Annotated in this window: 74 protein-coding genes, 1 tRNA gene and 1 pseudogene; 45 read left to right on the top strand and 31 right to left on the bottom strand. The window is 49.9% G+C overall.

The features are described from left to right. From B5F83_RS07905 to B5F83_RS07915, 3 genes and pseudogenes are all read right to left on the bottom strand, one after another. A pseudogene (locus B5F83_RS07905) lies at positions 1 to 295 on the bottom strand (DDE transposase); the annotation flags it as partial. Positions 296 to 603: 308 nt separating this feature from the next. Continuing rightward, positions 604 to 2067, bottom strand: a complete 1464-nt coding sequence (locus B5F83_RS07910; RefSeq protein WP_087279520.1) for a DUF4062 domain-containing protein — start codon at positions 2065 to 2067, stop codon at positions 604 to 606. Positions 2068 to 2525: 458 nt separating this feature from the next. Then, positions 2526 to 4061, bottom strand: coding sequence for a YifB family Mg chelatase-like AAA ATPase (locus B5F83_RS07915; RefSeq protein ID WP_158094189.1), 1536 nt, complete (start codon positions 4059 to 4061; stop codon positions 2526 to 2528). Between the two features lie 175 nt (positions 4062 to 4236). Between B5F83_RS07915 and B5F83_RS07920 the strand changes: the two genes are divergently transcribed. Then, complete coding sequence (locus tag B5F83_RS07920) at positions 4237 to 4980, top strand: ABC transporter permease (protein WP_087279532.1); 744 nt, start codon at positions 4237 to 4239, stop codon at positions 4978 to 4980. Positions 4981 to 4982: 2 nt separating this feature from the next. Continuing rightward, positions 4983 to 5729, top strand: coding sequence for an ATP-binding cassette domain-containing protein (locus tag B5F83_RS07925; protein ID WP_087279514.1), 747 nt, complete (start codon positions 4983 to 4985; stop codon positions 5727 to 5729). Here the strand turns inward: B5F83_RS07925 and B5F83_RS07930 are convergent. Then, positions 5726 to 7006 (bottom strand): outer membrane beta-barrel protein, encoded by a 1281-nt coding sequence (locus tag B5F83_RS07930; protein WP_087279510.1) that lies wholly within the window; start codon positions 7004 to 7006, stop codon positions 5726 to 5728. The genes B5F83_RS07925 and B5F83_RS07930 overlap by 4 nt on opposite strands. After that, positions 6984 to 7553, bottom strand: coding sequence for an RNA polymerase sigma factor (locus tag B5F83_RS07935; protein WP_087279508.1), 570 nt, complete (start codon positions 7551 to 7553; stop codon positions 6984 to 6986). Before B5F83_RS07935 ends, B5F83_RS07930 begins: the two co-directional genes overlap by 23 nt. Before the next feature lie 152 nt (positions 7554 to 7705). Here B5F83_RS07935 and B5F83_RS07940 point away from each other — a divergent pair, with 152 nt between their 5' ends. Both B5F83_RS07940 and B5F83_RS07945 read left to right on the top strand, forming a co-directional pair. Beyond that, entirely contained in the window at positions 7706 to 9442 is a 1737-nt protein-coding gene (locus B5F83_RS07940) for a tetratricopeptide repeat protein (protein ID WP_158094190.1), read from the top strand. A gap of 20 nt (positions 9443 to 9462) precedes the next feature. Then, the gene (locus B5F83_RS07945) at positions 9463 to 10659 is read left to right on the top strand and encodes a peptidoglycan DD-metalloendopeptidase family protein (protein WP_087279502.1); all 1197 of its coding nucleotides are present in this window, start codon (positions 9463 to 9465) and stop codon (positions 10657 to 10659) included. A 4-nt stretch (positions 10660 to 10663) separates the two neighbouring features. Here the strand turns inward: B5F83_RS07945 and B5F83_RS07950 are convergent, their stop codons facing one another. Genes B5F83_RS07950 through B5F83_RS10645 form a run of 3 tightly spaced genes read right to left on the bottom strand, consistent with a single transcriptional unit; the run spans position 10664 to position 15771 of the window. Next, entirely contained in the window at positions 10664 to 12358 is a 1695-nt protein-coding gene (locus tag B5F83_RS07950; protein WP_087279499.1) for a nucleoside kinase, read from the bottom strand. A 4-nt stretch (positions 12359 to 12362) separates the two neighbouring features. Beyond that, a complete protein-coding gene (gene uvrA, locus B5F83_RS07955; protein WP_087279497.1) occupies positions 12363 to 15113 on the bottom strand; it encodes an excinuclease ABC subunit UvrA in 2751 nt (916 codons plus the stop codon). 13 nt (positions 15114 to 15126) lie between these two features. Beyond that, the gene (locus B5F83_RS10645; protein ID WP_158094191.1) at positions 15127 to 15771 is read right to left on the bottom strand and encodes an MBL fold metallo-hydrolase; all 645 of its coding nucleotides are present in this window, start codon (positions 15769 to 15771) and stop codon (positions 15127 to 15129) included. Positions 15772 to 16847: 1076 nt separating this feature from the next. Between B5F83_RS10645 and B5F83_RS07965 the strand changes: the two genes are divergently transcribed. Continuing rightward, positions 16848 to 17462, top strand: a complete 615-nt coding sequence (locus B5F83_RS07965) for a deoxynucleoside kinase (protein ID WP_087279490.1) — start codon at positions 16848 to 16850, stop codon at positions 17460 to 17462. On the opposite strand, the gene B5F83_RS07970 is transcribed toward B5F83_RS07965, so the two are convergent. Continuing rightward, positions 17422 to 18429 carry a lysylphosphatidylglycerol synthase transmembrane domain-containing protein gene (locus tag B5F83_RS07970; protein WP_087279487.1) on the bottom strand — a complete coding sequence of 336 codons (1008 nt, stop codon included), beginning with the start codon at positions 18427 to 18429 and terminating at the stop codon, positions 17422 to 17424. The genes B5F83_RS07965 and B5F83_RS07970 overlap by 41 nt on opposite strands. A 129-nt stretch (positions 18430 to 18558) precedes the next feature. Between B5F83_RS07970 and B5F83_RS07975 the strand changes: the two genes are divergently transcribed. Next, a complete protein-coding gene (locus tag B5F83_RS07975) occupies positions 18559 to 19554 on the top strand; it encodes an adenosine kinase (RefSeq protein WP_087279485.1) in 996 nt (331 codons plus the stop codon). On the opposite strand, the gene B5F83_RS07980 is transcribed toward B5F83_RS07975, so the two are convergent. The 15 genes from B5F83_RS07980 to B5F83_RS08050 all read right to left on the bottom strand — a co-directional run bounded on the left by B5F83_RS07980 (position 19542) and on the right by B5F83_RS08050 (position 36087). Next, positions 19542 to 19844: a nucleotidyltransferase domain-containing protein gene (locus B5F83_RS07980; protein WP_087279482.1), complete on the bottom strand. Its 303-nt coding sequence runs from the start codon at positions 19842 to 19844 to the stop codon at positions 19542 to 19544. The genes B5F83_RS07975 and B5F83_RS07980 overlap by 13 nt on opposite strands. A gap of 49 nt (positions 19845 to 19893) precedes the next feature. Continuing rightward, positions 19894 to 20337, bottom strand: coding sequence for a nucleotidyltransferase substrate binding protein (locus B5F83_RS07985; protein ID WP_087279480.1), 444 nt, complete (start codon positions 20335 to 20337; stop codon positions 19894 to 19896). 27 nt (positions 20338 to 20364) lie between these two features. After that, positions 20365 to 20715 carry a hypothetical protein gene (locus B5F83_RS07990; RefSeq protein WP_087279478.1) on the bottom strand — a complete coding sequence of 117 codons (351 nt, stop codon included), beginning with the start codon at positions 20713 to 20715 and terminating at the stop codon, positions 20365 to 20367. Then, a complete protein-coding gene (locus B5F83_RS07995; RefSeq protein ID WP_158094192.1) occupies positions 20712 to 21257 on the bottom strand; it encodes a C10 family peptidase in 546 nt (181 codons plus the stop codon). Before B5F83_RS07995 ends, B5F83_RS07990 begins: the two co-directional genes overlap by 4 nt. A 37-nt stretch (positions 21258 to 21294) precedes the next feature. After that, entirely contained in the window at positions 21295 to 21822 is a 528-nt protein-coding gene (locus tag B5F83_RS08000; RefSeq protein WP_087279472.1) for a response regulator, read from the bottom strand. Between the two features lie 114 nt (positions 21823 to 21936). Beyond that, entirely contained in the window at positions 21937 to 23286 is a 1350-nt protein-coding gene (locus B5F83_RS08005; RefSeq protein WP_087279469.1) for an Omp28-related outer membrane protein, read from the bottom strand. A gap of 24 nt (positions 23287 to 23310) precedes the next feature. Then, positions 23311 to 24918 carry a DUF6029 family protein gene (locus tag B5F83_RS08010; RefSeq protein ID WP_087325302.1) on the bottom strand — a complete coding sequence of 536 codons (1608 nt, stop codon included), beginning with the start codon at positions 24916 to 24918 and terminating at the stop codon, positions 23311 to 23313. Next, on the bottom strand, positions 24918 to 25397 hold the full coding sequence (locus tag B5F83_RS08015; protein ID WP_087279463.1) for a TlpA disulfide reductase family protein: 480 nt from the start codon (positions 25395 to 25397) through the stop codon (positions 24918 to 24920). Before B5F83_RS08015 ends, B5F83_RS08010 begins: the two co-directional genes overlap by 1 nt. Positions 25398 to 25430: 33 nt before the next feature. Then, complete coding sequence (locus B5F83_RS08020; protein ID WP_087279460.1) at positions 25431 to 27449, bottom strand: cytochrome c biogenesis protein CcdA; 2019 nt, start codon at positions 27447 to 27449, stop codon at positions 25431 to 25433. 35 nt (positions 27450 to 27484) lie between these two features. Continuing rightward, positions 27485 to 30373 carry an aminomethyl-transferring glycine dehydrogenase gene (gcvP, locus tag B5F83_RS08025; protein ID WP_087279456.1) on the bottom strand — a complete coding sequence of 963 codons (2889 nt, stop codon included), beginning with the start codon at positions 30371 to 30373 and terminating at the stop codon, positions 27485 to 27487. A gap of 96 nt (positions 30374 to 30469) precedes the next feature. Next, on the bottom strand, positions 30470 to 31897 hold the full coding sequence (rodA, locus tag B5F83_RS08030) for a rod shape-determining protein RodA (RefSeq protein WP_087279454.1): 1428 nt from the start codon (positions 31895 to 31897) through the stop codon (positions 30470 to 30472). 7 nt (positions 31898 to 31904) lie between these two features. Beyond that, on the bottom strand, positions 31905 to 33740 hold the full coding sequence (mrdA, locus tag B5F83_RS08035; RefSeq protein ID WP_158094193.1) for a penicillin-binding protein 2: 1836 nt from the start codon (positions 33738 to 33740) through the stop codon (positions 31905 to 31907). Continuing rightward, positions 33737 to 34255, bottom strand: coding sequence for a hypothetical protein (locus tag B5F83_RS10650; RefSeq protein WP_158094194.1), 519 nt, complete (start codon positions 34253 to 34255; stop codon positions 33737 to 33739). The genes mrdA and B5F83_RS10650 overlap by 4 nt, the downstream gene beginning before the upstream one ends. After that, positions 34252 to 35061: a rod shape-determining protein MreC gene (gene mreC / locus B5F83_RS08045; protein ID WP_087279447.1), complete on the bottom strand. Its 810-nt coding sequence runs from the start codon at positions 35059 to 35061 to the stop codon at positions 34252 to 34254. Before mreC ends, B5F83_RS10650 begins: the two co-directional genes overlap by 4 nt. 6 nt (positions 35062 to 35067) lie before the next feature. Then, positions 35068 to 36087 carry a rod shape-determining protein gene (locus B5F83_RS08050; protein WP_087279444.1) on the bottom strand — a complete coding sequence of 340 codons (1020 nt, stop codon included), beginning with the start codon at positions 36085 to 36087 and terminating at the stop codon, positions 35068 to 35070. A gap of 112 nt (positions 36088 to 36199) precedes the next feature. Between B5F83_RS08050 and B5F83_RS08055 the strand changes: the two genes are divergently transcribed. Continuing rightward, complete coding sequence (locus B5F83_RS08055; protein ID WP_158094195.1) at positions 36200 to 36901, top strand: 2-C-methyl-D-erythritol 4-phosphate cytidylyltransferase; 702 nt, start codon at positions 36200 to 36202, stop codon at positions 36899 to 36901. A gap of 21 nt (positions 36902 to 36922) precedes the next feature. Here B5F83_RS08055 and B5F83_RS08060 read toward each other — a convergent pair whose 3' ends face one another. After that, a complete protein-coding gene (locus B5F83_RS08060; RefSeq protein WP_087279439.1) occupies positions 36923 to 37429 on the bottom strand; it encodes an Lrp/AsnC ligand binding domain-containing protein in 507 nt (168 codons plus the stop codon). 12 nt (positions 37430 to 37441) lie between these two features. After that, positions 37442 to 39730, bottom strand: coding sequence for a type I DNA topoisomerase (topA, locus tag B5F83_RS08065; protein ID WP_087279434.1), 2289 nt, complete (start codon positions 39728 to 39730; stop codon positions 37442 to 37444). A gap of 94 nt (positions 39731 to 39824) precedes the next feature. On the opposite strand from topA, the gene B5F83_RS08070 reads away from it, so the two are divergent. From B5F83_RS08070 to radA, 6 genes are all read left to right on the top strand, one after another. Then, complete coding sequence (locus tag B5F83_RS08070; protein ID WP_087279431.1) at positions 39825 to 42176, top strand: transglycosylase domain-containing protein; 2352 nt, start codon at positions 39825 to 39827, stop codon at positions 42174 to 42176. Further along, positions 42151 to 43188 carry a D-alanine--D-alanine ligase family protein gene (locus B5F83_RS08075; RefSeq protein WP_158094196.1) on the top strand — a complete coding sequence of 346 codons (1038 nt, stop codon included), beginning with the start codon at positions 42151 to 42153 and terminating at the stop codon, positions 43186 to 43188. The genes B5F83_RS08070 and B5F83_RS08075 overlap by 26 nt, the downstream gene beginning before the upstream one ends. Next, the gene (gene prmC / locus B5F83_RS08080) at positions 43188 to 44075 is read left to right on the top strand and encodes a peptide chain release factor N(5)-glutamine methyltransferase (RefSeq protein ID WP_087279425.1); all 888 of its coding nucleotides are present in this window, start codon (positions 43188 to 43190) and stop codon (positions 44073 to 44075) included. Before B5F83_RS08075 ends, prmC begins: the two co-directional genes overlap by 1 nt. Before the next feature lie 154 nt (positions 44076 to 44229). After that, complete coding sequence (locus tag B5F83_RS08090; RefSeq protein WP_087279422.1) at positions 44230 to 45486, top strand: hypothetical protein; 1257 nt, start codon at positions 44230 to 44232, stop codon at positions 45484 to 45486. Between the two features lie 8 nt (positions 45487 to 45494). Beyond that, positions 45495 to 45719 (top strand): helix-turn-helix transcriptional regulator, encoded by a 225-nt coding sequence (locus B5F83_RS08095; protein WP_087279419.1) that lies wholly within the window; start codon positions 45495 to 45497, stop codon positions 45717 to 45719. A 124-nt stretch (positions 45720 to 45843) separates the two neighbouring features. Then, positions 45844 to 47208: a DNA repair protein RadA gene (gene radA / locus B5F83_RS08100; protein WP_087279417.1), complete on the top strand. Its 1365-nt coding sequence runs from the start codon at positions 45844 to 45846 to the stop codon at positions 47206 to 47208. 21 nt (positions 47209 to 47229) lie between these two features. Here the strand turns inward: radA and dacB are convergent, their stop codons facing one another. Continuing rightward, the gene (gene dacB, locus B5F83_RS08105; protein WP_087279414.1) at positions 47230 to 48729 is read right to left on the bottom strand and encodes a D-alanyl-D-alanine carboxypeptidase/D-alanyl-D-alanine-endopeptidase; all 1500 of its coding nucleotides are present in this window, start codon (positions 48727 to 48729) and stop codon (positions 47230 to 47232) included. A gap of 110 nt (positions 48730 to 48839) precedes the next feature. On the opposite strand from dacB, the gene galE reads away from it, so the two are divergent. Both galE and B5F83_RS08115 read left to right on the top strand, forming a co-directional pair. Next, positions 48840 to 49871, top strand: a complete 1032-nt coding sequence (galE, locus tag B5F83_RS08110; protein WP_087279411.1) for a UDP-glucose 4-epimerase GalE — start codon at positions 48840 to 48842, stop codon at positions 49869 to 49871. Positions 49872 to 49916: 45 nt separating this feature from the next. Then, positions 49917 to 50429, top strand: coding sequence for a DUF1566 domain-containing protein (locus tag B5F83_RS08115; protein ID WP_087279407.1), 513 nt, complete (start codon positions 49917 to 49919; stop codon positions 50427 to 50429). Positions 50430 to 50718: 289 nt separating this feature from the next. Here B5F83_RS08115 and fabG read toward each other — a convergent pair whose 3' ends face one another. Continuing rightward, entirely contained in the window at positions 50719 to 51465 is a 747-nt protein-coding gene (gene fabG, locus B5F83_RS08120) for a 3-oxoacyl-[acyl-carrier-protein] reductase (protein WP_087279529.1), read from the bottom strand. Positions 51466 to 51562: 97 nt separating this feature from the next. On the opposite strand from fabG, the gene B5F83_RS08125 reads away from it, so the two are divergent. From B5F83_RS08125 to B5F83_RS08160, 8 genes are all read left to right on the top strand, one after another. After that, positions 51563 to 52675: an endonuclease/exonuclease/phosphatase family protein gene (locus B5F83_RS08125; protein ID WP_087279404.1), complete on the top strand. Its 1113-nt coding sequence runs from the start codon at positions 51563 to 51565 to the stop codon at positions 52673 to 52675. Between the two features lie 1078 nt (positions 52676 to 53753). After that, complete coding sequence (locus B5F83_RS08130; protein WP_087279401.1) at positions 53754 to 55010, top strand: adenosylhomocysteinase; 1257 nt, start codon at positions 53754 to 53756, stop codon at positions 55008 to 55010. A gap of 131 nt (positions 55011 to 55141) precedes the next feature. After that, the gene (locus B5F83_RS08135) at positions 55142 to 56749 is read left to right on the top strand and encodes an indolepyruvate ferredoxin oxidoreductase subunit alpha (protein ID WP_087279397.1); all 1608 of its coding nucleotides are present in this window, start codon (positions 55142 to 55144) and stop codon (positions 56747 to 56749) included. 46 nt (positions 56750 to 56795) lie between these two features. Continuing rightward, on the top strand, positions 56796 to 57374 hold the full coding sequence (locus B5F83_RS08140; RefSeq protein WP_087279394.1) for an indolepyruvate oxidoreductase subunit beta: 579 nt from the start codon (positions 56796 to 56798) through the stop codon (positions 57372 to 57374). A gap of 61 nt (positions 57375 to 57435) precedes the next feature. Next, on the top strand, positions 57436 to 59079 hold the full coding sequence (locus B5F83_RS08145; RefSeq protein ID WP_087279391.1) for a hypothetical protein: 1644 nt from the start codon (positions 57436 to 57438) through the stop codon (positions 59077 to 59079). 216 nt (positions 59080 to 59295) lie between these two features. Beyond that, on the top strand, positions 59296 to 60825 hold the full coding sequence (locus tag B5F83_RS08150) for an FISUMP domain-containing protein (protein ID WP_087279388.1): 1530 nt from the start codon (positions 59296 to 59298) through the stop codon (positions 60823 to 60825). A gap of 48 nt (positions 60826 to 60873) precedes the next feature. Next, positions 60874 to 61749, top strand: coding sequence for a fimbrillin family protein (locus tag B5F83_RS08155; protein WP_158094197.1), 876 nt, complete (start codon positions 60874 to 60876; stop codon positions 61747 to 61749). A gap of 171 nt (positions 61750 to 61920) precedes the next feature. Beyond that, positions 61921 to 64467: a DUF5689 domain-containing protein gene (locus tag B5F83_RS08160; RefSeq protein WP_158094198.1), complete on the top strand. Its 2547-nt coding sequence runs from the start codon at positions 61921 to 61923 to the stop codon at positions 64465 to 64467. Between the two features lie 606 nt (positions 64468 to 65073). Here B5F83_RS08160 and B5F83_RS08170 read toward each other — a convergent pair. Continuing rightward, a complete protein-coding gene (locus B5F83_RS08170) occupies positions 65074 to 66537 on the bottom strand; it encodes a monomeric [FeFe] hydrogenase (protein WP_087279377.1) in 1464 nt (487 codons plus the stop codon). Positions 66538 to 66637: 100 nt separating this feature from the next. Between B5F83_RS08170 and hydE the strand changes: the two genes are divergently transcribed. The 9 genes from hydE to B5F83_RS08220 all read left to right on the top strand — a co-directional run bounded on the left by hydE (position 66638) and on the right by B5F83_RS08220 (position 78903). Continuing rightward, positions 66638 to 67753: a [FeFe] hydrogenase H-cluster radical SAM maturase HydE gene (gene hydE / locus B5F83_RS08175; RefSeq protein ID WP_158094199.1), complete on the top strand. Its 1116-nt coding sequence runs from the start codon at positions 66638 to 66640 to the stop codon at positions 67751 to 67753. Next, entirely contained in the window at positions 67746 to 69197 is a 1452-nt protein-coding gene (gene hydG / locus B5F83_RS08180) for a [FeFe] hydrogenase H-cluster radical SAM maturase HydG (protein WP_087279372.1), read from the top strand. The genes hydE and hydG overlap by 8 nt, the downstream gene beginning before the upstream one ends. Further along, entirely contained in the window at positions 69157 to 70431 is a 1275-nt protein-coding gene (locus B5F83_RS08185) for a GTPase (RefSeq protein WP_239383846.1), read from the top strand. The genes hydG and B5F83_RS08185 overlap by 41 nt, the downstream gene beginning before the upstream one ends. Before the next feature lie 111 nt (positions 70432 to 70542). Beyond that, entirely contained in the window at positions 70543 to 71523 is a 981-nt protein-coding gene (locus B5F83_RS08190) for a BACON domain-containing protein (RefSeq protein WP_087279366.1), read from the top strand. Between the two features lie 41 nt (positions 71524 to 71564). Further along, complete coding sequence (locus B5F83_RS10710; protein WP_204207364.1) at positions 71565 to 72794, top strand: DNA/RNA non-specific endonuclease; 1230 nt, start codon at positions 71565 to 71567, stop codon at positions 72792 to 72794. Positions 72795 to 72819: 25 nt separating this feature from the next. After that, positions 72820 to 73860 carry an endonuclease/exonuclease/phosphatase family protein gene (locus B5F83_RS08205; RefSeq protein ID WP_087279359.1) on the top strand — a complete coding sequence of 347 codons (1041 nt, stop codon included), beginning with the start codon at positions 72820 to 72822 and terminating at the stop codon, positions 73858 to 73860. A 29-nt stretch (positions 73861 to 73889) separates the two neighbouring features. Next, entirely contained in the window at positions 73890 to 76757 is a 2868-nt protein-coding gene (locus B5F83_RS08210; RefSeq protein WP_087279356.1) for a TonB-dependent receptor, read from the top strand. A gap of 17 nt (positions 76758 to 76774) precedes the next feature. Beyond that, entirely contained in the window at positions 76775 to 77758 is a 984-nt protein-coding gene (locus tag B5F83_RS08215) for a DUF5689 domain-containing protein (RefSeq protein ID WP_087279353.1), read from the top strand. Positions 77759 to 77763: 5 nt separating this feature from the next. After that, entirely contained in the window at positions 77764 to 78903 is a 1140-nt protein-coding gene (locus B5F83_RS08220; protein ID WP_087279350.1) for a metallophosphoesterase, read from the top strand. Positions 78904 to 78918: 15 nt separating this feature from the next. Here B5F83_RS08220 and B5F83_RS08225 read toward each other — a convergent pair whose 3' ends face one another. Beyond that, a complete protein-coding gene (locus B5F83_RS08225; protein ID WP_087325312.1) occupies positions 78919 to 79371 on the bottom strand; it encodes a hypothetical protein in 453 nt (150 codons plus the stop codon). 72 nt (positions 79372 to 79443) lie between these two features. Between B5F83_RS08225 and B5F83_RS08230 the strand changes: the two genes are divergently transcribed. From B5F83_RS08230 to B5F83_RS08245, 4 genes are read left to right on the top strand one after another with little or no spacing between them, the layout of a single operon-like run. Continuing rightward, on the top strand, positions 79444 to 81207 hold the full coding sequence (locus tag B5F83_RS08230) for a C69 family dipeptidase (RefSeq protein ID WP_087279345.1): 1764 nt from the start codon (positions 79444 to 79446) through the stop codon (positions 81205 to 81207). After that, complete coding sequence (locus tag B5F83_RS08235; protein ID WP_158094200.1) at positions 81204 to 83411, top strand: S46 family peptidase; 2208 nt, start codon at positions 81204 to 81206, stop codon at positions 83409 to 83411. Before B5F83_RS08230 ends, B5F83_RS08235 begins: the two co-directional genes overlap by 4 nt. A gap of 3 nt (positions 83412 to 83414) precedes the next feature. Further along, entirely contained in the window at positions 83415 to 84872 is a 1458-nt protein-coding gene (locus B5F83_RS08240; protein ID WP_087279339.1) for an NAD-dependent epimerase/dehydratase family protein, read from the top strand. A 23-nt stretch (positions 84873 to 84895) separates the two neighbouring features. After that, complete coding sequence (locus B5F83_RS08245; RefSeq protein ID WP_143822567.1) at positions 84896 to 85588, top strand: ComF family protein; 693 nt, start codon at positions 84896 to 84898, stop codon at positions 85586 to 85588. 31 nt (positions 85589 to 85619) lie between these two features. On the opposite strand, the gene cdaA is transcribed toward B5F83_RS08245, so the two are convergent. Continuing rightward, positions 85620 to 86414, bottom strand: a complete 795-nt coding sequence (gene cdaA, locus B5F83_RS08250; protein ID WP_087279333.1) for a diadenylate cyclase CdaA — start codon at positions 86412 to 86414, stop codon at positions 85620 to 85622. A gap of 196 nt (positions 86415 to 86610) precedes the next feature. On the opposite strand from cdaA, the gene B5F83_RS08255 reads away from it, so the two are divergent. The 9 genes from B5F83_RS08255 (at position 86611) to B5F83_RS08295 (ending at position 95452) form a co-directional block, all read left to right on the top strand. After that, the gene (locus tag B5F83_RS08255; RefSeq protein ID WP_087279330.1) at positions 86611 to 87414 is read left to right on the top strand and encodes a type IV toxin-antitoxin system AbiEi family antitoxin; all 804 of its coding nucleotides are present in this window, start codon (positions 86611 to 86613) and stop codon (positions 87412 to 87414) included. Next, positions 87411 to 88199, top strand: coding sequence for a nucleotidyl transferase AbiEii/AbiGii toxin family protein (locus B5F83_RS08260; protein ID WP_087279328.1), 789 nt, complete (start codon positions 87411 to 87413; stop codon positions 88197 to 88199). The genes B5F83_RS08255 and B5F83_RS08260 overlap by 4 nt, the downstream gene beginning before the upstream one ends. Before the next feature lie 106 nt (positions 88200 to 88305). Continuing rightward, complete coding sequence (locus B5F83_RS08265; protein ID WP_087279526.1) at positions 88306 to 90831, top strand: Smr/MutS family protein; 2526 nt, start codon at positions 88306 to 88308, stop codon at positions 90829 to 90831. Positions 90832 to 90833: 2 nt separating this feature from the next. Next, on the top strand, positions 90834 to 91238 hold the full coding sequence (locus B5F83_RS08270; protein WP_087279324.1) for a nuclear transport factor 2 family protein: 405 nt from the start codon (positions 90834 to 90836) through the stop codon (positions 91236 to 91238). Beyond that, complete coding sequence (locus B5F83_RS08275; protein WP_087279321.1) at positions 91214 to 91579, top strand: YraN family protein; 366 nt, start codon at positions 91214 to 91216, stop codon at positions 91577 to 91579. Before B5F83_RS08270 ends, B5F83_RS08275 begins: the two co-directional genes overlap by 25 nt. Positions 91580 to 91636: 57 nt before the next feature. Then, a complete protein-coding gene (locus tag B5F83_RS08280; protein WP_087279318.1) occupies positions 91637 to 92728 on the top strand; it encodes a mannose-1-phosphate guanylyltransferase in 1092 nt (363 codons plus the stop codon). Between the two features lie 17 nt (positions 92729 to 92745). Continuing rightward, positions 92746 to 94023, top strand: coding sequence for an arginine deiminase family protein (locus B5F83_RS08285; protein ID WP_087279315.1), 1278 nt, complete (start codon positions 92746 to 92748; stop codon positions 94021 to 94023). A gap of 159 nt (positions 94024 to 94182) precedes the next feature. Further along, positions 94183 to 95205, top strand: a complete 1023-nt coding sequence (pheS, locus tag B5F83_RS08290; protein ID WP_087279312.1) for a phenylalanine--tRNA ligase subunit alpha — start codon at positions 94183 to 94185, stop codon at positions 95203 to 95205. Between the two features lie 174 nt (positions 95206 to 95379). Continuing rightward, positions 95380 to 95452, top strand: a tRNA-Gly gene (locus tag B5F83_RS08295). Positions 95453 to 95726 lie beyond the last annotated feature (274 nt).

The raw sequence follows: 95726 nt of genomic DNA on the forward strand, positions 1-95726 counted from the left end.
AGTGGACGTTGCCGTTAAGATGCTCCATCAACTTCGGGCTGCTCAGACCTGTGTACATCTTCAGGAACATCAGCGCAACCTTGCCCTCCGGGGTGAAGTATGTTTTTCGTCCTTTCTTCGCTCTCATGCTCTTGCTTATCAGTCCAAAGTTCTCTGCCATCTCACCAAGCGGCAGCCTCTTCCTGATTTTTCCCAGCTCGCTAGTCGCGAATGTCCGCCTATACAATTCATAAAAATCGAACTCCGTGAAAGGGAGATCGGGTGATATTCCAGAGAAATTTTGTACCTTAGCCATGCAGATTAATTTTTTGCGATACCTCCAAATTTGGCTTTTCTAGGGCAATTGGAGGTATTCTTTTTATCTTTAGCTAAGATATAAATTTTATATTACATTGGCAATCAATTCGTTATAAAGTTTTTATTCTTTTTACGACAGTCCCTATTCTATCCTTCCCCATTTTTCAAACAAGAGAAAAATATAGCGTAACGAAATCTTTTTCAGTCTGTTCGCTACGCTTTACATTTTTATGCTACTTCGTTACGTGTTTATTTTAGATTTTCAACGTTTCGCTATGTTCGACTGTCAAATAACCCAACCTTATCTTATTTATCAATTATTATCCATTTTCCTGTTTTACCTCCTTTTCTGGTTAGTCTTTCATCTGCTCGTAACTGATCCATCATCTTACGCACTTGTCGTTCACTCAAAGCAAGTTGTCTTGCAAGTTCCGCTCTTGATATCGAAGGATTATTTTTTATCAATCTTATAAGGTCTTCTACTTCTTTTGGATCGCTTTGGATCGCCTTTGGATCATCTTTGGATCGCTTTGGATCGCTTTGCTCTTCTTCTGCTGCTCTCCAGATGACTACTCTGAAATCTTCCTCTTGATAAAACTCCGGAGTCTTCAATCCATAATCACGACATTTCTCAATAATATCCTCCGTACCGGTACCAACCTTCTCGATATACCCCTTCCAATACATCGGATCAGCTATCAGAGGATTAGTCGGCAACGACTTATGAGGGCCTTGAAGTTTCTGTACCGTAAGTCCATACGGCAATTGTCCCGGATTCCATATCTCCAGCCTATTTCGGAACAGCATCACCTGAACACTTGCATTGCTTGTGTAATCTCTATGGCAAACGGCATTGACAATCGCCTCTTTAACTGCATCAATAGGCAATTCCGGACGCGTTGGAACAGATGCTGTTTCTCCTTCGTCACGAGTTCCTACCCAATTATCCACACGACTCATCACAAAACTTGTTGCCTGATCCACCAATTCAAACACATCACCGCGATATATTTGATATGCAGGCATCGGTTTTCTCACGACATTACCATAGAACTGTACACACTTCACTTCCGAAGTGATAAAATATTTCTGAGGTTTCTTTCCGAAAAGCAGAATTGCAGCATTGGCAATCCTATCATTCTCATCGATTAAATCTAAATGAGTAAGCAACTCTTTAATTGGCGTATCCACTGAAAGTGGAAAATTTCGTTTTGAACGGGCAACCTGAATGAAACTGCGAATCTTATCTTCATCCAAATCATCTATCGTCGCCCCATTGTCGTAAGAGGCATCGAATGGCCTCCACCTGATATACTCCTTTTCTTCCAAATAACGAATCAAGGAGGCATACACAGAAGTCCGCAATCCATCCATATCTACAAAGGTCTTACGGACTATATCTCGCTCAACCTTTCTTATGAAAGCTGTCTCTTTCGGATGCCTGTTACTCTCATTAATGCTCTTGATATAAATCAAACGGCTCTTATGTAATTCAGCAGCTAAATCATACTCCCGTTCTGTAGGTGAAATGCCCTCCGCATCTTCATATCCGTACAAATTACCATACAATCCCAAATATATATCGCACAGTTCCACCTCCTTTAAATACACATGGCTTGTAGGATACTCATTTGCCGGAACTTCTTCAAATATAAATGGCTCAAAGAACTTTCCCAATAGCGCATCTGTTCGGATATAATGGCAAAGCATAGCCCGCTCTTCCGCAAACTCACTCTGCACACTGCTTATGAATATTTTGATTCGTTTCATTGTTACAATATATCATAAAAATTAAAAAACATATAAAAATCAATAATTTACAATATCAATAGCCCTCCAATATGGGTCTGTAGACACCTGCGGAGCAGCTAAAACAAAAGGCTGAAAAAAGTGTTAAAAAAGTGTGGAAACTCCGGAAATTTGCAGGCAAGGTTGACCTGTCAATGTCGCCAGGGCTTATGCACGAAAAGAAGGGTACTGTCTTTCCGTCGGCGCAACTAAAACCCTATTGCACAATGCTGCGATGCTGAATAGATTTAATTCCATGTCCGCAAAACATGCGGACAGACGATTAAATAACACTGATTTCAAAGAACTTCTATTCTATGGCGTTAGAAACGCTGGATGATTTTTATAAAATTAACGAACTATTGACTCTTGAGGTTTAAATAATTATTGAGCATATTTTTCACAAATTTAATTACATTTTCCGACTTCTTCATATATCATCAGATATCAAGCGGTCCGGCTTTCCGGTACGAAACGGCTTCGGCTATGTGTTCCCGGGATACTTTTTCCTCCCCCGCAAGGTCGGCTATCGTGCGTGCCGTGCGCATTATGCGTACATATCCACGGGCGGAAAGGCCGAAACTCTCGACAATCCTTTTGCAGAAGGCCTCTTCCCCTGGCCCGGCGATGCAATATTTCCGTATTTCTTCCATGCCCATCATGCTGTTCAGGGCGATGCCCTGTCCCGAGAAACGTTTTTTCTGGATTTCGCGGGCCTTCAGTACCCTTTGCGCCACTTTCACGGTGCAGTCGTCCTTGCTTCCGCCGACAAGGACGTCGGCATCTACGGGCGGCATGTATATGCGCAGGTCTATCCTGTCCAGCAATGTGCCAGATATCTTTCCCAGATGCCTCTCTATGGAGGTCTGGCTGCATTTGCACCGTCCTTTCTCTCCGTAATATCCGCAGGGACATGGATTTGCGGCAAGAATCAGCAGGAACGAGGCCGGGTAACGGATTCTGTGGTAAAGCCGCGAGATGATTATCTCCCTGTTTTCCATAGGCTCTTTCAGTGAGTCGAGAATTCCTCCGCGTATTTCTGTCGCCTCATCTATGAACAGCACGCCGTTGTGTGCCAGGGAAATTTCCCCCGGAAGCGCATTCCTGCCTCCGCCTATCAGCGATGCTACGGTAATGTTCCTGTTCGGGGAACGGAACGGCCTTTCCCTGCCGGGCGGCATCGGGATTCCCGAAATGGAATAAATCTTGCCGGTTTCTATGGCCTCGTCCTTCTCTAATGGCGGCATAATGCCTCTGACAGCCCTTGCCAATGTGCTTTTCCCGCTGCCCGGAGTCCCTATCATCAGTATATTGTGTCCCCCTGAAACCGCTATCTCCACAGCTCTTTTCGCCGCATGCTGTCCTATGATTTCTGCCATGTCCGGAATGTCCTGCCTTGTACCATTGCCTTCTCCGTCCTGCGGCCTGTCAGGCAGTATGCCGTGGGCGTCATGCAGGACTCTCAGACCGCTTTCCGAAACAATATGCAGTATGTCGGAGAGCCTTTCCGCGTATAATATCTCGATGTTCTCTATCGCCGTGGCCTCTATGGCGGAATCCTTTGGAAGTATGACCCCTTTAAGCCCCGAGGTCGCTGCCAGTTGCGCTACGGGCAATCCTCCCGGCACGCTTCTCAGACTTCCATCGAGGCCGAGCTCTCCCATTACGATATATTCGGATATCTTCCCCGTGGGCGCCTGCTCCGATGAGAAAATCATTCCCAGGGCGATGGCCGCATCATAGCCGGTACCGCTTTTCCGCATGTCTCCCGGGGCCAGATTTATCACTATCCTGTGCCCGGGTATCCTGAACCCTTCCGCCCTCATGGCCGTCGTTATCCTCATTACGCTTTCCTTTATGGCGGTATCCGGCAGGCCGGTAAGGTGTATCCCGATACCGGGCGATATGTCCACTTCGACCGTTACCGGTACGGCTTCAGTGCCGATGCATTTTGCACAATTGATTTTCGTAAGCATGGAAAATTCCTTTTTTTTGTTCAGGCCGTTTTTTCGGCTCTTCCCGCGAAAATAGACCGCCGTTCCGTGAAAAATTCCCAAAAATCGAAAAATGTGGCAGCCGTGGCGGAAAATTATCTTTTTTTGACAGTTACGGGGCGAATTTTCTAAACAGTTTCTTAACTTTGAATCCGAAATGAGAAAATATTTTGAGATCATAGGAAAATACTGTCTTTTTCTGAAACGGGTTTTTGCCCGTCCGGAAAAATGGCGTTTGTTTTTCAGGCAATTTTTAATCGAGTCCGACAAGCTGGTGGTTTCTTCCGTCCTTTTAGTCGCGTTCATATCCGTCTTCATCGGCGGGGTTATCGTGATTCAGACGGCTGCCAATCTCGAAAATCCTTTCGTGGCCAAGCTTTATGTGGGTTATATGACACGTGAAAGCCTCATACTGGAGTTCTGTTCCACGATGATAGCATTGGTGCTGGCCGGGAAAATAGGCTCGAATGTCTCTTCCGAGTTAGGCAGCATGCGGATTACCGAGCAGATAGATGCCATGGAAATGATGGGGGTGAATTCGGCGAATTATCTTGTGCTTCCGAAAATCGCTTCGGCGACCCTCCTCAGTCCTCTGCTTACGCTGATAAGCTTCATAGTCGGTCTGGCGGGAGGGGCATTGGTCGCCTATACGTCCGACATGGTGACGATTACCGATTATATGGAAGGCATAACGTTCAGCTTCAACGGCTCATACGTAGTATACAGCTGTGTCAAGACCGCTGTATTTTCATTCCTGATTACCTCCATATCGGCCTTTAACGGCTATTATGCTTCGGGTGGCTCGCTCGGGGTGGGCCGGTCGAGTACCAAGGCGATCGTATATTCGAGCATGCTGATACTCGTTTTTGATTTGTTGTTGACACAAACCATGTTGTACTGATTATGATTGAAGTTAAAAATCTTACCAAGAGTTTCGGGGACAATAAGGTTCTTGACGATATTTCGATGTCTTTCGAAGCCGGAAAATGCAATATGGTAATAGGTGCCAGCGGTTCCGGCAAGACCGTGCTGCTCAAGAATATCATGGGGCTCCTGACCCCCGATAGCGGAGAGATACTGTATTCCGGAAAGGATTTGGCCAAGATGCCGCCGAAGGAGAGAAAACTGCTTTATCGCGAAATGGGTGTCCTTTTTCAAAGCAATGCTTTGTTCGATTTCGCTACGGTAGAGGAAAATATCGGCTTTCCGATGGAGTTTTTCACCAGGCTCTCGAAGGCAGAAAAAAAGGAGAAGACGGACATGCTTCTTGAAAGGGTGGGGCTGCCGGGTGTAAACGGAAAATATCCTTCCGAGCTGAGCGGCGGGATGCAGAAACGTGTGGGCATAGCCAGGGCCCTTGCGCTCAATCCAAAGTACCTTTTCTGCGACGAGCCCAATTCCGGCCTCGACCCCATGACTTCCGTGAGGATAGACGAACTGATTGCCGGAATCACCGAAGAATACGGCACGACTACTATCATCAACACGCACGACATGAACTCGATTATGGGAATCGGCGACAGGATATCATTTATCTATGAAGGAAAACTGAAATGGAAGGGGGACAGGGACTCTTTCCTGCGCCCCGATTGCAGTGAACTTGAGGCTTTCGTGCATTCCAACGCACTTGCAAGCAAGCTGATAGGTTAGAATCTGAATCGTACGCCAATTTCGAAACCGGTCTGCAAAGGCTGGTCGGTGCGGATGCTCTTGGCCTGGTAGTTATCGAAATAATATCTTATCGTAGGGTCGAAGTACACTCCCGCAACCGAACTGAACCAATATTCGATGCCTATGCCGGCGGAAACGGAAAACTGCACTCCCTTGACCGGTTCATGATGCGTAATTACGCTGTTGTCTGCCCCGGTCATCCTGTAAAGGTCGGAAATTCCACGCTCAACGGCCCCTCCGGCCTGAATGTACAATGATATCTTGTCGTTTCCTATGATATTGTAATACAGGTTCACCGGGATGCCGATATATTGCTGTATGTTCCGTATTTCGCTATAGTATTCCCCGTTGAATTCCCCTGCGAGTTTTCTCGACATTATTGTATAATTGAGCCCGATGCCGAGGTCGAATCTTTTGGACAGTCTGATTTTCGCACCGATGCCGACGGATACTGGAATGGAATATGAGCCGGAGTTCCTTTCGATGACCGTGTCTTTCTTGTTGAGGCCGGGGTCGACCTTGTAGGCGTTCATTTTACGAATATGCCGGATTTCGGCCGGCGACACTATCCCGTTTGCAAAAGTCCCGGCTTCGGCCGTCGTGCTCAGGTCGAGGACTGCGGCAAGGTAATCCTTTTTATTTTTCCGGACTTTTCCCTCTTTCCACGTCCATGTTCCGGATTCATCGAAGTCGTCGATGCTCATCCTGTCAAGTTCTTCCTGGCTGTACCTCGTCTCAGGCTCATCGTCCGCTCCCGAAGTAGCCTTGGCCGGTGTCCCTGAGGATTGGACAGTGACATCTTCTGTAGCTTTCGTAACTTCCGTAGCATGGACGGCAGAGGTGACCGTCCCGATTGCATCAACAGCCGCTGCTCCTGTGGCTTCAACAGTCGCAGTTTCTGTGGCACCGAAGGTTTCCCGACGGTCCCCGGCAGGATTTTCAGCAAGGTCCCCGACAGGATTTCCGGCAGGATTTCCGACACCGTCCTCCGATGCTTCCGGCTCTGTGGATGCTTCCGCCAGCCGCTCCGTTCCTTCTATTACCCTGACCGCCGTTTCATGGCCCGCCTCCGGTTTCAGCAGTAGGGCGGCGATGACTATTGCGGCAGCGGCGCTTATCATTCCGGCACGTCTGAGAAGTACAAGCCTCCTCCGGCGGGCCATCCTGCGCTCGATGCCTTCCCATATACCGTCTCCCGGCGTTTCGGTAACGTCGTTCAGGGATTTGAATATGTCATCGAATTCTTTCTCGGTCATTTTCGTTTTCCTTAATCTTTTGCTGCAACCAGAACCTTGCCCTGCTAAGCTGGCTGCGTGATGTGGCTTCGCTGATTCCCAGCATGTCGCTGATTTCCTTGTGCGAATACCCCTCTATGACATAGAGGTTGAATACGACCCTGAATCCGGCAGGAAGTCCCGCTACGAGACGGAGCAGTTCCTTGTGCTCCAGCCTTTGTATTGCAGAACTTTCCATGTCGCCGAGAGTCCGCACTTCGGTTATATCGTCGCTGATTTTCAGCGGGTCCTTTTTTCTTAAATGCATCAGTGCCGTGGTAACGAAGATTCTCCTCACCCATCCTTCGAACGAACCCCGCCCTTCATATCTGTCAATCTGGTTGAAAAGAGTTATGAATCCGTCCTGCAACACATCTTCGGCATCTTCACGGTTTCTCATATATCTTATGCAGAGCGGGAGCATCTTGGGGGCAAACTCCTCAAAAAGCTCCTTGTATGCTCTCCTGTCGCGCACGAGGCATCTTTCAATAAGTTCCTGTATGTCCGGCCTCGGCACGCTCAGTTCCATAATACCGTTTTATAGATGCAAAGCATCGGTTCAATGTTGCATTGAAATTCAAATTAATTTTCAAAAATAGTAAAATAAACGACTTTCTGTCCCGGTGGAGCGATTATTGTATGATTAAATTGCTATTTTTGTATGATGATAAAAATTTTCTTATGAAAAGGAAAACCGTGTTCGTGATTATAACCGTTTGCCTTGCCTTCGGAGCGGTCTTCGGGGCCGCCGGTCAGGAAAAGGGCTATAATGACGAGTCGATGTTGGCGGAGGCTGTAAATAAATTCAACAATAAAGATTTTGCCGGGGCGCACAGGATATTGGGCCGGCTTATGGAAAAGGACCCGGAAAACGACGCTGCATTCTATTATATGGGTCTGGTGCGTTTCGCTCTCGGCAATGAAAGCGGCGCGGAGGCTGCCTTGAAAAAGGCTGTGTCAATCGACCCGGGAAATTTCTGGTACAAATACAGGCTTGCCGTCCTTTATGCCAGGACAGGGAGGCCTGAACTGACGATATCCATGTATGAGCGGCTCCTCGAAGACTTTCCGAAAAAGACGGAACTGTACTATACGCTGATAGACCTGTACATGCAGGAAAACCGTTATGACGATGCCCTTTCGACCCTTTCGCAGATTGAAACGGTATTCGGCGAGACGGACATGACCGCCTATGCCCGCTTCGATTTGCTGAGGATTACCGGTAAGACCGATGAGGGATACCGCCACCTGAAGCGCTACAATGCCTCACATGCGTCCCCGCAGATATCTTCGCTGCTGGGGGATTATTATCTGAGCCGTTACGACAAGGATTCGGCCATGATTATGTACGAAGAGGCGCTGTCGCTCGAATCGGATTATGCGCCGGCGCTGCTTAACATTGCCGGCATTTACCGCATGGACAGCAATTACGACGATTATTTCGACTGTATAGAAAGGTTCATTTCGGACCCTTATATCGATTCGCAGATGAAGGGGAGGTATCTGAACGACGCCTTTTCCCCGAAGGACCCCTATTTTCTCGAAGCCTTCAGGCCGCAGATAGATTCGTTGATGGAGACGGCCCTGGCTGTCAATGCCAATGATACGCTCATGAACATGTCCGTGGGTTACTATTATTTCTTTACCGGAAGGCCGGACAGGGCTATGGGGCTTTTCAAGGAAAACGTTTCGATGTTCCCTGACAGCAAGGGGGCGTGGGGAAATTACCTGTCGGCCCTGTATTCATTGCAGAAATGGCCCGAATACTATGCGGCTTCGGACAAGGCGGCGGAACGCTTTGCCGGGGAGCCGTATTTTGTGGAACAGCGCGGTATAGCATGTATCATGGTAAAGGATTATGACGGTGCGCTGGCCCAGTTCGACCGGCTTCTGTCGTTGGTGCCGGACGATACGTCGGCGGTTTCCGGCTGTTATGCCATAATCGGGGACATCTACCATGAGAGGGGCAACCCGAAACAGGGGAACCGTTATTATGAGAAGGTACTCAAACTGGATCCCGACAATCTGCCGGTGCTCAACAATTACGCCTATTATCTCAGCCTTCAGGGGAAGAATCTCAAACGGGCTTCCGAAATGGGGAAGAAATGCGTTGATGCCGAACCGGACAATCCTACATATCTGGATACTTACGGATGGATATTGCATCTTCTCGGCCGCTCATACGAGGCCAGGGACCTTTTCCGCCACGCCATGCTTTACGGCGGCCGTGAAAGCGCGGTAATCCTCGACCATTATGCGGAAATCCTGTATTCGCTCGGGGACAAGGATCTCGCCTTCCTGTATTGGAACCAGGCCATAGAGAAGAATGCGGCCGCGGCCCCTTCCGAGAAGATAGAAGGGCTGGAAGAAAAAGTATCGCGCTATAAATCCGGAGCTTCCCGCAAAGACTCCAAGTGAAAGCCTGTCAGACCTGCCGGATGAGAATCTTCAGAAACATAGTCCTGTCCCTTTTCCTTACCTTGTCCTGCATGGCCGGTATTTCCCATGCACAGGACATAGAGTCCCACAAGGCCGAGAAGGCAAGGCTGGAACAGGAAATAGCCATGATAAACCGCCAGCTTTCTGCCAATACCGACCGCCAGCGGGACAATACCCAGCAATTGCAGCTTATCCGCAGGAAAATCAGCAATAGGCAGTCCATTGTGAATGAAATCGAAGCCCAAATCAAGTCTTACGACAGATCGATAGCCGAGACATCCAGGAACATCCGCAAGATGGAGGACGAGATGGACACGCTTATGGTGCATTATGAGCATCTGGTACGTGTGGCTTACAGGAACAGGGACTCCCGCCTCTGGTTCGCCTACATCCTTTCGGGTGACAACATCGTCCAGACTTACAGGAGGTACATGTATTTCAAGAACCTGTCTGCAAGCCTTGATTCAAGGGCTGAGGAAATCAGGAATCTGAAAGAAGAACTGTCCGGGGAGAGGATGAATCTCCAGCGCCTGAGGAATGAATCGGTGGCGGCCAAGGACGACAGGATAAAGGAAATCAATTCATTAAAATCGGAGGAGGCCAATGCGCGGAAAGTGGAGGACCGTCTGAAAAAAGACCGGAAGTCTTTCGAAAAACAGTTGAAGCAGAAAAACAAGCAGGTGGCTGCCCTGAATGCGGAGATAAAGCGCCTGGTAGAGCAGGCCATGAGGGAAAAACAGAAGGCCCGGGATGCGGCTTCCGGTTCAGCTGAAATAGATTACGCCCTTTCGGGAGAATTTTCCAAGAACAAGGGGAAAATACCGTGGCCTACGGAGTCCCATGCGGTGATAGAGACTTTCGGGCAGCATTACCATCCTGTCTTCAAAGGTGTCAAGATGCCGTACAACTACGGCGTGAACATAGTGACCGATCCGTCCGCCACCGTGCGCTGTGTCTTCGACGGGGTGGTAAAACAGATTGTCGTGATGCCGGGTTATAACCAGTGCGTTCTCGTGCAGCACGGGGATTATTTTACATTTTACTGCAAACTGGGTTCGGTTTCCGTAAAATCCGGGCAGGCTGTAAGTGCCGGTGAAACCATCGGTACGGTAGATACCATAAACGGAGATACGGTCTTCCATTTCCAGATATGGAAAGGGCAGACCCCTCAGAATCCAGAACATTGGTTGAGATAGGAAGTTACAGGCTTCCACCTCCGATGAATTCCCTCATAATCGATGTAGGAGGTATCGCCGCCATTTCTTCAGGCGAGAGGGTCACGACATAATCCAGAAACTTCAGCAGCCTCACGGCTTCCGTATAGGCTTCCGACCGTGGTGAAATCCGTCTCAGCAGCGGTGCCACATGGAACTTCAATGCCGGAAGTTCGAATATTAGCGCCGAATTGAACATGGCATCCGCATTTTCCTGGAACGGGAAAATGTTTTTCGTTTCGCCGGAACGCACGCTCGGCCAGCGCAATATTGTGCTTTCAGGGCTCGTCCCCCTCGTCCTGTTGTCCCTTACGATTCTTCTCAGCAGGCGGTTGTCCGAGGTGGAGATATTGTTGTTTTCATCCAGCGAGAGGGAGGTGAGGGCGGAAGCATAGACTTTGAAAATCCTTTCGTTGTCTATCTCCGAGGTCATTTCGGGATTCAGCGCATGTATGCCCTCCATTATCAGGATGTCGTCTTCGGACATTTTCAGACGGTCCCCGCGATATTCGCGTTTTCCTTCCGCAAAATTGAACCTCGGCATCTCTATTTCCTTCCCGTCCAAAAGGTCGTTAAGGTTGGAATTCAGGAGTTTGAGGTCCATTGTCTTCAACGATTCGAAATCGTATTCCCCGTTTTCGTCCCTCGGGGTGAATTCCCTGTTGACGAAATAATTGTCGAGTTCGATTACTACCGGATTGAGCCCTAATACCTTGCATTGCATGGCAATCCGCTTTGACGTAGTGGTCTTTGCGCTGCTCGAAGGCCCGGCTATCGCGACTATCCGTGTCTTGTCCCTGCGGGAATAAATCATGTCCGCTATGCGGGCGTATTTTCTTTCATGAAGGGCCTCGGATATGTTTATCAGGTCTTTGGCCTTCCCTTCGATTATGCACTTGTTCAAAGTCCCGACTCCGGACACTCCCATGATATGGCACCAGTCGGAGTGCTCTTTCAGTACCGAATAGAGTTTGTCCTGCATTTTGAAAGACGTAAGCCTTTCAGGGTCGTTGATTGATGGCCATCTGATGCAGAAGCCTTCCCCGAAGCGATAGATGTCGTATGTGTCCGCGATTCCGGATGACGGGGCGAGCGGGCCGTAAAACGTGTCCTGCCATCCGTCAAAGGAATACAGGGAGGTCGTGAACCTTCCGAGGCTCTCTATGAGTTCGGCTTTCTGCGGCTGGAAATTTTTCCGGAATATTCCGGCGGCCTCTTCGGCTTCCGCCTTTTTTTTGATGAACGGGATGTCGGCCTGTATGAGTTCACTGACACGTCCGCGGATGCGCTCCATGTCTTTGTCCGTAATGTTTACGGTCACCGGTTTTTCTCCCTGGTTGCCGTTGTCAGGTTCGCGTATTTCGGCATAAAGTCCGTTGGGCAGAGAGTAATCGTAGGTGAGGCATCTGTCCGGGAAAATTTCCGAAACGGCTTTCTGGACAATGAAGCACAGGGAACGCATGTAAGTGCGCCTTCCGTCCGGGTGGGAACGGTCGATGAATCTTATTTTGCATGGGGCGTAAAGCCTTCTGCCGAGTTCTTTCAGCAGGTTGTTTTCGAGTGCGGCTATGACAGGAAAACGGCATTTGCAGCCGGATATGGCGAGAAGTTCCGAGATTTTCGTTCCTTCTTCTATGCTATAGGTTTTTCCGTCGTTTTCGCAGAAGATGTCCAGTTTCATGATATCAGATGTTTAATGCCTCCTTCAGGTAGGGTCCGGTTACGGACTCGGGATTCCCGGCTATCTCTTCCGGGGTCCCTTCGGCCACGATCCGCCCTCCCTTTTCTCCTCCTTCCGGTCCTAAGTCGAATATGTAATCCACGGACTTGAGGATGTCGAGGTTGTGTTCGATTATGATGACGGTATTGCCTTGGTCTACAAGTTTCTGCAATACGTTCAGAAGTATTTTTATATCATCGAAATGCAGGCCGGTGGTAGGTTCGTCTAAGATGTACAGAGTGTTCCCGGTCGCCTTTCGGGAAAATTCGGCCGCGAGTTTGATTCTCTGGCTTTCTCCTCCGCTGAGCGTTACGGACGACTGCCCGAGGCGTATGTAACCGAGCCCGACATCGCACAGGGCCTGCAATTTATAAGCGATTGAAGGGATGTTCCTGAAAAAGCCGTATGCTTCGCTGACAGGCATTTCAAGCACATCGCTGATGTTTTTCCCCTTGTATTTTACGGCGAGGGTGTCCGGATTGTATCTTTTCCCTCCGCATTGCGGGCATGTTACGTTCACCGACGGGAGGAAATTCATTTCGATTACCTTGATTCCCGCCCCTTTGCATTCCTCGCACCGGCCTCCGCTTACATTGAATGAAAACCGTCCGGATTTGAAGCCGCGTATCTTGGCATCCGGAGTCTCTTCGAAGAGTTTGCGTATGTCGGTGAATACGTCCGTATACGTCGCCGGGTTGCTCCGCGCGGTTTTCCCTATCGGACTTTGGTCTATCTCGACGAGTTTGTCGATGTTTTCCACTCCCGTTATTTCATCGTATGGCTGTGCTGTGAGGCTGGAGCGGTAAAATATGTTGCTGAGTACCGGCATCAGCGTTTCGGTTATGAGGGTCGATTTTCCGCTGCCGCTCACGCCGCTTATCCCGACAAAACAGCCTAAAGGTATCGATATGTCTACGTTTTTGAGGTTGTTCCCTCTTGCGCCCCTGAGGTTCAGGAAAGTACCGTTGCCTTTCCTTCTTGCCGGAGGAATGTCTATGTTTTTGAGGCCGTTGAGGTAGTCAAGGGTCGGTGTGGATATACCTTTGATTCCCGAAACGGGGCCGTTGTAAAGGACTTCCCCTCCGAGTTCTCCGGCTCCGGGGCCCATGTCGATGAGCCAGTCGGCGTTTTCCATCATTTCCCTGTCGTGCTCCACGACCATGACCGAGTTGCCCTCGTCGCGCAGTTTTTTCAGCGAATCAATCAGTTTGCGGTTGTCCCTGTAATGGAGCCCTATGCTCGGTTCGTCCAATATATACAGTACGTTCACTAATTTCGAGCCTATCTGGGTTGCGAGCCTGATTCTCTGGCTTTCACCTCCGGACAACGACGATGCCGGGCGCGAGAGTGTCAGGTATTCGAGGCCCACGTCCATGAGGAAACCTACCCTGTCGTTCAGTTCCTTCAGTATGTCACGTGCTATGGTGGACTGCCTGGCGGAGAGTTTTTCAGGGAGTGATCGGAGCCATTTCTGCAATTCGGAAATCTCCATTTGGGAGACCTCGTAGATGTTTTTCCCGTCTATCCTGAACAGCAGGCTCTCTTCATTGAGCCTCTTTCCGTGGCATACCGGGCATTCGACGGTTTCCGTAACATCGTCCATCACCCCTTTGAATGTCACCATTTCGGAATTGGCCCCGCTTCCTATCCTGAACAGTTCATCGGACCCGTATATCAGCAGCGACAGGGCATCCTGTGGTATCTCGTCAATCGGGTCGAACAGGGAAAAGCCGTATTTCTGGGCGATGGCCCGGACGACATCGAATTTTTTGTTTTCCCGGGATTTTCCGAGCGGGATTATCCCTCCGTCGGCAATTGATTTGCTTTTATCCGGAATAATGCTGTCTATCTGTATGTTCCGTATCCTTCCGAGGCCTTTGCAGTTGGGGCAGTAGCCTCTCGGGGAGTTGAATGAAAATGTGTGCGGAGCCGGTTCGGGAAGCGAAATCCCGCTGTCCGGACAAACGAGGTGTTTGGAAAAATATTGCATTTTCCCGTCCTCCGGATTCATTACGGCCAGTTCTCCCTTTCCTTGGGCAAGGGCGGTGGTGACCGACTCCCTTATGCGCTTTTCGTCTTCGTCCTTGGGCTTCAGTTTGTCTATGACGAGTTCTATGAAATGCGGTTTGTAGCGGTCCAACGGCTGGACTTCTTCCAGCAGGACTATCTCGCCGTCTATCCGGGCCTCGTTGAAGCCTTTCTTGCGAAGTGACGAGATGAGTTCACGGTAATGGCCTTTCCTTCCTTTGACCAATGGGGAGAGCAGGACACATTTCTTTCCCTTGTAGCGTTCGATTATGAGCGAGACAATCTGCGAGTCGGAATATTTCACCATCTTTTTCCCTGTCACAGGAGAATATGCTTCCGAAGCCTTTGCGTAAAGAAGCCTCAGGAAATCATAGATTTCCGTTGTAGTCCCGACGGTGGAGCGCGGGTTGTTGCCGGTCGTCTTCTGCTCGATTGCGATTATGGGGCTGAGGCCCTCGATTTCTTCCACGTCAGGTTTTTCGAGGATGCCCATGAACTGTTTGGCATAGACCGAGAGTGTGTCCATGTACCTTCTCTGGCCTTCTGCAAAAATGGTGTCGAATGCGAGGGAGGATTTTCCGCTCCCGCTGAGCCCTGTGACTACGACAAGGCGGTCCCTCGGTATTTCAAGGGAAACGTTTTTAAGGTTATGGGCCTTTGCCCCGGTTATTTTTATCGAATTGTCCAATCTCTGTTCTGTTTTAGTATGGCTGGAGGAACGGGTTCTTTAGCCTTTCTTCACCTATCGTCGTAGGATATCCGTGTCCCGGAATCACCTCTATGTCATCGCCTAAAGGGATGATTTTCGTCATGATGCTCTTCATCAGGGCGTCATAGTCTCCCGAAGGGTGGTCTGTCCGTCCGATGCTTCCTGCAAAAAGCGTGTCCCCCGAAATCAGAAAATTGTTTTCTTTGCTGAAAAAGCAAACGCCGCCGCGGGTGTGGCCCGGTGTCGCTATGACTTCAAGCTGCGAATGTCCGAATGTTATCCTGTCCCCGTCATGTATGTCGAGCGTTTTTTCCGGAAGTTCCGGTGTGGCATAGCCCATCATTTCGCAGAATCTCGGGACGTATGCCCTCTGTTCCTTGTCTTCCGGGGCCATATATGTGTCCGCTTTCCATTTGTCCGTGACGAAACCGAGTCCCAGAACATGGTCGAAGTGCATGTGTGTCAGCAGTATCTTGACCGGTTTCAACGAATTGTCCGTTATGAACTGCTCCAGCCTTTTCTTTTCCGTATCGGTATAGCATCCAGGGTCGATTATCACCGCCTCTTTCGTTTCGTCCCACAGCACCATGGTGCATTCGCGCAGGTCGTTGAAGTAAAATCTTTTTATTTCAATCATAAGTCGCCGGTAAAATTTTATTCTGCAAGTTATATAAAATTGCTTAAAAATGCGCTCCGATGCGGATATTTTTGTGATTCGGCACCGTTCCGAAAGCCGCTTGTCAGTAAAGCCGCTAGTAAAGCCACTTGTCGCGGTTTTGCCTCCACGGGCCACCGTATTTCCCACCCCATAGCCATTCCTCTTTTTCGAGGGTGTTTGATAATCAATAAGTTGCAAAAATGCAGGCTGGCTTTGGGTACTTTCCAAGGTACCCAAGCGCAGGGGCGGTTTTGGTAAAACATTGGATATCAATAAGTTGTGAAAGTAGAGGCTGGCTGTGAGGTTGAAAAATATGCCGGCAAAATATACCGGTAAAATATACCGACAAAATCCGATTCCTACCCGCCTCCTCGGTTTTTCTTCCTTCATGCTTTGTCCCGCAGTTCTTTCACCGGCGCTGATTCTTTGGCCTCCCGAAAAAGTTTGGAGCGAGTTATGTTTTGCTAAATTATTAATAATCAATGGTTTACCAAAATTCAGCTCGCTTTTGAGGGGTATACGGACATGATTAAAAGCGAGTTGTATTTTCTTAAATAATTGGCAATCAACTATTTGCAAATATTTTACTCGCTCCAGACTTTTGGAAAACTGTCATGGGACATGGCGGTGCAATTACAGTTGACGTGGCGGTGCAATTACAGTAGTTCATTTGCTATGCTCTCGGCTTCTTTTTTTTTGCTTTCGGCAATTGTGACGGATTTCAATGGACGGATTTAACTGTAGACACGATATGATTAACAGGCAATGGCATGGTCCAGCCTGATGAGGGAAAGTGAACCAAATTACCGGTCATTCGGTGCACTTTCCCCTCGAAAATATTGATTTTACCGCCATTTTCGCCGTTTTTCCCGGGAAAGTGAACCATTTTGCCGCGAATTGGTGGCACTTTCCCCTAATACGAGGCTCTCGGCTTCTGCGTATAGTTGCCGCTATCGCGCCAGAAATACTGTTGCGCCTCGGCATAGCAATTTGAATAAATTCATTTGCTCTGCTCTCTGCTTCTGCGTATATTTGCCCAATAAAAACAGTTTGTCATGCATATAGCCGTAGCAGGAAACATAGGAAGCGGGAAGACTACGCTTACCCGCATGCTTTCACAGCATTATGGTTGGAAAGCGAAGTTCGAGAGTGTCGAATACAATCCGTATCTGGCGGATTTTTATGAAGATATGGAAAGGTGGTCCTTCAACCTCCAGATATATTTTCTCAATAAGCGTTTCAAGGATGTCGTAGAGATTCTTTCGAGCAACGAATGTGTCATCCAGGACAGGACGATATACGAGGATGCGAAGATTTTCGCCCCGAATCTGCATGCGATGGGGCTGATGTCCACGAGGGATTTTGAAAATTATACCGACCTGTTCAATCTTATGATGTCTCTCGTGCGCAGGCCTGATCTTCTGATATATCTGAAATCCTCCATCCCGAATCTCGTTGCCAACATACAGAAGCGGGGAAGGGAATACGAAAACAGCATCCGTATCGATTATCTTAAAGGCTTGAACGACCGTTACGAAGAGTGGATTTCCGGTTATGACAAGGATAAACTGCTTATTGTCGATACGGACAATTTGAAGTTCGAGTCTTCGCCGAAGGATTTTGAAAATATCATCGACCGGATCGACGCGCGTTTGAACGGGCTATTCTGACAAGGGAGATTACCCCGCACAGTATCATGGTAAGTGCTTGTGCTTCATGGGAAAGAGTGGCAAAGGCGAGGCCTTCGTTGTATTCGACCCCGTAAACCATAGTCAGGGCCAGGGACACGAGTATATGGAAGGAGCCGAAGCCTCCGGGCACCGGAATCGCCCATGCTATGCTGCCTACCAGCATCAGGAACATGGCATCGGATGCATTGAGGGCATCGAGTTTCGGGAGGGAGAGCATGGTAAGGTAGCTCATGAGCCAGTAAATCACCCAGATTGCTATCGTATAAAGGAGGAAGCGCCATTTTTTCTCCATCCTGAACGCCGAAGTGAAACCTTGCAGGGCCCCTTTTACGATTGCGCTCAATTTTCCTGAGATTTTATTGGTTTTGCGTGTGCGATATATCAGCACGGCTATCGCTGCGAGCGCCACTGCTACGGCCGCCACTATCCACCAGAGGCTGAATGAAAGCGATTCGCTCAAAGGCTTCCACATCTGCTCGCTGACAAAATTCCCGAAATTCTTCCATTTTATGAGCAGGAAGGCGGCGAGGAGTACCAGGAGTGTCAGCATGTCCCAGCTTCTCTCAAGGACGACCGTCCCGAGCACGCGGTCATAGCGGAGTTTCCCGGTGGACGAGATTACCCCGCATCTTACGAATTCGCCGGCACGGGGGAATGCGAAATTGGATATGTTCCCTATGTTTATGCCGTCGAATGTCTCTCCGAAACGGATGTTCCTGTTGAGGGGTTTCATGATTTCGCGCCATCTTGCGGCACGCAGGAAGAAGGCTGAAATGCTGGCGGCCATCGAAAGGAGCACGAGCCAGAAACGGCATTCCTTAAGCCCGCCGAAAAAATCCTCCCATTTGACCGAGCGGAAAGACAGGTACAGCAGCAGGGCGGCGATGGCCAATGAAATCAGCCATTTGAGTGCTTTCGTGATTTTCTTCCTCCGCTCCGGTGTCATCGTCGTCCTTACAGATTTTTCTAATCCGATAAAATTTTTAAACGCGGCAAAGTTATGCGTAAACAATCATCCGAGCAAATTATTCGGAGCCAAATCGGAAAATTTCCCGAAAAAGACTTACTTTTGAATATGAAAAAGATTTTGGGAATGGGCAACGCCCTTACGGACATTCTGGCAGTGTTGCCTGATGATGGATTGTTGAAGAAGTTCCATTTGCCTAAGGGCAGCATGCAGCATGTGGATCAGGCTACGGGGGACAAGATATGGCAGACCCTGAGGACAATGGGGGTGCAGTATGTGGCAGGGGGCTCGGCCGCCAATACGATTACGGGTACGGCCATATTCGGCATGCCGTCCGGGTTCATAGGAAAGGTGGGGGATGACGAACTGGGGCATCTTTTCAAGTCCGATCAGGAGCAGTACGGCATTTCTTCCCGTCTTCTCATAGGAAAACATGCTTCGGGACGGGCGATGGTCTTCATCACGGCCCCGAATGCCGAGCGTACTTTTGCCGTTTATCTCGGCGCCGCCCTGGAGCTGGTTCCGGAAGAACTCAGTCCCGATATGTTCCGGGGGTACGATTATTTTCATGTCGAAGGCTATCTCGTACAGAACCAGTTCCTGATTCGCCGTGCGGTAGAACTGGCGAAAGAGGCGGGGCTTACCGTTTCGATAGACATGGCCTCCTACAACGTAGTGGAATCCAACAAGGCGTTCCTTCATGACATAGTCGACAATTATGTTGATATTATTTTTGCCAACGAGACAGAGGCCAAGGCCTTTACCGGGCTTGAACCTCGGGAAGCCCTCGATGAAATGGCCCGTTTCAGCGACATAGCCGTGGTAAAGGTCGGCAAGGACGGCTCGATGGTAAAGAGCGGCGATGAATACCATTTTATCGAAGCATGGCCGGCAAACACTATCGATGCCACCGGGGCGGGGGATACGTATGCCGCCGGTTTCCTCTATGCCCATTCTCTCGGGCTTCCGTTGAAGGCCTGCGGGGAGATAGGCTCCATCATTGCCGCAAAGGTAGTTGAGGTAGTAGGTACCAAGATAGACATACCCCGCTGGAAGGCCGCCAAGCAGGAAATCAGGGAGAAAATATCCGATTACCGGCGGTAGATTTCAATCCCCCTTCTGTCGATGTGGTCAATCAGGTCCGGGTTCTTCAGGCTGTGGTACAACGAAATGTCGAACCTGTAAGGCAACAGGAGGTCATCTATTTCCTGAAGTATGAGATGATAATCTTCGCGGGACAGTGAAGGCCCGACGAGTGTAATGTCTACGTCGGAAAACGGTTTGAAGTTCCCTTTTGCGCGCGAGCCGTAAAGAATGACTTTTTCGATGCGCCCATTCGCGGCAAAAACTTCGTTCAGCTTTTGTAATTCTATGTCTGTAAGTCCGTATGGCATTGATAATGGGAATTTAAATACATGTGTATCTTCCAAATGTCCCAGGCTATTATCTGCCTGTGCCCGAAATCTGCTGCATCTTTTTTTCGAATTCGATGAATAGCGGATGGTACACATCGACTATTGCCCAATAAATTTCCTCGGCAACGTCATCATCATAATTGTGAGAAGTCAGATTCCGGTCTTCTATCGAGTCCATCCATCTTTTATCCGAAATCAGTCCCATTTCGAAAGCTTTGCGTATGGCGTCGCGTGAGCCTCTGATATCCGTGTAGCCCTGGTATTCGGCATAGTCTTTCATTACCTTCCATGCAAGTTCATGTGTGTACTCGAAGCGTTGTATCAGGCCTTCCTTCAACAGGTCGTCCACTTCTTCCAAGTCTATGGATTCCGTATCTTTGGCAACAATTTCCACTGCCTGTGTCAGTCTTAGCAGGGCATTGCGATAATTGCTGAAGCGCTGTATCCAGCGTATGTCTTTTTCTTCCGGCATTGTAATATTGTAATGGACTATTAATCTTTACAAAGATATTGATTTTTGACTTATGGCCTCTTGTTTATTGTAAAATAATTTTAAGGAGGATTTCTCGGCCGTTATTATCAGCTGCTTGCTTCCTTCCCGGGATTTGGCTGTCAGCCATTTGTGCTGAACCGTAATCATCCCGTCGGTCTTTTCGGAAGAGTGTTCTTCCGTCCCCTCCGCGATTATGAGATAGGAAAAAGTCCGTTTTCCGGTAAAGACCTGTTCTCCTCCGTCTTTCGGGAATATGATTTTGTGCGGATATCCCATCTGGTTTTCCTCGAATTCGCAGGAAACTGCACATAGCAGTGCCAGTCCCGCAATCAGAATGTGTGTCAATGTCTTGATCATGGCCTGTTGTATGTGATTATTTTAGTAAAAGTATTATAATTCGTAGACTGTCCGGAGTCTCCGTAATAATCGTGTTCGATATTCGGGTCGTTCAGTTTGAACACTCCGGAAACATAGTATCCGTTGCATTGCCCTCCCCATCCGAAATCGCAGTGTACCATATTGCAGACTTCCTTTTTCACGGTTATCGTCTCTACGCGGTCGCCTGTGTACCGTTTGATTGTAATCGTACGCTCCTTGATTTTGTAGCCGTCGATATTCCAGCAATGGCTTTTGAAAATGTTTGCATTCGGGAGCGAATAAATGATGAGTGGACAGCCTCTGTCTATCATGCCGGTGACCCTCTCGAAACTGTATTTCTGTTTCTGTACGTTGTACAATCCCATGGCTTCCATGAACGAGATTGCGTTGCACGGGAATGTAAAAGTCCCTTCATAAAAATACAGGCTCTTGCATCCGGAGCTTATCCCTTTGAGCAGGTATGCCGCGGAACGTCTTCCGACAGGAGTGGTATATGAGTGAGTTCTGGTGCCAGCCGGCAAATTTTGCGAGAAGCGGGCTGACGATTTTCCTGACGGCTCAGATATCCATCCATTGTTTCAGGCTCGTAAGTCCTCCTTCCGAGTAAATGTAGCTGACCGTTCCGACATCTATGGCGAGATAGCCGTCTTTTTTGGACACGAGGAATCTCTGGCGGTGGCGGAGCCCGTTCTTCATGCCTGTGTTGTCGGGTTTTACGGACTCTTCCGGTTGAAGGTGCGGATTGCGGACTTTCCTTATGGCCTCGGCCAGTTCTTCCCGTATAACCGGTTTCAACAGATAGTCTATGCCGTTGTATTTGAACGCCTTTATGGCATATTCATCGTACCTGGTGGTAAAAATGACCGGACATTTCGCCGGGGAGTCATCGAGGGCCTCGAAAACAAGTCCGTCGGCGAGCCGTATGTCCGCTATGATTAAATCATAACTGTCCTTTCGGAGCAGTGTCCTGGCAGAGGCTACTGTGCTGGCCGGCCCGATGATTTCGTAATCCCCGGACAATGACTCCAAATGACCTTGCAGGAGCGCGAAGTCCTGCATCCCGTCTTCAAGTACGAGTATCTTCATCTTCCATGAACCGGACAAATCCGGGTATGAAACGTCCCATGTGCATGTATTAAAGTAAGCAAGGCGGCCAGAGGCCGCCTTGCTTTAAATCATGATAAGCAAACTGATTGTAGCTTATATTGTTTCCAATTCTGCATACTCGTATGGAGTAGAACCGTTTAACGCGCACTTGACTACGTTGTTCACGATATATCCGTCAACTCCTTCTTCTTTGGATATTACGACATATACATGGACATTTTCAAGGTCGTTGTTGATCAGATTCAAGTCTGAAGATTCAAAAGTCCAGGTGAAGGATTCTATTCCGTTTGCTCCTACGGTTACAGGATCTCCGAATACATCATTAGTATTTGCCAATGTCCTTATCACGTTCATGTGATTGTTTACATCATAGTCAGGAACCGCACTTGCATTGGCCTGATTTTGCCTGATGTTGTCTTCAAGAATGTAGCAGTTTACTTTGTAATTGCCGTCTTCAGCAATTGCTACATTTGCAGAAACATTCAGTTTACCGTTGCTTTCGCTACAGATGACACTTGCTCCGGATGTACATTCATAGGCCTCATTTGCCGTGTCCGTTTTCTGGCTAAGCTGGCTTGCAATATAAGATACGTTACTCCCCGCACCTTCCGCAACGATATCACTGAAATTCCATCCCAAATAAGGGACTCCAAAGCTTGAAGCCTGTACTACTGCCTGTCCTACCAGGTTGAAAATAAGCGCATCGTACATTGGGTCTTTGACACCATTTACTCCGGTCGTATGTAATTCCGCTGCGTATCCCTCATCCCATCCGCTTTGTTCGAGATGTTTTACTGCGGCTTTCATGTAAGCGCATGGAGGGCATCCGGTTGTGGTAATTTCAACCAAAAATGCTCTTTTCCTGAATGACCAAGATTCTGGTGCATCCCCGAATGCGTTGATTGTAACTGTGTTGGATGAAGCGCTGCCCTTAGTAGCGTAGAATTTATAGCTACCCTCTTCCGTAGTAGAGAATGTGAAGCCGTCCTGAGCTATAGGTTCACCGCCGTCCTCAGGTATCAGGTACAATGTACTTTCGGAGGTAACATCGATACCGTCCTGCATTACGGTGAATGTAACTACGTCGCTGCCGTCAGGAGTAATGGTAGTCTTGTCGGCGATAAGTTCCAGATTACCTAATGCCGTTACCGTAACTTCCACAGATGCCATATCATTGTAGATGGCGTAAAAATTATAGTTCCCTGGAATTGAAGACGAGAACTTTTTGTCTGTAAGCTCTGCATTGTCTGTTGTAAATACCTGTGCATCGGCTGTTACGTCTTCTTCACCGTATTGTACGGTAAAGCTGATAGTGTCGATACCGGCGTTGAAACTGTTGCTGCTCGGAAGCAGTGTGACGTTTTTCACGCCCGGTGCCGTTTCACATGAAGCAATCATCGTTATTGCGAGAACTGCCGTGAGAATGTAATTGAAAATTTTCATATCGTTTAATGTTTAAATAAGTTTCTAAAATGCTGATGTTAATGAAAGGTTGAAACCGGTATATGCAGGGTTGTAACGGCAGGCTCCGCCGGAACAGATATAGCCTGCGCGGTTGCGGCCGTAACTGAGCTGTACCCTTGTACGGCCTTTGGAATAACTGAAGCCGACATTATAGTAATGCGGATGTGGCATGATTTGATCTATATTGTACATGTCGCTTGCGTAAAAACTCCAGTTAGGGGCGAAGTTGTATTCGAACAGTGCTGCGACCCAATCGCCCTCGTTGTGATTCGCATTATAATATTGTTCTCCCTTTAACGGGGCATACAGATATTGGAGCTCAAATCTGAATGAATTGTATGTGTTTATCTTATATGTCATGTCATAGACGAAGATATGGGACTGTGCCGCTTTGCCGGTCGTGGCAATCATTATATCTTCGGTGTTGTCTGTCTGCCATGAATACAGGAATGAGGTTTTGAGTTTTTTGTTCCATTGTCTTTCGACATCGAAATTCAAATCCCTCCAAAGTATGTTTTTGTTCTGGCTTGTGTAATATGTTGAAAAATTAAGGTGGAATGACCATTTCTTACGCCTGTCGTTCTTGTCTCTCATGGTATAAAAGGCATCGAACTGTCCTCCGATTTCATCATCGGCATTTACCTGATATGGATGGAGGTTGGTAAGGAGGTAGGTGTATTGTCTTGTCAAAGCCGGTATGAAGTTCAACGTATTTTCCGGCTGTCCAAGGTTTCCGCCCATTCCCAAAGCGTATGTCAGAGGAGTGCTCATGTGTTTGAGTTTCCTGAATGTCGCCACGACTGCAAAACCTTTGCCTGTGTATCCTGCCTCCGCAAGGATTGCATTGCCGGGGAGGTCTGCGATGTCCTTGCTTTTATCAACATATTCTCCGGACAGATAGAACCCTGAATATTCGAAATTCAGCCTTCCGGAAACAAGGTTTGTATTCGTATTGCTGAGTGTAGGATAGTCGGCCTTGTTTTCATGCCTGTTGATATAGCTTCCTTCCAGGGACAGCACCCAGTCCCAGGTGTTGAACATGTCGTTTATGGAAACCGAAAGGTCGGCGCCCCTTACCCATGAGTCGGCGTAGTAGTCGTACAGTCTCGGACGGCCGTAGAGACCTTTGATTTGTACGTAGTTGTTGAAGTTGTATGAAGCGAATACGCCTTCAATCGAGTTGTTAATGCCGAGGGTACGGTCTTCGAAGCTTCTGAAAACGAGTCCGCTGCCGAACTGTTCATAGATGTCTCCTACATGGACCGTGAAGTTTTCGTCCTGCCATCTTACATATTTGTTGGCGAGGAAAAATTTCTTGCCTTCTCCGTAGGTACCTATGTTATATCCCAAAAGCGAAGGAAAATATCCCTCGAACTGTACGCCTATCGACAGACGGCCTCTCGTATAGTCCAGTTTCAGATAGTTGTTGGAACCGAAACGTCCGTCAGGCGACTCGGCATTCGAGGCTTTGTCCACCATATAATATATGGTATTGGTTTCGAAACTTCCCGAGAGGTTGCCCTTTGGCTTGTCCTTCTTTTCGTCGTCCTGTGCAAATGCAGGAGCCGTCGCCATGGCTGCCGCCAATACGAATAGTAAAAACCTTTTCATTATTCGTTAGCTATTTCTTTGATTTTTTCAAAAAGCTCGACTTCGCTTCCCGGCGTGTATCCGGAGTGCGAGTAAACGATATTGCCTTCCGCATCAACGATGAATGTCTGAGGGGTAAGCGATACGTTCATTGCCCTTTTCATGTCCTGGTTGACATCGTACAGGCAGGTGAATTCCCATTCGCTCGACATGGCCTTTGCCCTTGATGAGCTACGCGCATCGTCGATGGATACTGCAACTATCTCGAAGTCGGCTTCATCCAGCCAGTCGTAATACATGTCGTTCATGGCGTTGAGTTCCATGATGCATGGCTTGCAGGTTATCGCCCAGAATGAAACTATCATCGGCTTGCCGAGAAGTTCTTTCGTCATTATTTCCTTGCCGCTCCTGTCCTCCACGCTTACGTTAGGGAAATCCTGTGCGGAAGCGACTGTTATGAATGCCATTACGGCTGCGAGTGTCAATAAAATCTTTTTCATATCACAAATTGTTTTTTTTCGTTAGACAAAGTCCTATTGTTTCTCGTAAAACGCCTTTTTGCCGTTTTCGAGGAACTGTATGAATGCTTCGATATCGAGGTCATAGCTTCTGTTCGGTACGAGCTGGTTGCCCTCATGGTCTACTATCAGGTAATATGGTTGTGCGTTTATGTTGTATCTTTCATTGGCGATATGGGTATTTATCTTGCCCAGTGTCTTGAATACCCTTCCGCTTTCGGTTGTCACCCATTCGCTTTCATCGACTTCGGTCTTGTCATCCATGTACAGCGCAACCATCACGAAGTCGTTGCGGAACATGTCGAGGATGCGCGGGTCTGAAAACACCCTTTCTTCCATCTCGCGGCAGTTCACGCATGCATGTCCGGTAAAATCCACGAATACCGGTTTGTTGACCTCCCTGGCGTATGCGAGGGCTTCGTCATAGTCGAAGAACCCTTCGAGGTGATGAGGCAGGTGCAGGAAGTCTGCATATTTCCTCCCTTCTACGTTGCCCGACGTTACTGTCGTCTGGGCGACGGCTCCACCGGCGGTTACCACATAGTCCTGGGTAGCCATAGGAGGCATGTATCCGGAAAGCGCCTTGAGAGGGGCGCCCCACATTCCAGGGATCATATATACTACGAAAGTGAATACGACAATCGACAGTATGAGCCTTGTTATGCTCACGTGTTCGACCGGAGAATCGTTCTTGAAACGCAATTTCCCGAGCAGGTAGAACCCGAGGAGGGTGAATATGACAATCCACAAGGCGAGGTAAATCTCCCTGTCGAGTATCCCCCAGTGGTATGCCTGATCGGCGGTGCTGAGGAATTTAAGTCCCAATGCAAGCTCTATGAAACCGAGGACGACTTTGACGGAATTCAGCCAGCCTCCGCTCTTCGGCAGTTTCTTCAGTACGGACGGGAAGAAGGCGAAGAATGTAAATGGAAGTGCGAATGCTATCGAGAATGCCAGCATCGTGATGATAGGATCCCAGAACTTGCCGCCCTGTACGGATTCTATGAGCACGCTTCCGACAATAGGTCCGGTGCAGGAGAACGAGATGAGCACGAGGGTCAGTGCCATGAAGAATACTCCTCCGAGGCCTTTCTTGTTGGAACTCTGGTCGCTCTTGTTCACCCATTTGCTCGGCATCGTGATTTCGAAAGCTCCGAAGAACGAAGCCGCAAAAATCATGAATACCAGGAAGAAAATGATATTAGGCAGCCAGTGCGTAGCCAGCCAGTTGAAGATATCCGCCGTTACCGCATCGCCTCCGACAATCCTCGTTATAACGATTATTGCGGCGATAGGGACGGTATACAGGAGTATTATGAACAGTCCGTACATGAATGCGCGGAATCTGCCAATCCTTTTGTTTTCAGAGCCTTTGATGAAGAACGAAACCGTCATCGGCACCATCGGGAATACGCAAGGCGTGAACAGCATTACGAGTCCCCACATTATTGCGGACAGTATGTTGCTCCACAGGTTCGAAGGTGTTTCGGAAATGACGGATGCGCTGTCGGCTGCCTTTAATTCACGATGTTCTTCTGCCGAAACGGCCACCGGGACTGCCGCTGACTCCGCTCCCAGAGTGAATGTAATTGTAGTATCGGCAGGAGGCAGGCAGTTCATGTCGTTGCATGCCATATATTCAAGGAACATTTCGACGGTCGCGCCCTGAGTCGAGAGTCTCACATCCTGGGTGAATACCGCCTTGCCCTCGAAGTAGCCTATTTCCTCACCGTATATTTCATCGAACACTCTTGTAGGTTCCTGATGTTGTTTGAGTGAGCCTTCCGGCTGTGCCCCTTCACCGTAGGAAAATGTAAACGATGTCGGCATTGCCGGACATGCCGGATCAAGATCATAGATATGCCATCCCTTTTCAATGGTGGCTTCTATTTCAATCCGGTAAAGGTCTTCGCCGATATTCTTGGCATCCGCTTTCCACGAAACCACTTTGTCTTGCGCGGAAGCTGCCGAAAACATACCTGGCAGCAGCAATATTGATACTGCTATGGCTTTTATCGTTCTGAATATTTTCATTACTGTGCTTTTATATTATGATTCAAAAATATCCGTTATTTTTCACGTACCGCAACAAGGTTTCTGTCACCGTAACCGTTATCCACGCGGGCGCAGGCAGGCCAGAACTTGTTTTCCCTTATCCATTCCAGCGGATAAGCGGCCTGTTCCCTCCCGTAAGGATGGTTCCAGGTGTCGGCGCAGGTCTCTTCCGCCGTATGAGGGGCCATTTTCAGGAGGTTGTCTTCCTGGTCCGTGATGGCTTCGCATTCGGCCTTTATTGATTTCATCGCTTCGATGAACCTGTCGAGCTCGTCTTTCGATTCGCTTTCGGTCGGCTCTACCATAAGTGTCTCATGCACAGGGAATGAAAGGGTAGGGGCATGGAAACCGTAATCCATAAGCCTCTTGGCCACGTCCGTTGCATCCACTCCGTAATCGGCCTTGAAATTCTGCAAATCAATAATGCACTCGTGTGCGACCCTGCCTGTCTCTCCCGTATAGTAGGTCCTGAATTCCGGGGCGAGCCTTACTGAAACGTAGTTTGCATTGAGTATGGCTATCTCGCTTGCACGGCGCAGTCCGTCCGGGCCGAGCATCTTGATGTAGGCGTGTGTGATAGGAAGAAGCAGCGGGCTTCCGTAAGGGCTTGCGCCGACAGCCGTCTGGGAAGTGCCCCTGAGGCTTTCGGACAGGCCGCAATCCGTTCCGATTTCCTTCAAAGGATACCCCGGAAGGTAAGGAAGCAGTTTCTCCGTTACGCAGATAGGGCCTACTCCAGGGCCGCCGCCGCCGTGAGGCATGGCGAAGGTCTTGTGCAGATTGAGGTGGCAGACATCCGCTCCGATGAATCCCGGATTCGTTATGCCGACCTGGGCATTCATGTTGGCGCCGTCCATATATACGAGACCGCCGTTTTCATGGATGGTGTCCACTATTTTCCTTATATGCACCTCGAATACTCCGTGGGTGGACGGATATGTAATCATTATGCCTGCAAGGCTGTCCTTGTTCTCGCGCGCTTTTTCGCAGAGTTCTTCCACGTTGATGTTTCCGTTTTCATCGCATCCTACAAGCACTATCCTGAAACCTGCCATTGCGGCGGAAGCCGGGTTCGTGCCGTGGGCTGAAGTAGGGATAATCATTACGTCCCTGTTTTCCTGACCCGTGCCTCTCAGGTATGCCCTGATGGTGGTGAGGCCTGCATATTCGCCGCCGGCCCCCGAAGTTGCCTGGAGCGAGCATCCTGCCATTCCGGTTATGACCGAAAGGTCGTGTTCTACTTCGCGTACTATCTGCATCGACCCTTCCGTCTGCCATGCCGGTGCGAAAGGATGCACGTCGGCAAATTCGCTCCATGTCACGGCTGCCATTTCCGCTGCCGCATTGAGCTTCATCGTGCATGAGCCGAGAGGAATCATCGAATGAGTCAGCGAGATGTCCTTGCGCTCGAGTTTCTTGATGTAGCGCATCATCTCGGTCTCGGAATGGTACTTGTTGAATATTTCCTGGGTAAGGGCTTCGTTTTCCCTTGCAAGCATCCTTGTTTTGGTTTCGCAGCATTCGCCTTTGCCGTGTCCCGCATCGGTCCCGCATTCGCAGGCCGCTCCGAAGATGTCGAGTATGGCGCGTTTCTCCTTGCAGTCGGTGAGTTCGTCGAATGATATCCTGATGGTCCCTGCCGGAGTGTAGTAGAAGTTGATTTTCGCTTCTTCGGCCTTCTTGCGGATATCGGCAGTATCAAGAGCCTTGCCTTTGAAATCCATTATTTCTATGGTGTCGAAGAACTCCTCCGTTCCGCAGGCTCCGTCCACGCCCCTTACGGTGTATCCGGCCGCGCTGAGTTTTTCGGCCACCTTATGCGCCGACTTGTAGCAGCCGAATGCTATTTTCCTGATGCCGTCGGCTCCGTGGTATGCCGCATACATGCCTGACATTACCGCCATCAATGCGGTGGCCGTGCAGATGTTCGAAGTCGCCTTTTCTCTCTTTATGTGCTGCTCGCGTGTCTGGAGGGCAAGCCTGTATGCCGGTTTGCCGAGCCTGTCCACCGAGATGCCTATGATTCGTCCCGGAATGAATCTCTTGTATTCGTCCTTGGTGGCCATCCATCCGGCAACCGGGCCTCCGAAACCCATCGGAAGTCCGAAGCGCTGTGCCGAGCCTACCGCTATGTCGGCTCCCCATGCCGCCGGTTCCTTGAAGATTGCGAGTGAAAGCAGGTCGCAGATGGCGGTTACCATCGCTCCGGCTTCGTGGGCCCTGCGGGCAAAATCGCCATAGTCCCTTACGGAGCCGTCCGCTGCCGGGAACTGCACGATAGCCCCGTAGCATTTCGGATCGAATGTATAGTCCTTATATGAGCCGGTGACCACTTCTATGCCGAGGCCTTTTGCACGGGTCATTATTACGGACAGGTTCTGAGGGAAGATGTTTTCATCCACGAAAACAATGTTCCTGCCCTCTTTTACCGCCGCCCTCGGCCTGAGTTCGTACATCATCCTCATCGCTTCTGCCGCTGCCGTCGAATCGTCGAGCATGGAGCAGTTCGCAAGGTTGAAGCCGGTCAGGCTCGCTATCATTGTCTGGAAATTCAGAAGGGCTTCGAGACGTCCCTGGGAGATTTCCGCCTGATACGGAGTATATGAAGTATACCAGCTCGGGTTTTCGAGAATGTTTCTTGTAATAACCGAAGGTGTCGCGGTCCCGTAGAAACCGCAGCCTATCATCGACCTGAAAGGAATGTTCTTCCGGGCCGTGTTCTTGAGTTTTCCGAGATATTCATGCTCACTCAAAGCCTTGTCCAATGCAAGGGGCTCTTTCAACAATATGTCGGAAGGTACGGTCTGTGCGACAAGCTCGCTCAAATCTTTAAGTCCAAGAACGGCCAGCATTTCGCCGACCTGCCTTTCGTCCGGACCGTTGTGTCTGTCAACAAATCTCATTTTAAAAAGATATTAATTTTCTGAATTAATGTAAAAAATTCAAACTACAAAAGTATGAATTTTTTTGAAAAAACAAATAATTTTTCAGTTATTATGTCAGCGTTTGTATCTTGCATCAAGAGAGATGAAGACGGAAAGCATCAGCGTAAAACAGAGCAGGGAGGAGCCGCCGTAACTCAGGAACGGGAGCGGAATGCCGATAACCGGCATTATGCCTATGGTCATGCCTATGTTTATGAAAAAGTGCATGAAAAAACAGCAGGCTATGCAGTAGCCGTATATGCGCGTGAAGGAATCCGTGCTTTTTTCCGCCCGGGAAATGATTCTGCAAATCAGCAGCACGTAAAGCGCGATGACCGCGGTGCTTCCGAGGAAGCCCCATTCTTCCCCGACCGTACAGAAAATGAAGTCCGTACTCTGCTCCGGAACGAAGCCGTATGCGGTCTGCGTGCCTTTCAGGAAGCCTTTTCCGCTGAAACCGCCCGAACCTATGGCTATCATTGACTGGGTGACGTTGTATCCTATCCCGGTAGGGTCCTCTTCCATCCCGAGCAGGACTTCTATTCTTTTCCGCTGATGTTCCTGAAGTACTTCGTTGAAAATGAAATCGACTGAAAATATCAGTATCGCGCCGGCTATGAATGTTCCGGCCATTATCGCAGCCAGGTCGTCCCTTTTCCTGAAAATCCTGTATGCGGCGAGTCCGATTCCTATCGATGACAAGCCTAAAAGGATGTATTCGGGGGCCGGAAGCTGCATTTCCTGGAACATTCCGGAGCGTGTAAGGGCGGGGAGGAACGCGAGCAGTGCCGTGCAGGGCAGGACTGCCAGTGCGGTTTTCAGGGTTTTCCCGGCAAATGCCCCGTAGGCGAGGCCGATTATGCAGGCGAGGGAGAGCAGGCTCACGAAAGGGGATATCGTCAGTGTGATGATGAACAGCGTTATGAACAGCCCTGCGAGCACTATTATCCAGCCGGAGAGGCCTTCCCTGTACAGCATGAAGACGAAACCTAAGTATACTAAGGCGGAACCGGTTTCCTTTTCGGCTATTATCAGCAGCATCGGGATAAGTATTATCGCAACGGTCCTTGCCAGGTTGCGCGGAGTGTTTATCCTGAAACCGAACTGGCTCATCATCGAGGCCAGCATCATGGATGTCGTTATTTTGGACAGCTCGGCAGGCTGGAATGAAACCGGACCTATGCTCAGCCACGAGTGGGAGCCGTTGATGTCTTTTCCCAAAAATATTGTGACGAAAAGCAGCAGGGCCGTTCCGAGGTAGGCCCAGAATGCCACTACTTCATAAATCCTCGAATTGATGGCCAGAACGACGGCGCCTGCGGCGATGGACACCATTATCCACAGGAACTGTTTCCCCGCCCTGTTCCCGATGTCGAATATCGAAGCCGCCGTGTCCGCATGTATGGACGCGTAGATGTTGACCCACCCTATGATTACAAGGGCGATATAGCAGAACAGCAGCCACGGGTCGGTTTTCTTATATATGGTTTTCAAGTTGCTCATCCGTTCTTCAATAGGCTATTTCTTTTCCTGTTACCATTTTCTCGACACTTTCCCTTTCCGGGGAAATGGCCCCGTTCAGGTATTTTTCAACCACGAGCGAGGCTATCGGGGCGGCCCATGCCCCTCCCCATCCTCCGTTCTCCACGTAAACGGCAACTGCTATCTTAGGGTCGTCCTTAGGGGCGAAACAGATGAAAACCGAATGGTCTTCCCCGTGCGGGTTCTCGGCGGTTCCGGTTTTTCCGCAGATGTCGAGCCCCTTGACGGCGGCGGTCTGTGCGGTGGCTCCCTTGCCTCCGTTGACGGCCTGGTACATGCCTTCGACGACAAGAGGGAACAGGGACGTGTCTATGAGGGTATAATTCCGTTGCCTGTATTTGTCGTCGATATTATAGCCCGGGGAGTCCTTGATGAGGTGCGGGGTCAGGTAGTAGCCCCTGTTGGCTACAGTGGCGCACAGATTGGCCATGTGCAGCGGAGTAAGGCCGAGTTCCCCCTGGCCGATGGCCAGCGACAGTACGGTTGTGGCCCTCCACCTGTTTTTGCCGTAAAGCCTGTCGTAATATTGTACCGTAGGAACATTGCCGGAGGTTTCCGAAGGGATGTCGCTTCCCAGGGCGGCGCCGAGGCCGAAGCTCCTTGTGTATTTTTCCCATTGTCCGAAGGCCGCTTGTACCGACGGGTAGGACGGGTTCTCCAGTATGGCCCTGAAAACATAGCAGAAATATGAGTTGCAGGACATTTTTATGGCTTCGGTAAAATTTATGGGCGATTCATGGCTGTGGCAGCCTACAGTATTGTTCCCGAAATGGTATCCTTCGGTGCAGGGGTATTTCGTGGCAGGGGTAAAAACCCCTTCCTGCAGGCCGATGAGGCCGTTGATCAGCTTGAATATGGAGCCCGGAGGGTAAAAAGACTGGACTGCACGGTTGAACATGGGCTTGGACGGGTCGGTTATCATTTCATTGTAATGGCTTCCGATGTCCGCCAGCTGTCCTACTTTTATGCAGGGGCTCGAAACGAGGGCGAGTATCTCGCCCGAAGAAGGCTCTATGGCCACGATACTGCCCCTTTTGCCGTCCATCAGTTTTTCGCTGTATTGTTGCAGATAACCGTCGATGGTGGTTTTGATGTCGTTTCCCGGAATTGCGGGCCTGTCGTATTCCCCGTCCTTGTAGGAAGATTCGATTTTGTTGTGTGCGTTTCGCAGGTATACTTTGTATCCCTTCTGCCCCCGGAGGATGTTTTCATACCTGCCTTCTATCCCTGTCTTCCCCGCATAATCCCCCGATTTGTATTCGCCTTCATGTCTTTTTATATAGTCAGCGTCCACTTCGGAAACATAGCCGAAAAGGCTTCCCCCGGCTTCGAAAGGGTATTTCCTGATTGTGCGTGCCTGCCCGTGGAATCCCGGGAACCTGTATTCCTGTTCTGCAAACAGGGCGTATTTTTCCGGTGTCAGTTTTTTCATGAAGACAACGGAACGGAATCCTATGCTTCTGCGGTTTTCCCTGTATTCCTTCATCCTTTCCCTGATGAATCCCGGTTCCACGTCCAGGATTCCGGCCAGGGCCAGAGTGTCGAAAGCCCCGGTCTCGCTCGGCGTTACCATCAGGTCGTATGCCATGTCGTTGCTGACCAGTACTTTATCGTTGCGGTCGTAGATGAGGCCTCTCGTAGGGTAGACTACCGAATATACGAGGGCGTTGTTGTCGGCATTGATTTTATATTTGTCGTTTACTATCTGTATCCCGAAAAGTTTGCCGAGAAGTATGGCTGCGGCCACGATTACGCCTATCGTAAGCCTGGCATGGCGGCTCATGCCTGTGCGGTAGTCCTTCATTTTGTCTTTGACGGTTTTAGGACGGCCTGCCAAAGCAACATGTAGATGGCCATATTTACGGCGTACGATACGGCTGTCTTGGACAGGATGAAGACGGCGCTCCTTGTGCCCGAGCATTCTATGATTACATACAGGGCAAGGAATACGATGAGTATGACCGATATGAAAATAATCATCCTTCCGCGGCCCAGCCAATCGGACGATACGGTCCCTTCCCTTTCCCTTTGCCCTCCTGCCGTAAAAATCCGGATCATCCACTCCCTGACGAGTGCGGCAGGCAGCAGGGAGGCCATGTTCAGTCCTATTACCCCTTCGGCGAAAACATCCACGGGCAGCGAAACCAGGACGGAGATTACGAGTACCCTGGCCGTAGACCACTGCATGGGCAGCATCAGCAATATGAACGGGAGCAGGCTTATGGTGATGTACGCACCGGCGTATATGAAATTGGCTATGATTGTCTGTATGATGACAATCAGTATGATATAAATGGAGTTATGCTGTACCGTCTTCATAGTGCCAGTGAATCTATTTCCGCCTTGGACGGATTCCTTACTATGTTTACGTACCTGAGGCTGCGGAATTCCTGGAGCAGTCTGATTTTCACGTTGAGCGATACTCCGTCAACTATTTCCGTTTCCTCGGCAATCCCTATCGGGATGTCGGCAGGGTACAGGTTTGAAAACCCGCTCGTGTACACGGTGTCGCCCCTGATTATTTCAGTGTGCAGCGGTATCTGGCTCAGAAGGGCGCTTCTGGAGCCCTTCCCGTCCCAGACGAGGCTGCCGGTGATTCCGGAATGGCCCAGCCTTGCGCTGATGTTCATCTCGGGGCTCATGAAGGAAATCACGTATGAATAATGCGCCGAAACCGCGTCCACGATTCCGACTACGGCCTTGTCGGTAATCACTCCCATGTCCGTGGTTATCCCGTCGTTTTCGCCCTTGTCGAGGATAAAATAATTGTCCTGCCGGTTTACCGAGCCTTTGACGATTTTTGCCGGAATGAGTTCGAATCCCGGGAAGGCTGTGTGGCTGGTATCCGTTTCCTGTGCCGGAAGCAGGCTCATGTACTGGTAGAGCCGTTCCATAAGGGCGGCGTTGGTTTCAGCCAGCGAATCGTTGGTTTTCCTGAGCCTGAAATAATCGTTTATGCTCTCGGCGGTTCCGAATAATGCGGCCCTCGAAGCGATTATTCCGCGCATGGCCCATTGGCGGTGGATGATGTCGCTGTTTCCGACCATAAACAATGCCGCCGCTTCCAATACGATGAAAAGAAGGGCGGTCAATGCTTTTCCCCGGATATTACCATGCCTGCCCATGATGCCTTATCTCATCAGGAAGGCGAAATTGTCCGTATTCTTCAATGCTATGCACGTGCCGCGCGCCACGGCCCTGAGCGGATCCTCGGATACGTGGAAAGGTATGTTCATCTTGTCTTCGAGCCTCTTGTCGAGCCCTCTCAGCAATGCCCCTCCTCCGGTAAGGAAGACTCCGTTGTTCACTATGTCCGCATAAAGCTCTGGCGGTGTCCTTTCGAGAACCTGGAGTATGGCATGCTCGATTCTTGCAAGCTGTTTGTCGAGGCAATGGGCTATTTCCTGTGTCGTTATGGTGGCGTCCACCGGATGCCCGGTCATTATGTTAGGTCCTTTGACAGTGTACGGCTCCGGCGGATTTTCGAGGTCCTGTATGGCGGAGCCTATGTGCAGTTTTATGTCCTCGGCCGTTATTTCGCCGATTTTTATGTTGTGCTGCTGCCTCAGGTACTGCTGTATCTCGCTTGTGAAAACGTCTCCCGCCACGCGGATGGATTCCTGGGCCACGATGCCGCCGAGCGAGATTACGGCTATCTCCGTAGTGCCTCCTCCGATGTCCACTACCATGTTGCCGTGTGGGGCTTCCACATCAAGCCCGATTCCGAGGGCTGCGGCCATAGGCTCGAAAATCAGGTATACGTCCCTTCCTCCCGCATGTTCGGAAGAGTCCCTGACCGCCCTTATCTCCACTTCGGTGCTGCCCGAAGGTATGCAGACTACCATTTTCAGGTTAGGGGTGAACAGTGTCCTCCGCTTGTTTATCATCCGGATGAAGCCCCTTATCATCATTTCGGCCGCATCGAAGTCGGCAATCACTCCGTCGCGCAGCGGCCTTACGGTTTTCAGGCCCGGATGTACCCTTTCGTGCATCATCTTCGCTTTCTTGCCGTATGCAATCGGTTTGCCCGTAGTCTTGTCTATCGCCACTACGCTCGGTTCGTCCACGACGATTTCGTCATTCATGAAAATGACCGTATTGGCCGTTCCGAGGTCTATCGCCAGTTCCTGAGTCAAAAAAGAAAATGCCATATATGTGTGAAATTTACCGTTTAAAATTTTCAAAACGTAAAATTAAATCAAATCCATGAATTATTATCATAACACTTTCATAATTTTGCAGTCGCAAGTAAAAAAATTACCGATGGACAGACGGAACGTCAGATATTTGATAATAGTCGCCGGCGGCAGCGGCACAAGGATGGGCGGCCCCGTGCCGAAGCAGTTCATGGAACTCGGCGGGATTCCTGTGCTCAGGCGCGTAATAGACAGGTTCATTGCGTTTTATGCCGATTTCAGGATTATCATTGTCCTGCCCGAAGGAAAAAAAAGGATTTGGATGGATTATTGCGACAGCCATGAATACGATATAGGCCCCCATATCATAGCGGACGGGGGCTTTACCCGTTTCCATTCGGTACGTTCGGCCTTGAGATATGTGGAGCCGGGAACGGTGGCCGCCGTGCATGACGGTGTAAGGCCGTTCCCTTCCTTCAAGATGCTGGATGAGATGTTTTCCCTTTCATCGGCAGAGCCTGCCCTTTGTCCTGCAATCAGGTCGGCTGATACGCTCCGCAGGCTTTCCCTGTCCGGAGACTGCCTGTATGCGGAAGAGGATATAGACCGTTCGGGCGTATACAGAATCCAGACACCCCAGATTTTCCATTCGGAGGTTCTGATTGACGCATATTCGCAGCCTTATTCCGAGATGTTCACTGACGATGCCTCGGTCGTGGAGAGTGCAGGATACAGGGTGCGTTATGTTCCGGGGAGCCCGTACAATCTTAAACTGACGACTCCCGAAGACATGGTTCTTGCGCAGCGGCTGCTTGAAGCCGGAATATGAAACGCTACCGGAGATTTTCCCTTATTTCCTGTTGGGATTGTTGGCTGAAAAGCTCGTGCTCGGGTATTCCCTCACCCATACCTGCCTTTCAATGGCCTGATCCAGAGAAATCTGGGTCTCGGTATATTCGACGTAAGGGATTTTCTGGATTGTGTTGACGAGCACTTCCATCAGGTGGTCATGGTTCAGGCAGTACAGTTTGAGCAGCAGTGCGTGCCTCCCTGTCACGAAGTGGCATTCCACGATTTCGGAAATCTTCCTGAGGGATTCCACCACTTCGGGGTATTTGTTGGCCTGCGACAGGGATACCCCTACGAAGGCGCATACGTTGAGCCCCAAAGCCTGCGGTTTGACGAGGAGCCTCGATCCGGTGATGACTCCCATGGTTTCCATCTTCTTCACTCTCTGATGGATGGCCGCTCCCGAAATCCCGCATTCGCGCGCGATTTCAAGGAAAGGCATCCTGGCGTTTTTCACCAGGAACGACAGGATTTTCTGGTCGATTTGGTCGATGTGATAGTTTTGCATACACAAAATTTTTTATTTCTTTCTGGTCTTTTTCTTCGACGGCTGGGTGTTGTTTATGATTTCCCTGCATTTTTCTACGGTAATCGAGGATACGTCGACGTCTTTCGGGATTTTGTAGTTGCCGCCCTTGTGCCTTATGTACGGCCCGAATCTTCCTTCGATGACGGTTATGTCCTCCTCCGGAACCGAAAGTATCGGCTCAGTTGTTTTTTCGAGCTTGTTCCTGATTATTCCAACGGCCTCTTCGAGAGTCGTTGCGGACGGATCGCTGCCTTTTGGAAGCGGATAGTTTTTCCCCGCACATTTTATATAAGGTCCGTAAGGCCCTTTGTGTATGGATACCGTCCCGTATTGCGATTCTCCGAGCTCTATCGGGAAGGCGAAAAGGCGAAGCGCATCTTCGAGAGTGATGTCCTCTATGAGCATATTGCCCGGGAGGCTCGCATATTCGCTCTGTCCGTCTTTTATGCGTTCTGCGTATGCCCCGTATTTTCCGAATTTTGCATAGATTTCCGCTCCTGTCGACGGATCTTCCCCGAGTTTTTTCGATACCGGATCCGGCATCGGGGAATTTTCGACACTTTTGTGGAAGGAGCCGTAGAAATCCGCAATCAGCGAATTCCATATCATTTTGCCTTCGGCGATTTTGTCGAAATATTTTTCCACATCGGCGGTAAAACCGTAGTCCATGATTCTTTCGAATCCCTTTACCAGATAGTCGCATACCACCATGCCGACATTGTGCGGGATGAGCTTGTTCTTTTCCGCTCCGACGAGGATTGTCCCTGTCTTGCGGGTCGTCCTGCCTTTCTCCCAGATGATGTCCGTGGTTTCTTCCTTCCTGCCTTCGATGTTACCTATATATATATAACCTCTTTCCGTGGTAAGGGTGGATATGGTAGGCGAATAGGTGGACGGCCTTCCGATGCCGAGTTCTTCCAGCCTCTTTACAAGGGTGCCTTCCGAGTAACGCGGAGGTGCCTGTGTGAACTTGTTTTCCGCATGGAGGCGGTCCAGTTCCATAGGCTGGCCCTTGTGTACCTTTGGCAGGACAGGCATGGTATCGTCTTCCGTCCTGTTTTCATCGGGACTTTCGGTGTAAAGTTTCATGAAACCGTCGAAGATTATCCTGACGGCCTGGAGCCCGAATGTCTCTTCCATGCTGCCCGAGCCTATGGTGACATCCGTCTTTTCCACGGATGCGTCCGACATCTGCGAGGCCAGTGTCCTTTCGCGTATGAGCTTGTAGAGCTTCTTCTCCTGTGCGGTCCCTTCTATGTCCTCCCTGTCTATGTAGGTAGGGCGGATGGCTTCATGCGCTTCCTGTGCTCCCTTGCTTTTGGTCTTGTACTGGCGCGGATGCGAATATTCGGGGCCGAAGTTGCGGGTGATGTATTCTTTCGCCGTATTGATTGCAAGGGAAGAAAGGTTCGTAGAGTCGGTCCTCATGTATGTGATAAGACCTTCCTCGTAAAGTTTCTGGGCTATCCCCATGGTCTGCCTTACCGGGAAACGGAGTTTTTTTGCCGCTTCCTGTTGCAGGGTGGATGTGGTGAAAGGTGCTCCAGGGCTTCTCGTCCCGGCCTTTGTCTCTATTCCTGTCACTTCCCACCTTGACACGGCCGCCTTTTCCACAAATGAGGAAGCCTCGTCGATGTCATTGAATCTTTTATTCAGGATGCCTTTCACCTGTATCCCTTCCGGGGTATGGAAAAATCCTTCCGTCTTGTAGTAGGGCGCCCGTTTGAAGCCGATGATTTCACGCTCCCTGTCCACAACCAGTCTGAGTGCGACGGACTGTACCCTTCCGGCTGAAAGTTTCGGCTGTATCCTTTTCCAGAGTATCGGCGACAGTTCGAAGCCGACGAGCCTGTCCAGCACGCGCCTTGCTTGCTGTGCGTTGACGAGATTCATGTCTACGTCCCTCGGCGAGTCGATGGCTGCAAGTATCGCCTTCTGGGTTATTTCATGGAAAGCTATGCGTTTCGTCTTCGAGTCATCGAGCCCGAGTGTCTCTTTCAGATGCCATGCAATCGCCTCTCCTTCACGGTCTTCATCGGATGCGAGCCATACCGTTTCGGACGATTTTGCCGCATTTGTCAGTTCGGCTACTACCTTCTTCTTGTCTTCAGGAATCACATATTCCGGCTTGAATCCGTGCTCTACGTCCACGCTCAGCGTATTCGTTTGCAGGTCCCTGATGTGGCCGAAACTCGATTTTACCGAAAAATCCTTTCCTAAAAACTTCTGAATGGTCTTGGCTTTTGCCGGAGACTCGACTATGACTAAATTTTTTCCCATTGGCTTTTTACAAATCAAACTGCAAAGTAAGGAATAAAGACTGTAAAAATCCAAATTTTATATCTATTTTTGTGACTCGTGAAAAAAGGATGATATGAAAGAAAAAACGAGAAAGAGGATAATAAAGTGGTGGTGGATAGTGGTTTGTTCCTGCATTGCGGCAGTGCTGCTCCTTGTGGTCGGAACGGGGCTGTTTGCGGAAATCCCGTCCTTCGAGGAACTGGAAAACCCTGAAAGCAAGGAGGCGACCCTTCTGTTGGCCGACGGCGGGGAGGTGCTGAGCACATATCATATAGAAAACAGGTCATACGTGGATTACGACGAGCTTTCCCCGTATCTTGTCGAAGCGGCCGTCGCCACCGAGGATGTGCGTTTCTACAAGCATAGCGGAATAGATTTCAGAAGCCTTGCGAGGGTGGGCGTAAAGACATTGCTTCTCGGCCAGAGCAGCCAGGGAGGCGGAAGTACCATTACCCAGCAGCTTGCCAAGACACTGTATCCGAGGGAGGAACTCGGAAGGCGCATCCCTGTCGTATGGCAGGTGAAGATGGTCATTACCAAGATGAAGGAGTGGATAACCGCCGTAAAACTGGAGCGGAATTATACGAAGGAAGAAATCATGGACATGTACATGAATGCCGTTTTCTTCGGGAGCAATGCATACGGTATAAAATCGGCTTCGCAGACGTTTTTCGGCAAGGAGCCTTCGGAGCTTACGGTGGAAGAGGCTGCCACGCTTGTGGGAATGGTGAACAAGCCGACAAGGTACAATCCCGCCCTCAATCCGGAGTCTTCCCTGAAAAGGCGCAATTTCGTCCTTTCACAGATGGAAAAGGCAGGTTATCTGACTGCTGCCGAGAGGGATTCGATATCCCTGATTCCTATCGAGCTGTCATATCAAGTGCTTGACCACAATTCTGGAATCGCTCCATATTTCAGGGATATGCTGAGGAGGGTGATGAATGCCAAGGAGCCGAAAAGGAGTTCCTACTCCACATACGAGGATTATGTCGCGGATTCCTTGCTTTGGGCGGATGACGGCCTTTACGGGTGGCTGAACAAAAACTTCAAGCCGGACGGTTCCAGGTACGATCTGGACAGGGACGGGCTGAGGATTCATACCACTATCAATTACAAGATGCAGCAATATGCCGAGGAGGCCGTGGCCGAACATCTCGGCCTCGATTTGCAGAAAGCATTTTTCCGCGACCTCTCAAAAAAACGCAATGCCCCGTTTTCCAATGACATAGATGCGAAGACACGGGACAGGGTGATGAAACAGGCGAGGCGTTGGAGCGACAGGTACCGTAACATGAAGGCCTCCGGCGCTTCCGAGCAGGAGATTCTGAAGAGTTTCGGCGAGCCTGTGAAAATGAGGGTGTTCTCATGGAACGCCAAGGGACATATAGACACGGTAATGACCCCTGACGATTCCATCAGATATTATAAGTCCATATTGCGTGCGGCCTTCATCGCAATGGAACCGAATACCGGTGAGATAAAGGCCTATGTAGGCGGACCGAACTACCGTTATTTCAAGTATGACAATGCCCGTCAGGGAAAGAGGCAGGTCGGCTCTACAATAAAGCCGTTCCTGTATACGCTTGCCATGCAGGAAGGCATGTCTCCGTGCGACAAGGTCGTGAACGTGCCTCAGACTTTCATCATAGGCGATACTACCTGGACTCCGAAGAGTACCGACAGGGACGAATGGATAGGCCGTACCGTTACGCTGAAGTGGGGCCTTACCAAGAGCAGCAACAATATATCGGCGTATCTGATGAAGCGTTTCGGGCCTGAAGCCATAGTCGAGATGTGCCATAAGATGGGTGTCCAGAGTTTTCTGGACCCTGTGCCTTCGCTTTGCGCCGGTCCGGCGGATTTGAGCCTGTATGAAATGGTGGGTGCCTACAATACTTATCCGAGCAGGGGCGTGCATGTGGATCCGATTTTCGTGACACGTATAGAAGATAATATGGGGAATGTCCTCAGTGAGTTCAATGCGAGGAAAAGGGAGGCTATAAGCGAGCAGACGGCATATCTGATGGTCAATCTGATGCAGGGTGTCGTCAATGACGGTACGGCGATGAGGCTGAGATGGAAATACGGGATAAAGGGAGAGCTTGCCGGCAAGACAGGTACCACCAATGACCAGGCCGACGGCTGGTTCATAGGCTATACCCCGAAACTGACTGGCGGAGTGTGGGTCGGTGCCGAAGACAGGCAGGTGCATTTCGAATCCCTGGCCTTGGGAGGAGGTTCCAACATGGCCCTCCCCGTATGGGGCATTTTCATGAATAAGGTATTGAAGGACGGGACTCTCGGCATTTCCGAGCAGGACAAGTTCATTGCTCCCGTGGGAATGACCCTGAATCTTGATTGCGACGGGAGCGATGCGGATGCGGAAACCTCGTCGGGCTATGATGAAGAATCTTTTTTCGATTGATATGAGACCGGTCATTGCTGTGATTTACGGAGGCAATTCCTCCGAATATGAAATATCCGTGCAGAGCGGCAGGTTTGTGGCCGCCAATATAGACACTTCCCGTTATGAAGTCCTGGAAATGGATTTCAAGGGCCTTTCATGGCGGATAGTCAGTGTCGACGGCGAAGTTTTGCCGTCAGGCGGAGTCGAAGTGGACAAGAATGACTTCTCGGTAGTTCTCAACGGCAGGAAAGTGCTGATAGACTATGCGTTCATTATGATTCACGGAACTCCCGGGGAAAACGGGCTTTTGCAGGCCTACCTTGAAATGCTCGGAATCCCTTCGAGCGGCTGTTCGTCTTTCGTATCCGCTGTCACCTTCGATAAATTTTCGGCCAAAAGTTATCTAAGGGATACCGGAATCTGTCATCTGGCGGATGATATTCTGTTGCACCCGGGAGATTCGTGCAGTCCTCAGGAGGCCGTTTCGAAACTCGGTCTTCCCATGTTCGTAAAGCCTACGGACAGCGGCAGCAGCTTCGGGGTGACGAAGGTGAAATCCCCTGAAGAATTCCTTCCCGCCGTGGATTATGCTTTCGCGGAAGGTAAAACCGTTATTGCGGAAAAATTCATTTCCGGGAGGGAGATCGACGATGCCGTCTATTTTGACGGGAAACAGGTGATAGCCCTGCCTCCGGTGCAGATTGTGCCGCAAAAGGAGTATTTCGATTTCGAAGCGAAATATGAAGGCTGGAGTAAGGAAATCTGTCCTGCTCCCATCACGGAGGCGGAAGACCGGATGATACGCGAATGTTCCGTCCGGATATATGAGCGTTTCGGCTGCCGCGGTTTTGTGAGGGTGGATTATTTCCTTACCGATTCGGGAGAACTCTTCTTTTTGGAAATGAATACCGTTCCGGGTATGACGGCCGAGAGTCTCGTGCCGAAGGAAATAAGGGCTGCCGGAATGGACGTCCGTGATTTTCTTTCCGTTATAATCGAAACCACTTTCGATGGAGGACGCAGACACTGATGCCTTTGACCCTTTCCCGTTTTGTCCGCGATGCCGTTTCGCGCCTGGAAAAATGTTATTCCGGCGATGAAGCGCGTTCCATCGTGCTCGGACTGTGCGGGGATTTTCTCGGGACGGAGCGTTTCGAGCATGTGATAAACCCGGATTATCCCATATCTGTGGAGAATGAGGCCCGTCTGGAGGAGGCCATGCGGCGTTTGGAAAATATGGAACCGCTCCAGTATGTTACGGGCAAGGCTTATTTTTACGGAATGGAACTGTATGTGGACAAGGCGGTACTTATTCCAAGGCAGGAAACGGAGGAGCTGTGCCGGCTTGCGCTGGATTCATTCCGGACTTCCGGAAACCGTTCCCATGGGGCGGGGAATCTGCCGGGAAGCGGCCTGCGGATTCTGGATGTCTGTACCGGTTCCGGATGCATCGCCTGGGCCATGTCCGCCAATCTTCCCGGGGCTGCCGTTTTCGGATGCGACATATCGTATCCCGCCCTTGAGATTGCCTCTTCCCAGAAAACCGGTGCCCGTTGTCCTGTGTTTTTCCAAAACGATATCCTTTCCGGCGATTTTCCCGTAACCGATGATTTCGATGCGATATTGTCCAATCCGCCCTATGTGACATCTTCGGAAAAACGGCTGATGTCCCGGAACGTCCTCGATTATGAGCCTCATTCGGCCTTGTTCGTCACAGACGAGGACCCGTTGGTGTTTTACCGTGCCTTGGCCGGCCTGGCCTCTGCGCATTTGAAACCGGAAGGGTTCGGTATCGTTGAAATCAACGAAGCCTTCGGTGACGGCTGTCGCGGACTCTTTATGGACTACGGATTTTCAAATAGTGTCATAATCAAGGATTTGAACGGGAAAGACCGGTTCTGCCGCTTTTCAAGATGAGAGGCGTAACCGCATATTGATTTCCAAGATTATATAATTTCTTTCACCCCAGGTTTCTTTTTCTTTTTTTGAGTTTTTTTCTCTCCCCGTTGTGATAATTTTGTCCGCAGAAGCCTGAATTTTTGGAAAATTTTTAAACAGCTTCTTAATATTTATGGACAAATTTAGAGTGGAGGGTGTTATGAAGAAGAGAAGAATTTTTGTCTTGCCGGCCTTGCTTTTGTCAGCCGCGGCTGTTGCCAATGTTTCGTGCGAGAAGTCGCCGGATGGTCCGTCGGACAACCGTTATGAGGATATCCAGTACAGTGCCGAAGCCGAAAGGCTGGAGCGGATTGCGGCGTTCCTGTCCGATGCAGTTTCGGATCCGGCAGTGCTCGATGAAGTCCATTCGGCCGTTGGCGAGTCCTATGACGACGGTTACGATGAGGAGTATCTTTTTACCAATGTGGTGGCAAATCCCGGGAAAGGTACCGGAAGCAGGGTTGTCAAATCGTCGGAATACGGGCAGGGAGCTTTGTTCAGGCAGATGGTGGCCACTGTGAGCGGCGATACCGGCTTCCCGGGGATTTCCGTCAAGTCCGACGGATATGCTTCCGCTTTCATGGATTCTCTGGCGGCTTCGGATATCCAGATTTACTGGCCTTATTATGATAGGTGGGACGGAAAGTCGGAGCCGGTAGTCACTTTCGACCATGGCCGGGACGATGAATGGAATTACGGTTTCATATTGCGCAAGGACGCTTCCGGAAAGAAGGTTGTGTCGCGGGTGCTCGTCGACGAGGCATACGCAAAAGAGCATCCGGTATGGGTCGTAAACCTTAACAGGGACAGAAACTATGTGCCGTTGAAAGCTGCGGAAGGTCCTTCGGATTGGGAAAATGGCATTCAGGGCATTCCGACCAAGACGGGTGAAACCATATATTCCCTGATGCTGAGGAGTTTCACTGCATTGAAGAACTATGACTGCTGGCTTGCGGGCGCATCTGAATATTTTATAAAGGCCGGGGCGATAGAGAGTTTTACGGCGGCGACCGAGGCGGAGATGGAACTGTTTTCCCCTACGATTACGGATTTTTATCTTGTAGTAAGGAGGAGCGAGGTAGGTGTTCCCAAGGAGGTAAATACCATAATGGTTTCAGACTGGACCTTGCAAATGAGCAGTATCGCCCTTATGATAGTGGAGGACGACGGGGGGAAGAAAACGAGCTGGGATACCGAGCTTATGGTAAAGATAAATTCGAAAAGCTACGGGATTACGGTATCCATTCCTCTCAATTCCCGTGATGACATCGTGTGGAGGGGCTCGTTAAGCAGCCGGTACCTGTTTGCCACGGATGCTTCCCATACCAAGTTCAACGATGTCCTGCTGGATATAGAGATAGTGGAAACATACAATAATTCCGATTGGTAATATTTATTATGGAAATTTACAAAGAAGTGGCATTGAGGATTCAATGGATTTTGCGCTCGAAAGGTATGACACAGAGCGACCTTGCCCGCATGCTCGGGAAAAACGATTCGGAAATATCCGTCTGGCTCGGAGGGAACCACAATTTTACCATTTCGACATTGAGGAAGGTGGAAATGGCTCTGGGGAAAAACATAATAAGGGTGGTCGGCTCCCGGAATGAGGATGGCAATTGACGGGCATCGGAAAGCATTGACAGGTATAGGAAGGCATCGTTGGTTTGTCGGAACTGCTTGCTGGATTTGCAGTGCCGTTTTCAAAACTGTTTGTTAATTTTGCAGTCGTTAAGAGTTTTGTGCCATGGCGAAAAATAAAACTGTATGGTACTGCAAATCCTGCGGTGCCGAAAGTCTCAAATGGATGGGAATGTGCCCGGTTTGCGGGGAATGGAATACGATGGTGGAGGCGCCGGCGCCGTCCAGGAAGCATGATTCCAACAGGGAACTTCCCGGAAGCGGAATGCCCCCGAAACTGATTTCGGAAGTGGATTTGTCGTCCGAGCAGAGGTTTTCGCTCGATTCTCCCGAATTCGACAGATTGTTGGGCGGAGGCATGGTAAAGGGCTCTCTGATTCTTCTTGGCGGGGAACCGGGAATAGGCAAGTCCACGCTTTCTTTGCAGATACCACTGCATTGCCCTTCCCTGAAGACCCTGTATGTTTCCGGGGAGGAGAGCGTAAATCAGGTCAGGATGCGGGCGCAACGGCTCGGAGGCAGTGGGGAGTCCTGTTATGTCTACAGTGAAACCCTTGTCGAGAACATTCTTTCGGAAGTCCGTAAGATTGAGCCAGATTTGCTGATTGTGGATTCGATTCAGACTGTTTATTCGGAAAATGTGGAGTCTTCGCCGGGTACGGTGGGCCAGGTGCGCGAGTGTGCGGCGAAATTCCTGAGGTATGCCAAGGAAAGCGGTGTCCCTGTGATATTGATAGGCCATATAACGAAGGACGGGATGATAGCAGGGCCTAAGATATTGGAGCATATTGTGGATGTGGTCCTTCAATTCGAGGGTGACAACAGCGGGGCCTACCGTCTGTTGCGGAGCATCAAGAACCGTTTCGGCTCGACTTCCGAGATTGCCGTATATGAAATGACGTCCAGTGGTTTGCAGGAGGTGGCGAATCCTTCGGACATGCTTATCCCGATGCACGGGGAGCCCTTGAGCGGCATAGCCGTTTCGGCCATGATGGACGGGACGAGGCCTTTCCTCATAGAGACACAGGCCCTGGTGAGCAGTGCCGCATACGGTACTCCGCAGCGGTCGGCTACGGGATTCGATGTGCGCAGGATGAATATGCTGCTTGCGGTTCTGGAAAAGCGTGCCGGTTTCCGTATCGGGGTCAAGGATGTGTTTCTGAATATGGCCGGAGGTCTGAGGGTAAATGATCCCGCATGCGACCTTGCCGTAATAAGTGCGGTGCTTTCTTCCAACTTCGATTTGCCGATTTCCGCCAAAACATGTTTTTGCGGGGAAGTGGGGCTGAGCGGAGAAATCAGGCCTGTTTCGCAGACAGACAGGATGATAATGGAGGCGTCTAAAATAGGTTTCGACCGGATATTCATATCCTCTTTCACTTCTTTGCCGGATGTTTTCGAGCATAAGGGTATCGAAATCGTGAAAATTCCGGACGTTCCACAGCTGTGCCGCATATTGTTTAAGGAGTGACTGTTTAAGAAGTGAGGACGGTTATAGGACGATGCTTTTCCCGGGCATCAGTTCGGCAAGCAGGGCTTTGAGGATTTCTTCGATTGCTTTCTGCATGTCGGAACCTTTTCCCGCATGGTTGTTGGACATGAGGGCGAAGGATACAGGTTTTTTTCGGTTGTCCGGGAATATGTAGCCTGCATAGCATCTTACTCCGGACATGGAGCCGCTTTTTGCCCTTATCCTCGATGAATATTCCGGCTTCACGTCCTTTAGGACATGTTTGAGCGTGCCTTCATGACCTGGAACGGGCAGGGACTCGATGAAGGCATCTCCCTCCGGCCCGGCTGCTGCCTTTGACAGGAAGGTGGAAAGGAAACGGGCTGAAACCAGGTTCTGCCTCGAAAGTCCGCTCCCGTCCGTCTGGCGGTAGCCTTTCGTGTCGATTCCCATCTCATCGAGAAGTTTTCCGGCCGTTTTTATTGCGGTCTCGTAAGATGCGGAGCCTCCTGTTTGCAGGCCGGTCATTTTGAACAGTGTCTCGGCGTACATGTTGTTACTTTCCATGTTCGTCTTGGCGACAATCGAGGAAAGGGACTCGGAATACGTGGTGATTATATAATGCAGGGAGTCCCGGTCGGCGAATTCCGAAGGGTCCCTTGTCGTGAACCGTCCGGTGTCCATCGGCCCGGAGAGGGAATTGATGCCGTTGGCCGCAAGGTACCGGTCGAAATGGTATGCACAGGTCATTGCCGGATATTTGTTGCAGCATTCTTCGATGTTTATGCCTCCGTTTATGGGATAGCTTCCGCGGATTTCCGCGACAGGGCAGAGCTCGGAAGTATAGAGAAGGATGGTGTTGGGACTCCACCTCGGGCCTGTGGTGGAGAGATTGTCGATGTGCATCCATGGGGTTTCTGGGTAAATCTGCTCGGCGTACGGGCGCTGTCCTGTTTTTTCGGCGGGGATTATTCTGATTGAAATGGAGTTTTCATGGAACGAGAGGCCTGATGCCCCCGCTCCGTAATAAGTCCCCAAATCGCCCCATTCCCAGGAGCCCGGAGCCATTTCGTCGGGAAAGAATCCGGCATCCCCGATTATGGAACCGGCAATCGAATCTATCCCGGCCGATTTTACCGCATTGCCCCAAATGTTGAAAAGGGAATCCTGCTTCTTGCGGGTGCTGGCCAATGTAGGATCCGCGCCTCCGATGATATAGAGGTCCCCGTGCAGCGTGCCGAGGCTGTCCGTGTAACCGCTGTAAGCTATCGACGTCCTGAAACGGAAACCGCTTCCGAGTTCCTGCAGGGCGAGTCCGGTGGTGACTGTTTTCATCGTCGATGCCGGAACCATGGGATAGTCCGCGTTCCATTCGGCCAGTGTGTTTCCGCCGGCATCCGCTACGGCCAGCGATATTATGCAGCCCTCGCGTATTTCCGTGTCTTTTATCAGGTCGGTCAGGGTCTGTCCGTGTACGTTGGCCGTGATTGCAGACAGTGCCAGTAATGCGGAAAACGCGTGTGAAAATATTTTATTTGCCATTATCTTCTTTTTGCCTTTTTTTAAAAATCAAAACAGCTTTTAATTGCAAAAGTAGTCCATATTTTTATTATCTTCGTGGCGAAGTATTATGTATCATTAAAAATGCTGATATGTCCCATACAGTTTTAGTGACCGGAGGCGCCGGTTATATCGGTAGCCACGTGGCTGTCGAACTCATCGAGGCAGGATACGAAGTGGTTGTTGCGGACAATATGTCCAATTGCGATATGACTTGTTTCGAAGGCGTTAAAAAAGTTACCGGCCGGTCCGACATTCCTTTTTACAAGATAGACTGCTGTGATGCGGAATCCGTGGCACGGATTTTTAAAGAGTACCGAATCGATGCGCTGATACATTTCGCGGCTTTCAAGGCGGTGGGCGAATCAGTGGCGGAACCTTTGAAATATTTCAGGAATAATCTGGATTCGTTCATGACCGTGCTCGGTGCCGCGGCCGGAAACGGAGGGTGCAATGTGCTGTTTTCCTCTTCGGCTACGGTTTACGGCGAGGCGGACAGCCTGCCTGTTACGGAAAATTCTCCGCGCAAGCCGGCGACATCGCCTTACGGTGCGACCAAGCAGATGTGCGAAGATATCCTGGAACATACGGTGAAGGCGGGCATAGGCATAAAGGGTACGGCTTTGAGGTATTTCAATCCGGTAGGGGCCCATCCGTCGGCGCTTTTGGGCGAATTGCCGCGCGGGGTTCCCAACAACCTGATTCCTTATGTTACCCAGACGGCTATCGGGAAACGGGAGTGCCTGAGCATTTTCGGCGATGATTATCCGACTCCCGACGGGACATGCCTGAGGGACTACATAGATGTGACCGACCTGGCGAAAGCCCATGTCGCGGCAGTGGGGAGAATGATAGGCGGCAAGATGAAGCGGGACTATGAAATATTCAATATCGGTACCGGTACGCCGGTTTCCGTACTTGAAATAGTGCGCACATTCGAGCAGGCCAATGGAGTAAAATTGAATTACAGGATGGCGCCGAGAAGGCCCGGGGACGTTACCGCCATTTGGGCCGACCCGTCTTTGGCTAACAGGGAGCTGGGCTGGAAGGCGGAACGCAGGCTTTCGGATACATTGGAGTCCGCGTGGGCATGGGAAAGGCACCTTGCAGGCAAAGACGATTGACAGGAAACAGACAAAGAACTTTTTATAAACTTAAAGTCATAAGATATGAACGGAAAGTATAAAATCGGAGACTTATATTGCGAAAACGGCTTGAAAGGTGTCGTTTTCGCGATTGAACAGGACGGACAGCATGGTAAAATCCTTTCTTTGGATGAGGCCGAACTCTCCTGGTGCCGCTCGCACGAATGGGTGAAAAAAATCGAAGTCGGGTGTTTTAATCAAAACGACGGCATGGAAAATATGAAAAAAGTGGTTTCCTTTTTCGGGTGGGAAGAAAATTATCCCGCTTTCAAATGGTGCCGCGACAAGGGCGATGCATGGTACCTTCCCGCAAAGGAGGAGCTGTCGGCCTTTGCCTTGAAAGAACGCGATGCGGTGAATGCCGGGCTTGCAGAGGCGGGCGGAACACTTATACCGAATGTCGGCGAAGCCGGCCGTTACTGGTCCTCGACTGAATACGATGCGGCTTCGGCATGGCATGCATATATGCGTTACGGTCTTGAATATTATACTGTAAAATATCTGACATACCGCGTAAGGGCGGTGGCCAGGTTCTAATATCGGATTCCGGTTCGTGACAGGAACATATCAGGATGTGATGCTCCGTATCGTCTTCTCTTTAGACATTTTTGCCTATTATCTTCTTTTGCCGGCCGTACTTCAGTAATGTCCGGCAGAGTCATTTGCAAGTTTTCTTTCCTGTATGGGGATTTTGGGAGCCTCGCCGTATCTGCGTTGCCGAGCCTGGCCCACTTCCTGATGTTTTATAAGAAACTAAAACGGGCGGCTGTGTTTCCATAGCCCGCCCGTTTTTATTTAGGTTGTTCTGTCGTTTGTTTCCTGTTCATTACATGTTCATTCCGCCGCAGCAGTGGATGACCTGTCCGCTGACGTATGACGAAAGGTCGCTTGCCAGGAATGTGGCTACATTGGCTACGTCTTCAGGCGTACCGCCCCTGCGGAGAGGAATCTTGCTTTCCCAGTCTTTCCTTACAGGCTCAGGAAGGGCTGCCGTCATGTCCGTGATGATGAAGCCCGGTGCGATAGCGTTCGCGCGGATGCCCCTTGAACCCATTTCCTTTGCAATAGATTTTGCAAGGCCGATAAGTCCGGCTTTGGAAGCGGAGTAGTTGCACTGTCCGGCATTGCCCGATACGCCGACTACAGATGACATGTTTATGATGCTGCCTCCTTTCTGGCGTGCCATGATAGGGGTTATGGCATGTATGAAGTTGAAGGCGGATTTGAGGTTCACGTTGATTACCGCATCCCACTGCGCCTCGCTCATACGGAGCATAAGGCCGTCCTTGGTTATGCCGGCATTGTTCACCAGGATGTCTATTTTTCCGAATTCCTTATGGATTTCCTCCACTACCTTGTGCGTTTCTTCGAAAGATGCCGCATTGGAAGCGTAGGCCTTCGCCTTTACCCCGAATGCTTCGATTTCCTTTACCGTCTGTTCGGCTGCTTCGTTTATTACAAGGTCTGTGAATGCGATGTCTGCACCTTCCGATGCATATTTGAGCGCGATTGCTTTTCCGATTCCGCGTGCCGCTCCTGTGATAAGCGCGACTTTACCAGATAATAATCCCATGGTTCTGAATTTTAAATGTTCATTATTTTGCGGCAAAGTTATATAATTTTCCGTGAAAATCTCCGTATTTTTGCCCGAGGTCATTTTATGTAGCGGTATGAAGGCTTTTCCTGCATGTATTAAAATTTTTCTGAAAACCGTATTATGGGCCGCTGTGGTTTCGGTCGTGCTCGTGCTTGTTTTCCTGGCGGTCGGGGCCATGACGGATTTCCGTCCCGGAGACAGGGAGCCGGTGTGTGAGTATGCCGGAGCGGGGCTTTGCGGTTCCTCCGGGGGTTATTCCGGCGTTGCGGTTCCGGAATCCGGGAAAATCATTCCGGATACGCTGAAAATAGTCACATGGAACATCGGTTACGGCGGCCTGGGTGACGATATGGATTTTTTCTATGATGGAGGGACGAGGATGAGATGCAGCGAGGAACGTACCCGTGAAAACCTTGCCGCCATTGTCTGTGAACTGAAGTCGATGGATGCGGACATATATCTGTTGCAGGAAGTGGACGAGGCTTCCCGCAGGTCGTACATGATAAATGAATTGGAGCTGTTGCGCGAGGCTTTTCCGGACTACTGTCTGTATTTCGCGTACAATTACAAAAGTTTTTTTGTCCCCATACCTCTTTCCAATCCGTTGGGCAAGGTGTCGAGCGGTGTCGCGATACTGAGCAGATACCGTCCAGAGAAGGTGGAACGGCTTTCCTATCCTTCACGTTTTCCCTTTCCTGTCAGCATGTTCAATCTGAAACGTTGCCTGCTGGCCGCCGGGTATCGCCTTCCTGACGGAAGCAGGCTCGTGATAGGGAATACGCACAATACGGCCTACGATACGGGAGGCATGCGTTTGCAGGAAACGGATTTCCTTGCCGGCTGGGCCGATTCGCTGTGCAGGGAAGGGGCCGTAGTGCTTGTGGGAGGGGACTGGAACCAGTATCCGCCGGGTTATGTCCCGTCTGAAGAAGAGACATCCAATCCGCATTTTGCCGTAGCCCCGTTGGATTTGTCCGGACTGGGCTCCTGCGGCCGTGTGGTTTATGATACGGATGAAAAGACGTTGAGGTATCTGGACAGGCCTTTCAGCGAAGGCCCGGTGCAGAGCGTTACGGATTATTTCTTCATATCCGGCGGTCTTCATGCGGGGCAGGCGGAAGTCTGCGGCAATTCCGGTTTCAGGCATGGCGACCACAGGCCCGTTGAAGTCAATATCGTTTTGTGAGCGGTCCTTTTTTGTGCGGTCCATTTTGTGAGCGGCCCCGTTTTTCATCCCATGTCCATCTTACTAATTTTAAACGTATTGATAATCAGTGATTTGTAAAAAAAATATGGGCTGGCTTTGGGTGCTTTCTGAGGTACCCAAAAGCAGCGACTGTTTTAGTAAAATGTTGGTTATCAATATGTTGTAAAAACGATAGTTGGCTGTGGGGTTGAAAAATATACCGACAAAGTTTGGAGCGAGTCGAATTTTGTTAAATTATTTAAAATCAGCGACTTATAAAAATTTAACTCGCTTTTGAGGGGTGTGCGGACATGGTCGAAAGCGAGTTGTATTTTCTTAAATAATTGATAATTAGGCATTTGTGAATATTTTACTCGCTTCGAAGTCTGACGGAGGGAAAGTGAACCGTTTGTCGCGAATTTTCATCCGCCATTTGGGGAAAGTTTTCCATGTAATTTGGAACAGTCGGTGCATGATAATTTTGAATACATTGATAATCAAGTGATTAGTAAAACGAATGCACATTTCGAAAGTTTTAAACGGCCGAAATGTGTACTTGAATTTTTAGTGTATTGATATTCAGTTTGTTATAAAATTGTCTGCACCCGGACTTCCGTTATGTTCACTTATTTGTATCCGGAGAGTGCATTCCCAGTCCGTTCTTCCCGGAAAGTGGACCATTGCCGCGAATAAGTGACACTTTCCCTTAATACGAGGCTCTCGGCTTCTGCGATATTTGCCTGACGGCAGAAATACTGTTGCGCCTCGGCGTAACAAATAAATTTGTTATGCTCTCGGCTTCTGCGATATTTGCCTGACGGCAGAAATACTGTTGCGCCTCGGCGTAACAAATAAATTTGTTATGCTCTCGGCTTCTGCGATATTCGGCTACGCCGGAAATACGGTTCACGCCTCGGCAATGCAAGCCCGGCGGCTTGCATTGCATGTTCCGCCCGTTGTATCCGTGAGTCCAAGGCCTTCCGTCTCCTCCGGACGAAACATGCCAATGCAAATTCATTTGCATTGCTCTCGGCTTCTGCGTATATTTGCAAATTGAATTTTAATACTATAACATATAATGGCAAGTGAGATAAGAAATGCCGCGCTTTGGGAAAGCGGCGAGATGAAAATACAGTGGGTAAAGCAGAATATGCCCCTCCTGAGAGCTTTGGAAGAAGAGTTTTCCGCGGATAAGCCTTTTAAGGGCTTGCGCGTGGCCTTGTCGGTGCATTTGGAGGCGAAGACGGCCTACCTTTGCAAGGTACTTGCTGCCGGCGGGGCTGAAATGTATGTTACCGGAAGCAACCCTCTTTCGACACAGGACGATGTAGCCGCAGCCCTTGTCCATGCCGGGCTTAACGTGTTTGCATGGCACGGTGCTACCGAAGAGGAATACGGCAGGCATATTTCCCGTGTAATCGAGGCCGCTCCAAATATCATTATCGATGACGGAGGGGATTTGGTGCACACCATCCATATGAAATATCCGGAACTTGTTCCCGGTGTCATAGGCGGTTGCGAAGAAACCACGACCGGGATACTGAGGCTGATTGCGATGAACCGCGAGCAGATGCTCAAATTCCCTATGGTACTTGTCAACAATGCGGACTGCAAGCACCTTTTCGACAACCGTTACGGCACGGGGCAGTCTGTGTGGGACGGCATAAACCGTACAACCAATCTTATAGTGGCCGGCAAGAAGGTCGTGGTGGCAGGTTATGGCTGGTGCGGCAAGGGAGTGGCGATGAGGGCTAAAGGCCTTGGTGCGGAAGTCATTGTTACGGAGATAGATCCGGTCAAGGCTCTTGAAGCTATGATGGACGGTTTCGAGGTCATGAAAATGAACAAGGCGGCAGAAGTCGGGGACTTCTTCGTCACGGTGACAGGTTGCAATGATGTCATAACCGAAAAGGACTTCATGAAGATGAAAGACGGTGCAATCTGCTGTAATGCAGGCCATTTCGATTGCGAAGTGGATGTCGCAGGGTTGCGTAAGATATCCGTGCGCAGCTGGCAGGCAAGGAACAATATCATGGGATATGAGCTTCCGAACGGCCGCAGCGTGTATGTGATTGCGGAAGGCAGGCTTGTGAACCTTGCCGCCGGGGACGGACATCCGGCGGAAATCATGGACATGAGTTTCGCTATCCAGGCTTTGAGCGCACTTTGGCTTGTCAAGCACGGAACGAAAGGCAGGATGCTCGGAAACATGGTCGTGTCTGTCCCTGAAGAGATAGACAAGAGAGTGGCCGTCATGGAACTGAAGTCCCGCGGACTTGAAATAGATACGCTGACTGTAGATCAGGAGAGGTATCTTAACGGCTGGCGGGAATAGGGTTCCGTATCCGACTCGGCTTCGGCACCGCTGTGCCGGGAGGGTTAAGTAATCCAGTTCATGTCCGGCCGCCGGTATGTAGCCGGTATGTAAGAAGGAAAATATAATTGTTATAGAACATAGAGGATTTTATGAAACAGAAACTTTTGTTGTTGGGAGACGAAGCTATAGCCCTCGCTGCCATAAATTCAGGTATAGCCGGTGTTTATGCTTATCCGGGCACGCCTTCCACTGAGATTACCGAATTTATCCAGGGCAATAAAAAGGCCAGGGAAAACGGAGTGCACAGCAAATGGTGTACTAATGAAAAGACTGCCATGGAAGCCGCTCTCGGAGTGTCTTACGTGGGAAGGAGGGCGATTGTCTGCATGAAACATGTGGGAATGAACGTCGCTGCCGACGCCTTTGTCAATTCCGGCATTACCGGAGCTAACGGAGGCGTGCTCGTGATAGCGGCCGACGACCCTTCGATGCACTCGTCGCAGAATGAACAGGATTCGAGATTTTATGGAAAATTCGCGTTCATACCTGTTCTGGAGCCTTCCAATCAGCAGGAGGCATACGATATGACACGCTTCGGCCTTGAACTTTCCGAGAAAATGCGCACTCCAGTGCTTATGAGGATAACGACGAGGATGGCGCATTCGAGGGCTGTCGTGGAAGTGGACGACGAAATTGAAAAACATGTGACAATCAAGTTTCCGGATACCCAGTGGGTGCTTCTTCCTGCAATATCTAAAAAGAGGTATGTCGAAGTGCTTGCCAACTATGACAAACTGGAAGAGATGGCGGATTCGAGCATTTACAACAAATTCATCGACGGTCCGGATCATTCGATGGGTATCATAACCTGCGGAATTGCCTACAACTATCTCATGGAAAACATGAAGGACGGTTGCAGGTATCCTGTCCTGAAGATTTCGCAGTATCCTTTCCCTAAGGCACTTATCAAAAAGATAGTTGACGAGTGCGAGAAAGTACTTGTTCTTGAAGAAGGCCAGCCTTTCCTTGAGGAATACCTGCGCGGCATCCTCGATGAGGGCAAGAAGGTAATGGGGCGCATTACCGGCGAAGTTCCACGGACCGGCGAATTGAATGCCGACTACATCAAACCTGCACTCGGGCTCGGCGAAGTCCCTTCCGAGGCAATACCTCAGGTAGTTGTGAACCGTCCTCCTGCATTATGCCAGGGTTGCGGCCACAGGGATGTATACACTGCCCTTAACAAAGTTCTTGAAGAGTATCCTAACCATAGGGTATTCAGCGATATAGGCTGTTATACGCTCGGAGCCCTTCCACCGTTCCGCGCAATCCATTCCTGCGTTGACATGGGAGCTTCCATTACAATGGCCAAAGGAGCGGCAGATGCCGGCCTCTTCCCTTCCGTTGCAGTCATTGGAGACTCAACATTCACCCATTCGGGCATAACCGGACTTCTTGATGCTGCAAACTCCAATGCGAATGTAACCATAGTCATATCCGACAACCTTACCACCGGCATGACAGGCGGTCAGGACTCGGCAGGCACCGGGAAACTCGAACAGATTTGCGAGGCCGTAGGAGTGGCCAAAGAGCATATCCGTGTAGTCGTCCCTCTTGCGAAGAACCTTCCTGAAATAGAGAATGTAATCCGCGAAGAGATTGAATACAAGGGAGTTTCGGTTATTATCCCTCGCCGCGAATGCATACAGACTTATAGCAGGAAAGCCCGTCTCAAAAAAGCCGAGGCTTCAAAATAATGCTGCGGACGGTTTTTAATTTTTCAACGAAGTAAAATTTATAGATATGAAAAAAGATATAATTTTGGCAGGCGTAGGCGGTCAGGGTATCCTGTCGATTGCCACAATCATAGGCGAGGCCGCACTTCACGAAGGTCTGAAAATCAAGCAGGCCGAAGTCCACGGTATGAGCCAGAGGGGAGGAGATGTCCAGTCGAACCTGAGGATTTCCTCTGAACCTATTTTGTCCGACCTTATTCCGCTTAAAGGTGCCGATATAATCATTTCCCTGGAGCCGATGGAGGCATTGAGGTACATGCCGTATCTTGCTTCGGACGGGTGGATTGTCACCAACTCGGTTCCGTTTGTCAATATTCCGAATTATCCGGAACTTGACAACGTCATGGCCGAGCTTTCCAAGGTGAAGAACCTCGTCATGCTCGATGTCGATACCATAGCAAAGGACTGCGGGAACTCCCGTGCGGCAAACATGGTGCTCCTCGGAGCGGCTTCTCCGTTCCTCGGCATGGAAGCCAAGAATATCGAAGACGGCATAGAGCGCATCTTCGGCCGTAAGGGCGCAGACATCGTAGAACTGAACATCAAGGCTCTGCGTGCCGGAAGGGCGGTCGCGGAACAGAAATAAACAGGAAACATTGTCCAAGGTACATGGGAGGGATTATTCCCTCCTATGTTTTTTGACTTTTATGATAGCGAGATTGTGCATTCTGATATTGTTGCTGTCGGTTTCATGTTCGTCCGGAAACGGCCGGAAAGAAGCCGAGAGGGCGGAATATGCCCTGCAACATACGCAGGAACTGTACGACCGGAACGCTCTTCCGGATAATGATTCATTGATAATGGTAGCCGTGGATTGGTATGAAAAGAACGGTCCTGAGCGGGAACTGGCTTTGTCTTACTATTATTGCGGATATATCCATTATGTGTGCGGAATGGGCGATAGGGCGGCCGAATTTTACTCGAAGGCCCTGGTCCATGCCGAAAAATGCGGCGACGGGGCGGCGCTTTCAATGATATGCAATGCCATCGGCTATATGTACAAGCATCAGAACGACAATGAAGAAGCACTTGCGATGTTTTCCAGGTCGGCGGATTTGCTGGACAGCATGGGAAGATACAGGTCTTCATTCGTGCCGCGATACAACGAGATAGAGATGCTTAATCTTCTGGAACGTTATGATGAAGCACTGGAACAGGTGAACAAGGCCTCGGAAATTGCAGAAGCGGTCGGCGATACTTCCGCTATACTGGAACTTGCGGGCATGAAGGCCGCGATTATAGTCAATGACACGGCAAAACAGGCATCTGTCCATGAAGTGATTGAGGATTTGTCAGGCATATATGCCGAATACAATGCAGGAAAGATACCGGAATCACACTATGGCACAGTAGGAATACTCTCGTTCCTCGATGGGGATTCCCGGTCTGCGAGAAGATACATGACGGAAGGCGCGGCATATTCTCCGGACTATCTTAAAGTGGTGTTGGAGCATTATCTTTCGTTGTTGGAAGAGAGGGCGGGCAACCCCTACGAAGCCTTGGCGCATGAGCGGAAGGCCTCGGAACTGAAGGATACGTTATACGAGGAAAACAAGACATCCCTTATCCAGGCAGCGGAGAGAAAATACGAGCATGAGTATTTGCAGAAGTCATACGACCTGCTCCAGTCGAAACATCTCTATCAGGTTTCGGCCCTCGTAATGATTATATTGCTGTCGGCCGGCATATTTATGGCGATATTCATATTTTACCGTCATAAGCTGAAGCAACAGAAAAAACATACGGAAGAAGTAATGGCGTATATCGACACCATCCGCTCCGAATATGACGAGGTCAATGAAAAATATGAATCTCTCCGGGAAAAATTTTCAAAACAGAGCGGTGTGGGAGAAAAAATGTCGAAGCTTTTGGGTAAACGCATGGATTCTTTAAGGGGATTGCTCGAAATAGCTTCGCGTTACGAAAGCCGTCCTGCGCTTTTTTATGCAAAATTCAAAGAGTCTGTCAAGGTAAACTCGCAATATAACCGCCAATGGGAGGACGAAATCATTTCCATCACCAATCTTTCTTACGGAAATGTCATCGAGGAACTCAGGTCGGCGCATCCTGATCTGACCGTCCACGAACTGTGCTACTGCTGTTTCGTATGTCTGGGCTTTTCTCCGCAATCCATAAGGGTGCTTTATGACCATACGAACCTTAACAGTATCTATACCGTGAGGTCGAAAATACGCTCCAAACTCGGGCTTGTAAACAGCAACAAAAGTCTGGACAGTTATTTCGAAGACCTTCTTTCGTCCAAAGGCGGCTCTTTTGTCGATATGATGTAATTTATTGATAATCACATTGTTGGTCGTATTGCCAAAAGGCTATGTCCCGGGTATATGATTATTTTTTCATAATAAACTGACAATCAGTTTGTTGTAAATTTAGCTATATGATAAAAAAAGGCCGAAAAGGCTTTTTTTTGTTATTGGCAGGAAATATCTTTGCAGCACTTGCATTTGCGGAAATCCTTTAATAATTTTTTTAATACAAGAAGCGTTATGAAAAAGGCACTATTGTTTGCGGCGGTTTGTTTGCTCGCTGCCGCCTGTACTAAACAGACTCCGTCCGTTCAGGATTTGCGATTGTCCGTCTCGGAAGAATCGGGCAGCGACCTGACCGGCAGGGATTTTTCTGTTTATGTAGTTGCAAAGAAATCTTCTTCTGCGGAAAATCTTTATCAAGGCAGACTTTATGACGGGGTTTATGCCGGATATAATGACGGTCTCCTGCAATTTTCCGAAAATCCGGTCTATGATGGCAAAAGACCGTATTGCGATTTTTATGTGTTCTCGCCCTACCGTGAAAATATCATTCCTTCCGGGGGCCCGTTGGCAGATGTGGCGGTGGAGGCTGACCAGTCTGCCGGTCTGGCCGGCAGCGATGTGCTGTTCGGAAAGACCGTCAATTTCATCCGCGAGGATGAAGACCCTCATGTGGAACTCTCGCACCTGTTCTCAAGGCTCGATTTTGTAGTGGAAACTTCGAATCCGGTCGGGGCTTTCGATTGGGTAACCGTGAAAGATGTTTCCCTGGGCGGAACTTATGATACTGAAAAATGCACCTTCCTGCTTTCTTCGTCAAAGGGGGATGTGAAATCATACGGGAACTTCGTTCTGGCGGATGACGGACTGCTGAAAGGAGTTTCCGTGATAGTCCCTCCCCAGGAGATAGCGGCCGGGAATTTTGCAACCATAATGATAGGGGGCGAGGAACACAGCCTGCAATTGGACAAGCCCCTTGACCTTGAGGCCGGAAAAATAGCCGAAGTCAGTTTTTCAGTTACGGCCGAGCTTAATCCTGAACTCAGAGTGGATGTGACCGTCCGCGATTGGGAAAACGAAACGTTGGATTTCTCATTGGACAAACTGCTCCCTCCAGGGAATACTGTCACGGATATCGAGGGAAATCAGTATCCTGTGGTTAAAATAGGAAACCAGTATTGGATGGGGACAAATTTAAGGACGACGAAACTGAATGACGGTACCGATATATACAAGGTCGAAAGTCTGGACGAATGGCCGGTGACGGACAGGGAGGCCTATGCTGTTTACAACATGGATTATGAAGGCAATCCAGACCGTTGGGGGCTGCTCTATAACAGGATGTGTGTGGAATACGAGAAGTTGTGTCCCGAGGGTTGGCACGTTCCTACCACTACCGACTGGGATATGTTGGGCATGTCGCAGGGCGGCGTGCCGGATGAAGCCTCATGTTTTGCGAATGTGACCGAAGGATTGAAATCCACGGACGGATGGAAGGATTTTCCGGGAACCAATGCTACCGGTTTCGACGGTTATCCTGTAGGTTACCTGTTTTCATACATTCAAAGCTATGATGGCGATACCCCTGTTTATTTCTCCGGTTTCGCATACGATGGCGATACCGCCGGCTGGTGGTCGACAAGCGGATATTGGGCTGAAAGTGTGTTTTTCAGGGCGTTCGTTTCCTATAGTCATGATATGCAGAGACTTGCATCTCCTTCGTTCAATGCTTTTCCGGTAAGGTGCGTGGCCGATTATACGGATTGAACGTTTCGTTAGTTTTTTATGTTTGTTATCAGATTAAAATTCAGAAAAATGAAAAAATATTTTTATTCGCTATTAATTCTTGCTGCTGTTTCATGTACGGCGATGCCTGATGCCTCGGAAACCAATGGGAACGGGAGTCTGTTGATAACCAAGGTTTCCGGAGGGGATTTTTCCGTCGGGGATAAAATAGGCCTGTTCATGTTTGAGGAGTCGGACACTCCTTATGGGGGCAGTGTCATCGCGGATAACCTGCTTGTCGAGATTACAGGGTCCGGAGCTTCTCTTGATGGTACCGTTTTCTTCCCGGATTCCCGAGTCGATATGTTTGCTTATTATCCGTATTGGGATGACAGCTATATATTGGATAATTTTCTTTCCGTATATACATACGAAGACCAAAGGCCGTTGGAGCAATATCGCGAATCGGAACATAAATTCGTTAAGTTTCTTGGTTATGAAAATACTGGAAAACCGGTAGAACTGGCTTTTGAGCGGTTGGTAGGGCGCCTGTCTTTCGAACTCATACCCGGGGACGGATTTTCATCGGCCGATGAACTCATGGATTGTGAAATCGTAATCCCGAATATAAAATACAACAGCGGCATTTTCATAGAGACGGGAGAATTGAAAGAACCCGAGGGCAACAGGGATTTCTTCCCTTATGTCGATGAGATGGCCGTAGCGGACGGCAAGGTCTCGGGTATCTATGCGATGATAGTCCCGCAGAGACTGCCGAAAGGTGCTTCCATAGCAAATATCCGTATCGGCGATGATGTGTTCCGCTGCATCCTCGATAATGACTTTACGATATGCAAAGGTGTGAATTACACTGTTTCGCTTACATTGGAAAAGTCGGCGACCAAAGGCCCGGATGCAGTATGCGGCGTATCCCGGCTGTCGATATCCGAAAGTCCATGGGAATAACTGTTTATAACCTGTAAACGGGTGCGTTTTTTGTGGGGGTTGTGCCGTGATACCTGACGGCGCAGCCCCTTTGTTATATATTTTTAATATTATATTTTGGCTATTTATCGGGGAATGGTTATTTTTGCGCCAAAGAATTGGGATAGTAGTATTTTTTTATATTTTAATGTTATGAAAATCAAGAATTTGTTTTATGCCCTCATGGTGCCATTCGCATTTATGGCATTCTGGGCTTGCCAGGACGAACCGGTATTGCCTCCGGCTGTCAATCTGGCAGAAGATCAGGCTACGATAAATGCAGGCGGTGAAGAGACTTCGGTGCTCATCAAACCTACCCGCGACTGGACGGCTACTATTGCCGAGGGTGGCAAATGGCTTACAGTCACTCCTTCCAGCGGAGCTGCTTCCAGCGAAGCTGTCGTTGAGGTAAAACTGAGTGCGGAACCTAACGAAGGCGAGAAAAGGTCTGTAGAAGTTACTTTTACTGCCGGCAATATCAATGAGGTTCTTACTGTCACCCAGGAAGGGTCTGGCGGTCAGGGAGGCGACGACCCTGATATCGAGGAAGGCGTGATAACGATTGCCGAATTCCTCTCAAAACCGGTGGACAATAGTGTCTATTACAAGCTTAAAGGTACGATGAACGATTTGTTCAATACCGAATATGGTAATTTCCACTTGGTGGACGCTACCGGCGATGTGCTCGTTTACGGCCTTACCGCTGAAAAACAGTCTTCCAACGACAAGAGTTTCTCGACTCTCGGACTCCAGGAAGGAGATGTGATAGTGATAGAAGGCTACCGCGATGAACATAACGGTGAAGCCCAGGTCGGCGGCGCATATTATATAGGCAAGGGAAGCGATGAAGGCGGTGACACCCCGGATCCTGAACCTGGCGACTATGTTTCAATCGCGGATATCCGTGCGAAGGCTCCTGCTACACAGAAGGATTCCGTATGGATGGATGACGGAGTCGCAATCAAAGCATTCGTTGTCAGCAGCATAGAGGCCAATACCCTCACATCCAAGAAAAATGTTTATGTACAGGACGAGACAGGCGGTCTTCAGATTCGTTTCACAAGCGACGTTACCTGGAATTTCGGAGATGAACTTTCCATCGACATTTCCGGTGCCAAAATGAAATATTTTGGCGGTGCGCTTCAGATTGAAAATCTTTCCAACTCAAAGGCGGAAGTGCTTTCTACCGGCAATACAGTTGAGGCAAAGCAGGTTTCCGTGGCTGATTTCATGGAAGGAAAATATGAAAGCCAGTATGTCGCTCTTCCTGACGTGCAGGTAGTAGAGGCGGACCTCGGCAAGACTTTCGTTATGGGCAGTTCCCATACTTCGATTAATGTCGAGGATATTACTGGACATTCGTTTGTAATCTTCTCTTCGAAATACACTGTTTTCGGTACCGAGCAGGTTCCTCAGGGAGCAGGTACGCTGAAAGGCGTTTCCATGGTTTACAATGGTACCATGCAGATAGGCCTTACTTCTAAGGACGATTATGCCGGAATGACCGGAGCCCGTTTCGACGGACAGGGCGGTGACACTCCGGATCCAGGCGAAATCGAGGAAGTGACTATTGCAGAATTCCTTGCAAAGGAAGAAGGCGAGACCTATTACAAACTCACCGGTACTGTGACCAGTATCAAGGACGGTTCATGGGGCAACCTTACTATCGAGGATGAAAGCGGCAACGTTTATGTTTACGGAGTGGCCAAAGACAAGGCTTCTGTCGGCAGCGGTCCTTCATTCTCCGGCCTCGGGGTTGAAGTAGGAGACATCCTTACCATAGCTGGCAAACGCGCTTCATTCCAAGGCGACCCTCAGGTAGGTGATGCGTATTACATCAGCCATGAAAAAGGACAGGGGGGCGGCGACACTCCGGATCCAGGTGAAATCGAAGAAGTGACGGTTTCGGAATTCTTGTCAAAACCGGTGGACGGCAGTGTGTATTACAGGCTGACAGGTACGATTACGGATCTGTACAATACTACATACGGCAATTTTACCTTGGTAGATGAGACCGGAAGTGTGCTCGTCTACGGCCTTACCGCTGAAAAACAGACTTCCAACGACAAGAGTTTCTCGACTCTCGGTCTTAAGGAGGGAGATATAGTTACTCTCGAAGGGACCCGTGATGAGTATGAGGGCGAGATTCAGGTAGGCGGCCCTGCATATTATATCAGCCACATCGAAGGCGAAACTCCGGAATTGCCGGAATCAGACCCTAAAGCGCTCATAATTTCTGAATATTCCGAAGGTAAAAGTTTTAACAAATTCCTGGAAATTACCAATATCTCGGATAAAGAGGTGGATCTTTCCGGATACATGCTGAGAATCTATACCAACGGGAGCGAGAGCAATTATAAGGAAAAGCAGTTGAGCGGTACTCTTGCTGCCGGGGCTTCGAAGGTATATTGCCATAGCGATGCGGATTTGTCCCTTCTTCCTGAAGGCGTTGAGGCCGAGTCCATAGAAGGTGACAATGTGATTAATTTCAATGGAGATGACCCTATGGCCATAATATGCGGCGATACCCTAACCGATATTTGCGGAGAATTCGGAGATGTCGATTTCGGCAAGGATTGTACCCTGAGACGTAACTCTACGGTAAAAGAGCCTTCCGCTACCTACGATCCGGCAGAATGGGAAGTATTTGGCATCAGCAAAGAAGACCTCAGCGGTTTCGGTTCCCATACCATGGAATAATGCAGTCGGTCTATGACAGACAAAAATCGACAGCCCCGGGATTTCGGTCCCGGGGCTGTTTTATGTTCCGGGACAAAGTGTACCTGATTCTTGGCGTTAGGAACAATGTATGTCCGTTGTACTGGAATGTAGCCCGGCCCGGGAAAGTGCCGCCGATTCGTGGAAATTTGGTTCACTTTCCCGGGGAAAAATGGCAAAATGGCGCTGAAATCAATATTTTCGAGGGGAAAGTGCACCAAATGACGGGCAAACTGGTTCACTTTCCGGATACGGACGAAATGATCCTAACGTAGCGAAATGTCTTGTCCTGAAAAGTGGAAGTTCGGGTGCAGGCAATTTTGTAACAGAATGAATATCAATGTGTTAAAAATCCAAGTGCACATTTCGAAAGTTTTAAACTGCCGAAATGTGCACTCATTTTACTAATCGTCTGATTATCAATACACTCAAAATTACCATGCGCCGACTGTTCCAAAAATTACATGGAAACTTCCCCCAAGGTGCTGTGGAGTAACTTTCCTCGAAGTGCGGATGTGGAGTAACTTTTCTCAAAGTGCGGATGTGGAATAGCGTTCCTCGAAGTGCGAATGAGCTTTTCCCTTCCGTCTATTCGTGCATCCTGGCGTAGGACTCGTCCATCTTGTCGAGTTCCGTATTGAGCTGCTTGCGGCCTGCAACCTTGTCGTTATAGGTGCAAGGGCCTGAGATGCAGCCTTCCGGGCAGGCCATCATTTCGAGGAATCTCGCAGGGGCCTTCTTTGTCTTGGCATAACTCTTTATTAAAGGTATGAGTTTCTTGTCGAAGCCGGAAATCAGTTGGGCATCCACGTCTTCTCCGAGGAAGGCCTTGACCGCTCCGGAAACACCGCCTGTCTGTGCGAAGCCATGGGCTTCCTTGACAGAAAGGTACTCGACCGTATAAGGCTCGACAGTCTCTATGTCTATGTCGTATCCTGAAATCAGGCTGCCGAGTTCTTCGAAAGTGAGAACGTAATCCACATTGGGGTTGTTCTTAGCTTCCTTGCGTTTGGCAATGCACGGGCCGATGAATACCTGTTTTGCTTCAGGGTATTTTTCCTTTATGATTTCCGCGGTGTAATACATCGGCGAGCCGGTAGTGGAAATGAACGGGATTATTTCCGGAATATGCTTCTTCGCGAGTTCGATGTATGACGGGCAGCAGCTCGTGGTCATGAACGGCTGGCCTTCGGCGAGACGTTCTTTCAGTTCCGCGGCTTCGTTGGATGTCGTCATCATCGCACCTTCGGCCACTTCGACTACGGCATGGAAGCCGAGGGCCTTGATGGCTCCGTAGACTTTTTCCTTAGGGTATTTGAATTGTCCGAGTATCGACGGGGCAACCATGGCCACCACCTGTTTTCCGTCCCAGATATTGTTCAGTATGTCGAAGACCTGGGAAATTTCGAAGATGGCGCCGAAAGGGCAGGCGTTCAGACAACGCCCGCAGTAGATGCATTTGCTCTCGTCAATATGCTCAACACCGTATTCGTCTTTTGATATCGCCTTTACCGGGCAGGCCTCTTCGCAAGGTACCGGAATGTATACGATTGCATGGTAAGGGCAGCTCTGGTAGCACTTGCCGCAATTGATGCAGAGCGAATGGTCGATTACGGCCATCCCGTGTTCCTTCGTATGGCTGATTGCGCCTTTCGGGCAGTTCATCGAACAGCTTCTTGCAACGCAGCCGCGGCAAAGGTTGGTGATTTCATAATTGGTCTTGACACAGGAAGAACAAGCTTCGTCAATGACACACATGATGTTTTCCTTCGGATTCACGGACCTCGTTATGGCCTTGCGGGCATATTCCGACAGCGGCATGAGCTCGTCCTTTTCGTCGCTCATGTCGTAGCCGAGAAGAGGGAACATCTTGTATTTCCATACGGCCCTTTCCTTATGCACGCAACAGCGGCCGAGCACCTTCGAACGGCGCGGGCTCAACTGTATCGGCAGCCTGTCTATATCAGTACACAGGCGGTCTTCCTTCCACATCCTTACCATTGTCGCCAGCAACTTGTGGCGGACAATCATAACATTATTCATGAATGCCATGACAAACCAATATTTTCTTACATTTTAAAATCGAGCCGCAAAGATATGCACAAAAATGGATATATTTGTAACTGTTTTTTGAAAAAATAATATAAGCCGTTTGGAATTGAAAGGTTTAATCGGGAAAATATCCCCCGGTATTCTTCCTCCGTCCCAGCAACTGGAGGAGCTTTTGTGCGGATTGTCCGAGAGCGATTCCGTGTGCGGGGAGCTTATGCGGAGGGCGGCGGGAATATCGGAAGGAATTTTCGGCAACAGGATATACCTGAGGGGGCTGGTCGAAATCGGGAACGTCTGCCGGAACGATTGTTATTATTGCGGAATCAGGAAATCCAACCGCAACATACACAGGTATGTGCTTTCAGCGGAAGAGATTTTTTCCTGCTGCCTCAGGGGATACCGGGCCGGGCTCCGGACTTTTGTCCTGCAGGGCGGGGAAAATCCCGGATTGGATGACGGTTTCCTCTGCCGGCTGATATCCCGGATTAAAGACAGACTTCCCGGAAGTGCCGTGACCCTTTCGCTCGGAGAACGTGGCTATGGCTCGTACAAGGCGTTGCGCGAGGCCGGGGCGGACAGGTATCTGCTGAGGCACGAAGCCGCCGACGAGGACTATTTTTATGTCCTTCATCCGAGGCCGGCCGCTGAAAACCCCGACGATACGGGTGCCGTGACGAATTATTCCCGGAGAATGGCTTCGCTGTCGATGCTGAAAAGTCTCGGATACCAGACCGGGGCCGGCTTCATGGTCGGCGCTCCCGGGCAGACGGCAGGGCATCATGTCAGGGATTTGGAATTCATCGCCTCTTTCAGGCCGCAGATGGTCGGAATCGGGCCTTACATGCCTCATCCGGACACGCCTTTCGGAAGCCTGCACGATTCCTTCTGGACTCCCGAGCGCAAACGAAGGATGACACTCGGCCTTATAGCCGTCCTGAGAATGTTCGACCCGTACCTGCTGCTGCCTTCGACGACGGCGCTGAACACCCTCGTGCCGGGCGGACGTTATGAAGGGATAATGGCGGGCGCAAACGTTATCATGCCGAATATTTCACCCGAAAATGCCCGTAAGTCCTATGACCTTTACAGCGGAAAGGTTTCGGACGGAGGGGAGACGGAAGACGCGTTGAAAAAATTGGAAGAGAACCTCGGAGACATGGGCTATGCGGTAGACTGGTCCCGGGGAGATTATAAAAAACAGGAAAATTATGTCTGAACATGCTTACAATCCGGCATCGGCGAGGGCCGAGGAGTTCATCAACGATGCCGAGGTGCGCAGTACGATAAAATACGCACTTGACAATAAGGGCAATAGGGCTCTTGTCGAAGAAATACTTTCGAAGCCCGGACTGATGAAGGACGGGCTTACCCACCGCGAAGCCGCGGTCATCCTCGTACAGGAGGACGAAGAGGTCTGGGAAAGGGTTTACTCCCTTGCAAGGGAGGTCAAAAGAAAATATTACGGTAACAGGATAGTGATGTTCGCCCCGCTTTATCTGTCCAATTATTGTGTAAACGGTTGCGTGTATTGTCCTTACCACATGCAGAACAAGGCCATTCCGCGGATGAAACTTTCACAGGAAGACATTGCCCGGGAGGTGACGGCGTTGCAGGACATGGGGCACAAACGGCTTGCAATCGAGGCCGGGGAGCATCCGGTGATGAATCCTATCGGGTATATCCTCGAATCGATTGACACCATCTATTCAATAAAACATAAAAACGGGGCAATACGCCGTGTCAATGTGAATATCGCCGCTACAACGGTGGAAAATTACCGCAAGCTCCACGAAGCCGGAATCGGTACCTACATCCTGTTTCAGGAGACTTATGACAAGGCCCGTTATGAAATGCTTCATCCCCGCGGCCCGAAATCCGATTATGCCTACCATACGGAAGCAATGGACAGGGCGCAGGAAGGCGGAATCGACGATGTGGGAGTAGGAGTGCTTTTCGGCCTTACCGATTACAGGTATGACTTTACCGCCCTTATCATGCATGCCGAGCATCTTGTCGCGAGATTCGGTGTCGGGCCCCATACAATAAGCCTGCCGCGTATCTGCGATGCCGACGACATAGATTCCAAATCCTTCGAAAACGGGATACCGGACCTGCTTTTCGAAAGGATTACCGCCCTGCTGAGGATATCCGTGCCTTACACCGGAATGATAATCTCCACGAGGGAGAGGCCGTCCATGCGCCGCCGTCTGCTGGAACTCGGAGTTTCGCAAATCAGCGGTGGGTCGCGTACTTCTGTCGGAGGTTATGCCGACGAGGCGGATCGGGGCGAGATGACGGATGACGAAAAACATTCGGTCCAATTCGACATAAACGACAACAGGACTCTCGACGAGGTGGTGAGGTGGCTTCTCGAATTGGGATACATCCCGAGTTTCTGTACGGCATGTTACAAGAGCGGCCGTACCGGGGACAGGTTCATGTCCCTCCTCAAGAGCGGCCAGATAGCCAACTGCTGCGGTCCGAACGCCATAATGACTTTAAAGGAATATCTCATAGACTATGCTTCCGAAGCTACCAGGAAGGCGGCCGTTCCTGTGATAGAGAGGGAGCTCGGGCTCATACCGAACGAGACCGCAAGGGAAAAATGCGAATCCATGCTTGAAAGGATTGAACATGGTGAAAGGGATTTCAGGTTCTGACATCGCCGTCCCGGGCGAACGTCTGACAATAGGCATATTCGGGAAAAGGAATGCCGGGAAGTCGAGTCTTTTCAATCTGCTTCTCGGTCAGGATTATGCCGTAGTGTCTTCTCAAAAAGGCACGACAACCGACCCTGTGCGAAAGGCCATGGAGCTCGAAGGCATAGGGGCCGTCACTCTGATAGATACTCCCGGTTACGACGATGACGGGACGGTAGGTTCCCTGAGGGTGGAGCAGACCCTTAAATCGGCGGCAGGCTGCGATGTCGCGCTGATGATTACGGACGGCCGTGAAGACGTTCTCGACAGAAGGTGGGCCGAATATCTCGAAGCCCGCGGCGCCACGGTGGTAACTGTGTCGAAAGAGGAGATATCTGAAGGCGGAGGGTTTTCTTCATCCGCGAGGGAAACCGTATTTTCAAAAATAAAGGTGGCCATAGATGCAAGGAATACGGCGGAAGCCCCCGTGACGATACTCGGCGGGCTTGTCGGGCAGGGAGATACCGTGGTATTGGTGATGCCTCAGGACAAGGCGGCTCCGAAAGGCCGGCTTATCATGCCGCAGATGCAGACCATAAGGGAACTGCTCGACAGGAAGTGCATTCCGGTATGCGTGGTTCCTGAAAATCTTCCGGCGGCCTTGGGCATGTTCCCGTCCGGGCCGGCGCTCGTGATAACCGATTCGCAGGCTTTTGCGGCTGTCCGCAGGGCCATGTCCGATGTTTTCGGAAAGCGGGTGGAGGCGGAAGCAGGCTCATCAGACACTAATACAGGCACGTCAGCCCGGGAGAGCATGGCCTGGAACACCGATGCGGAAGTGATATCGGATGTAATAGGAGGGGTCCCGCTCACTTCGTTTTCCATCCTGTTTTCAAGATATAAGGGAGACATAAGGATTTTCAAGGAAGGGGCTCTGGCGATAGACTCTCTCAGGCCCGGTTCGAGAGTCCTGATAGCCGAGGCCTGCTCCCACAGGCCGCTTTCTGAGGACATAGGCCGGGTGAAATTGCCGGCGATGCTGGGGAAAAAGGCAGGGGACGGCATCATCGTGGATGTAGTTGCAGGAGCCGACTGGCCTTCCAATCTGGGAGGGTACGACCTTATAATCCATTGCGGGGCGTGCATGTTCAACCGCAGGCTGGTGCTTTCGCGGATAGCGGAGGCGCAGGCGGCGGGAGTCCCTATAACCAATTACGGCCTGGCGATATCCCGTCTTGCAACTGTCGGGAAATGAGTATGTCCGGAAGTCGTGTAATATTATTTTCATTAATATTTTCACCATATTGTTTACAGTTCAGTTTTAATAAATTATCTTTGCAATTGTTTTAGTATAAAAGATAACGGAATGAAAGGATATATTTTTAAAAGGTTTGTGGCGGCCGCCATTGCGGCAATGCCCGTTTTCTTCGTGTCTTCATGCAAGGAAAATCCCGTACCGCCCCTTCCTGAAATCGAGTTGGGAAGGGAAAACATGGAGTTCGGCTTCGAGGGCGGATCCGATACTGTCACGCTTTATGTGAACAGGGACTGGCAGGCGGTAACGGATGCGGACTGGATTGCAATCGACCCTCCTCAGGGAAGCAACGACGGGCGCGTGACGGTCACGGTGCTTGAAAATGCCGCCGGAGATTCGAGAAGCACTTCCGTGATGTTCAGAACACTTGCCGTATATACTACGTTGTCGGTGTCGCAGGCGGCGAATCCGGACGGGATACCGTCGCTGTTCTACGGCAATGATTTCGATGCCGAACTGGCGGTGGAGACCGATGACAGGTGGCCTTATCTTGATCAGACCGAATGCTGGAAGAACGAAACCGGTGCCGGGGCGGATTCTGTCGAATACTATTTTTCCGGCATGAGCGCCCGTTCCAACACTTCTTCGAACGGCAATTATTCGGATTACGACGGTTCCGGAAACAATAACCTGTTTTTCAGTACAAACCCTTATTTTGTCGTAGGAAACATCAAACTGCACCCTCGCCAGCAGGCATATACCCTCAGTTTCGGAACGGAGAGATATGTTTACAGCGAGAAAGACAATACCTTCAGGCCTGAAGAATTCCCTGTCATGATAAGTCCGGACGGTGAAAACTGGGTGGAAGTCGAGTACACGTTCGCAAGCGGCACCTATCTTAACGGAAGATGGGATTTGGCTTCGGCTCCGTTCACCTTACCGGAAGGGACTGAAACCCTGTGGATACGCTTTGCTCCGACCATAAGCTCCGCGCACCGTCTCGATGACCTGTCCCTGAAGGCCGGTGGAGACGGTCCTGTGATAGACTGGAGCAAGGGTACGAGCATCACTATCCCGGGAAGGACCGAGTAGTGCGGGCAAGTCAATCAATCTTGATTTTTAACTGGATGCAGATGAAAAACATATATCATATATTGACTGGGACGGTCGCTTATGCTGCCGTAGTGTCCTTAGCTTTCATAGCCTTTTCATGCGAGCCCAAGGAATACGGGGAGATGGGACTTTCCAAGCAGGAGGTTTCCGCCGATGCGGGCAGCATGTTCGTTACCGTGAAAAGCGACGTGAAGTGGGAGTTTTCGGTCCTTTATCACGGAGAAGATACTGATTGGATTGAGATAGAGCCTGTTTCGGGGAGCGGAGACAAGGCGAATATCGTTTTGAAATATCAGGAAAATACGGGCGAGGATGAACGCAGTGCGGAAATAGTGTGCGTTTTCGGAGATTTTGGAAAACATTCAAGCAAGGCAAATCTTTTACAGGCCGGGAAAACCGCCCAGCAGCCTGACCCGGATCCCGATCCAGACCCTGATCCAGATCCCGACCCCGATCCCGACCCTGACCCAGATCCGGACAATCCGTATCCGGACCTGGTTTCCGACAAAGTGAGAGGCTGGCTCGAACTGCCTGCCATAGAGGAAGAATACGGTTTCGCGTGGGTGTTCCACAATATGGAGTCCACGGGCAACCAGAGAAGCTATTCGTTGTATTACGATGTGGCCAACAAGGTATCTCTGTGGGTGGCCTATCCGCTGAACAAGGGGCTTAGAGGCGAAGGGAAGCGCAATAACGGCTGGGGAGTAAAGGATCCGAAAATACCGGTAAAATACCAGTCCAATGTGGATAAAGGCTGGGGCGTAAGCGGTTACGACAGGGGACACCAGCTGCCTGCCGCCGACCGTTACCGCACGTATGCGCACAGAGCGACCTATTATCCTACGAATGTCACTCCTCAGAATTCCCGGATGAACCAGGGAATCTGGAGCAATCTGGAAAACACCGTCAGGAGCTGGTCGGACAAGTGCGATACCCTTTACGTGGTGACCGGCTGCGTGCCGAGTGAAAACGACTTTATCACCGACAAGGGCGGAAACAGAGTGAATGTTCCGGAGGCTTATTTCAAGGCCCTTCTGAAATACGACCCTTCGAGCTCGATTTCAGAATATATGGGTATAGGAATTTATGTCGAGAACAGGCCATATGAAGAAACCCATATCAATTCCTCGATGGTGATGACGATAGACGAACTTGAGGAAAAACTCGGCATCGACTTCTTCTGCAACCTTCCCGATGATGTGGAGGCAAGGGTAGAGTCGGCCAAGGTCTCTTCATGGTGGGGTATTTAGTTTGAAACAAATATTGCGATAAAATATGAAAAAAACGATTATTTCGGTTTTGGTCCTGTTCCTGCTGGGAGTCACGCTCCATGCGCAGGACGTGGAGGAAAAGTACGTGGTGGGTTTTTATAATCTTGAAAACCTTTTCGATACTTATGACGATCCTGAGAAAAACGATGAGGAGTTCCTTCCTGACGGAGCAAATAAATGGACGGAAAGGAAGTATGGGAAGAAGCTGCACAATATCGCGCGTGTCATTTCGGCAATGGCGGAACGCAACGGCACCTTCCATACCATCCTCGGCGTTTCGGAGATAGAGAACAGACGGGTGCTCGAAGACCTTGTTTCACAGCCTGAACTGATCCCTGCCGGTTACAATATCGTGCACTATGACAGTCCGGACATGCGCGGGGTCGATGTTGCCATGCTTTACCGTCCGGAGAATTTCGAGTACATATCTAGCGAGTCGATTCCTTTCACCCTCGAAGGGTATGAGGATTTCAAGACAAGGGACATACTGATGGTCTACGGTAAGATTGCCGGAGAGGAATTCGCCGTTTACGTGGCCCATCTTCCTTCCCGTGTCGGCGGCAAAGGCGGCAATCTGAGAAGCCGCGGCGCGGAAATCATCCGTGAACATTCGCTCGCGATGATGGACGAACATCCGGGGATAAAGGTGATAGTCATGGGCGACATGAACGACGATCCTTTCGATGAAAGCATGTGCGAAGTCCTCGGAGGAAAACTCGACCCGGACGATGTGGAAGAGGCGGAGGACATGTTCAATCCGTTCTGGCGCATGCTGAACGACGGATTCGGTTCCAATGCCTATCAGAATGTGTGGAGCGTATTCGACCAGATACTTGTCAACGGGTCTCTTCTGAATGCTCCGGACGGAACCCTGAGGCTCTGCAAGAGCGGGCCTAACGGGTATTACGGGGTGATTTTCAGAAAACCTTTCATGGTTACGAAGACCGGGCAGTACAAGAACAATCCTCACAGGACATTTTCTTACGGGGCTTTCATGAACGGTTACAGCGACCACTTCCCGACATTCATCATTATCGGAAAATAATTACTGACGAATAGAAAAACATTAATTATATGAAACGTATTTTGCTTGTCCTTTTCCTGATTGCCGTTTCGTTCCCGGCCTATTCCCAGACCGGCACCGGCGGGATAAAGGGACGTGTTGTCAATAGGTCTGACAAGTCCGCGATAGCGGGAGCGGCTCTGGAGATGGTATCTTCCGGCAGAACGGCTTCCGGAAATTATACTGCGACTTCCGATGCGGACGGGGATTTCGTTTTCGAGGGAATCGTCCCGGGAGATTACGCCGTTACGGTCAGTGCGGCCGGTTTTTCGGAACAGAGGCTGACGGTGACTGTCGAGGACGGAGTCATGAAGAATGTCTTTTACGTATCGCTCCTGCCGGACGATTTCGAGGTACAGGAGCCTGTTTTCATGTCTTATGATGACGGAGGATACGGTTTCGAGGATGTCCCTCTGGTTTTCGGGGCTTCTGCCGACGTATTCGAGAGCGTGACCGGCTATGATTTCAGCTCGGTAAGGTTCCGTCCGAGAGGATATGACAACAGCACGAGGGACGTGTATCTTGCAGGCATCAAGATGAATGACGCAGTTACCGGCTATTCGCCTTATTCGCTGTGGAGCGGCCTTAACGAGGCGGTACGTGCCGAGGACAATACGATAGGACTCGATCCTGCGTATTTCGGAGTGGGCGGTTACAACGGCCAGACAAATATTTTCGGTACGGCTTCCCAGATGCGCAAAGGCTTCCGTTTCAGCCTGCTTTCGAACAGCGCCCTTTACCGTTTGAGGCTCATGGCTTCATACGCCACCGGGGAGATGGACAACGGCTGGTCGTTTGCGGCGAACATATCGACGAGACTTGGCGGAAATGACTGGGTGGAAGGCGTTTATTATAAATCCTTCTCATATTATTTCGGGGCGGAGAAGAACCTTCGCGACCGTCACCGTTTCAGCTTTTCCGTATTCGGCGCCCCTGTACAGCGCGGTGCGCAGAATGCCTCTACCCAGGAAGTCTACGACCTGGTAGGCAGCAATTATTACAACTCCAACTGGGGTTATCAGAACGGTGTCATAAGGAATGCGCGCGTGAGAAACAATCATGAGCCTGTCCTCATGTTCAAGTACCGTTATACCCCAAAAGAGGATTTCGAGTTGTCGGCAACGGTTCTTTACCGTACAGGAAGGAACGGGTATTCGGCCCTCGACTGGTATGATACCCCGGATCCGAGGCCGGATTATTACAGAAACCTTCCGAGTTATTTCTACAATCCCGACCCTAACTACAAGAACAGGGATTCCGAGTTTCTCGCGGGATGGGCTGCCGAAGCATGGATGAACAATTACGGCGGAACCCAGCATATCAATTGGGACCGTATGTACAATATCAATTATGACAATGTGGATGAGAATGGGCTGAAACGTTCCAAATACGTGCTTGAGGAAAGGCGTACCGACCAGAACGATGTCAATATATCGGTGAATGCGGACTGGCGTGCAAACGATTTCTTCACCCTCGATGCAGGTGCCAATTTCAGATGGAACAGGACGGAGTTCTACAAGACCATAAAGGATTTGCTCGGCGGAGACTATTATGTTAACATCGACCAGTTTGCGGAGAGGGATTTCGCGACTGACCCTATCAAAATCCAGAACGATGTGGAATACTACTTCCTGCACGGCGAGGCCCAGAAAGTGAAGGTCGGTGACAAGTACGGCTACGACTACTACGCACAGATAAGGAATGCGAAGGTATGGGCGAACGGCAATTTCGAATACGGCCCTTGGAGGGCTTATCTGGCGGCAGAAGCCGGATATTCGACTTTCTGGCGCGAAGGTCTGGTGCAGAAAGGTCTCTTCCTCGATAATTCCAAAGGCAAGTCGGAGGCTCCTCAGTTTTTCACATATTCGGCGAAGGCCGGGCTTGCTTATGCGTACAAGGCCCACAGGTTCTATGCCAATATAGGATATTTCAACGAAGCGCCTTATTTTAACGAATCATTCGTTTCCCCGAGGACAAGGAACACCCTTACTCCGAACCTGACTACGCAGAAGACCTTCTCGGTGGATGTCAATTATGCTTTCTCGAAGAGGGGCTATGACATAAGGTTCACCGCTTATTATACTACAATCAAGGACCAGAGCGACCTGACGAGCTTCTACGATGACGCCCAGAACTCTTTCACCAACTTCGCGATGAGCGGAATCGACCAGAGGAACGTGGGTATCGAGCTCGGTTTCAAGGTGCCTCTGCCTGTTACCGGCCTTTCCCTTTCCGGTGCGGCAAGCATAGGCGACTATGTATATACTTCGATACCACGTGTCACCCAGACAATCGATAACAGCGGAGACCTGATTATGGATAACCGCGAAGTGGCATACTGGATGTCCCACAACATTTACAAGAAGGATGCTTCCGGAAATTACGTGTACGGTGAGGACGGGTCGCCTGTCGTGGAGAAAGTCCAGAAGCACTATGTCGGGAACACTCCTCAGATAGCCGCCACCCTCGGACTCAATTACAGGACCCGCGACTACCTTTTCATAGGGCTGGATTTGCAGTACTTCGACAAGATGTATCTGGAAATGAATCCTCTGTACCGCACGGACATAGCCGTATGCGGACCGGACAATATATGGACTCCTGCGGAAGAGGAGTATATGGCCGCACAGGAAACATTCGCTCCCCAGTTCATCCTTAATGCAAGTATCGGGAAATCCTGGTATATCGACAGAAAATACAATATCGGATTTTCTTTGGAAATCAAGAATATCCTGAACAACAAGTGGCTGAAGACCGGAGGTTACGAGCAAAGCCGCCTTATCGATTCGGAAAACGATGAGCGTTATTACAGATTCGATTCCAAGTATTTCTACATGCAGGGAATCAATTATATGTTGAATATTTATTTCAGATTTTAATTCGGAGGATTTGATATATGAAACGCTATATATTTTTATTCGCGGCTTTTCTCGTGACGGTCGTTTCCTGCGAGGAATTCGGTCCGGTGGTTACCGACCAGTACGATGACCCCGTGCCGTCAAAGATTTATACGGATGCGGATTTCGAAGGCTCGACCTTTATTACCATCGAGGAGCTGAAGGCGATGTATACGCCCGGGAATCCTTTTGTAATCGAGGAGGATCTGGTGATAAAGGGCCAGGTGACCACTTCCGATGAAGAGGGAAACTTCTACAGGTCGATGTATATCCAGGACAGCACTTCCGGAATCGAGCTCAAAATCGGAAAAACAGGTCTGTACAATGTGTACAAGCCGGGGCAGTGGATTTATGTAAAATGCAAGGACCTCTCCCTCGGCGCCTACGGGCGGATGGTGCAGCTCGGCTATGAAGACCTTACCGGAAAGTACGAGACTTCGTACATAGACGTGCAGCTGCTTGTGGATTTGCATATATTCAAGGGCAAGCAGGATACGCTGAAAGATCCGATTGTAATCACTTCGGGTGACGATATCCTTTCCGAAGAATATGTCGGCAGATATGTCACCGTGAAGGGGCTTTCCTACGGGAACAGGGTCTTTGTGATTCTGTATGACAAGAATGACAACAGCCTTTATCTGTCCAACGAGACACATGGAGTCGATACCTGGGCTTTCTCCGAAGAAGGTTTTGCAAAATATTTGGCAAATCAGGCGGCAATGGACAAAGGCGACAGGGATGTGCCGAATCCGGAAGATTATGAGCCGGCGTTTTACAGTGTCAGCCAGTATTTCACGCTCGGCAATGCCGATTTGCAGGTGAGGACGAGCGGGTATGCGAAATTCGCCGATTACAAGCTTGTGTCGAGCGGAATTACCGCCGAGAATGCCGGAAAGATTTCACTTACGGGCATTATGACCGTTTACAATGAAAACTATCAGTTCGTACTGGTCGATTTGGATGGTGTAAAGATTGAGGAATAGGATTCATGGTTTTAGTCTTTGTAATATCCTCGATTCTACTTTCCATACTCACAGACTGGTACATATTCAACGTTTATTGTCGTCCGCTTCCGAGGAAGCGGACACATTTTTTGTGCTGGACTCCGAGTTTTCTTACGGCGGTTTCATGCCTGTCGATTCTGGCTTTTCCGGATTTTATGCCGGCTTCCATAGTGCTGTTGTGCGTGACTGTCCCGAAACTGATGTTCGTGCTTGTCCTGTTTGTCCTGAGGAGGTTCCGGTTTTTCAGAAAACGCCCTGCCGTTTCCGGGACCGTGGCCGGGCTTGCCGGCCTGTTTCTGTTGGGGACTGCGGTGTACGGGGCTACGGAGGGCATCAGGCATTTTGAGGTCAATGACGTCGTTCTGTATTTCGATACCCTTCCCGATTCTTTCGACGGCTACAGGTTAGTGCAGATTTCGGACATACATTCCGGGAGCTGGCCTGAAAACAGCAGCGCCCTTGCCGAAGCGGTGTCGATTGTGAATGCGCAGAAGGCCGATTTGGTGCTGTTTACGGGCGACATAGTGAATGCTACGGCGTCCGAGTTGCTCAAGACCATGGGGATTCTCGGTAAAATAAAGGCCGCGGACGGTGTGTTTTCGGTCCTCGGCAACCATGATTACGGCACATACGCCGAGTGGGACAGCGCCGAAGCTGAGGCGGCGAATTTCGACAGCCTTCTTGTCCGTGAGAAGGCAATGGGTTGGAGGTTGCTCGACAATGAGCATGTGTTTGTCCGCAGGGGCAATGACAGCATCGCCATCATAGGTGTCCAGAACAGCGGCGAGCCGCCTTTTCCCGATTATGCGGAGCTCGACAGTGCCCTGCACGGCACGGACGGCGTGTTTAAAGTGCTTATGAGCCACGACCCTACGCACTGGAGACGTGAGGTGCTTCCCGATACGGACATAGAGCTTACCCTTTCCGGGCATACACATGACATGCAGTTCAGTCTGCCGGGATTTTCTCCGGCCAGGTATTTTTATCCGGAACACAGCGGCCTGTATGAAGAAGGGGGGCGGATGCTTTACGTGAATGCCGGTTTGGGATATCTGCTTCCGATAAGGCTCGGGGCGTGGCCGGAAATAACGGTGATAACGTTGAGGTGCGGGCCTCGGCCCTGATTACTGTTTTCCTGATTACAGTTTTCCTTCTCCCATCCGTTCCTGCAATTCGAGATTGCTCTGCATCCTCTCCTTTGCACGTCTGTCCCTTTCCTTTTTGGCTTTCCGGGCCCCGGAAGACATATATTTTTTCCACTGTTCTTCATTGAACAGTTTCATGAACGCGCTGTCCGTTTTTTCCGCCCACCTGTCCTGGACTTCGAAGTAGATGCTTTCCATCGACACCCGGCTTTCACCGAGCCTTTTGATGTCTTCCTCCATCCCTTTGAAATTGGCTGTCAGTATGGAGTCCACATAGAATACCTGCCAGTATTCGAGCCCTAATCTTTCACCGAGCAGGTCTGCCTGTTCGGCAGCCATCTCTTCCACGCTCTTCGGTTTTTCCTGTTGCTGGTTCTGCGCGGAAAGTCCCGTATGTGCCAGGCATGCGACCGTTATCGAAACGGCAAGAACTGCTGCAATTTTCATATAGTTCAAATTTTTGCGTATATTTGACGTTGTATTTGCAAAAATATGTAAAAATATAATATGATAAGATTTATGAGAAAATTCTTTTTGTCCGCGGCCATTGTCGCCGCTACCGCTCTTTCAGCTGTCGAAACGGATGCATGCACTAATGTCCTTGTGACCCCGGGCGCTTCGGCCGACGGCTCGTCGTTGGTTTCCTATGCTGCTGACTCGCATGCACTTTACGGTGAGCTTTACTACAGGCCGGCCGCTGTTTATCCTAACGGTACCATGCTCGATATCTATGAGTGGGATACGGGAAAATTCCTCGGTTCGATACCTCAGGTTGCGGTAACGTATCAGACCGTCGGCAATATGAATGAACATCAGCTTATCATTACCGAAACGACATACGGGGGACGTCCGGAGCTTTCAGGGGCAAACGGCATAATGGATTACGGTTCCCTCATTTACATAGCCCTCCAGCGGGCAAAGACCGCCCGTGAGGCCATAGATGTCATTGTCGAGCTTGCCAATACCTACGGCTACTGCTCTTCCGGCGAATCATTTTCCATAGCGGACCCTAACGAAGTGTGGATAATGGAGCTGATAGGCAAGGGCGAAGGCGAGAAAGGCATAGTATGGGTGGCGCGCCGCGTTCCTGACGGATATATCTGCGCGCATGCCAACCAGGCCCGCATAGACCGTTTCCCTCTCGATGACCCGGAGAACTGCATCTATTCCGAGGATGTGATTTCATTCGCGCGTGAAAAAGGCTTTTTCAAGGGAGAGGACAGCGAATTCAGTTTCTGCAGGACATACGCACCTTACAATTTTTCCGGACTTCGCGGCTGCGAGGCGAGGGTATGGTCGGCTTTCAACATACTTACCGGTGGTAAATTCGTCTTCGAGGACGGGAACGGCAATCTTGTGGAAAAGGACGCATACGATTATATAGACTTCGCGATGGGGTACAATCCGGACAACCAGATGCCTCTTTTCGTAAAGGCCGAGGGTGTGACGGTGAAGAATGTAGCAGATGTCATGAGGGATCATTTCGAGGGGACTCCAATGGACATGACGACTGACATAGGCGCCGGCGGCAATGCCCTTCCTTACAGGTGGAGGCCTATGGATTTCGAATACGAAGGCAAGACTTACGTGAATGAAAGGGCGATTGCTACCCAACAGACCGGTTTCTGGCTCGTAGGCCAGTCGAGGGGCTGGCTTCCGGACGTAATCGGAGGCATACTCTGGTTCGGTACCGACGATGCCGCCACTTCGTACCTCACGCCTGTATATACTTCCATACTCGATGTCCCTGAGTCCTTCAGAGAGGGCAACGGTTCTATTCTGGAATATTCCCCGACTTCCGCGTTCTGGATGACCAACAGGGTGGCAAATGCCTGCTACAAGATGTACAATATAATGGCGGCGGATGTGCGTTCGAGGATTGACGAATTTGAAAACGCCACACTTGCGGAGATTCCGTCAATAGACGAGAAGGCCATGGAACTCTATGAGATATATGAAAAGAACGGACCTAAGAAATATGCCCGCAATTCCGACAACAAGGTTTCGGTTCCGTTTGAAGAAGTCAGAAAATACCTTACAGAATATACGATAACCACAGCGCAGGACATTTTCTCGGACTGGTGCGAGCTTGAAGTGTATTTGCTTTTGAAATACATGGACGGCAATGTCAAAGGCCAGAATCCTGACGGAAGCTGGATAACCAACGGCCATTCGGACCGTATTCCGGGTTCCATAACCAATCCGGGCTATACCGAAAAATGGAAACAGGCCGTAGTCGAAGACCATGGGGATGTCCTCGAAGTAAAAGAGCCATTGCCATGAAAAGATTTACAGTCATTATGCTGTTTATGGCCGTGGCGGCGGTAAATGCTGCTGCCGACGGCGGAATGTGGATGGTAAATCTCATAGACAAGTCCCTTGCCCTGAAAATGAGGGATGCCGGCATGAAGATAGACCCTTCCATGATTTATAACGAAACAACTGCATCGTTTTCCGATGCGGTTGTCTTTTTTGAGCAGGGTTGTACGGGCAGTGTCATTTCGGACGAGGGCCTTGTCATGACCACCCATCATTGCGCTTATCCGGACATAGTGGGTGTAAGCTCTGAAGACAACAATTATCTTGAAGACGGTTTCTGGGCCATGACCCTCGAAGAGGAGCGCCCGATTCCGGGAAAGAACGCCATGTTCCTGAAATACATCATAGATGTGACGGACGATGTCGGGGAATACATCGCGGAGACCGAGCGTGAAGGCAAGCAGATTAACATGCGCCGGATGAGGTTCCTGATGGAAAAGGCAGTAAGGGACGAGACCGGTTACAAGGCCGTGCTTTCTTCGATGTGGTGCGGGGAAAAATATTATATGTCTCTGTACGAGGTTTACCCCGACGTGAGGCTGGTGGCGGCTCCCGGTGTATCCATCGCATCTTTCGGAGGCGATGTGGACAATTGGGAATGGCCTCAGCACAAGGGCGATTTTGCCATGTACAGGATTTATGCCGCTCCGGACGGAAGCCCGGCTGAATATTCTCCTGAAAATGTGCCTCTGTCACCGCGATATTCGTTCGCCATATCGACGGACGGGTATTCCGAAGGCGATTTCACCCTCATAATGGGTTATCCTGACGCTACGGGCAGATATAGTTCTTCTTTCGCGGTCAAGGACGATATTTACCGTATAAACCCGATAACCGTCGGAATGAAGGAAGACAGGATACGGATTATCCGCGGGCACATGGCCGAAAATCCTGCAGTGCGTCTGAAATATTACAATACGTTTTTCAGTCTGAGCAATGCCAGAGAGTACGATGCCGGCGAAACCGACAATATATTGCGGCACCATATTCTCGATTCCATCGCTTCCCGCGAGGCGGTTTTGCAGGCGTGGGTCTCGGAGGATCCCGTAAGGATTGAAAGATGGGGAAGCCTCATGGGCGATTTGGAAAGAAAATATGCGGATGTGGCAGGCATTTCCGACCAGATACTGTATTTTACCGGAACCATGATAGAGGGTACGGGCCTTTATCCGTACGTCCGCAATATGGCCGTGAGGAAGAACAGGCACGGCGACAGCCCTAAGACGGTGCAGCGGTTTGCCGACGCTTTCCGTGCCGTAGGCGGGATGTGGAAGCAGCTTGACCCGAAAGTGGAAAAGGAATTGTTGGAATATGCGGTTTCGGTCTTCTTCACCCATATCGATGAGGAGTTCCGTAGTCCGTTCCATGTTTATCTGGAGGAGATCTTCGGCAACGATTATTCCGCGATGACGGATTATGTGTGGGAAAATTCGTTTTTTACCGATAAGGCCAGATACGATTCCCTGAGTGCCCTGGTGGTGCCTGTGCTTGAAGATGCCAGGTCCTATGAAATCGGCTCCTGCGGTGAAGCCTGTGACATTCTGCGGGAAAGGATAGCCCTGTATTACGATCCTTTGTACCAATTGCTGCGGAGTTCCAGGATGTATGAGTTCTATACCGCCCTTAGCAGGGTTGAGGACGGAGTGTCGGTTGAGATGCTTGAGGACAAATATGCACGGATGCTGTATTCGATGCGCGAGAGTTCCGGTATTCCGCAGTATCCGGATGCCAATTCGACCATGAGGTTCACTTTCGGGAATGTTTCCCCTCTGTCTCCTCGCGATGCGGTATATTATTCATGGAGAAGCACTTCGGACGGGATTGTGCAGAAATACTCTCCGGAAAAGGAGGATTTCGCCCCTGACGGAAGGTTCATGCAGCTGCTTTGTTCCGGAGACTGGGGGCGTTGGGCCGCGGATGACGGGAAAATGTATGTGGATTTTCTTACGGATAACGATGTGACGAGGGGCAACTCGGGAAGTCCGGTGCTCGACTGCAATGGAAAACTGATTGGCATGGCTTTCGATGCCAATTACGAATCTCTGGCCGGCGGCCTGTATTATCTGGAAGATTACAACAAAGCCGTATGCGCCGATATAAGATACATTCTCTGGATACTCGACAAGTATGCGGGAATGTCACGTATAATAGAAGAATTAGGATTATAGGATATGTATAAAAATGTTGCGCTTACCGGGGCGACCGGTACGATGGGAGGTGAAACGCTGAGGGCTTTTCTGAAGGAAACCGGATTCAATCTGAAAGTGTTGGCGAGGCGTTCCGAAAAAAATATCAAGATGCTTTCTCCGTTGGAACGTGAGGGCAGGATTGAGGTAGTCTGGGGCGACCTTGCCGACTATGAGTCGGTGAAAAGGCTCGCGCAAGGGAGCGATATATTGTTGCACATCGGAGGCATGGTGTCTCCTAAGGCCGACTGGTATCCCGAGGAGACAATGCGGGTGAATACGTCCGCCATGCGCAATATCATAGATGCGCTGGAAGAACTTTCGCTTACGGACATGCCCGTAATAAGCATAGGTTCGGTGTCTCAGACAGGGAACAGGGAGGTTTCAAACCGCTTCGGAAGGACCGGGGACCCCATAGCCCCGGCGAGATTCGACAGTTATGCCATGTCCAAATGCATCGCGGAAAGGATGCTTTCGGAATCGTCCCTTGCCAGATGGGCGAGTCTCAGGCAGTCGGGGATACTTTACTCGAAATTGCTCGGGAAAGCCAACGACCCCATAACCTTCCATGTCCCTCTCAACGGGATGCTTGAATGGGCGACGGTAGAGGATTCGGCAAGGCTCATGGTGAATATATGCAAGTCGGATATTCCTGACAGTTTCTGGAAGAAATTTTACAATATCAGCAGCGGCAAGATGTACCGGCTTACCAATTATCAGTTCGAAACACTGATATTGAAAGCCATAGGTGCGTCTTCCCCGGAAAAGATATTCGATACCAAATGGTTCGCCCTGAAAAATTTTCACGGACAGTGGTATTCAGATGCCGATGTGCTGGAAGGATTGTTTTCCTTCAGGGAAAATCTTCCTGTCAGGGAATACTTCCGACGTCTGGCCTCGAAGGCCCCCTCATATCTGAAACTCGCTTTCCTGTGTCCGGCATTCGTGATGAAAATGTTCATGGGACATGTGGCCATGAACAGGACTCTTGGCACTCGCTATTGGATAAAGAGCGGAAACGAAGCGAGGATAGATGCGTTTTACGGAGGTATGGCCGCATATTATGCCATTGCTCCGTGGAAGGGTTTCTCCCTTGCCTCGCCTGACCCTGACCCGGATGAGGAGGAGGTCGCTTCCCTGAGTCTCGACCACGGCTATGACGAGTCGGCGCCGGCAGCTTCGCTGGATGCTGCAATGCTGGAGAAAGCAGCCGCCTTCCGTGGCGGAAGGGCGGTTTCCGTTCCTGATGTGACTGGAGATGCGCTCTGGGATTCCCCTCTAGAGTGGGAGTGCCATGACGGCCACCGTTTCGTATTGACTCCGCGTACTGTGCTGTTGGGCGGCTACTGGTGTCCGCAGTGCATGGAGAAGCCGGACGATTATCCTCGCCAGGCCCGCTACAATGGATTTCTTGCACAGGTTGTGGCTCCCCTCCACGACTGAATATGCATGGGAAAAGGAATGTATTGACAGATTTGCTCGATTGTGTGCTTCCCCGGTATTGTGTAGTGTGCGGGAAGCGGTTGTTGGCTCCGGAGCGGGATTTGTGCCTCGGTTGCCTTGCCGATATTCCGTATACCTATATGTGGACCGAGCGGGGGCAATGGGTGTTCTCACTATTTTATTACAATGATGTCTCCCCATATAAGAGGCTGGCACTGTCGGTCAAATATATGGGGAATTCCAGTCTCGGTGTAAGGCTCGGGCGGCTCCTTGGTTCGTATGCGGCCCTTGCGGGGAACGGTCTCGGCGGCATAGACATAGTCGCCCCTGTCCCTCTGCACTGGACGAGAAAATGGAAGCGAGGGTATAACCAGTCCGAGATGATAGCCGAAGGTTTCGTCTCCGGTTACGGCTCCGTATGCGGAAAATATCCGTTGTTGCTCCCTTCCCTTTTCAAAAGGCGAAGGCGCACGGCTTCACAGACTTATGTGAATGTGGCCGATAAGGTTTCCAATGTAAGGAACGCCTTTGTCCTTGGCGGGGATTCCGCCGTCGTCGATGCTCTGGTAAAGGAAAACGGCAGGGTAAGGATATTGATTGTGGATGATACCTGTACGACAGGGGCTACCTTGCTTTCATGTTCATCGGCCCTGAAAACTTATGGGATTTCCGTGGAAGTGCTTTTCGCTTCGGTGGCAAAGGTACGGGAGGACTGAGCCCTGCTCCTGTTTTTGTTTTTCCGTGTCTTTACGAGGCGGCCTTGAAGGATTTGCCGATTGCGTCCCTCAGTTCGCCGCTGTTGTTGATTGTCACGGCTTTCCCGTCGTTTATGAATGAAATGCGCCCTGTTTCCTCGGAAACCACTATCGCATCGGCATCCGTTTCTTCCGTAATCCCGATGGCGGCCTTGTGCCTCATGCCGAAATGGCTCGGCAGGTTGGGGTTTTCGCTGATGGGAAGCGTGCATCTTGCAGCCACTATCCGGTCTCCGGATACAATCATCGCCCCGTCGTGCAGAGGGGAATTTTTGAAGAAAATGTTCATTATCAGGCGGTGGCTTATACGTGCGTCTATCAGGTCCCCGGTTTCTATTATCGTGTCCAGGCGGGACAGGTGCGGGATTATTATAAGGGCCCCGGTCCTGTCATCCGACATCCTCACGCAGGCTTCTACAATTTCATTCACCGACCTGGAATTGAGTTCCGTCTTCCGGCTCTGGCCGAAGAAAAACCTGAAAAGCCCTGTCCTTTTCCCTGTTTTCATGTATCTCATTCCCAAATGGAGCAGGAAACGTCTTATTTCCTGTTGGAAAAGTATGATTATGGCTATTGCGCCGACACCGATTACCTGGCTTATGATTGCGGAAGTGAGTTTCATGTTCAGGGCGTCCACGATTATCCATGCGAACAGGATGACCAGGATGCCTAAAAATATACCCATGGCCGCAGTTCCACGTATCAGTTTGAAAATCTGATATATAAGCAGGCCTACGAGCAGGATGTCCAGTATGTCTACGAAAGATATGTTCAAAAAATCCAGCATAATCAGATGTACCTTTGGGATTTCCAATCTGCAAATATAGCAAAATCAGACGATTTCTCGCTATATTTGCCTGCGGCAGAAATACTGCTCACGCCTCGGAAAGAATGTGGTATAACTTATCTTTCATTTTGAAAATGCGCCAAAAAAGTGCATAAATAATCATTTTTTGATTACCTTTGCACTAAAATTACCCAATATGACAATCAGAGAATGGATTCGGTATAGAGAAATAAGTGGTTTTCCGACTTTTTCTGTCGAGGAGATAAGGCTGACATTTCCCAATTATTCGGAACAGGTTATCAGGAATGAACTTTTCCGATTATCGTCCCGTGGCATTCTGTATTCTGCGTATAAGGGATTTTATATTATTGTTCCTCCGCAATATGCAGCGAAAAGGATTGTACCTCCAATTTATTACATTGACCAGTTGATGTCATATCTGAAAAAGCCATATTACATAAGCCTGTTGAGTGCTGCGGAAATCTTAGGTGCTGCGCACCAGCGCCCGCAAAGGTTTTCCGTAATGACAATATTCCCGAAGTCGTCCGTTTCGCCATCAAAAAACAATACGCTTGTCTGGACATACCGTAAGGAGATTCCATCGGACCTTTTACTGTCAAAGAATTCTGAAACCGGAGTAATCCATTACTCGAATGTGGAATTGACCTCCATTGATATTGTGCAGTATGAACAGTATATCGGCGGTCTTTCAAGAGCTGCCACTATTTTGGAAGAGTTGGCAGAGAAGATGGATTTTCGGGATGCCTCCAAAAATTTGTTCGTTCATACCTCAATTGCCACTGTACAACGTTTGGGATATATTCTGGAGGAGGTTCTTGAACAGAAAGAGGTTGCGGAAGTGCTTCATACGGAACTGTTGTCATACGCCAAGCGTTTCAGGTATGTCCCGTTAAGTACCAATCGGCCGGAAAAGGATGTGGAAAAGAATACCCGTTGGAAAGTTAATGTAAATTCGATAATAGAAACAGACGAAATATGATAAACAGGGCAGCTATTACCCAATGGAATAAAATTGTTCCTTGGAATGACAATGCACAAGTGGAACAGGACCTTATTATATCCCGTGCGCTTGTCGCCATTTTCAGTGATGGGTTCCTTGCCTCGCAGTTGGCTTTCAGGGGAGGTACGGCACTTCATAAGCTGTATTTGTCGCCACAGCCCAGGTATAGTGAAGATATTGACTTGGTACAAATCACACCGGGACCGATAAAGCCAATCATGTTCAGACTGGGCGAAGTCCTGAGCTTCTTGCCTGACAGGGTTACAAAACAAAAGCGATACAATAATACAATGTTGTTCCGTATGGAATCTGAGGTACCTCCTGTCATTCCGCTTCGATTGAAAATCGAGATAAATTGTTTTGAACATTTTAATGAACTCGGATTGGTCAAAATTCCGTTCGAGATGGAAAACAGCTGGTTCTCGGGTAAATGCGAGATAACGACATATTGTCTGAATGAACTGTTGGGGACAAAACTAAGGGCTTTGTATCAACGAAAAAAAGGAAGGGACCTTTTTGATTTATATGTAGCTTTGTCGCAAGCCTCCGTAAATATTGATGAAATACTCCGTTGTTACAGGCGTTACATGTCCTTTGTCGTAAAACAGCCGCCAACATACAAGCAATTCATCAACAACATGGAGGGAAAAATGTCAGATCCGGATTTCTTGGGAGATACTCAAAATCTGATTCGTCCTGACATAGAATTCAATCCGCAGTCAGGTTATGAACTTGTCCGCTCGTTATTGATAGATAAATTATAGTAAAGCCTTGCAGCCTCCGCCTCTCGGCAATGCAGTTTGAATAAATTCATTTGCTCTGCTCTCGGCTTCTCACTATATTTGCATCTTATGAAGTGTAGGAATGGAGATGGAAAACTTTTTGACGTACATATTGAAAACTGAACAGAAACTCGGCTTCGACAAGGTAAGGGAGTCGGTCAGTGCGAAGTGTTCCATGGCATATTCGAAGGAAAGGGCCGGCAGTGAAGGTTTCTCCACTTCCGTCGCGGAGATTTCCCGCAGGCTGGAACTCACTGACGAGATGAGGATGATTCTGATGTTCGAAGACTCGTTCCCGTCCCAGGGTTTTGAAGACTGCATGGATTTTCTTATCCCCCTCAAGGCCGAATCTTCATATATAGATGTCGTTTCCATGGGCAAACTGCGCAAGGCAATGGATGCCGTAAGGCGCATCGTCTTCTTTTTCGATTCGGTCAAGGACGGACTGTATCCGAGACTGAAGGAAATGGCTTCTCCCGTGCTGTGTTTTCCTGCTGTGCTCGACAGGATAGATTCGATACTCGACCGTTACGGGGCCGTAAAAGACAATGCTTCTGAGCAGCTTGCCACAATACGCCGTTCCCTGAGGGATGCCGAGTCTTCGATATCGCGCAAGGCCGAAGCCGTCCTGAGGCGGGGCCAGGAAGAGGGAATCGTGGACAAGGACGCTTCCGTATCCGTGCGCGACGGCAAGATACTCATACCGGTATCGTCCGCTAACAAACGCAAGCTGAAAGGCTTTATCATCGACGAGTCCGCTACCGGTAAAACCACTTTCATCGAGCCGGAAGAAATAGTCGAACTCGACAACCGTATAAGCGAGCTGCGTTTTGCCGAGAGGAGGGAAATCATAAGGATTCTGGCCGAGTTCACCGCTTTTCTCCGCCCTTATATCGATGACATAGCGGATTCTTTCCGTTTTTTGGGAGAGATAGATTTCATAATGGCCAAGGCCCAGGTCTCATTGGACTTCATAGCCGGCAAACCGATTATCTCGGATAACGGGGAACTCAATCTGCGCAAGGCCAGGCATCCGATTTTGGAGAAAAACCTGAAAAAAGAACACAAGGAAATAGTCCCGCTGACCATTTCGCTCACCCCTCAGAGGCATATCATGCTCATATCCGGCCCGAATGCCGGCGGAAAATCGGTCTGCCTGAAGACGGTGGGGCTGATTCAGTATATGTTCCAGTGGGGGATGCTCGTCCCTTCATCGGAAATATCCGAGCTTCCCGTATTCAACTCCATAATGGTGGACATCGGTGATGATCAGTCTATTGAAAACGATTTGAGTACATACAGTTCCCATCTCGCCAATATGAGGGACATGCTGTCGTATGCCGACGGGAAAACCCTCGTGCTGATAGACGAATTCGGCTCGGGAACAGAGCCTGCCGCTGGAGGTGCAATAGCGGAGGCCATCCTTGCGGAACTCGACAGGAGAGGGGTCTTCGGCGTGATAACCACCCATTATACCAACCTGAAACTCTATGCATCGGGTGACAACGGAGTGGTAAACGGTGCCATGCAGTTCGATGTGAAGAACATAACGCCTTTATTCAGGCTCGAAACCGGCCTTCCCGGGAATTCTTTCGCTTTCGAGCTGGCGAGGAAAATGGGGTTGCCCGAAAGCATCATAAAGGATGCGGAGTCACGTGCCGGGGAGGAATTCGTAGGCATCGAGCGCAATCTCCGCCGTATCGCCCGCAGCCGGCGCGCCATAGATGAAAAACTGTCGCATATCAAAAGTACGGACAAGACCCTTGACAGTCTGACGGAAAGGTATCAGAATGAGCTGGAAGCCATAAGGAAAACCAAGAAAGAGATTATAGACGAGGCCAAACGCGAGGCCAAGGAAATAATATCCGGGGCCAACAGGCTCATAGAAAATACCGTGAGGACGATAAGGGAATCGCAGGCGGATGCGGTCGAGACAAAGAAGGCGAGGAGTGCGGTTTCCGCTTTCTCGGCTTCGCTGGACAAGCCGGCCCCCGAAGATGACGGTATCGAGCGCAAAATCGGGCAGATTAAGGCCCGGCGCGAGAGGGAGGCCCGGAAAAAGCTGATGCGTGCGGGTGAGAAAGAGAGGGCCGAAATGGAGCGTAAAGCCCGTGAAGAAGCCGCCGAAAAGGCTTTCCGCGAAAGTCCTCTGGGCGTAGGGGACAAAGTCCGGTTAAAGGACAGCGGCCTTGTCGGGGAAGTTGTCCGTGTAAGTCCGAAGCAGGTCTTTGTTTCCGTAGGCAATATTTCCACGAGGGTGGCTCCTGACAAGGTCGAGAAAATATCCTCCGGAGAATTCAGGAAGTCCGCCGTGCAGCCCGTACAGACTGTAAGGAGGGAAGATCCCGCCTTGCGCGAACGCAGGCTGAATTTCAAGAGCGAAATAGATTTGCGCGGGGAGCGGGTGGCCGAGGCCCTGTCGGCCGTGGTCAATTATATAGATGATGCGATAATGCTCGGAGTCCCTTCTGTCAGAATCCTTCACGGCAAGGGGACCGGGGCGTTGCGGGAAGAAATACAGAAATATTTGAAGACCGTTCCGGGCGTATCTTCCGTAAAGGACGAAGACATCCGCTTCGGAGGGTCGGGGATAACCGTAGTGACATTTGACTGATTATGCGTTTTGCCAATTATTTGCTTGTGACGGTGGCTTTGGCCGTTTTGCCACTTGCCTCCTGTTCCCGGAAAGGCGGGACGGATGCGGAAGAAACGGTGAGGAAATTCGTGGAGTACTGGCTTGCGGCAGACATGGATTCCGTCAGGGCGTATTGCTCGGACGGGGTTTTCGAGAGCGTATCAGGCGTATTCGAAGAAAATGCGGGAGACAGTGCCGTCATTTCCAAATTCAGGCAGATGCTGTCCTCTACGAAGATAGTCTCTTCGGAGCTGCAACCTGCCGGGGATGATTCTGTGGCGGTCGCACTTGTCATGGAAGGCCCGGATGGAGCCGGGAATACGTATCGGGGAAATTTTCTTGCCGTTAAAAATGACGGAAAATGGACGGTCGCCGGCATTCTGTAGGAAAGGCCGGAGAGGATGCGGCAGCAGCCTACCTCGAATCATTGGGGCATGAAATCCTGGCCAGAGGCTGGAGAAACGGCCATCTGGAAGTGGATATCATTTCGGAAACCGGAAAATACCTGCATTTCGTGGAGGTGAAGACAAGGTTTTTTCCGGAAGTCACCCCCGCTTCGGCCGTAAACAGGGCCAAGATGCTGAACATGTGCCGTGCCGCCAGGGCATACCTCGCCATGCATCCTGCATCCAAGGAAGTGCGTTTCGATGTGGTTGCGGTCTCCGCAAATGACCGGGGTGGTGCGATTATTGAATATATTGAGGATGCTTTTCTTCCATTTTTTTAGAAGATTGCAGCTTTTTTGGTAATTTTGCAATTTGGAACCTCAAAATTCATGTAAGATATGAAGAATCGTTACTGTGTCATAATGGCGGGCGGTGTCGGAAGCCGCTTCTGGCCGATAAGCCGCAGCAGTATGCCGAAACAGTTTCTTGACATAACCGGTTCGGGCAAGACCTTTTTGCGGGAGACATTCGACCGTTTTGCCAAAATCCTGCCGGTGGAGAATATTTTTGTGGTTACGGGGCGGATTTATGAGGACATAGTGGCCGGGCAATTGCCCGAAATGCCTTCTGAAAATATCTTTTTGGAGCCTTTCGGCCGGAATACGGCACCATGTATAGCATATTCATTATATAAGCTTTTGGCAAAGGATCCCGACTCCACGATGGTTGTGGCTCCGTCGGACCATTGGATAAAGGAGGAGGACATCTTCGTCAGGAATATCCTTGAGGCCTTCGACCATGCGGAAAAGCATGATTCTTTGGTAACTCTCGGCATCAAGCCGACGAGGCCGGAAACGAACTATGGTTACATCCAGGTTTCGGCCGCCTCGCAAAGCAAATTCAGAGGAGGGGCCATGCCTGTAAAGACCTTTACGGAAAAACCGGATCTGGAAATGGCCCAGGTGTTCATGAACAGCGGGGAGTTTTACTGGAATTCGGGAATCTTCGTTTGGAGCCTTGCTTCCATCCGCGGGGAACTCGAAAAATATATGCCGGAACTCGCTTCGCAATTCGACGGCTGGAAGGATGTGATGTGGACGGATGCGGAAGAGGATTTTGTCGAAAAGGCATACGGGGACAGTCCGAAGATATCGATTGACTATGCCGTAATGGAGAAAACCGACAAGGCCTGGCTGATTCCGGCGGATTTTTCGTGGTCGGATCTCGGGACATGGGAGTCGCTCTACAGGTGTCTCGGCAATAAGGATGAAAACGGGAATCTCGTCCTTGCGAAGGATAGCCTCGTTTCCGGCGTGACGGATTCGATATTGCTTTCGAAAGAGAAGGGCAAGCTGATTGCGGTCAGGGGGCTCGAAAACTTCATTGTGGTTAATACCGATGACGTGCTGCTTATATGCCCGAAGGTCGAGGCGGATATCAAGCAGGTGATTACGGATTTGTCCATGAGCGATTTCAACAAGTATAAATAGACATAAATACATAATTTATGAGTAACAATAAGATAGGATTGAATATAACGTCCGAAACAGCCGGATTGAATGCCGTAATCCTCCATACACCGGGCAAGGAGGTGGAAAACATGACTCCGGCGAATGCGCACAAGGCCCTTTACAGCGATATCCTCAGCCTGGGCATTGCCGTCCAGGAGTACAGGCAGTTGAGCGGAGTGCTCTCAAAGGTGGCGGATACGTACGAGGTATCCGACCTGCTCAGGTCCGTGCTCGATAACCCGATAGGAAAGGATTGGCTTATCGGGGAGGTATGCAACACCGAATCCGCCATGGATTTGGCTAAGGAGCTGTCCGATCTGCCTTCGGATGTGCTTGCCCGCTACCTGATAGAAGGCATGCCGTTGAAATACAGTTCTCTTACGGCCTTTCTCAGCGGAGAGAAATTCGCATTGTCTCCTTTATACAATTTTTATTTTACAAGGGATTCGGCAGTCGTCATAGGCGGCAACGCCGTCATTTGCAAGATGGCAAACAAGGTGCGCGACCGCGAATCCATAATAATGAAGGCGATATATACGTACAGCGGACTTTTCGGCTGCAATGTCATAGAGCCCGGAAAGGATGCCAGATACGGCTCCCGTGTGAAGATTGAAGGAGGCGATGTCCTGGTAGCCCGCAATGATTTGCTTATCATAGGCAACGGGCTGCGCACGTCCACTGAAGGCATAGATGCCCTGATAGCCGGTCTCTCAACTTCGACTTCCCTGTCCACTTTCGGAAGGGACGGCAGTTTCGATGTCCTGGTGCAGCAGCTTCCTTCCTCCCCAGAGTCGTTCATCCATCTCGATATGGTGTTTACCTTGCTCGGAAACGGCAAATGCATGGTGTACAAGCCTTTGATTATGGAACCGGGTATATACCGCACCATACGCATGCATGTGGAGAACGGCAATGTGACGGAGATTGTTCCGGAGCACAACCTGCTTTCCGCCCTGGCCAAGGTAGGCATGGAACTGGAGCCGATAATTTGCGGCGGGACCGAAAATGCCTGGACACAGGACAGGGAGCAGTGGCACAGCGGCGCGAACTTCTTCGCTTTCGCTCCTGGCAAGGTGATAGGTTACAGACGGAACGAGGCAACCATTGCAGAGCTGGCGAAAAACGGTTTCGAACCGGTAAGGGCCTGGGACATATTGGACGGAGTCCGTTCCCTGGATGACATGGGCGACTGTGTTGTTACCATCGAAGGCTCGGAACTCCCTCGCGGCGGCGGTGGCGGAAGATGTATGACACAGCCTGTTTCGCGGGCATAGCCTGGCCGGCTTCCGTACGCGTGCGGCTGGCTTGGTACGTGTGCTGTGCTTGCGGTTTTTAATTTTATTCGATGGCGCAGTTTTTAATGACACAGTTTTATTGGTGCAGTTTTAATGATGCGGTTTTAATGGTGCAATTTTAGTGTAGAAGCATTTTATATGGAAAACAAGATAAAGGATTTGATGCAGCGTATCGAGGCCATGAAGGCTTCGAATGAGCAGGAGATAGAGGAACTGAGGGTGAGGCTTCTCGGAAAGAAAGGCGAAGTGACGGCGCTTTTCGAGGAGTTCAGGACCGTGCCGCCTGAAATGAAAAAACTTTTCGGTCAGAAGCTGAACGGTCTGAAAACGGCGGCCCAGGCGAAGATTGAAGAATTGAAAAATTCCGTAGGAAAACAGGTTTCTTCCTCTTCGAAGACGGACCTTACAATGCCGGGCGTTCCTTACCTGACAGGCTCCCGCCATCCGATATCGATAACGCGTAATGAAATCATATCCATTTTTTCGAAATCCGGCTACAGTGTCGTAGAGGGCCCGGAAATAGAAGACGACTGGCATGTCTTCGGCGCCTTGAATTTCCCTCCCGAACATCCGGCGAGGGATATGCAGGATACGTTTTTCGTAACTTCCGGTGACAATCCCGTCCTGTTGAGGACCCATACGAGTTCCGTGCAGGTTAGGGCGATGGAAAAACTTCCGCTTCCTATAAGGATTATATGCCCGGGGAGGGTTTTCCGTAATGAGGCCATTTCCGCCCGGGCCCATTGCATCTTCCATCAGGTCGAAGGACTTTACATAGACGAAGGTGTCTCTTTTGCCGACATGAAGCAGGCGATATTGCTTTTCGCGCAGGAGATGTTCGGAAAGGATGCCAAAATAAGGATGAGGCCGTCATATTTTCCATTCACGGAACCGAGTGCGGAAGTCGATGTAAGTTGCAATATATGCAAAGGCAAGGGCTGCAATATATGCAAGGGTACCGGCTGGCTTGAGATTATGGGATGCGGGATGGTAGACCCTAACGTGCTCGAAGCTTCCGGCATAGACAGCAGAAAATATTCCGGTTTCGCTTTCGGTATGGGCGTGGAGCGCATCGCCATGTTGAAGTGGCAGGTAAAGGATTTGAGAGAATATTTTGAAAACGATTTGAGGTTTCTTTCGGAATTTGAAACCGCAATTTAACTGCAATCTGAGAAGCTGTTTGAAATTTTTTCTTGGAAATTTTTAAACAGCTTCTGACAATTTTTTTTAAAAAACTCTTGGAGTTTTGAAATTTATTCGTACCTTTGCAATCCCGAAACCGAAAGAGGTGTCCTTGCAGTTGAGGGCGTGTCGCCTCAAAGGTATCGGATGTATGCGGAAATAGCTCAGTTGGTAGAGCACGACCTTGCCAAGGTCGGGGTCGCGAGTTCGAGTCTCGTTTTCCGCTCGATGATGTTTAGTTTTTTTCATAATATGAAATTTTTTGCCTCGCTGTGCGTTCTGTATAGCGAGGTTTTTTTATGATTCCGGCGCCCGTTGGAAAAACGGACCAGCGGATAATGGACCAGCGGATAATTCCGGTTGGCGGCTCCACCGGTCACGCATAAATTTCGGCCTAGTCGACAAAATTCATGATGGCACACGAATAAATATTTCTTAGTCGACAAAATTCATGATAATAGTGTCAATAATGGCGTGATATATATTCGTCAATGAGTTTT

This window comes from Muribaculum sp. An289, assembly GCF_002159555.1.
GTDB lineage: Bacteria > Bacteroidota > Bacteroidia > Bacteroidales > UBA932 > Merdivivens > Merdivivens faecigallinarum.

Bases quoted from the DNA above. Each gene is read 5' to 3' on its own strand.
- B5F83_RS08235 (WP_158094200.1), top strand. From the start codon at position 81,204: ATGAAAAGATTTACAGTCATTATGCTGTTTATGGCCGTGGCGGCGGTA.
- B5F83_RS08280 (WP_087279318.1), top strand. From the start codon at position 91,637: ATGAAGAATCGTTACTGTGTCATAATGGCGGGCGGTGTCGGAAGCCGC.
- B5F83_RS08170 (WP_087279377.1), bottom strand. From the start codon at position 66,537: ATGGCATTCATGAATAATGTTATGATTGTCCGCCACAAGTTGCTGGCG.
- B5F83_RS08130 (WP_087279401.1), top strand. From the start codon at position 53,754: ATGGCAAGTGAGATAAGAAATGCCGCGCTTTGGGAAAGCGGCGAGATG.
- B5F83_RS08060 (WP_087279439.1), bottom strand. From the start codon at position 37,429: ATGCAAAACTATCACATCGACCAAATCGACCAGAAAATCCTGTCGTTC.
- B5F83_RS07970 (WP_087279487.1), bottom strand. From the start codon at position 18,429: ATGACACCGGAGCGGAGGAAGAAAATCACGAAAGCACTCAAATGGCTG.
- B5F83_RS08155 (WP_158094197.1), top strand. From the start codon at position 60,874: ATGAAAAAATATTTTTATTCGCTATTAATTCTTGCTGCTGTTTCATGT.
- B5F83_RS08005 (WP_087279469.1), bottom strand. From the start codon at position 23,286: ATGAAAATTTTCAATTACATTCTCACGGCAGTTCTCGCAATAACGATG.
- B5F83_RS08015 (WP_087279463.1), bottom strand. From the start codon at position 25,397: ATGAAAAAGATTTTATTGACACTCGCAGCCGTAATGGCATTCATAACA.
- radA (WP_087279417.1), top strand. From the start codon at position 45,844: ATGGCGAAAAATAAAACTGTATGGTACTGCAAATCCTGCGGTGCCGAA.
- B5F83_RS08055 (WP_158094195.1), top strand. From the start codon at position 36,200: ATGGACAGACGGAACGTCAGATATTTGATAATAGTCGCCGGCGGCAGC.
- B5F83_RS07985 (WP_087279480.1), bottom strand. From the start codon at position 20,337: ATGCCGGAAGAAAAAGACATACGCTGGATACAGCGCTTCAGCAATTAT.
- B5F83_RS10710 (WP_204207364.1), top strand. From the start codon at position 71,565: ATGAAAAACATATATCATATATTGACTGGGACGGTCGCTTATGCTGCC.
- rodA (WP_087279454.1), bottom strand. From the start codon at position 31,897: ATGAGCAACTTGAAAACCATATATAAGAAAACCGACCCGTGGCTGCTG.
- B5F83_RS08265 (WP_087279526.1), top strand. From the start codon at position 88,306: ATGGAAAACTTTTTGACGTACATATTGAAAACTGAACAGAAACTCGGC.
- B5F83_RS08010 (WP_087325302.1), bottom strand. From the start codon at position 24,918: ATGAAAAGGTTTTTACTATTCGTATTGGCGGCAGCCATGGCGACGGCT.
- prmC (WP_087279425.1), top strand. From the start codon at position 43,188: ATGCCTTTGACCCTTTCCCGTTTTGTCCGCGATGCCGTTTCGCGCCTG.
- B5F83_RS08000 (WP_087279472.1), bottom strand. From the start codon at position 21,822: ATGAAGATACTCGTACTTGAAGACGGGATGCAGGACTTCGCGCTCCTG.
- B5F83_RS08140 (WP_087279394.1), top strand. From the start codon at position 56,796: ATGAAAAAAGATATAATTTTGGCAGGCGTAGGCGGTCAGGGTATCCTG.
- B5F83_RS08205 (WP_087279359.1), top strand. From the start codon at position 72,820: ATGAAAAAAACGATTATTTCGGTTTTGGTCCTGTTCCTGCTGGGAGTC.
- B5F83_RS08260 (WP_087279328.1), top strand. From the start codon at position 87,411: ATGATAAACAGGGCAGCTATTACCCAATGGAATAAAATTGTTCCTTGG.
- B5F83_RS08095 (WP_087279419.1), top strand. From the start codon at position 45,495: ATGGAAATTTACAAAGAAGTGGCATTGAGGATTCAATGGATTTTGCGC.
- B5F83_RS08225 (WP_087325312.1), bottom strand. From the start codon at position 79,371: ATGAAAATTGCAGCAGTTCTTGCCGTTTCGATAACGGTCGCATGCCTG.
- B5F83_RS07945 (WP_087279502.1), top strand. From the start codon at position 9,463: ATGAGAATCTTCAGAAACATAGTCCTGTCCCTTTTCCTTACCTTGTCC.
- B5F83_RS08135 (WP_087279397.1), top strand. From the start codon at position 55,142: ATGAAACAGAAACTTTTGTTGTTGGGAGACGAAGCTATAGCCCTCGCT.
- B5F83_RS07950 (WP_087279499.1), bottom strand. From the start codon at position 12,358: ATGAAACTGGACATCTTCTGCGAAAACGACGGAAAAACCTATAGCATA.
- B5F83_RS08160 (WP_158094198.1), top strand. From the start codon at position 61,921: ATGAAAATCAAGAATTTGTTTTATGCCCTCATGGTGCCATTCGCATTT.
- B5F83_RS07915 (WP_158094189.1), bottom strand. From the start codon at position 4,061: ATGCTTACGAAAATCAATTGTGCAAAATGCATCGGCACTGAAGCCGTA.
- B5F83_RS07975 (WP_087279485.1), top strand. From the start codon at position 18,559: ATGAAAAAGATTTTGGGAATGGGCAACGCCCTTACGGACATTCTGGCA.
- dacB (WP_087279414.1), bottom strand. From the start codon at position 48,729: ATGGCAAATAAAATATTTTCACACGCGTTTTCCGCATTACTGGCACTG.
- B5F83_RS08210 (WP_087279356.1), top strand. From the start codon at position 73,890: ATGAAACGTATTTTGCTTGTCCTTTTCCTGATTGCCGTTTCGTTCCCG.
- B5F83_RS08115 (WP_087279407.1), top strand. From the start codon at position 49,917: ATGAACGGAAAGTATAAAATCGGAGACTTATATTGCGAAAACGGCTTG.
- B5F83_RS08255 (WP_087279330.1), top strand. From the start codon at position 86,611: ATGACAATCAGAGAATGGATTCGGTATAGAGAAATAAGTGGTTTTCCG.
- B5F83_RS08190 (WP_087279366.1), top strand. From the start codon at position 70,543: ATGAAAGGATATATTTTTAAAAGGTTTGTGGCGGCCGCCATTGCGGCA.
- B5F83_RS07930 (WP_087279510.1), bottom strand. From the start codon at position 7,006: ATGACCGAGAAAGAATTCGATGACATATTCAAATCCCTGAACGACGTT.
- gcvP (WP_087279456.1), bottom strand. From the start codon at position 30,373: ATGAGATTTGTTGACAGACACAACGGTCCGGACGAAAGGCAGGTCGGC.
- B5F83_RS08270 (WP_087279324.1), top strand. From the start codon at position 90,834: ATGCGTTTTGCCAATTATTTGCTTGTGACGGTGGCTTTGGCCGTTTTG.
- hydG (WP_087279372.1), top strand. From the start codon at position 67,746: ATGTCTGAACATGCTTACAATCCGGCATCGGCGAGGGCCGAGGAGTTC.
- B5F83_RS08240 (WP_087279339.1), top strand. From the start codon at position 83,415: ATGTATAAAAATGTTGCGCTTACCGGGGCGACCGGTACGATGGGAGGT.
- fabG (WP_087279529.1), bottom strand. From the start codon at position 51,465: ATGGGATTATTATCTGGTAAAGTCGCGCTTATCACAGGAGCGGCACGC.
- galE (WP_087279411.1), top strand. From the start codon at position 48,840: ATGTCCCATACAGTTTTAGTGACCGGAGGCGCCGGTTATATCGGTAGC.
- B5F83_RS08125 (WP_087279404.1), top strand. From the start codon at position 51,563: ATGAAGGCTTTTCCTGCATGTATTAAAATTTTTCTGAAAACCGTATTA.
- B5F83_RS08145 (WP_087279391.1), top strand. From the start codon at position 57,436: ATGATAGCGAGATTGTGCATTCTGATATTGTTGCTGTCGGTTTCATGT.
- B5F83_RS10650 (WP_158094194.1), bottom strand. From the start codon at position 34,255: ATGAAGACGGTACAGCATAACTCCATTTATATCATACTGATTGTCATC.
- B5F83_RS08090 (WP_087279422.1), top strand. From the start codon at position 44,230: ATGGACAAATTTAGAGTGGAGGGTGTTATGAAGAAGAGAAGAATTTTT.
- B5F83_RS07920 (WP_087279532.1), top strand. From the start codon at position 4,237: ATGAGAAAATATTTTGAGATCATAGGAAAATACTGTCTTTTTCTGAAA.
- mreC (WP_087279447.1), bottom strand. From the start codon at position 35,061: ATGGGCAGGCATGGTAATATCCGGGGAAAAGCATTGACCGCCCTTCTT.
- B5F83_RS07990 (WP_087279478.1), bottom strand. From the start codon at position 20,715: ATGATCAAGACATTGACACACATTCTGATTGCGGGACTGGCACTGCTA.
- B5F83_RS08050 (WP_087279444.1), bottom strand. From the start codon at position 36,087: ATGGCATTTTCTTTTTTGACTCAGGAACTGGCGATAGACCTCGGAACG.
- B5F83_RS08215 (WP_087279353.1), top strand. From the start codon at position 76,775: ATGAAACGCTATATATTTTTATTCGCGGCTTTTCTCGTGACGGTCGTT.
- B5F83_RS08275 (WP_087279321.1), top strand. From the start codon at position 91,214: ATGGACGGTCGCCGGCATTCTGTAGGAAAGGCCGGAGAGGATGCGGCA.
- B5F83_RS08230 (WP_087279345.1), top strand. From the start codon at position 79,444: ATGAGAAAATTCTTTTTGTCCGCGGCCATTGTCGCCGCTACCGCTCTT.
- B5F83_RS07980 (WP_087279482.1), bottom strand. From the start codon at position 19,844: ATGCCATACGGACTTACAGACATAGAATTACAAAAGCTGAACGAAGTT.
- B5F83_RS08150 (WP_087279388.1), top strand. From the start codon at position 59,296: ATGAAAAAGGCACTATTGTTTGCGGCGGTTTGTTTGCTCGCTGCCGCC.
- B5F83_RS07935 (WP_087279508.1), bottom strand. From the start codon at position 7,553: ATGGAACTGAGCGTGCCGAGGCCGGACATACAGGAACTTATTGAAAGA.
- B5F83_RS08020 (WP_087279460.1), bottom strand. From the start codon at position 27,449: ATGAAAATATTCAGAACGATAAAAGCCATAGCAGTATCAATATTGCTG.
- B5F83_RS07910 (WP_087279520.1), bottom strand. From the start codon at position 2,067: ATGAAACGAATCAAAATATTCATAAGCAGTGTGCAGAGTGAGTTTGCG.
- B5F83_RS07940 (WP_158094190.1), top strand. From the start codon at position 7,706: ATGAAAAGGAAAACCGTGTTCGTGATTATAACCGTTTGCCTTGCCTTC.
- pheS (WP_087279312.1), top strand. From the start codon at position 94,183: ATGGAAAACAAGATAAAGGATTTGATGCAGCGTATCGAGGCCATGAAG.
- cdaA (WP_087279333.1), bottom strand. From the start codon at position 86,414: ATGCTGGATTTTTTGAACATATCTTTCGTAGACATACTGGACATCCTG.
- B5F83_RS10645 (WP_158094191.1), bottom strand. From the start codon at position 15,771: ATGATTGAAATAAAAAGATTTTACTTCAACGACCTGCGCGAATGCACC.
- mrdA (WP_158094193.1), bottom strand. From the start codon at position 33,740: ATGAAGGACTACCGCACAGGCATGAGCCGCCATGCCAGGCTTACGATA.
- B5F83_RS08285 (WP_087279315.1), top strand. From the start codon at position 92,746: ATGAGTAACAATAAGATAGGATTGAATATAACGTCCGAAACAGCCGGA.
- B5F83_RS07925 (WP_087279514.1), top strand. From the start codon at position 4,983: ATGATTGAAGTTAAAAATCTTACCAAGAGTTTCGGGGACAATAAGGTT.
- B5F83_RS08075 (WP_158094196.1), top strand. From the start codon at position 42,151: ATGATGAAGAATCTTTTTTCGATTGATATGAGACCGGTCATTGCTGTG.
- B5F83_RS08220 (WP_087279350.1), top strand. From the start codon at position 77,764: ATGGTTTTAGTCTTTGTAATATCCTCGATTCTACTTTCCATACTCACA.
- B5F83_RS07965 (WP_087279490.1), top strand. From the start codon at position 16,848: ATGCATATAGCCGTAGCAGGAAACATAGGAAGCGGGAAGACTACGCTT.
- B5F83_RS08070 (WP_087279431.1), top strand. From the start codon at position 39,825: ATGAAAGAAAAAACGAGAAAGAGGATAATAAAGTGGTGGTGGATAGTG.
- topA (WP_087279434.1), bottom strand. From the start codon at position 39,730: ATGGGAAAAAATTTAGTCATAGTCGAGTCTCCGGCAAAAGCCAAGACC.